The following is a 113,519-nucleotide window of genomic DNA, read 5'->3' as shown; positions in this document are numbered from 1 at the left end:
CCGATTCAAGGCGCGACAGGGCTGAGGCCTCGAGCGCGACGCCGCCGGCTTCGGGGCGCGGTCTCGGGGAGCCTGCCGACGTGCAGGCGGCGGAGACTGCGGCGCGGGGGCCTCCTGGTGCCGCTCGGTTGGGATCGCAACCTCGAGCTACCAGGAGGCCCCAGCCGATATGCGCCGACCACCAGCGCCTACCGGGACTCTTGCAGAAAGCCCCGGCGTTCATGCCGGGGATGAACGCATCTCAAGGCTGCTCTGACGTGCACCTTGGAGCGGACGTTTTTGCTCCTCGATGTACTGGCGGACGATCGTCAACGGTGCTCCGCCGCACGATGCGGAGAAATACGAGGGCGACCACAGGTGCCCGTGCATGATGGCGCGGTTGATCTGGCCGGTGAACTCTCCCCCAGCCTTCGGCCGGGAGGCCCCCCCAGCCGTATCCGGCGAGCGGAGACGCCCTTGAGACTGTCCAGCGAGTGGATCGAGATCGTCACCAACATCGGTGCCGGCAGGGCTGCGCCCACTGTCACCTTCGAGGACTGATCCGACCCCTGGCTCTCGTCCCGTCTATTCGCCGCACTCGTGGGCGGCGGGATCCACCACGACGCGGTCGAGCAGGCCCCGCAGCAGGGTCTGCTCGGCCTCCGTGAGGTCGCCGAACAGCTCGCGCTCGGCCGCACTCACCGCCTCGTCGATCTGCCCCAACGCCTCCTGGCCGGCCGGGGTGATCTCCACGATGTGGCGCCGCCGGTCAGCGGGGTCGCGGCGCCGCTCGCACAGCCCGGCGGACTCCAACTCGTTGAGGATGGCGACCAGTTGGCTGGGGTCGACCGCCATCGTGATGGCCAGCTCGCGCTGGCTGGTGGCGCCCGGGGCGAGGTGCATCAGGGTCATCGCGGTGCGCGGGTGCAGCCCGGCGACGACCAGGGCGGCGCGGATGCGCGCGCCGGTGAGCTCTCCGCGGAAGGAGAGAAGGAATCCGAGGCGGTCGTTCGGGTGCGCAGCTGCCATGCCGTCCACCGTAACAGTGGGCTTATTATGGACCGACATAAATCATTGATACACTTCAACGGTTGTCACCCATAGATCGTTGGAGAAGTTGCCATGTTCATCGGTTACGTGATCGTCGCCGCGCTGCTCGCGCTCGCCTCTGTCGGGTCCGCCTTCCTGACCTTCACCCGCAATCCGCAGGTCGTGAGCAGCATGACCAAGGTGGGCGTGCCCGACTCGTGGCTGCCCTGGCTCGCGACGGCGAAGGCGGCGGGCGCGCTCGGTCTGCTCGCCGGCCTGGTCGTCGCGCCGCTCGGCATAGCCGCCGCCGTGGGCCTGGTGCTCTACTTCGTCGGCGCGGTGATATCGCACCTGCGCGTGAAGGACAACGCCGTGGCGCCGGTCGTGGTCCTTACGCTTCTGGCCGCGGCGGCGCTGGTGCTGCGCGTGGCCTCGGCCTGACCCTGTTCTCAGCGGTCTCTGTCCGGCGCGGTGAAGGCTGCGGCCGACGGGGCGATCCAGGTGAGGTCAGCAGTGTCGGTCGCGGTCCGGCCTCCGAAGCGAACCGTAGGTCGGTATCCGCCATGCCGCCGCCTTCCACCAGCGATGCTGGATGTATGGATGCGACGACCACCGCCCCCCGCGCCGAGGTGCTGCGGGACCGTTACCGCAGTCGGCTGCCCGAGCGCTTGCAGGAGTTGGCCGGTCCTGTCGAGGGCACCGTCGACCTGCCGCTCCACATCGTATGGCCCGGGAGGACGAGCTACAGTCTGGACCGCCCGAAGTCCCGCATGACGCTCTACCGGACCGTCCTCGCCGAGGGCCTGCGGGAGGACCTGGCGGCCTTCCTGCACCACCGGCTGTTGGCCGAGCAGTGGCCCGTTCTACGTCGCTTGGTCAGCCCCTACATCCGCGAGGTCTGGGAGCACGCCTTCCCCGAGTTGCCCCGCACCGCTCCGGCCGACGCGACCGCCGCGTGAAGCTCACCCCGCTCCACGAGCGTCTCCTTGCCGACATCCTCGACCTCGACTCCCTCTATCCTCTGGTGCTCACCGGTGGATACGCCGTGCAGGCCCATGGCCTGGTCGAGCGATGCAGTCGCGACCTCGATGTCGCCACCGAGAATCCCGCTCCGATGGACGAGACCGTCGCATCCCTCACAGCCGGCCTCACCGCGCGCGGATGGCGCACCACACTTGTCCAGACCGACCCACTCAGTGGCCGGTTCCTCGTCACCGACCCGGACACCGGCGAGGAGTGAGAGGTCGACGTCCTCAAGGAGGCGTTCTGGGCCCCCGCCTGCCCAGACCCCCTACGGGCCTGTCCTCTCCTTCGACGACGTGATCGGCACCAAGGTCCGAGCCCTCGCCGAGCGCGGCACCGTCCGCGACCTCATCGACGTCCAGGCCGCCTCCCGTCACCGGTCCACCGCCGACCTCGAATCCCTCGGCCGCCGCCGCGCCCACGACGAGTTCAGCCTCGAGGACCTTCGTGACCGGCTCATCGGTGCGGACTGGTACGAGGACGAGGACTATGCCGCGTACGGGCTCACCTCCCGGCAGATCGAAGAGCTCAAGATGTGGGCGCTGGAGTGGGCGGAGGACCTGGGGGCGCGGATCCACGACGAGAACGCCCAACAGTGGGCCCCACCCCGCTTTCGTCGGCGTGATCACGCGCTGGTCGTGGTGTCGAGGAGCTTGGCCCCGACGGTCTTGCCACTGGGCGGGTACGGGACGGTGCCCCCGTGGTCAGCGAGAGCGGCAACGAGCGACACGCCGGCCACACTTTGGCTGTCCGCCACCTCCTAATGACAGCCCCGTGGCGACGCCCGGAGCCCGGCGCCACCCTCGTCGTCGATCACAACGGTCGGGCACACCCGATTGGATCCTCGAAGGCGGCCTGAACCGCGACTCACCGCCTGTCGCCGGGGCCGCCACAGCCGGTGCCGGCGGCTGCGTGGTTCACGAACTCGGGAACAGGGGCCCGCCTGCCATGAGGCCGCCGTCGGCCAGGAGGATGTGCCCGGTGACGTAGCTCGCCTTGTCCGAGCCCAGGAACTGGACGGCTGCGGCGATCTCCTCCGGGGTGCCGGCCCGGTGCATGGGCAGCACCGAGTCGACCGCGTCACGTGCTGTGTCGTCTCCGGTGAACCGGTCGTACATCGCGGTGCGGGTGTAGCCGGGCGCAACCGCGTTGACCCGGATACCGTGATCGGCGCCTTCGAGGGCGGCCGCCTTGGTGATGCCGACGACGGCGTGCTTGCTGCCGACGTACAAGGCCGCCCCGGGATAACCCATCAGGCCGAAGGTGGAGCTGACGTTGACGATGCTGCCGCCGCCCTGTGCCCTCATGGCCCGGAACTCGTGCTTCAGGCACAGCAGGGTTCCCTTGACGTTGGTGTCGAAGGTGGCCTGGTAGGCATCGTCGGTCACCTCGGTGACAGGTCCAGGTGTTCCCTCGGTGCCGGCGTTGTTGAAGGCGACGTCGATCCGCCCGAACCGCGCGATCGCGCGGTCGACGAGGTCCCTCACCTCGGCGTCGAAGCGCACGTCGGCCCGCACGAACTCGGCCTGGACGCCGAGGTCGGCCAACTCCCCGGCAAGCTGTTCACCCGCGTCCTGGTGACGGCCGCAGACCACGAGGTTCGCGCCCTGGCGGGCGTAGGCGAGGGCGGTGGCGCGGCCGATACCGGTGAGCGCGCCCGTGATGAGGACGACGGGGTCAGACACGTCAAGGTCCTTCCTGCAATCACACGGGTGAGCGATGGGCGTGCGGCGCGGAGCCCGCAGGCACCGATTCCCCTCGGGCAGGGCGTATCCCGTGTGCTCCGGCAAGGAAGGTGTCCCGGCCGCGCCGGATCCAACCGCCGCATCCCTCGGACGGCAGTACGTGTTGGCCCGTACGGTTCACGGGCGGCGACCGGGACAGGCGACGCGCGGGCGGTCACATGGGCGTGAGGTGAACCGCGGGTTCGGACGGGAGCCGCCATCGGGCGCAAATGGGGGAGCGGTCCGCGCGTCGGATCCCCGTCTCTCTCAACCGGGGAGCGCGCGGTGGCCCGGTGCGGACGCCGGCCGCTGGTCGGCCTCCACCTCTTCCGGGCACGTACGTACCGGGTCGGCCTGCCGGGATCGTCAGCGGCCGGTTGGCGCACCGGGTCGGCAAGCCACTGGTCATCGTCGGTACGGCCATGACCGCCGTCGGGCTCGCGGCCACCTCGCTGCGCGCGTGACGCCCCGATGGATCAGAAGGGGTACGTCGCCTGCGTCGCGCGGGATGTGATCCACGCTCGCCCCGGAACAGAAGAAGTACAGGTGACAGGGGACGGCGAGCGGAACAGCGTTTGCTGCCGGGGGAGTTGAGATTCAGCGCGGCTGACCGGAAGTCGGTCGCCTCACTCACTGGTCAACAGCCGGGCGGGCCCCTGACCAGGCTCACGCGGCAGGCTATGCACGTGAAGGCTCAGAGCGTGAGTACCGGTCGAGTGGAGAAGTTCTCGTACATGTCTTCTCCGTCCGGTCCGTACACGAACTCGACCATGGAAGGGTTACGGTTGGCGGTGGCCAGGGGTAGCCAGGCCAGCATGTGGCCGTAGCCGCCGCACACCGACTCGCCCCCGTCGCCGCCGTGGACCGCAGTGACATCGCTCGTCAGCTCCGTGCGATAGGTGTCGTAGGCGATGTGCAGGCCGAAGGCGTTCAGCTGGTTCTGCGGGCCGGTGCGATCCCCATAGGGGATGCGGTCGAGGGGGCAGTCGTTCCCCCACCGGAACAGGGTGTCTGCCCCGGCGCCACAAGCGTGTTCCCACTCGTCGGAGCTCGGCATCCGCAGGCCACGGGCTGAGAGAACAGCCAGCATGTCAGCAGGAGGCTCAGTCAGATTCTCGTCCTCCACGGCCATGAGGACGGTGGCCAGGTGAACGCTCCGGCGAGCGCTGAGTACCTGCGCGAGGTGGGTCTGCAGATCAGGCCCGTAGCCACCCGGCCGCCCACATGGTCGGCGGCTTCCTGGGCGGTGCGGCGGGCGGTGAGCTGGTCGAAGGACCGCCATCGGTGGAGAGTGAGATCAGCGACTGACATGGCCGGCAGTGTGGCACGTGGGGCTGACACAGCACTGCGACGGCTGACAACGGACAGTTGCCGGTCAACGACTCCCGTTCTTACATACACAGCCCGCCCGGCTCTTCTCCCCGGCTCCAGGACGATGACGCCGGCGGCACGGGACCGCCGGTCTTCGTCCGACACGACCAGGTCGCCGACGAACCGCGCTTCCACGCGCCGTTCGCTGAGGTTTTCCAGCACGAGGACCTGCTGCAGCACCAGGCTGTGCTCCTGGCCCCGGTCTCGGGGGAATTGCCGGCTGTGCCGTGGCGGCCACGGTTGCCCGGCATGCCGTGCGGAGTCCAGGCCGGCGGCTCCCACTCCGGGAGCTCCATCGTGAGGGTGACCTTCGGGCCTCGGAGTCGAGCCGGGCCCTGATCGCATCAAAGGCGGTGAGCTGGCTGACCTCCAACGCCTTGCGCGTGAGCCGCTCTCGGCGGGTCGACCTTGATCCGCTCTCCCTCCGTGCGACTGTGGGGCATGCGCGCATTTCCTCCCACCGAGCACCGCCTACTTATCGGAGGCACGTCATGCCCGTGCACAGATCCGGAACGGCCCGCGCAGGGCGGCTGACCGTTACGGGAGCCCTGCTCGCAGCGTTCTCGGTCATCTGCACCGCACCCTCCTCGGCCGACACCACCCCCGCCCATGGCTCCGCCTCCATGGGCATGGGTGTCCTGCCGCACGACGGCCGCAGCGGCACGCCCGCCACCAGCAACGCCGACCCCGCCCGTGGTTCCGCCTCCTTGGGCGTGGGTGTCCTGGCGCACGACGGCCGCAGTGGCACGCCCGTCACCAGCAAGGCCGCCCCTGCCCGTGGTTCCGCCTACATGGGCATGGGTGTCCTGGCGCACGACGGCCGCAGCGGCACGCCCGTCACCAGGAAGGCCGCCCAGACCGAAGGCGTCGACGTCAGCTCCTACGACGGCAACGTCGCCTGGTCGACGCTGTGGAACAGCGGCGTGAAGTGGGCGGACACGAAGGCCACCGAGGGGACGTACTACACGAATCCCTACTTCAAGCAGCAGTACAAGGGCTCGTACAACGTCGGCATGATCCGCGGCGCGTACCACTTCGCCACCCCGGACACCAGCAGCGGCGCCAAGCAGGCCAACTACTTCGTCGACCACGGCGGCGGCTGGTCCCGCGACGGCAAGACCCTGCCGGGCGTCCTCGACATCGAGTGGAACCCCTACGGCGCCACCTGCTACGGCAAGTCGGCGAGCGCGATGGTCAGCTGGATCTCCGACTTCCTCAAGACCTACAAGGCCCGCACCGGCCGGGACGCCGTGATCTACACGGCCACCAGCTGGTGGACCCAGTGCACCGGCAACTACGGCGGCTTCGCCACCAAGAATCCCCTGTGGATCGCCCGGTACGCCTCGACCGTCGGCACGCTGCCGGCCAGCTGGGGTTACTACACGCTGTGGCAGTACACCTCGTCCGGCCCGACCGTCGGCGACCACGACAGGTTCAACGGGGCGCTGGACCGGGTGAAGGCGCTCGCCAACGGCTGATACGGGCCCGGAGCACGCAGGGTGAAAGCCCCGGGCCGCCCTCACGGGCCCAGGGGCCTTCCCTCGTTCCGGCCGGGAGCACCTCGTCAACCGTGACGACGTTCTCAGCGTCATCCGCTTGGAGCTGACGCTGTATCTCACCTCCGGCCCGGGCGTTAGTTCGCGAGGCGCAGGGCTGTTTGCTGAGCACCCCTACCTGCCGCCCGTGGCGCCACGCCCGGTCACTGACCGGCGCCCTGTGTACTGTCCCCCGGATCACTGCTGCCGGCCGGGGGCTGGGTCATGGTGGCCGGCTCCGCGACTATGGCGTCCGCCATGATCTGAGCCTGCTCCTCGGGGACGTGCAACCGCCGGGCCGCCACAACGGCGACCGTGCGGACGTCGGTCAACTGTATGGCGGACAGCGGTTGAGCGGTCTCCCGGACTGGGGGACGCCGCCGCCCGAACCATGACAGCACGCGCCGCTGCACGGTCTCTGCGGCCCGAGCGGAGGCCTGCTCGGAAAGGTGGTTCAACACCTGGCCCGACACTGTGGGAGCCGCAGTGCTGAGCAGAGTTGCGGCCGCCTCCAGCCCGGGGCTCGCCCACGTGGCGAAGGGCTCACCGCCTCCCGCAGAACAACGTAGGGAGCCTTTTCCAACCTCAGTTTGAGCAGGGCACGTGGTGGGACGGCTGGCCGGATAGTACGACGCTCCCTCGCTGAGCTCTGCTGTCGGCGGCGAGTGCTTGACTCACGGGCATGGACGACGAACAGCTTCTGACTGCCGTGGCCGAGATCCTGTGGCCGGATCTTCGTGACCTAGCCTGCCGTGAGCACGGGCATGCGCCAGGTCATGTCTGCCTTCCCGTCTCCGGTCGTGCTGACCTGGGCAACCTCGTCGAGACGCTTTCTGACCGGTACGGTGAGCCATTCGCCGGCTTCCACCGACTGCCGCCACTGGCCTTGTTGGGGCAGGTCGACTGGAGGTATGCCTGGCCGTTCAGCAACCGGTGGGTCGCCTTCGGCCGGACCGGTCAAGGCGAGGATGCCGGACCCGCCCTGGTGATCGCCCTGCGCAGCATGCCGGTCGCGGAGCAGTTGCCCGCGGAGGCCTCCTGGCTGGAACGGCTCGTCGCCGTGACCGGCTGGGTGCCGAGGACTGCGGGCCAGGTCGACTGGGCGGCAGTCGAGTCCCGCCTGGGGACGCCCCTACCGAGCGACTACAAGGCGCTCGTTGAGACGTTCGGCGATGGCATGCTCGACGGTTTCCACTGCGTGTTCATGCCGGACGACCTGATCAAGAGCGCCGAGTCGGCGGCGGGGCTGGGCCAGGCGCCCTGGGAGCCGCATCCGCCGTTCCCGGCCTTGGGCGGACTGGTGCCCTGGATGGGCAACGAGCACGATCAGTCGTTCCACTGGATCGCCGAGGGCCCGGACCCGGACCGGTGGCCCGTCTACGTCACCGGAGCCGAACCGGAAGCAGGGGATCGGTTCGACTGCACGGCCACGGAGTACCTGTTCCGTCATCTCACCGACCCGCAGCACCCGATCCCGATGCCGGTGGACTTCCGCGCGCACTGGTTCATGGACTGCTCCGGGAACGTGGAGTTGGACACGGCGATGGAATAGCGCATGGCGCACGCAGCACCGTGCCCTTGGTGAAGGCCGATTCGGTCGGCGGCGCGATCCGGGGCGCGGCCTGGCGCCGCGGGTGGCCTGGACGAGGCTCGTGATGCGGGTGGTCGAGCAGCGGAGCTTGCGGAGGAGCAGCCAGGACTTGAGGGCGGCGACCGCCTGCTCGACGAGGGCCCGGATATTTGCGGGGGATCAGTTGACGGCCTGCTGGCCTGCCGAGAGCGTCTCCCAACGGCCGCGGTAGGGGACACGGACCGCGCCTCCGTCGCCCTGGTATCCCTTGTCGGCCCAGCAGGAGATGCCGGCCTCGGCGAGGGCGTCGACGATGCCGTTGCCCTCACAGGCCCCGAACCGGGGCTCGCTCCGAACTTTCCCGCAGGGCGACGTGTACACGTTTTTAGCGCTGATTCCCTCTTCCTGGTAACCGCATCTCCGAGCCCCAGGAGGTCAACGCCGTGACAGAACTGTGGACTTGGTTGATAGTTGGCGGAGGGACAGGCGCGGCTGCGGGCGTTCTCATACGAACGTCCGCCTACCTGCTGAGAGAACACATCCGCTCCCGGGCGATGGCCGTCATGGTGCGTGAACTCTCCGCACGAGGGGGCCAGGTCGAGGTGAATGATCAGGACGGCACCACCTGGAGCGTCCGCCTGGATGCCCAGGAGCTTCCATGACGTCACCGCCCGCCGAGGACGCCTTCGACGCCCTGTTCCGCCGGTGGTACAGGCCCCTACTGGCGCAGGCCATGTTCGTCTCCGGCGGGCGCCGCACTGTGGCCGACGACGCTGTTCAAGAGGCCTTCTTGCAATGCTGGCAGCGCTCTGGCATGCCCCTCATCTCGAGCCGGTACGGTCCTGGCCGGCCTGGCTGCGCACCACCGCGGTCCGCGAAGTGCTGAGACTGCAGAAAGAAGCCGGATCGGTCGACTTCGACACGGACGCGCACGACCACGTCAGTCCGGAGATCGACTTGGCGTCCTGGGTGGATGCTCGCGGGGCCTATCGCATGGTGCTGGAACGCATCGTTCTACTCAGCGACAAGCAGCGCGAAGTGATGGGCCGCTGCGCGATTGCCGGACAGCCACTGGGGGATGCCGCCAAGGAGATGGGAATTAAGGCCGCCACGGCGCGCGTGCACCTTTATCGGGCACGCCACGCACTGGAAGACGTACACGAGCAACTGCGGGAACTGGGCGTCATCGACACGAGCGAGGGGAGGCAGTGATGGACGACCGTCAGGACGAGGACAACGCTGCCGTACTCAGCGAGACTCTGATCGCATGCGAACAGGAAGTGGGCTCGTCCCTGGCCACGGCCCAGGACGTCGAATCCGCACTGGCCAGGCTCAAGCAGCGCGTGAAAAGCCGTCCCGCGATCCAGCACGGACCGAGCGTCCAGCACATCCGGCATGTCTCCCAGGACCGCAGCGGGGCACGCGCCTTGTTTCTTGAGCTGCGCACCCTGCAGGACGGGAGTCCCGAGTACGCGGAGCTGCGCAACCGACTGGTTCGCATGCATCTGCCACTCGTCGAGCACCTCGCGCGCCGCTTCCGCAACCGCGGGGAACCGCTGGACGACCTGACCCAGGTCGCCACCATCGGTCTGATCAAGTCGGTCGACCGCTTCGACCCGGACCGCGGCGTGGAGTTCTCGACGTACGCGACGCCGACGGTCGTCGGCGAGATCAAGCGGCACTTCCGGGACAAGGGCTGGGCGGTGCGTGTTCCCCGCCGGCTGCAGGAGCTGCGGCTGGCGCTGACGACGGCCACGGCCGAGCTCTCGCAGCTGCACGGCCGTTCCCCGACGGTGCACGAGCTCGCCGAGAAGCTGGCGATCTCCGAGGAGGAGGTCCTGGAGGGCCTGGAGTCCGCCAACGCGTACTCCACGCTGTCCCTGGACGTCCCCGACACCGACGACGAGTCCCCGGCGGTCGCGGACACCCTGGGCGCCGAGGACGAGGCATTGGAGGGGGTGGAGTACCGCGAGTCGCTCAAGCCGCTGCTGGAGGATCTCCCGCCGCGCGAGAAGCGGATTCTGTTGCTGCGCTTCTTCGGCAACATGACCCAGTCACAGATCGCACAGGAGGTCGGCGTCTCGCAGATGCACGTCTCCCGGCTGCTGGCCCGCACGCTGGCGCAGCTGCGCGAGAAGCTGCTCGTCGAGGAGTAGGCGACTGCAGCAGACCTTGAGCCGCCCCAGGCGGCGGCAGTGGCGGCGAGTGACGGGGAATGCCTCCCCATGTTTCAGCGGTCGGCGTCTTCGGGGCGCTTCTCGGTCTGGGTGGTGGTCGTGAGCTCCTGTGAGGTGGGGGGTGTGAAGGCCGAGGTGCCCTGCTTGGTGCGCTGGGGTTGGCTCCTGGCCACGAGTTCTTCGAGCGCGACGCGGACGACCTTGGTCTTGATGCCGCGCTCTCGCTTCGGACATCACCAGGACGGCGTGAAGGGCGGGACGGACACTGTGCCGTCCTCGGCCACGACGATCCGCTCGGCAAGCTGGGCCAGCACCTGGGAGGGGCGCAGCCCCGTCCGGCCGGCCACCGTCTGGATCAGCCGGCTGGGCGCGGCGGACAGTTGGACCTCCGCTCGCAGTTCATCCGCTTCCTCGCCCTGCCGTTCCCCGGAGGCGGCCTGTGCCGCAAGAGCACCAGCAAGCCGTTCCTCACGCTCGCGAGCCCACACCGAGCCTTGAGCGTCCTGCTCCGGCTCGTACACGCTCCAACCGGCCGCAGTCATCAGGTTCCTGACGCGCTGCCACTCCGCGTGTTTGGCCAGCCAGATGGCTGCCAACCGCTCCCGGTCCATCTCGAATTCGTAGAAGGAACCGTTTCCCCTCAACTGCTCCGCGGTCTCCCGCTCACGGACAGCGGCCTTTGCGACCTTTTCCGCAACGGCGGCGACGTCCAGGCCATTCGCCTGACGCCGGACCTGATCCCGCGCCACGTCCTGAGCACTCCACATGTGTTTTCCCTTTTCCGGAAGCGCGGGCATCTGGACCCGCATCTGACAAATCTGTTAACGATCACTGGGTGAGCGAAGCGCTGACCTGGGAGTCTAGTGATCGTTTCAGGACTCGCGACTGTGGTGCGGTGCGTCTCTGAGCTGGGGTTTTCGTGGAGCTGCGGTAGCTGGAGAGGCCCTGACGTGCAAGTTCTCAGTGATCGGGCCTTCTCCCCTTCACTCTGAGCTGGTCAGATGAAGAGTGAGGACGGCCTGCTCGACGAGGGCCCGGATCTTCGCGTGAGACCGGCTCACCGCTTGCTGGCCTGCGGAGAGGGCCTCCCCCCGTCCCCAGCAAGGGATGCGGACCGTGCCGCCAGCACCCCGATAACCCTTGTCGGCCCAGCACCGGAGGCCGGCCTCGGCGAGGGCACCGACGGTGCCATGTGCACGGGCCGCGCGGACGTCGTGGACGGTGCCAGGCAGGGCCGGATGACGCGGGTGTGGACGCGGCGCAGGTAGGCGGCGAGCTTGCGCAGGGGCCAGCGGGCGAAGGGCTCGCCGAGCTTGGTCGGTCGGGTGATGGCCGTCTGGACGACGAAGTCCTCGTCGTCAGGGCTGAGTCGGCGGGGGCGGCCTCCCGCCCAGCGAGGGTCCAGACGGGCCAGTCCGATCTCGTTGAACCGATGGATCACATCGCGGACCGTGTCCTCGTCGGCCTGCACGAGTTGGGCGATCACCGGGACGCGATTGCCGCGGCTGAGGCGAGCAGCATCATCGCGCGTCGGTAGCGCACCGAGTTGGTGCTGCAACCGCCCCCCAACCCGGCGAACCTTCCCGGTCAGAGCACTGGCCGGACCGCGGTCCCGTCTACGTCCTCAACGTGTTTGCGGGTACCCGGAGGTGTCCGCCGCGTGCTTGGTACTGGCGGGAGGCGGGGATTGACGGGCTTGATGCCAGTACGTCGGTGATGTGCCGCCAGATCGTCGGCTGGGCAGCGGCGTTCCTCTCGCCTTCAGCAGACTTTGGCTTGTTTGAGCAGAAGTTCAGGTCGTTTGCCTGAAACTTTCGCGTATCAGGCTCTATCTTTGGCGGATTCACGCCTATACGATCCGCGCAAGAACTTGGACCACGTCAGTCGCTCACCAGCGATCCCGGTGAGCGACTGACGCGCAACTCGGCGTAGTGGACTGACTTGCCGTCACTCCATCCCACTCGCACTGCAGCGATCGACCACCTGTTTGCCTTTTCCTCTGGACATACCGGCGCATACCGCACCCTTCCCGGCCGGACCGTCTCCGCGCGACGGTCCGTTGGTCGGGCGTACCCCTGAGGAGGTTCCATGCGCATAGCCCTCCGCCGCCGCCTCACCGCGTTCGGCGTGCTGCTCGCGCTCGTGGCCAGCGCGCTCATCGGCCTGGCATCGGCGTCCGCCCCGGAGGCGGCCGCGGCCGCGCCGAGCAGTCGCGGCATGCAATACAGAGTCCTGGTCTTCACGAAATCCACGGGCGGAGACCCAGCGGCGACCGCCGCCGGTGTCGGCGCCATCAGGCAGCTCGGCGATCAACTCCGGTTCGCGGTCCAGGTGACCGACGACGCCCGCAAGTTCGACGAGGAGCACCTCAAGCAGTACCGCGCCGTCGTCTTCCTCAACACCAGCGGCGACGTGCTCACCACCGCCCAGCAGGATGCCTTCGAGGCGTACTACCGCGCGGGCGGCGGCTTCGTCGGCATCGGCTCGGCGATCGAGGCCCAGCCCGGCTGGGACTTCCTGTCCGACGCCCTCGGCACCCGCGCGTCCGGCCGGACCGGCGTGCAGCCCGGCACCATCAAGGTCGCCGACCGCGTCCACGACGCGTCGAAGAACCTGCCGGAGTACTGGACCCGAACCGACGCCTGGTACAACTTCAAGTCCAACGTGCGCGGCAAGAGCCATGTGATCGCCACCGTCGTCGAGGACGACTTCAAGCAGCAGTCGTGGGGTGGGACGCTCACCGGCATCAGCGGCGGCACGATGGGGTACGACCACCCGATCACCTGGTGCAAGGACTGGCAGGGCGGCCGCTCGTTCTACACCGCGCTCGGCAACACCGCCGCCGGCTTCGGCGAGACCAACCTGCGCTCGCACCTCGGTGGCGCGATCAAGTGGGCGGCCGGGCAGGCCGACCCGGTGTACTCCGACTGTGGCGCGACGGTGCTGGCCAACTACCAGCAGACGACCGTCGCGGCGCCGCCGAACCTGGGCGAGCCGATCGGCTTCGACGTCTTTCCCGACGGCCGGGTCATCCAGACCGACCGCCGCGGCAGCGTCCGGCTGCACGACCCCAAGTCGAACAAGACCACCGTGCTGGCCCAGATCCCGGTCTACCAGGCCAGCGAGGACGGCATGTACGGGCCGGGGATCGACAACGACTTCAAGACCAACCACTGGGTCTACCTCTACTACGCGCCACCCACGGTGAAGGACGTGAAGCTGTCGACCGGCGAGATCGTCACGCAGACGACTCCGGAGGCGAACGCGCCGAACACCGGGGACTCGCCGGCGGTCTGGGATCCCTGGGTCGGGTACTTCCAGCTCTCCCGCTTCAAGTTCGTCGATGCCACCGCGGACACGCCGGCACACCTCGACGTCGCGTCCGAGCAGGAGATCATGCGCGTTCCGGTCAACCGCGGCGCCTGCTGCCATGTCGCGGGCGACATCGATTTCGACAAGCACAACAACCTGTGGATGGTCACCGGCGATGACACCCCGGCCGGCGGCGGCAACTCCGGGGGCTTCAGTCCCTTCAACGACATGCTGACCACGAACGGACAGTTCAACGCCCCGCACGTGGACGCTCGCCGCTCGGCGCAGAACACCAACGACCTGCGCGGCAAGATCCTGCGCATCACGGTCAAGGACGGCGCCATCGCCGCCGGCGATCAGAACAAGTTCGGCGGCGCCTACACGGTCCCCGCGGGCAACCTCTTCCCCGCTGGGAAGGACAAGACCCGTCCGGAGATCTACGCGATGGGCTTCCGGAACCCGTTCCGGATCCAGGTCGACGAGAACGATGTCGCCTACGTCACCGACTACTCGCCCGACTCGCAGACCCCGCAGAACTTCCGCGGGCCGGCTGGGACCGGCCGGGTCGAGATCGTTCGCAAGCCGGCGAACTACGGTTGGCCGCTGTGTTACCGGACGGACCTGCCGTACTACCGCTGGGACTTCAACACCTCGACGCCGCTGGACAGTCCGCCGAAGACGTTCGAGTGCGACAACCCCGACCGCGGGCCGCAGAACGACTCCAGGTGGAACCTCTCCGGCGGGCCCACCGTGGAGCCCGGCCTCGAGTACGGCCCGCCGATCACCAACCCGGACATCTGGTACTCGTTCACGCCCGAGAACCGGGCTGACAACCCGATCGGTACGCCGTGCCTCGCCTACTACAACGGCTCCGGCGCCACCACCTGCCCGCGACTGTTCCCCGAGCTCGGCACCGGCGGTGTCGGCCCGCACGGCGCGGCGAAGTACCGCTTCGACCCGGACAACCCGGATTCGACGAAGCTGCCGCCGTACTACGACAACGCGGTCTTCTTCGGCGAGTTCACCCGGGACACCCTGCGGGAGATCCGCCTGGACTCGAAGGGCCGGGTGTTCAAGATCAACAACTTGCTCGACTGCGGCGGCCTCTCTGCAAAGCGGGTCCCGGAGACGAACAACCCGTTCGAGTGCGACAACCCGATGGACATGCAGTTCGACGAGAACGGTCACTTCTACCTGCTCACCTACGGCGACGGCTTCTTCAACAGCAACAACGACGCCGGCATGTACCGGTGGGACTACGTCAAGGGCCAGCGCGCACCGATCCCGAAGCTCGCGGCGACGCCGACAAACGGCTCCGCACCGCTGACCGTGCAGTTCTCCAGCGAGGGCTCGCGGGATCCCGACCCGGGCGACTCGATCCGGTTCGAGTGGGACTTCAACGGTGACGGAGTCGTCGACTCGGTCGACCCCGACCCGCAGTACACCTACACGACGCCGGGGCAGTACACCGCGAGACTGACGGTGTTCGACTCGAGCGGCAAGTCCGCCTCGGCGAACACGACCATCACGGTCGGCAATACCGCGCCCACCGTGACCGTCAGTACGCCGGTCGAGGGCGGCCTGTTCTCCTTCGGCGAGAGCATCCCGTTCTCGGTGACGGTCACCGACCCCGAGGACAAGACGATCGACTGCAACCGGGTCGAGGTGACGTTCGTCCTCGGCCACGACAGTCACGGCCACGCCGAGCAGACCGTCCACGGCTGCACGGGTGTGCTGCCTACCGACCCTGACGACGTGTCCCACGGGGGCAACGTGTTCGGCGTCATCAGCGCCTCATACACCGATCGCGGCGGTGCCGGCGGCGTTCCGGCGCTGACGACGGTCGCGCAGAACGAGATCCGGCAAAAGCGCCAGGAGGTCGAGTTCGCCCTCGAGGAGTCCGGTACCAACGTCGCCACGACGAACGACCCGGACGGCGGCAGCCAGCACAGGGGCGGCCTCGGCAGCGGCGACTGGATCGCCTTGAACGGACCATTCAACCTGCTGAACAGCGACTCGCTGACGTTCCGGGTGGCGAGCACGTCGACGCAGGTGCCGGCGGGTGGCCCGATGGCCGCAGTCGAGGTCCACCTCGACTCGGTCGGCGGGCCGGTTCTCACCACGGCGAGGCTCACGTCGACCGGTGACACGGCGAAGTGGCAGAGCCAGACGTTCCCGATCACCAACCCGGGCGGCAAGCACAAGATCTACCTCGTGTTCCGGTCGGTCACGGGCGGTCAGACCGGCGCCAACCTGTTCAACCTCAACTGGGTCGAGTTCGGCGGACGAGGGGTGAGCGCGCCCTAGCACGGCCCCGCGGCCGGGCGCCGTGCGATCGGCACGGCGCCCCGGCCCTGGTTTGGTTCAGCCACTTCGAAAGAGGGACCACAATGGCCTTCAACAGCAAGTTCAACCGACGCCGGTTCATGGTCGGCACGGGCGCGGCGGTGGCCGCGACGTTCAGCCCACTCGGCCCCGCATCCGTGTTCACGCCCGCCCGGGCGAGCGCGGCCAACGGGCGGCTCATCCCGGGCGGCAAGCTGGGCACGATCACCTACAGCCAGCGCGACGTGCCCACGCGGGTCGGCATCGCGGCGAGCGCGGCGCGCGGCGTCCCACCCACCATGGGCCGCCTGGGTGGCCCGAACTTCCCGAAGGACCCCACCGACCTCGGCCCGCTCGTGCCGCTGCCCGGCGGCTGGGTGGAGCTGTTCGAGTTCCTGGCGAAATGCGGCTTCAAGCAGATCGAGTTCGCCGGCTACGGACAGAACGCCGCGAACCCCGGCGGCGACGTGCCCAACCCGGCGCCCGGCGGCGTCACCACACCGCAGTCGCGAGCGGCGTACCTGGCATACGCGCGTACGCTGCGCGGCTTCCTCGACGCGTACGGTCTGGAGGCGATCGGCAACCACGGGTTCGTACCGAACACGTGGAACGGCCCGAACAGCCCCGGCGGCGCAATGGCCGCACAGGACTACGAGCGGCTGCAGACAGAGCTCGAATTCGCGGCGATCCTGGGCATGCCCTACATGGGCACCGGCAACGACCCGACGAACGCGGGCAACCGCAACATCGAGCCGTGGACCGTCGCCGGCGAGAAATGGGAGGCGCTGAACACGCTCAGCCTGCAGTCGGGCATCCACATGTACACCCACAACCACTCGCCGGCGTACAACTTCCTGCAGGACGGTCCCATGGTCACCGTGACCGAGGACCGCGTGACAGGTAGGCCGATTCCGCCCACGCAGGTGCGGGGAGAGTCGGGTAAGCGCCTCATGCAGCACTATCTCGACGTCACCGACCCGTCCCTGTGCGTCATCGAGCTGGACGTGTACTGGGCGCATGTCGCCCAGCACCAGTGGCGGTGGCGCTACGACTGGGAGGGCAACCGCGTCGAGGACATCTTCGACCCGGCCGCCCAGGTCGCGAAGCAGCCACAGCGGTACCAGCTGTTCCACGCCAAGGACGGCGACGCCACCGGCGAGGCACCCGGTGTCGGCAACGGCTACAACTTCATCCCGTTCGGCGACCCCCGCAGCGACATCGACTACAAGACCTTCTACAAGTCCGTCGGCGCCAAGGGGCACTACAACTCGAACTACGAGCAGGACAACGCCCCGGGCGGCAGCTCGGATCCGGGGCAGTCCCTGCGGTTCGCCAGGATCAGTGCGACCAACATGGCGGCACTCCGCGGCTGACATCCGGCAGCTCTCCGTCCCGCTTGCGCCGCGACGGCCACGCGACACGGTGGCGACCGCGGTGCGAGCGGGGTGGGTGCCGGCGAATCCTGTCTGATCGCCGTTGCGGGCTCTGAGCGGCAGCTGCATTCCCGGATGTCGGGATTTCGGTGGCCAGCTGCCGCCCGGGGAGTGGGGATCGTGCGCCACCGGCGTGGTGTCGGCCCCCGGGCTCAGGTGAGGGCGGCGACGAGCAGGGCGAAGGCGGCGATGATGACGGCGACGCGGACGTAGTGGTAGCGGTCCCAGCGGTTCATCTGCTTCTTCCAGTCGGCGGGCCGGTTGTCAGGGGTCCACGTCTTGCCCCGGTTGTTGATCGGGACGAGCAGCAGGATCGACATGATCACGCTGACGATCAGCAGCGCGGCGGCGGTGACGACGAGGCCGGTGCCGGGGTGGTGCCATCCCGCGACAGCCCAGACCGCGACGAGGACGAGTGAGCCGATGTACCAGAACGGCATCACGGCGCCGAGCATCCGGCCCCCGTGGGAGTGGGCCTGCTGGTTACTGTCCTCCGGGAGGGCGTTGAAGATCGGGTTCATGACGAAGGCGACGGAGAACTCCACCCCCACCATCAGGCCGACGACCACGGTGGTGATGACCTCGAGTGCGCTGAGCATGGTGCCCCTCCCGGGATCTAGCGCTGCTAGCTGATGTAGGCAACGCTAGCGCTGCTGCCGCTTACTTGTCTAGCGGTGCTAGGATTCGAGTTATGTCGGTACAGGAACGCAAGGCACGCGACCGGGCGGTCCGCGAGCGCCTCATCGTGGCGACGGCCCGTGAACTCGCCGAGCAGCAGGGCTGGGACGCGGTCACCACGCGCCGGCTCGCCGAGCGCATCGAATACAGCCAGCCCGTCCTCTACAGCCACTTCCGAGGCAAGCGCGAGATCATCGGCGCCGTCGCCCTCGAGGGCGCCGCCGAGATGGCCATGGCGGTGCGGGCCGCGGCGTCCGCCGCGAACAGCCCGCGCGAGCGGGTCGCCGCCCTCGCCCGTGCCTACCTCGACTTCGCCGAGCGCAACCCGGCGGTCTACGACGCCTTGTTCCAGCTCGACGGCGGCCTGGCGTACGCGCAGGAGGACACCCCGGAGCCGTTGAAGGACGCCTTCGCCGCGCTGATGGAGAGCCTGGGCGAGGTCGCCGGGGACGGCGTCCACCCGGGGCTGTTCACCGAGGTGTTCTGGGCGTCCCTGCACGGCCTTGCGACCCTGACCCGGGCGGGACGGCTGCTGCCGGAGGACGCCGCACAGAGGGTGGAGCTGCTGGTGGACCGGCTCGCCGTGCTCTGACACACCGCAGCCGGGGCCCTCGGGCCCCCGCCGCTGCCTGCCTGCGGCAACGCTTCCGGTCACGCGCGTCCACACGGCGCGGCCGCGGATCGCCGGGCCCCGTACCCCATGCGGGCACCCGCCCCGGAAACTGCGATGCTCATTGATCGCGACCCGATACTCGCCCTAACGCCGCGTCATTCGCCGGTGCCCTCGTCGTCCTCGTCGAGGTGGACGGTCGCCGGGTCACGCAGGGGGCGCAGGCCCTCGCGTGGCGGGCGGGCAGCGAAGCTGTAGCGGCCCAGGCAGTTGAGGTTGGCGTGCTTCAGCGGGGAGACCCGGGCCACGTCCTCGTCCAGGACGTCATGCTCCCGCTCCTCGGGCGGCAGGGCCCGCAGGTGGTCGACTGCGGCGTCGAGGTAGCGCGTTGTCCAGAGCACGGCGGCATTGAGGACCAGGCCGAGCGCGCCGAGTTGGTCCTCTTGCCCCGTCCTGTATGCCTGCATGATCTGTGCGCGCTTGCCGTGGCAGATGTCGCGGGCGAGCTTGTGCCGTGACTCCTGGACGGTGAGCTGCCGGTTCATCTGGCGCCGGTAGGTGTCGTCGACCGTGGTACGCCCCATCCAAGCGGGCGTCGACGAGGATCGCACCACGCGGGTCGGTGCGGGGCAGCTGGAGCCGGAAGGGCTCGTCACGGCCCGGGGCCGTGACGAGCACGGTCAGTGCTGCCTGGACCGGCTCGCTCGGACGCGGTAGGGGACTCAGGGTGGAGGAAACCCCGCCCCCAGCCACGCCCACCACATCGGGATCGTTAGAAGCGATCCGGGCGGCAACCTGACAGAGCCGACTCGACGATTCCGTCGACCAACTCCCGCGCGACCAGGCGGCCCACGGCCGCGGCGAGCGTGACCGCCGAGTGCATCACTGCCAAGTAGAGGCCGGGGACCTCGGCGACCGGGCCGACGATCGGCTCACCGTCGGCCGGCATTGGGCGCACTCCGAGTCGGGTGCTGAGCAGTTCGACGCTTCCGGCGCCATGGAAAGTGGACCGGACGGCGGCAAGGGTCCGTTCGGGTGAGTCCGCGGCGGCGATCAGCCGGTCCGCGGCGACCTGCCGAAGATCGAAGTCCTCAGTGTTGACCACGGTGCGGACCAGACCGGCCGGGGCGCGGAGCCGGAACAGCGGGCACGGCGACGGTTCGACCGGGACGCGCACGCCGAGCGGCGCGCCGAGCGCGGCCGTGGCAACTCCGGCCGCCAGCACCACCGTCGCACCGGAGAGGGGTCCTGCTGCCGTCTCAACCCCGGCAATCTGGCCCGCTGTATCCCGGCGGACCGCGGTAACCGGCGTGTTCAGATGTACCCGAGCTCCATGGGTACGAGCACCCGCGACCAGCCACTCGGTCACGCCCACCGAGTCAACAGCGCCGTCTGCCGGCGCCCAGACCGCCCACTCTGGAGGCTGCCGAAGGGCGGGCTCGAGCGTCGCCACGGTGGCCGCGTCCACGATCGTCTGCCCGGGCCCGGGGTCCGGCGCACTGTCCTGCCTGTTCCAGCTCAGCGAGCCGGACCAGGTCACCGGGAGTCCCGGCAACTCGGCCCCGAGTCGGTGGTACTCCGCCGTTGCGGTGGCCCGCAGCCCGGTGGCCGGACCTTTGAGCACGCCGGACGCTCCGACCCAGGCGAACGAGTCCGCCGTCACGCCGGCGCCTGGCCGCCCGGCGTCGACCAACGTCACGGTGGCGCCCGCCCGGGCGGCGTGATAGGCCACCGATGCGCCGACAATGCCGGCGCCGACGACGACCAAGTCCCTACTCGCCAGTGGGCTCAACATGTTCACGACCTTAACGTCCGCAGCGTCCGCCCGTAAACGCGTCCTTGTCCGTGGTGGTGCAGCCTGCCGCCGCAGTAAATACGCGGTTTACCGCGACAGCGAACCAGGTTGCTGACCAGGGCGGATGCCGCAGGCGACACCTGGTCGTAGCGGTACGAGAACAGACGTGGTCGATCGGGGCCTGGGCGAGCGGTACCGGGGAGCGGTGCAGGAACGCCTGCCCGAGCAGCCGACCCGCCGCACGACGGCACTCTCCGGTGCGAAATACTCTCCCGATGAGTTCACGCACTTCCCCGATCAGCCAGCCGATCACGATACGGAGGGCCGTCGCGCGGGATGCCAAACGGCTCACGCGGCTCGTGCGTGGCTCAGGCGCCTACGAGGGTAAGTACGCAGCCGCAGTCGCGGGCTACCGGGTCGGTCCTGATTACATCGAAGCCCACCGCGCCTTTGTGGCCGTCGGCGCCGACGAGCATGGAGGCCGGGTCATCGGGTTCTACTCGCTCGTCCTCGCTCCACCGGAGCTCGACCTGCTGTTCGTCGCCGACGAAGCGCAAGGACGGGGTATTGGACGATTGCTCGTCGCGCACATGCAGTCCGAGGCCCGTGCCGCCGGGCTCGACCGTGTCAAGGTCGTGTCGCATCTTCCCGCCGAGGACTTCTACCACCGCGTTGGTGCAGTGCGGACCGGGACCGCGCTCGCGAACCCGCCCGCCGTGCCGTGGGACCGTCCCGAATTCGAGTTTCGCATTCCTTCGGAATGACGCGGTGTGCCGGTTTGCAGGGCACCGGCTTCGCCTGCATGGCGGCTGGCGTGCAGGAGCCGCTGGACGCCGCGCGCTCCGAAAGCCGCACTGAGAACGATCATGGTCCGGTCGGTGCGAGGGAGCTGACGCGGTTCTCGTACTCGCAGCGGGCCTTGCGCTGGGCCGTTACTGCCGGGGAGCCGTGGCTGCCGTCGAGCGGCTGGCAGCGGGCGAGGAGCCTGCGGTGCACGGAGGGGACGGCGCTGACGCGCAGGGTGAGTCGGCGATCTTGCCCGGCATGTTGAGGATGACCGGCAGCTCTGGGGCAGGGACGTCGGGGGGGAGGGTCGGTGGGCCGGGGATGTTTGTCAAGCCCCGAATTCCAGGGACATGACGCGGTGCGCCGGGGCGGGGTCAATTGAGGCATGGGTTCACGCAGAGCAGGTGAGCCCACCGGGATGGTCCGGACGGTGTTGACGGGACGTGTGTCCCGCGCCCGTCCTGCTGGAGAACCGGCAGGACCGTTTCGGCGCATTCCTTTCCCCTCATTTCTCACCAAGGAGATTGACCATGGCCCGCACACCTCGTACACGGCGTCTGGCGGTCCTCACCGCTTCCGCCGCCCTGGCCGCGGGAGGCGCGCTGATCCCCACCGCCGCGTTCGCCGCCCCGGCCCAGACCAGCGCCGTGGCCACGCAAGCGCCCCAGCAGGAGGCCAAGACCGTCAGCGGCTACGCCAATGATGTTGACGTCACGTCGTCCTCGTCGGACTCCTCGTCCTCCTCGTCCTCGCAGTCCACGTCGTACGTGGATACGCCGGACTACAGCTCCTACTCGACCTCGTCAAACTGGTCGTCCTCGCAGTCCTCGTCCTACTCGCAGACCTGGGTGTACTCCTAGGCCCCGTCGTCACATTCCCGCCTGCCGCGCGACGCCTGGACCTAGACGAGTCTGTCCACACGCCTGCGGGCGCGAAGAGAGGGTGTTCAGGATCCGTTTGCGGAAACTGTCCTGAACACCCTCGTGACCACCCGACCACCGCCGCCCACCGTCCGCACTGTCCGTGAAGACGATGAGTGGGCTGGGGTCACGCGTCTGCCTGGGCGGCCCCTCGAAGCTCAGCCACTGGGAGTTGCTGTGCCTGGCGGTGATGCAGGCGATGCCCGGTTTCCACCGCGCTGCGGCACGTGTGCACGCACTGCCAGGACATGCTCCCGTACGAATTCCGTCTCATCCCGTTCCTCTTCCTCACGCCACCACATGGGGGTACCCGCGCATGTCCACGCCTTCTCGGGGCCGGCAGCCCGGCCGGCCGCAGCAGCCGTTCCCGCCGCAGGCCCCGGAACCTCACAAGAAGAAGAGCAGGGGCAAGACCTGCGCCGGAGCCGCCTGCCTGGGTGTCGTCGGCATCCTGGTCATCGCCGGCGCGATCACCGCTGCTACCGGCGGCAGGCCCGGCAGCGGTACTGCCAAGAGCCCGGCCGCCGCACCCTCGGCCGCCGGCAACGCCTCCAAGGCCTTTGCCTCGCAGTCCGCTCCCCAGAAGGAGGCGCCGCCGACCGTCACTTACGTCGTCACCGGCACCAGCGGCGCCGACGTACGGTACGGCCCGGCCGGGTCCCCCGCCCAGGGCAAGGTGCCGATGAGCGTGACCAGGCCGCTCGAGAACCGGCAGCATTACGCGATCACCGCGCAGCTTCAGGGGGGTGGCCATGTCACCTGCCAGTTGAAGGTCAACGGCAGGGTCATCTCGCAGTCCACCGCGTCGGGCGGCTACACCATCGCCTCCTGCGAGATCGGCAAGGACACCTTCAGCGACGAGTGGACCCGGTTGTGAAGTGGCTCTCCCTGCAGGGATTGCCGTTGCTGGTCCTGGGTCTGAGTGGCTCCCGGTCACGCTGAGGCCGATCAGCGGCCGGGAGACCTTCTTGCTCGTCATCGATGTGCCGCGGCCGGCGTGCACGGTCTCGGGCACGATGCCGTTGCGGTCGATCGTCTCGCGGATCAACTCCTCGGCGCGGTCGGCTGATTCGGCCAGTTCCACCGTGTGGCCGACGATTTGACATACTCCTTGGGCTGAAGCCCGAGGATTCTGGCCGTCCCACGGGTTGCTGTGCCGCTACGCGGCACGGTTTCCGTGTGGGATTCCTTGGCTTCCTGTTTCTTCACGCTGTGCCAGAACGGGTTATGGTCTTAGCTTGGCGTTTAACCTCGCTGGGCTTGGTGTTCTTTGATCGATTCGGCGCGTTTCACGGTCTTGCCGACGTCGTGGCGCCTGGCCCGTTGCTTGTTCTTCGAGCCGGGAGGCCGTCCGGGACCTGGTCGGGACGGTTTCGGCGCGATTGCCGGGCGGCTGCTGTCGCGCGGACGTTGCGAAACCCCCGGCGGACCCGGGCGGGGGTGAGGCGGCGGGGCTCGCTGGGCCGTTCCCAGGGGCGCCGGAGATCCTCGGCGAGGGGCCGGGCGAGGCGGAGCTGGGTGTGGGCGGCGATGATCAGCCAGGTCCACAGGTCGGCCGTGTCGGGATTCCTGACCTTCGGGGCGGTCCAGCCCAGGGTCTGTTTCATCAGCCGGAAGGTGTGCTCCAGGTCGAAGCGGCGGAGGGAGGACTGCCACCAGCGGTCCACGTCCGCCGGTGCGGCCGCGGTGGCCGGGCACCACAGCCAGACCGGTTTCGGGTCGCGATCGCTGGGCAGGCGTTCGACCTTCAGACGGATCAACGTGCCATGCAGGACGGGGAGTTCTTCCTTGGCATGGTTCAGCCAGGGTCCGCGGTGGGTGAGCCGGGGGTGCATCCGGTCCCAGGCTGTCGTGGTGGCCGTGCCGTAGCGGGTGGTGTCCGCGACGGTCGTGACGTCAGGCTCGTGCCAGCTGTCGGGCTTCTTGAACGTGAGGACGCCGCCATGCCGGCGAGGGCGCCCGCCCCGGGGACCCGACCGGGCGGGGTCGCGGAGCATGACCCGGTCCGAGCGCAGGCGGCCGACCAGCACGACGGGCAGGCCGGCGAGAGCCTGGGTCAGGTAGGCGAGGTCGTAGCCGGAGTTCATCACGATCAGGATGTCCGGATCGCTCGGTCTCCAGTGGCCTGCGCTCGTCAACCGCTGGACAACATCACGCAGTTGGGCGGAAGTGACGGTGGTCGCGTCGTCGGCCGGGCCCAGGCGGACCGCGTCCAGGAGAGCGACCCAGGAGGTGCGGCCGGACTCCAGGGCCGCGACGAATGAGTAGGGCCAGCCGGGCATGAGCTGGTCCGACCTGCGGTCGCCGCGTCCGTAGACATGGCAGAAGAGCCGGTCGCCGCTGGTGGGAGCGTCGGGGCGCAGCCAGTGCGACACATCCACGGCGAGCACGATCCGCCCGTCGGCCGCCTTCGGGGCGCACCGTGCCCGCGCCGGTGCTCGACCGTCAAGGAGAGCTCGACCAGGGTTTTCACCGGCCTGTCCGCGCACAGCACCGCGTCGGTGGGCTCGAAGAGCGCGTCCGCGCGGCTGTACAGGCAGTCGTAGAACTCGAAGCGAAAGTGGGACAGGACGCCCAGTGCGGCGTCGGCGGGACCTGCAGGAGCGAGACTGGCATACACCCGGTCCCAGGCAGGGAAGCCGGCTTGCATCGAGCGCCCCTTGATGCCGTTGTCGGTCACGTACCGGATCGCATCCAGCATCACACGGCGGCAGTAGCCCTCCGCGGCTGCCCGCCCCGGCCCTCCCAGCCAGGCCGGCACCGGCGTCGCGTCCCGCACCACTGCCCACTCCGCGTCCGTCATGTCCGACGGATACACCGGTACCCTCCCCGGGCGATCGGCCGCGTCTTCGAACCTGTGCGCGAGGCAATCGCACGACGACACGCGGGAGTTGGAAGAGACGGGGGCCGTCACCCAAGACTGGAACAACAGGACCTCCTGGCACTCGAGTGGTCGCAAACCCGAGCCATCAAGGGGCCCTGGACTCATGCATCCACCCGGCCGAGATCACCCGACCAAGGACCGTGTTCGATCAGAACCTTCCTCATGATCGATAGAGATACGGCTTCTGATTCAAACCATTCCGCCTTTCCCTGTGGCACGCCTGTGACAGTCGGCGGACACGGCCATGACGTCCGGCGAGCAATCTGAAGAAATCAGGGCAAATCACCCTAAACGGTCAGATCCCTCGCCGGAGGACAGCATCATGAGCGCCACCCTCGCCATTCCGCACATCGAAGCCCCCGCCCCCGCGCTGGCTCCGCGCGAGCGCGAGACGCTCCGACACATCGCCGCTGGCCGCACCTACCTCCAGACCGCCCGCCACATGGGCCTCTCCACCCACACTGTGGACGCCTACCTGCGCCGTATCCGGGCCAAGCTCAACATCACCAACACTGCCGAACTGACCCGCGTGGCCATCGCCCTGGGCCTGTGACCCAGGGGGCCGCGACCGGCTCCCCGTCGACCCGCGCACGTCGGCGACGGTGGGGGTGCTGGCGCAGTCCGCGGGCCGGACGCCGGGCGTCGCCGCCGCTTTGCGGTCAGAAGCTGTTGTCCTTTCGATCTTGAGTGCGATGTGATCGAAAGGACAACAGCTTCTGACCGGCTCTCCGCAGACTGTCACCGCCGGTCCGGCGGCCTTGATTGGGGAACCACCCTCGGTACCCGGCCCTTCACGCAGCGCACCGCCCACCGGGGGCGGTCCGCCCCCTGCCTGGCCCGGGCGCCTCGCCGGGCACCGTGCTGGTGCTTCCTGCCCCGCAGGATCATGCTTGTTGGTAGGGCCCTGGCCCGCGGAGGTTCGCCCGGGAGCAGCGGTCGAGGAACGAGCGAGGCGAGATGAGCGCCGATGGAGCACTTTTCCACTCCTCCTGGTGAACGGCCGGGCGAGGCGGACGCCCCGCTCGAGCCGTCCCGCACCGCCACCGTGACGGCCACGGCCACTGTCGACGAACACGGCATCGTGACGGGGTGGGGCGAGGGCGCCCGGCGCCTGCTCGGCTACGAGCCCTCACAGGTCATCGGCCGCCCTGCCACCCGCCTGCTCGCCGACGACACCGGCGAGGCCGCCCGCCGGGCGGCCGGACACCAGACGGCCGGCAAGGACCGGTGGAACGGCACCGTGGGCTTGCGCCACCAGGACGGCCGCCGCCTCGAACAGCACCTGCTCGCCCACCGCCGCACCCCCACCGGCGGCGCGGCCACCGAGTGGCTCCTTCTCTGCCCGGTGACCGGCCCGCCGCCGCACCCCGAAAACCACCCGCAAGGCGCACCGGGCGCACCGGGCGTGCGGGGGCAGGAGGAGGAGCCGGGCGGGCTGAGGGAGCTGAAGCAGTGGGCGTTCGCCCAGTCACCCTGCATGCTGGCCGTCTTCGGCACGGATCTGCGGCTCATCGCGGCGAACACCGGCATGGAGCGCGCCCTCTCGCTCACCGAGGCCGAGATGCGCGGGCTGCGCCTGGTGGACATCGTGCCGCATCCCGGGGGCGAGGAGATCCAGGCGCGGATGGGCCGGGTGCTTCAGGACGGCGAGCCGCAGTGGACCGAGGCCTTCCTCTCCGCCGCCCCTGCCGGATGCGCCGACGGCCCGGAATCCGGCCGGCCGGTGTCGCTGACCGCGCTGCGCGACGCAGCGGGCCGGCTGCGGGGCGTGTGCCTGACCGCGTACCAGGGACACGAGGAGCACACGCAGAGGCAGCGGATGCTGCTGAACGAGGCCGGCGCCCGTATCGGCACCACCCCGGACATCGCCCGTACAGCCCAGGAACTCACCGACGCCGCCGTCCCCCGCCTCGCGGACTTCGCCGCCGTCGACCTGCTCCCCGCACGCGGCGAGGAGGTGGGCGCCACCGCTGTGGCCGGGCCAATCACCATGCGCCGCGCCGCCGTGCGCTCGGTCCCGGAAACAAGCCCCGAGTCCCCGCTCGCCGCCGGCGAGTCCAGCACCTACCCGGCGCTGTCCCCGGTGGCCCAATGCCTGGCAACGGACCGCGGGGCCCTCTACGAGATGACCGGCCCCACCCTTGCCCGGTGGGCGGGCGAGGACCCGGGAGCGGCCCGGATGAGCGAATGGGGCACACACTCGCTCATGGTGGTGCCGCTGCGCGCCCGAGACACCACCCTGGGCGCCGCCCTCTTCAGCCGCCACCACAACCGAGCCCCCTTCACCCCCCTCGACCTGCAGCTGGCCGAGGAACTCACCGCCCGGGCCGCCCTGAGCATCCACCACGCCCGGCGCCACACCCGCGAACGCACCACCGCCATGACCCTGCAGCGCAGCCTGCTCCCGCGCACCCTGCCCGAGCAGGCCGCCCTCGAGATCGCCTCCCGCTACCTGCCCGCCGACCCCCTGGCCGGCGTCAGCGGCGACTGGTTCGACGTGATCCCGCTGTCAGGCGCACGCGTCGCCCTCGTCGTCGGCGACGTCGTCGGCCACGGCATCCGCGCCTCGGCCACCATGGGCCGGCTGCGCACCGCGGTAAGCACCTTGGCCGACGTCGACCTGCCGCCCGACGAACTGCTCACCCACCTCGACGACCTCGTCATCCGCCTCTCCGCCGACGAAGCCACCCCCGAAGGCGCCCCCGAAGGCGCCGGCGGCATCGGCGTCACCTGCCTCTACGCCGTCTACGACCCCGTCACCCGCCGCTGCACCCTCGCCCGGGCCGGCCACCCCCCGCCCGCCGTGGTCACTCCCGACGCCGCCGCCTACCTCCTCGACGTCCCCGCCGGCCCCCCGCTCGGCCTGGGCGGCCTGCCGTTCGAGGCCACCGAGACCGAACTACCCGAAGGCAGCCTGCTCGCCCTCTACACCGACGGCCTCCTCGAACCCCGGGACCACGACATCGACGAAGCCCTCGACAACATGTTCGCCGCCCTCGTCCGCCCCACCCACACCCTCGACACCGTCTGCGACCACGTCCTCACCGCCACCCTCACCCACCGACCCGACGACGACATCGTCCTGCTCATCGCCCGCACCCGCGCCCTCAGCGCCGACCGCGTCGCCACCTGGGACCTGCAACCCCACCCCGCCGCCGTCGCCCACGCCCGCCAAAATGCCACCGCCCAGCTCACCACGTGGGGACTGACCCACACCGCCTTCATCACCGAACTCATCGTCAGCGAACTCGTCACCAACGCCATCCGCTACGGCAAACCCCCCGTCCAGCTCCGCATGATCCACCACAACACCACCCTCATCTGCGAAGTCTCCGACACCAGCAGCACCAGCCCCCACATGCGCCGCGCCCGCGTCTACGACGAAGGCGGACGCGGCCTCCTCCTCGTCGCCCAACTCGCCGACCGCTGGGGCACCCGCCACACCCCCACCGGCAAGACCATCTGGGCCGAACAAACCGTCACACCTGACGCGGGGGAGTGATGAATCAGGCTCTGCCCCGTAGTCGGTGGCGACGCCGAGTAGCCACCCTCGATCATGATCTTGTGGTGGATATCAACTCCCTTATGAGGACGGTGTTTTCGGGGCTTTCGGCGCTGGTCGTCGAGGACGTGGCGGACGGCGGCGACGCGGTGGTGGTCTCGGCCCGGACCCGGGACGTGGCGGTGCCGTGTCCGGTGTGCGGGACGCCGAGGGCGAAGGTGCACGGTTATCACCGCCGAACGGTGAGGGACGTGCCGGTCGACGGCCGCCAGGTCATCGTCCACCTGCGCGTACGGCGGCTGGCCTGCCCGGCCCTGGGCTGCGCCGGCAGACCTTCCGCGAGCAGATGCCCGGACTGCTGGAGCGCCATCAGCGCCGCACGGTGGGTCTTGTCGGGCAGATATCCCAGGTGGCGCGGGAGTGATGCAGCCGGGCGGTCGCACCCCTGGCCGGCCTGCTGGCCGTGCCCGTTTCCCGGAGTGCCGCGCTGCGCCATCTGCGGCGCCTGCCGCTGCCGCAGCAGGCCATCCCGCGGGTGATCGGCGTGGACGATTTCGCCCTGCGCCGCCGCCACCGCTACGCCACGATCATCACGGATGCCGAGACCGGCCGACGCGTCGCGGTCCTGCCCGACCGCGAGGCACCGACTTGGAGTCCTGGCTGCGCGAACATCCTGGTGTCCAGGTCGTGTGCCGGGACGGCTCGGCCACCTATGCCGAGGCCGTCCGCCGTGCCTTGCCCGACGCGGTGCAGGTCAGCGACCGATGGCACCTCTGGCGAAATCTCTGCGACAAAGTCCAGCTCGAGGTCCGCGCGCACGCCGGTTGCTGGGCCACCATCAACCCGCCCCGCCCCGGCGGAGTACGCGAGCAGACCACCCGCGAACGCTGGAACAAGGTCCACGATCTGATCGGCCAGAGCGTTGGCCTGCTCGACTGCTCCCGCCGCCTCGGCCTGGCCCTGAACACGGTCAAACGCTACGCCCGCATGGCCGAACCCCAGGCCCTGCGCATCGCCCCCGCCTACCGGCGCACCCTCGTCGACCCCTACCGCGAGCACCTGCGTCGGCGCCGTGCCGAGGATCCCGCCGTCCCGGTCACTCACCTCCTCGAAGAGATCCGGGAGTTGGGCTACACCGGCAGCGCCAACCTGCTGGTCCGCTACCTCAACCAGGGCCGCGCCGAAGGCGACCGCCCCGTCACCACCCCACGTCACGCCAGCCGCCTCCTGCTCACCGACCCCGAAAATCTGCGCCCGAAGCAAACGACCCTGCTGGAGAAGATCGCCGCGGCCTGCCCAGAGATGACCGCACTCGCCGATCTCGTACGCGGCTTCGCCGCCCTGCTGAAACCGGCCGAGGGCAACGACGTGAAACTCACCGAGTGGATCACGACCGCCCGGGCCACCGACGTGCCGCACCTGCGCAGCTTCACCAACGGTCTCGAAATCGACCGGTCCGCCGTGAACGCCGGCCTCGTCTTGCCCTACCACAATGGCCGCACCGAAGGCGTCAACACCCGCACCAAGAGGATCATGAGGCAGATGCACGGACGCGCCGGATTCGACCTCCTCCGCCACCGCATCCTTCTGCCTTGACGGCTACTCGGCGTCACCACCGACTACGGGCCAGAGCCGAACGATTTACAGTCCCCTTCGTCGCTCCATTGGTCGAGGAGGATGTCGCTGGGCTGCTCGATGGGTTCTGCTGCCCCAGCGTGTAGGGGCTGTTCGGTCCAGATGATCTTGCCGTTCGGGGTGTAGCGGGTGCCCCAGCCCTGGGCGAATTGGGCGACCAGGAAGAGCCCGCGTCCGCCTTCGTCGGTGGTTTCGGCCCGGCGTAGGTGGGGGGAGGTGCTGGAGCCGTCGGAGACCTCGCAGATCAGGTTGCGGTCGCGTAGGAGCCGCACGTGGATGGGCTGAGTTCCGTATCGGATGGCATTGGTGATCAGTTCGCTGAGGATGAGCTCGGCGGTGAACTGAATGTCTTCCAGGCCCCACACTTGTAGCTGCCGGCCGCATTCGCCGCGCACTGGTGCAACGGCGGCTGGGTCGGAGGGGACGTCCCAGTCAGCGACCTGAGCTGGGTCCAGCATGCGGGTGCGGGCCACCAGGAGCGCGACGTCGTCGCGAGGGCGGTCGGGGACCATGGTGTTGAAGACGGTCTGGCAGGTCTCCTCCGGAGTCTGGGTAGCGGGGCCGCTCAGCGTGTCAAGGAGCAGCATGAGGCCGGCATCGAAGTCGCGGTGGCGGTCCTCGACGAGTCCGTCGGTGAACAGCACCAGGTGGGAGCCCTGGGCAAGCTGCAGCTCAGTGACCTCGATGGGCAGGCTGCCGCAGAGACCCAGGGGCGGGGAACCGGGGATGTCAGGCAAGGAGACGGTGCCGTCGGGGCGGACAAGTGCGGGCCCCGGGTGACCGGCCCGGGCCATGCTGCAGCGGCCGCAGACGGGATCGTAGATCGCGTACAGGCAGGTGGCTCCGGTGACGCCCGTCCCCGCCCCCTCGTCCGTGCCGGTCTGCTCCTGATCGACCCGGGTGACCAGATCATCGAGGTGGGCGAGGAGTTCGTCGGGGGGCAGGTCCAGGGCGGAGAAGTTGTGCACCGCGGTGCGCAGCCGACCCATGGTGGCGGCGGCGTGCAGGCCGTGTCCGACCACGTCGCCCACGACCAGGGCGACACGAGTTCCTGGCAGGGGGATGACGTCGAACCAGTCCCCGCCCACTCCAGCCTGCGCGGGCAGGTACCGGTAGGCCACTTCCAGGGCATCCTGCTCCGGCAGGCCCAGGGGGAGCAAACGGCGTTGCAGGGTGACGGCCATGGCGTGCTCGCGGGTGTAGCGACGGGCGTTGTCGATACACACCGCCGCCCGGGCGGCCAGCTCCTCGACCAGGGACAGGTCCTCCTCTGCGAAAGGCTCCTTCCGCGCCCGCCAGAAGGTGGCCAGCCCCAGCATGACACCCCGGGCCTGCAGCGGCACCGCGATCAGCGAGTGGAGGCCGCATGCCAGGATCTTCTCGGCCTGCTGGGGATCCCACGCCCGCCAGCCGTGGGCGGCCTCGAGGTCCCTCTCGAGTACCGCGTGCCCGTGCTCCACGGCGGATGCATGCGGTGTGGACGGCGCGAAACTGATCAGCTCGCCGGCCGGGTAGAGGGGCTGACCGGTGAGCCCAGAGCTGACCGCGGTACGGCGCAGTTGGGTGCGTTTTCCGGTCGGCTCGTCTCCCCGCGGCACCGGATCGAGCAGCTCGACGGTGGCAATGTCGGCGAACCGCGGGACGACCACCTGCGTCAGTTCCTCGGCCGTGCGCCGCACGTCCAGCGTGGTGCCGATCCGCATCCCGGCCTCATAGAGGAACTCCAACCGTCCCTGGGCTCGCCGCTGCTGTTCGTACAAGCGGGCGTTGTCCACCGCCAGTCCGGCCCGGCGGGCGATGTCGTCCACCAGGGTGAGCTCGGCCGGGCCGTACGGCTGCGGCTGCTCGGCGCGGCCGACGGTCAGCGCGCCCAGCACCACCCCGCCCAGACCGTGCAGCGGCGCGATGACAGCGGAGCGGATACCGGTCGCCCGGATGAGATCGCGCTGCTGGACCGCGATGCCGGTATCGAGGGAACCCTCGTAGTCCGCAGGGCTCACGATCACCGGGAGGACGCCGCGCAGCACCCGCGCGAGCGGCATGTTCTCGGTCTCCGAGACCGGCGGCATGGGGCCCTCGAACTCCTCCGCGTTCACAGATGCGCCGTGGTGATGGTGGACGACGGCCACGCGCTGCACCTCCCCGCTCTTGCCCAGGAGGTCCACCACAGCCCAGTCACCCAGCTGGGGGACGAGCAGCCGGACCAGTCGGCGCAGCGTCTCGTGCGAGTCCAGGGTCGAGGTGAGCACGGTGGTGATCTCCGCGACCAGCGTGAGACGGCCGATGACGTCCGACAGCTCTGCCGCAGCGTCGGAGGACTCGGCGGCCGGAACTGCGCGCGGCGGGTGCTCGTAGAAGATCACGGCTCCGCCGTTCGTGCCGTCCTGCGTCCGGTAGGGCACGCCCAGACAGGCCACGTGGATGACGGCGCCGTCGCCTCGTTCGAACCACTCGTCCGAGTGCGCGGTGGTGCCGCTGAGGAAGGCGCCGAGCAGACGGCAGGCGTGGCGCGGGGAGGCGCCGCCGCCGGGTCCGCGATGCAGCAGATCATGGCTGTCGTGGCCGATCATGTCGGCGGCGGACCGCACGAGCAGGGTCTCGGCGCGCGGATTGACCCAGATGATGTGCGACTTGTCGTCCAGGATGTACACCCCGGCGCTGAGCGCGGCCATCATATGCTGAAGTAGCACGGCGTCTGCGTGCGGCGATGTCTGGCCTTCGCCGTTCCGGTCCACAGCCATAGCGTCCCCCCAGCCCTTACCGCTTGCCACCGGGCGTGGCGCCGCCGCGGCCGTGGGCCCACACGGCGAGCGCCTCGAAGTCCTCCCCCGTCGGTCCGATGCCCGGGTGGATCCAGCGCGGATACGCGGGCCCGCTGTGGTGGCCGCGGACCCAGTCCAGGTCCCGCCGCGTCACCTCGTCGTCCACCCAGGCGAACGCCCTGTGGGGCTCGGAAAGTCGTCGCTGCAGGTCAAGCCGTATAGCGGTACTCGTTGATGACGCCGCCGAGGACGCGGGTCCGCAGGAGTCGGCGGCCTTCGAGCTCGTGTATGGCGATGGGCTGCTGGTCGGCGCCCGGAGGTAGTTGGTTGCGGGCCCGATGGGGCGGTGCTCGTTGTAGTGCCACTGGTAGGTGGCCAGGACCTGCCGGGCGTGAGCCTCGTTCACGATGAGGACATGGTCGAGGACCTCGCGCCGGATTGTGCCGATCACCCGCTCGCAGTGGGCGTTCATCCGAGGGGCCTGCGGTGCACTCTTGGGGATCTGCATCTCCTCGGCCTCGAAGACGGCGTCGAAGCACTGCCCGTACTTGCCGTCGCGGTCACGTAGCAGGAAGCGCAGGGACTCCATGCGCAAGCCGAGGTCGGCGGCAAGGTTCCGGGCCTGTTGCACCGCCAACTCCCGGGTGGGGTGAGCTGTGACGCCCGTGATGTGCAGCCGCCGAGTGCCGTGCTCGAGGAACACCAGCCTGCGATCTCTCGGTTTCGGGACAGTGGGGTGAGTGACAGTGGGCCTGGGTGTGTTGATGCTGGTGGGTGGCGGTTTAGGGGCGTAGGGCCACTGTCTTGGACGTGAGAGGGCGGTATGTGAGTGCATAGGAGTTTTGTCGTCGCCTGAATGTGTGGCGGTGCGGCGTCCCGGCCGGTCGGCGGCCATGGGCATGTTGGGCTGGGCACCGTGAGCGAGCGCAAGCCCTACAAGACCGACGTGAGCGACGAGCAGTGGGCGCTGGTCGAATGATCGCCGCGTGGAAGGCCGCGCATCCCTCGGTCAGCGGCCATCAGGGCCGGTACGAGATGCGGGAGATCGTCAACGCGCTGCTCTACCAGGGCCGGACCGGCTGCCAGTGGGACCTGCTTCCGCACGACTTTCCGCCACCCGGCGCGGTGAAGTACTACTTCTGCACCTGGCGCGACGACGGCACCGACCAGACCATTGAGCCCCTTCCAACCTGGCTGTGAGGTCGAGGGGTTGCGGTGAGGGGACGACGAAGCCCCAAGTAGATGGGGTGTCGGCTAACAGCAACCTTCTCCGCCGAGCCCCCGAGTCATTGCCCACCCATCCGGGCTACATCTGTCCACTTCAGCACCGCGGCTGCTGTGGCGGGAGCTGACCGCTCGGCCACGACAGATCGGCACCCGGCGGCGGCTGACCTGCAGGCGTCAGGCGCTGACGACCTTGGCCCACCTGCGCTGCAAGCACGTCTTCGCCGAGCTCGCAGCCAGATTCCGCAGGGGCCTGCCCCCAGCCGTAGCGCCGCGCGAAGTCAAAAACCAAGCTGCGGAGGAACGTCTGATCGCACGAGGCGGACTCGCGCGGCTGGTATGCGGCCGGGCAGGTAGACGAATCCGTTGCCGTTGTCGAGGAGCAATCCCTCATCGATGTCGTCCACGGACCAGAGATCAACCGGCCCACCGGTGTTGTTGATCTGAAGGAGGAACTCTGCTTCCTCCTCGCCTCGACAGACGAAGATCCCCTCCACCTCAGGGCGGCGACTGCCGGCGATTCCCGGTGCGGCGCCCATCCGGGTCCAATCCAGGCCGTGCTGCGCGATCGACTGCCGATTGAGCACGGACGAAACGTGGAGGAGGTTCGACGTATCAAACACGCCAGGAGTATAGGAGGCAGTGAGGCTTCCGCCTCAGGTTGAGGCGGTCAGCTCCAGGGTGATGACGGCCTTGACGAGGTCGGTGATGCGGGTGGTGCTGCAGCGGAGCTTCCGCAGCAGGCGCCAGGACTTGAGGGTGGCCATGGCCTGTTCGCCGAGTGCGCGGATCTTCGCGTGGGCGCGGTTGACGGCCTTCTTCCCGACGGAGAGCTTGTTCCAGCGGCCGCGGAAGGGGACGCGGACGGCAGGGCCGGAGCCCTGGTACGCCTTGTCAGCCCAGCACCGGATGTCGGCGTTGTTGAGGGCGTCGAGCAGACCGTGGGAGCGGGCTGCCCTGATGTCGTGGACCGCGCCTGCCAGGGCCGGCGAAACCCAGATGAGCTTCCCGAACGGGTCGGTGAGGACTTGGACATTCATGCCGTGTTTGCGGTGCTTGCCGGAGTAGAAGGGACGGTCCGCCGCGATGCGGTCGATGGGCAGCAGGGTTCCGTCCAGGATCACGAATGCCTTGCCTGCGGCAACCTCCATGGCCTGCTGGAGGGTAGGGGCGAGGACGGCCAGGACGTCCACGGCCTCGGTGACGTAGCGGTGGGCGGTGGCCAGACCGACGCCGAACCCGACCGCGAGTTGGGCGAAGGTGTGACCGCAGCGCAGGTGGGCCGGGGCCATCAACGCCTGTCGTCCGCACGTGAGTCGACGCCAGCGGGTACCGATCCGTCGCCACCGAGCGGTCAGCTCCCGCCGCAGCAGCCGCAGTGCGGAAGTGGACAGGTCCAGTCCGGAGGGGTAGACAAGCACGCGAAGCTCCTGGCAGCGAAGGTTGATCTTGGTCGACAACCCATCTACCAGGAGCTTCGTCGTTCCGCCACGCCAACCCCAGCGACTCCCAGTCATGTTGGAAAAGGCTCATTGACTGTGCGACGAAAGCGATCACGGGTGTGGCCGTCACGCCGGTGCATCCGTCGCGGGAGTCGGTGCTGGCCGCGCTGCGTTCCGCGGTGCTGCGGGAGGCTCCCTACGGCGCGTTCGGCGGTCTGCCGGAGAAGGTGCGGGTGGACCGCGGCAAGGACTTCCTGTCCAGGACGGTGACGGCCGCGTTCGATCTCTTGGATGTGACGGTGGAGGACCTGCCCGCCTACACCCCTCACCTCAAGGGCACTGTGGAGGGCCTGAACCGGGCGGTGGAGAGCATGTTCCTGGCCGCGCTGCCCGGCGACGGCCTGGTCCAGCGCGTACGGCACGGCCTCCCGGTGCGCCAGCTCCTCGCACACGGCAGCCAGCACGGATAGGCGTCCGTCCAGCTCGGACTTTCTCCGTGTGGCCCGGTTCGCAGTGCTCAAGCGGCCCATGTCTGTCTGCCGACGTCGTCGCGCCGGAACCCGTACCAGTCGAGCCCGTCGCCCGATGGCAGAGGGCGCAAAACCCTTACACGTCCATCAATGCATGGAAAACGTCCGCCGGCTGGGGCTCGTCCGCGACGTTGTCTCCCGCCGATGTCGAAAACGCGGCCTCCCGTTCGAAGACCTGGCGGCAGGGCCACCGGGCCCGATCACTTCATCAGGGAGGACTCCTATGCGCAGGATCATCGCTTCCACCTACACGACGCTCGACGGCTACATCGACGACCCGCATGAGTGGTCGCTCCAGTACAACGACGAGGCGGCGCAGAAGCACGCCTTCGAGCTGACCCTCGGCGCCGACACGCTGCTCCTGGGCCGCGTCACCTACGAGGGCATGGCTCAGGCGTGGCCGAACATGGGCGGCAATCCGTACGCCGACCACGTCAACGCGATTCCCAAGTACGTCGTCGCCTCCGAGTCGGTCGACACCGCCGCGTGGGGACCGGCGACGGTGATCCCCGGGGGCGAGCTGGTCGGCACGGTCGGCAGGCTCAAGCAGCAGGACGGCGCCGACATCCTTGTCTGGGGAAGCGGCCGGCTCACCGACGATCTCGCCGCGGCCGGACTGCTCGACGAGTACCGCATCTGGCTCTACCCGGTGATCAAGGGCGGCGGCCGGCCGCTCTTCCGGCCGACGAGCACCTGCCCGGTCGAACTGGCGGACGCGGTGACCTTCGGCTCCGGCCTGGTGGTGCTCACCTACCGCTCGACCACGCGGTGACGGACGCGACGGCACCGGCGACCGAACCCCCACCCACTCAGGAGGACAGCGTGAACGACGACGTGACGGACTACATCGAGAAGGCGAAGCCCTGGCAGAAGCAGGTGTGCACGAGGCTGCGGCAGCTGGCGCACCGCACGATCCCCGGCGTCGAGGAGGCCTTCCAGTACGGTAAGCCCCACTTCCTTCGCGACGGCGGTCATGCGGCGGCGATCCACGTCGCGAAGGACAAGGTCTCGTTTATGGTGTTCGACGCGGCCGGCGTCGACGCCGTGCCAGGGCTGCTTCGGCCGCTCGGCAACGGTGACCGGAAGGCCGTCGAGATCCGAGAGGACGACGAGGTCGACTACGACCTCATCGCCGACGTCCTGCGCCGGACCTGCGGCGTGCACTGACCGACAGGGGAGGGAACCACATCGTGCGTGTCATGGTGACGACGAAGGGGACCGGCGCCGACGAAGGCAAGGGCCGGCCGTCACAGGAGATGTTCGAGAAGATGCAGGCCTACAACGAACAGCTCGTCAACGCCGGCATCCTGCTCGGCGGAGAGGGGCTGAAACCCAGCGGGGCCGGGGCCCAGGTGGTCTTCACAGCGGGCGGCACCTCGGTGGTCGACGGGCCGTTCACGGAGTCGAAGGAGATCATCGCCGGTTACTGGATCTGGGAGGTCAGCTCGCTCGCGGAGGCCGTGGAATGGGCGAAGCGGTGCCCCTTCGACCCGCAGTACGGTGCGACGCAGACGCTTGAGATCCGGCCGTTCTACGACATGGCGGACTTCGCCGAGACCGTCGACCCCGCGACTCTCGAAAAGAGCCGGCAGCTCCAGGAGCGGGGCGGCGAGGGCTGATCATGGACGTCCGCCGGTCGATCGAGGCGCTGTGGCGGATCGAGTCGCCGCGGATCATCGCCACGCTCGCCCGGCAGATCGGGGATGTCGCGGTGGCCGAGGACCTCGCCTCCGAGGCGTTCGTGGCCGCCCTCGAACAGTGGCCCTCCGACGGCGTCCCGCCGCGGCCGGGCGCGTGGCTCATGTCCACCGCCCGGCACAAGGCGATCGACCGTGCCCGACGGGAGGCGACCGGCCGGCGCAAGGCGGCCCTCATGGCCGCCGACCTGGACGACCGGGCCCCCGACACTGCCGAGCAGGCACTCGACCGGATCCCCGACGACCTGCTCACCCTCGTCTTCATCGCCTGCCATCCCGTACTCGCCCCCGAGTCGCGGGTGGCACTCACCCTGCGCCTGGTCGCCGGGCTCACCACCGACGAGATCGCCCGGGCCTTCCTCGTGCCCTCCGCGACGCTCGGTCAGCGCGTCTCCCGGGCGAAGCGCACGCTGTCGGAAGCGCGCGTTCCCTTCGAGCCCCCGCCGGCCGAGGAGTTGCCGGCCCGGGTCGGCGCGGTGCTCGAAGTCATCTACCTCGTCTTCAACGAGGGGTACGCGGCCACCTCCGGCGACCAGTGGGTACGACGGGACCTGGCGCGGGAGGCGATGCGGCTTGGACGCGTACTCGCCGGACTGCTGCCGCGCGAACCCGAGGTCTTCGGGCTGGTCGCGCTCATGGAGTTGCAGGCCTCGCGGTTCCCCACCCGTACCGACGCGGACGGCGCGCCGGTGCTGCTCGAACACCAGGACCGGCGGCGCTGGGACCGGACACTCGTCACCCACGGTCTCGCCATGCTCGACAGGGCGATCGATCTGGGCCGCCCGCTCGGTCCCTACACGCTCCAGGCCGCCATCGCCGGATACCACGCCCGGGCGGTCACCTTCGCCGACACCGACTGGGCCGGCATCGTCGCGCTCTACGACGCCCTCGCCCAACTGGCGCCGTCCCCTGTGGTCGAGCTGAACCGGGCGGTGGCCCTCCTCCACAGCGACGGACCAGAGACCGCGCTGGCGGTGGTCGACTCGCTCCTGGACGACCGGCGGATGGCCCGCTACCACCTGCTCGGCGCGGTCCGGGGCGACCTCCTGCTCCGCCTCGGCCGGAACGCCGAGGCGGCCGAACAACTCGAGCGCGCCGCCGAACTCGCGCCCACCCGGCATGAGCGCCGGCTGCTGCTCGAACGCATGACTACAGCGCTCGCCGAGCGCCGGCCGGACCGCTGACAGCCCCGCGGCGCTCCGCTGCCGAGCCGTGGCGCCGGTGGTCAGTGTGCTTTCTGGAGGTCGCGCGGGCGCCTCGGTGCCGTGTCCGGGCGGGAGGTGTGCCGGGTCTCGCGGGCCAGCCCGACGGTGAGGATGGTCAGGGCACTCATCACGGCGATGAACGCGACGACCCCGGTGATGCTGTGGTCGAACCAGAGGAGAGTGCGGAGCAGAGCATGGGGGCGAGGCCGCCGGTGAGTACGGTGCCGATGTTGTTCGCGATGCCGACGGCGCAGGTCGGGCGCCGCCACCGGCTGCAACGAGCGACCCGCCCGCCCCGGCTGTCCCCCCGGCCTGCGCTCCTTCGACCGCTCACGCTGCGACCGTGTCGCCTTCTTCTCCAGCCCGTCCCACGAGGGTGGCTTGCTGCTGTTGGTGGAGCCCATCCCCAACCGACGCTTCAACTCGGCGTTCTCGGCCCGCAGCTCAGCAACCTCGGCCCGCAGCTCATCGATCACGCGGGCCTGCACAGCGACCAGCGCGGCAAGCTCCTCGTACGACGGCCCCTGCGAGACGACCAGGAACCTACAAGGTCGTCAGATCGCCGAGATCACCGGGCCCCGCCGCAGGTCAGCATCACCCGTGAATGGACACGATCCGCAATCTCCGCGCCGAGCGCGACCAGCTTCAGCACAATGCGCGCCTCCATCTCGACCAGCAACTCGACCAGATCGGCGCCGCTGATCTCGCCGCACGAGTCCATGAACTCAAGCAGGTTAACGCCAAGTTGGAAGCACTCCGCAGCGTCAAAACCGCCGCTGTCGATGCGTCGGCGCCCACCGGTTGGCCGGACGTCCTGCGCATCGTCGAACTCATGCAAGGGCTCAACTCAACCAGCGCCGCGCGCAGGCAGCAGGCCGTCCTGGCCCGGCCGGGGAGTGTGCCGGTTCCCGCCGAGCTGCTGGCCGGGGCGGTCCTGGCCGAATCCGACCCCAACGTCGCAGGCGCCCTGCGCTGCCCAGGAAGAGTTCGACAAGCTGCAGCGCGGGGCCGGCGGCCGCTACTACAACGCTGCCGAGAAGATTGCCGCCCGCATCGGCGTGATCGCTGAAACCCGCCGCGTCACTGGCTGCCTGCATACCTCCATCACCACCGACGCCACCGGACGGCCCACCCTCGACTGGCACTTCGACCAGGACGTCCTCCAGGTCGAAGCCGCCGTCGATGGCTGGTACGCGTTGCTGACCACCCTCACCCCCGAGCAGGCCGACGCCGCCGAGGTACTGCGGCGCCACAAGGGCCAGGGCACCGTCGAGCGCCGCTACGGCGAATCGCGAACCCGGCAGCTCTCCTCTCACCGCTGGGCCAGCAAGATGCCTGCCGGCCCAGCGGCATCACGTTTCGACGGCAGCGGGCGAAGTCGGCGATCGTCCGACAACGACACTCACGCCGCTGCCCAGTCGAGTCCGAGGTCGGCGAGCGCGGCGAGTTTGTCTGTGGTGAGCTTGGCCCGCCTGGTCTTGCTGTTGCTCAGGAACACCCCGAGCTTGACCTCGCTGCCGTCCTCCAGTTGTTCTACGTGGCCCCGTGGGACGGTCACGGAGCCCGTTCGGGCTTTGTACTGCGCCAGGGCTGCAATGCCCCGCTCGAAGGCGCTCACGGGCCCAGTGCGGGGGCCGCTCCTGCCAGATCCGCGGCGTCGCCGTCAAATACAGCCGCCGGTACGCCGGGATCTTCGCCTGGTCGTGGATGTCCGCCCACGCCTTGCCCATCGACCCCGAAGTCCGGTGGGCCTCATCGACCACCGCGAGGTCCATCGGCGTCAACTGCTGGCCGTAGACGCCCTCGAACGCCTCCGCCAGCACCGGCAGCGACGCATACGTGGCATGGATGGTCACCGGCCCAGCGCCATGCCACAGCGCCAGCTGCACCGGATTCGTCGTGGCACGCACCCTCAGGCCCCACAGCTCCGGGTCGTCCTGGAGCGAGCACACGGCAACCACCGGCCCCTTGTGCCCGGCGTCGTGCCACGTCTTCACCGTCTGTGCCAGGAGATCCAGCGTTGGCACCAGAACGAGAATGCGCCCCTTCGGCACGAGCCGCTTTGCCGCCGCGGCGGCCATAATCGTCTTCCCTGTCCCGCAGGCGGCGTGCACCTGCCCACGCAGCCCGTCCGCGGGAATGCCACCCGGCGGGGTATCGAGGCGCCGCACAATGGCGGCTACGGCCTCGACTTGATGGTCACGTAGTTTCACGGTCGGCGCCTTCCCACACGGTCCTCCGCCTGCGCAGCTGCTCTCGCGCCGGCTCCCAGCGCACGCTGCAGCAGGCGCACGGCCGCATGTGGTTGTGGTACTGCGCGATTTGCAAGGGTGCCTCACTGTCTTGTGCGGGCACCCTGGGGTCGGCGTCGTAGGCCAGCAGGATCGCGTCGCGGCCGTGTTCAGTGGGTAACCCGTCTGAAGGTGACCGTCGCCCTCGACGTCTCTGGCGTGGGCCAGCAGCGTGTGCCCGAAGCACACTTCGTTCGGGTCGACACCACACCAGCATTGAGAAGGTCAGCTGCTCGTGGTCACTCGTCTCCACGGCTTGGTGCGTTGGCGTCCATCCCTCTACCGAGTCGATCAGTTGACAAAATTCATCCGTCTTCTTCTCTGAAACGCTCCGGGATCGGTGGAGGCTCTATGCGTTGACTCCAGCCGCCGGTTGGTGCTGGTGGTGAGCGTAGTGGTTGGTCTCGTGTTCGTGGAGCGGGATGTCTCCGATGGCGGTATGGAGCTGCTGGTTGTTGAACCAGTCGACCCATTCCGCGGTGCCGAGTTCGACGTCGGCCAGGCCGTGCCAGGGCCTGCGGGCTTGATTAGCCTCGCGCTTTTGCGCGCCCAGCAGACTGGAGGTCTTGATGTTGTAAGTGACCTTTGGTCGTAAGCTCGTTGTCGCCTGCCGGTGAGAGTCCGGTCCGGGTAGCTGCCAGGAGGCCCGGTAGCAGACTGGCGGCGTCGGGGGGAAACGCCCGGCGTCGAAGCCCAGTGTCGAAAGCCCTTCGAAGGGGGAGCAAAGCAGCGGTCCGTAGCATCACGCGAAGCCTGCGGCGTCGTTAGAGGCCCGTCCTTCGGGGCGGGGACAGGGAGTGCCGAGCCCCCGAAATCAGGGTGAAGGCCATGGAAGCGGCGAAGATTCTGGAGATGCAGCCGTGAAGGACTCCCCGGCGTATGGGGCATGGAACGTTGCGACGGTGACAGCGGGAACTGGGGAGGCCCTCCCCGGCCCGGTGGCCTGCGGATAGGTGCTGCCGCAAGCTGCGCGTCCTATAACCGGGTGCACCCCGGGAAGTGGGCGCGAGCCGGGTGGGCGTCGGAGGCGGCCGTAGTACCGCGATGAGCCGGCGGACAACACAACCGCCGGCCAGGGAAGGGCCGCTGCTTCGTCGATGCGCAGGTTGTCTGGAGGGGCTTGGTGAGTGCCGCTACGGCTAGTTCCGCCACGTTGGGATCCCTGAAGCTGGATCCGGTCCGAGCCTTGCAGCATGCGCTCTACCGGGCGGCCAAGGCCGATCCCGGACGGCGGTTCCACGCGCTGGGGGACAAGGTCCACTGCAGGGACGTCCTGCGGCGCGCGTGGGCGATGGTGCGTCGGAACAACGGCGCACCGGGCATTGACGCCATCACTCTCGCGCAGGTCGAGGAGTACGGCATCGACCGGCTCCTTGACGAGCTGGCCGCGGAACTCAAGGAAGGCCGCTGGCGGCCGTTGCCTGCGCGCCGGGTGTTCATTCCGAAACCCGGCACAACTGCGGAGCAGAGACTGCTGTCGATTCCTGCCGTCCGTGACCGGGTCGTGCAGGCGGCGCTGAAGATCGTGCTCGAGCCGGTCGTCGAGGCCGATATGCTCCCGTGCTCGTTCGGGTTTCGGCCCAGGCGAGGGGCGCACGATGCCCTCCAAGTCTTGATCGATGAGGCGTGGAGAGGCAGGCGCTGGGTGGTGGAGACGGACATCGCCAACTGTTTCGAGGCGATTCCGCATGAGAAGTTGATGCAGGCGGTCGAGGAACGCGTCTGCGACCGGTCCGTCCTCAAACTCCTGCGCGCGATGCTGCGGGCCGGAGTGATGGGGGACGGGCAGGTCCGTCGGCCGGTGACCGGAATCCCACAAGGCGGTGTGGTTTCACCGTTGATGGCGAACGTCTATCTGCACCGGCTGGACCGGGCATGGGACGCGTCGTCATGGGGTTCTGGTCCGTTATGCCGATGATGCCGTGGTGATGTGCGCTACCCGCGAGCAGGCCGAAGCCGCCCTTGGGCAGCTGAAGGTCATGCTGGCCGAACTCGGACTGGAGCCGAAGGCGGCCAAGACCAGGATCGTGCACCTGCAGGTCGGTGGCGAGGGAGTGGACTTCCTCGGCTTCCACCACCGGTGGGTCACGTCCCGGCCCCGCAGCGGGCGGCGTCCGATCGCCTTCCTCGCTCGCTGGCCCTCGGACAGGGCAGTGCAGCATGCCCGTGACCGGATCCGTGAACTCACGGAACGGCGCAGGATGCTGCGGCCGGTCAAAGTGATCGTGGAGGACGTGAACGTGTTCCTTCGCGGATGGGCCGCGTATTTCCGGTTCGGGAACTCGGCCCATCGCTTTGACCAGATCAGCTCGTACGCGCGGATGCGGATCGGCGGGTTCCTCGCCAAGAAGCACCGGCGCAGCCGGAAGTTCGGCTGGTCGGTGGTCGCTTACGCGGACTCCGACTCATTGGGGCTGGTCGCCCTGCATGGAACCGTTGTTGCACCCAGACCCTTTCGGGACTGGCGGGGCAGGCCGAATGCCGACGGTGAACGGCGTCGGTGAGCCGTGTGCGGGAGAACCGCACGCACGGTTCGATGCGGCGGGGGCTGGAAACGGAGCGGACGTACTCCGCAACCGCGCCAGCCCCCGACCCTACGTGAGGGTTCGTTAGCTTGGCCCCGGCCGCGGACAACGTGTCGATCAGGCGGGAGATGGTCGGGTCGGAGGCCACCGGCCCGAACACCGTGGGCTCGGCCCGCACCATGCCGACGTCGGCCAGGCAGTCCCCGCCCAGGACCACGGCGAGCGCCACATCCATCAGGACCTTGCCCGGATCATGGACCGCCCGCGCTTTGCGCCACGGCGCCAGAGCCGCGGACACTGCCGCGTCCAGCCCTGCCTTCCGGGCGGTCTCGATCAGCAGCACGGCACCGGAGTGCGAGATCACCCCGCGACCGTCACCCTCGACACGAACACGCGGATACGTCCCGTTACGCTTCTTCACCCGAGGAGTGCGGCTTTCTTGACGACGACCAGGTTCCTAGACAAATCCCATCGTCCCAGGTCAGACCAATGCCGGTGATTTAGTGCATCGGTGCAGGTGGAGCGCATGCTGATGGTGGTTTTGGGTGAGTAGCCCTCTGGGGTGCAGGGGGGAGATTCACCCCGATCTGATGATGCGCCAGATGATCTCGGGACCGGGCAACGGGGCTCCCGGTAGGACAGAAGATCGACCAAGATCCGACTGTCTGCAAGGGAGCCCCGTTGGGTGCTCAGTCTGCCATCACTGCTGCCTCAAACGTCACGTCGACGACCCATCCGGTGTCCCGTCGAAGTCCCCGAAGGCGGTTGGAGCCGCAGTTCGGCGACCGGATCCGGCTCGGCGTACTCACTGAGGAGATCGCCCCCGAAGTCATCGACGAGGTCTTGGAGTTGACCGGAAGAGCTGAGCGCCGTCGCAGGCTTCTGCCAGCCCGCGCGGTGGTCTACTTCGTCCTGGCTCTGTGCCTGTTCAGCAGCTCCGACAGTGCCGGGCCACCGGGGTACCGGGTGGTCCTGCGGACCTTGACCGAGAAACTGCGGAACCTGCCGGGCGGCCTCGTCCAGCGCCTGCCCACCAGTTCGGCCCTCACCAGAGCCCGCCAGCGCCTGGGCGACAAGCCGTTCCAGGCGCTCTTCGAACGCCGGTGCGGCGCCCTGGCAGCACCCTCGACTCCCGGAGCGTTCGCCTTCGGCCTACGACTGGTCGCCTGGGACGGCACCGCATTGGACGTGCCGGACACCCCCGAGAACGCCGCCACGTTCGGATTCACCGGCCGCGACGGCACAAACAAGAGCGGGAACCCGCAGGTCAGACTGATGGCCCTGATCGAGTGCGGCACCCACGCCATCATCGACGCGGCCTTCGACTCGATCGCCAGATTCAGCGAGCACAAGCTCGCCCGCCGCCTGCTCGCCTCCCTGCGGCCAGGCATGCTGCTGCTGGCCGACCGCAACTTCGCCGGCCATGAGCTGTGGGGTTTGGTCGAGGCGACCGGCTGCCACCTCGCCTGGCGGATCAAGAAGAACCTCATCCTGCCACCACTGTGGGTCCTGCCCGACGGCTCGTACGTGTCCGTCATGCCCACCCCCGCCGAGGGCCAGCGCCTGGGCAACGCCCGTTTTCACGGCCGCACCCCGACGGGACTGCCCGAAGGACACCTCGTGCGCATCATCGACTACACCGTGACCGTCCGGTCCCAGGACGGGCCGGACCAGGCCGAGAAGTTCCGCTTGGCGACCAGCCTGCTCGACCACCGGCAGGCGCCCGCACGGCAGTTGGCCCAGCTCTACCACCAACGCTGGGAGATCGAGAACGGCTTCGCCGAACTCAAGAACCGGCTGCGAGGCGCCGGCTTCATCCTGCGCTCCAAGACCCCCGAACTCATCTGCCAGGAGACCTGCGCGCTTCTCACCGTCTACCAGGCACTATGCGCGCTCAAAGTCCACGCAGCCGAACAGGGCGAGGTCGATCCCGACCGGATCTCCTTCACCACGACCGTGCAACTCGCCCGGCTCACGACCGCCGGACAGAGCGCAGCGAACCCGGAGGTCCTGTGCACCGCTCGACTCGAAGTAGTTCAGGAACTCCTGAACGACCTCCTGCCCTCACGCCGTGACCGTCGCTGCCAACGACTGAAGAAACCGCCGAGGAACACCTTCGAAGCCAAACGCCGGGACGAGCCCCGCCCTCCCAGCCACGTCAGCTACTCGCTCAAAGTCACAGGGAACCCAGGACACCCATCCCCACCTGCGAAAACACCCTAAGTCACCGGCATTGCAGGTCAGACACACTCCTCAATTATGTGATCACCCCTCGGACAGCCCCACTCGCGACAGCGCGAGGCTAACGTCGGACTGGGTACCGCAGGTGAAGGGCACGGCGTCCCTGGACGACGATCGGGTCGTCGAGGAGTTGGTGGCCCCGCCCCAGCTTCGTGAAGTAGGAGATCCCCTCGCCGAATAGCACCGGCACGAGGCTGACACATACCTCATCCACCAGACCGAGATCGAGTGCCTGCTGGGTGATCGTCGCGCTTGCGATAGTGACGTCCTGATCGCCGGCGATCTGTCTGGCCCGGGTGACCGCGGCTTCGACTCCATCGACGAACGTCGTCGTGGGCCACTTCGTGGCGGCGTCCTCAGGCGCGCGATGAGTGACCACGACGACAGGGGCGCCTGCCGGGTGTTTGTCACCCCACCCATGGGCGATGTCGAACAGTCGTCGGCCGGCGACGAGTGCACCGCAGTTGCCGGTCAACTCTTGTAGCGCCTGCGCACTGGCGTTGTCGACCTGGAACGAAACGGTCTCGTTCGGGTTCGGCACGGTCACCTCCCCCGCCTCATACCAGTCGAACAGTTCCCCGACGTGGTCATTCGGATCCGCAACGAACCCATCCAGCGACATCGTCATGTGAGTGAACACTTTGCCCATCGCGGGCCTCCTTTGTGCTTGTTGGCTGTCACTCGTATCGACCTCCTATGACCGTGAAACTCATCGGCGACCGGCGAGAGACCTACGGCGGCGTCGACTCACCCGGGAGGGCGGGCCGGTAACGAATGAGCGACATCTGATGATCAAGGTTGCTGAGGCCAATCGATCACGAACCGGGGTCGCGCTCGCATGCCCTCTTCCTGCTCGATGCCCTTCTGGCGCTGCGAGGACGTGGTCGAAGCGCACCTGCCGGTGCCGGTGCGGGGCCAACGGCCTGCCAGCTCTCGTTGAGGTACTGGATCGGGTGCCTGACCGGCCGGACCGGTGGGGCCGCCGAGACGGGTTGGGCTCGGTACTGAAAGGGGACGTGCGACATCGTCGCCCACACCGCAGCGCCGGGTAGTACGGCACTGGCCTGCGTCACCACGCCACGACCGTCGCTCTCGACACGGCCACACGGATACGACCCGATACGCTTCTTCAGCTGGGGAGTGCGGCGTTCCGTACGGCGAAGAGAACCCTGTGCAAGTCCCATCACCCGAGGTCAGCGGCACTCCTCGCTTATTTGATCAAGCTTCGGACAGCACCGCTCACGAAAGCGCGAGGCTAAGCTTCCAGCACGCACGAGCGACACGGCACTTCCAAGATGGTCTCGGCCCGGTCACGAGGCGGAGGATGACGACGCTCCCAGCACGTCGACCAGGAATGCAGCCGCGCTGGGCAGCGCCTCGATGATCGGCGCGAGGTCGAGCGCCGCTAGCCGGCGAGCCGTCTCGCCCAGGGGACCGCCGGCGATGATCACGGCCTCGGCGCCGTCGGCGATGCTGACGCGGACGGCCTCCGCGAGCGCCTGGAGCTGGCGCTCGGGGTCGGCGGCGAGCACGAGCGGGTCGGACTTGGTGAGTCGTACGCCGGTGAAGGCGTCGGCGGCGCCGTACCGGCCGACCAGGGAGGTCAGCGAGTCGACGAGCAGCGGCGTGCTCGTCGCCATGCCGAACCGGCGGCCGCCGCGTGCGGCCTCGGCGATCGACGCCTGGCCGATCCCGACCACCGGCAGGTCCAGCACTTTCTCGAGCTGGTCACGCCCGGGGTCGCCGATCGCCGCGACCACGACCGCCGCGAACCGGCCGTCCTCGTCGGCCTCGAGACGTCGTCGTACGACGTCCACGACGTGCGGTGCGGAGGCGGCCAGCGCCTCAGGGTCGACCAGGATCCGCGGGCCGTGCTCGGCCGTGACCCCCTCTACCTCGAGTCCGGCAGCCGCCAGCCGCGGCCGGATCAGGTCCGTCATCATCAGCGTGGTGTCGCGGTTGCTGTTGGGGTTCACCAGCAGGACGGTCGGGGCAGAGGGGGTCACGGTTCACTCCTGGTCGAGGTCGAGCAGCCGGGCGGGGTTGGTCTTGATCATGGTGTTGATCTCGTCGACGGTGAAGTCGAGGTCGAGCCGCGTGCTGATCAGCGTGCGCATGCCCTCGACCGCGTTGGGCCGGAGCGGATGCCGTAGTCGGTGCCGAGGATGAAGTGCTCGACCCCGATCTCGCGGATCTGCCGCGCCCGCGGCATCACGCCGCCGAACTCCGGTGCGATGCCGGCGATCTCATTGACCCACTCCCGCTCGTTGTAGTAGTTCTGCCGCGGCAGGCCGCGGTGGAACATCCAGTCCGAGACCGCGCCCTTGAGCGTGACGCCCTTCTCGGCGGGCTTGCGCTGCTGCTCCACGGTCATCCGGCCGCGGCAGGGGTGGGCGACGACGACCTTCTTGATGCCCGCGTCGATCGCGAGGTCCGCGAGGCGCAACTGCCTCCTCCACCGCGACGGGACCGGTGTTGATATGCACGTGCGGGTGCTGGGCGATCAGTCCGAGGATCTCGGCGAGGTCGTCCGGCACCGGGCCGTCGAGCAGGATCCGGACCGATATGTCCAGATCCCGATGGAAATCGGGGTATTGGTCCTTGAGCGGCACCGGCTTCCCGTCGACGTAGTTGCCCTCGTGGCTGGCCATGAAGTGCGTGCAGTGCGCACCGAAGTGCACTAGCCGCGCGCCCGCGCCGTACCCGAGCGCCGTCTTGACCGCCCGCGGGTTCATACCGCCGAGGACCGAGGTCATGATGATGCCGTCGAAGACGTCGATGCCCGGCACTTGCCAGATCCGTGTCCCGCTGCACCGGTTCTCCCTTCGCGCTGCCGGCCAGATCTGGTGGGCCCGCCGGTTGGACACCGCCGACTGGTGGCTGGCCGGCTACGGGCTCAGCTCTCGCTGAAGCCCGCCCGCGCCCGGAACCGCCCGACCGGACCGGGGTCGACGAACCGGCCCTCGTCCACCACGATCCGGCCGCCGCTGACCACGGTGCTCGGCCAGCCGGCGAGCTCCAGGCCGTCGAAGGGGGAGAAGTCCGAGCCCTGGTGCAGCGCGGCGCCGTCCACGCGGCGGGTCGCGGTCGGGTCGAAAACGACGAGGTCGGCGTCGTACCCGACGGCGATCACGCCCTTGCTCCGCAGGCCGTTGATCCGTGCCGGTGCGGTGGAGAAGAGCTCGACGAAGCGATCCACGCTCAGCCCGCCGCGCGTGACGACCGCCGTGAACGCGGCCGGCATCCGGGTCTCCACGCCGGGGAGGCCGTGCGGCATGCGGCGTACGTCGTGGCTGCACTTGCGCTTCTGGGCGAGGTCGTAGCAGGAGTGGTCGGAGGCGAGGGTGTGGACGTTGCCGAGCGCGACCTCGTCACTGAGCTGGCGTACCGTCTCCGCCGGCCGCATGGGCGGGCAGCACGCGAACCGCTCCGGCTCGGAGGAGGCGTACACGGACTCGTCCAGCAGCAGGTAATGGGGGCAGGTCTCTGAGAAGACCTGCAGGCCGCGGGCGCGGGCCTCCGCGGCGGCCCGGACGGCGGCCGCCGTGGTCTGGTGCACGAGGTACACCGGCGCACCGGTGTGCTCCGCGACGGCGATCATCTCCCGCACCGACGCGTCCTCGGAGAGCGCCGGCCGCGACCGGGGCAGGTGGCCGATTCCGAGGGGGCCCTCGCTCGCGCAGGTCTCGGTCTGGTCCACGACGATCGCGTCGTGCTCGCAGTGGAGGTAGGTGAGCCCGTCCAGGCGCACCATCTCCTTCATCACCCGCAGGATGGTGTCCTCGTCGGCCATCGTCGTGCCGCGGTTGGTGGTGTAGAGCTTCACCGACCGCACCCCGAGCTCGGCCATCTCGTCGAGCTGGGCCGGGACCGTGTCGTCCCACGCCAGCACCGAGCCGTGCAGCGCCACGTCGCAGCGGGCGCCCTCGATCAGGCTGAGCTTGTTGCGCAGCGCCGCGATCGGGCTCTCCCCCCGGTCGGCGGGGATGCCGAAGTCGATGATCGTCGTCGTCCCGCCGTGCAGGGCGGCGGTGGTGGCGGTCCGGAATGTGTCCAGCGACTTGTACTCACCGGTGACCTGCTCGACGTGGCAGTGCGCGTCCACGCCGCCGGGGATCACCAACCGCCCGCTCGCGTCGATCGTCCGCGTCGCCGCGGGGAGCTGTGCCACGTCCTGCGCGAGCAGGGTCGTGATCCGGCCGTCGGAGACCCCGACGTGGCCGTGCACGCGGCCGTCGGCGTTGACGATCGTCGCGTTTGTGATGAGCAGGTCCAGGGCCATGCGGTTCTCCAGGATCGGGGTGAGGTCAGGGGGCGGGTGCTCAGTCGCGGTTCTGGGCGGCCTTGAGCGCCGCGGCGAGCGCCGGCGACAGCCCGCGGTGGGCCTTGGCCGGCGGGCCGGCGTACGACCCTGCGCGGGCGGGGCCCGGCGCGAGCCGCACCAGGGCCTCGGCCTGGGCGATACCGGCGGCGACGCCGTCGACGACCGGCACCGGGATCTGATCGGCGACTTCGCGCGCGAGGCCGGCCAGCGGCGCGCCGGCAAGGATGACGACGTCGGCGCCGTCCTCGGTCACGACCTGGTTGGCCAGGCGCACCAGCTCGGGGCCGAAGTCGTCCTGGACGGTGCCGATGCCGTGGAGCGGGTCCCGCAGCGAGCGGATCGACGCGAGCCGCCCGAGCAGGCCGTTGCGCTCCACGCAGTCGCGGTACCACGGGGTGATCCGCTCGGAGATCGCGACGATGGACATCCGCGCGCCGAGCAGGGACGCGGTGGCGAGCGCGGCCTCGGTGATCCCGACGACAGGTACGTCGACCAGCTCCTTGAGGGCGGGCAGGCCCGGGTCCCCGAAGGCCGCCACGACGACGGCGTCGGCGGTGGTGCCGGCCTGGGCGACCAGCTCGGCCACGGCGGGCCCGGCGAGCAGCGACTCGAGCCGGGTCTCGATGTAGGCGACGCCGCTCTCGGCGGTCCGCATCACGATCTCGGTGCCGGGGCTCGCCGCGCGCCTGGCCTCGGCCTCGATCAGGTTGGACACCGACGTGCTGATGTTGGGGTTGACGACCAGCAGCCGCAGGTCGGCGTCGGCCGGCGTCGTAATCGGGCCGGGGGCGGGCGCGGGCGCGGGCCCGTGCTCGTCGTACCGGTCGAGGGTGCTGTGCCGGCTCGCGTCGACGTGAGCGGCGGCCAGGGCGGCCGCCCGGTCGGCGTCGCCGTCCGAGATCGCCTTGATGAGCGCCTCGTGCTCGGCGAACTGGCGACCGTAGTCGTGGTTGATGCCGATCATGACCCGGAGCCGGCCGTCGACGGGCTGCAGCGCGGTCCCGAGGTAGGGGTTGCCCGCCATCTCGACGACCTGGCTGTGGAACTGCGTGTTCACCGCGACGATCTCGCGGTGGTCGCCGCCCTCCACCGCGGCTCGCATCCGCTCGAGCAGGCGGTGGAGGGAGCGCACCTCGCCGGGAGTCGCCCGTGCCGCGGCGAGCCGGAAGGCCATCGCCTCCAGCGACTCCCGCAGGTTGTACAGGTGCTCCAGGTCGGCGCGGCTGAGGCTGGCGACGACAACGCCCCGGCGCGGAACGGTGACCACGAGCCCCTCCGACTCCAGCATGCGGAGCGCCTCGCGCACGGGGATCCGCGAGGTGCCGTACTCGTCGGCGAGCCGCTGCTCCACGAGCCGCGCGCCCGCCGGGTAGCGGCCGTCGGAGATCCGGCTCCTGATCTCGTCGCGGACCTGGTCGCGCAGCGTGGACTCACTGCTCGTCACGCGGTCGGTCTGGCTCATCGTCCCGTCCTCTCACCCTCGGGCCACGGCGGCCGCCCGCGCCACAGTGTGCGCCTCCACCGCGGCCGCCACGCGGAGGGTCGTCGCATCCGCCCCGTGCCGGGCGGCGACCTGCAGCCCCACGGGCTTGTCGCCGTGCTCGCACGGCACGCTGGCCGCAGGATGACCGGTCAGATTGAAGGGCATCGTCAGCCGGCAGTAGCGCGGCAGGTCGACCTCCGGCCGCATCGTCGTCAGCGGCACCGCACCGAGCGCCAGCGTCGGCGAGCACAGCACGTCGAGCCGCTTTGTTTCCAGCGCGGCGTCGACGGCACGTAGTACGTCGTCGCGCACGCGGCATGCGCGGGCGACCTCGTCCTTGGTAATTCGCTCGGCCTGCGCGAGGAACCCCTGCACGCCGGGGGAGTAGCCCGCTCGGACATCGGCGGGCACGTCCCGGTGGTGCGCGGCGGCCCCCGACGCACCGATAATGCCGTGGGCCTCGGCCGCCTGCTCCAGCTCGGGGATCTCCAGCCACACGACCTCGGCGCCGCCGGCCGCGAGCAGGTCGAGACTGCGGCGCACCGCGCCGTCGACCGCCGGCTCGAGGTCGCGGAAGAAGTAGCCAGCGCAGCCGACCCGCAGCCCGGCGACGCTCTCGTCCGTCCGCACCGGGCCGAGATCGGCGAGCGCGGCGAGGAGGAGCGCGGAGTCCGCGACGGTCGTGGTGATCCAGCCGACGTGGTCGTTCGACGTCGTCCCGGGCACGACCCCGGCGGTGTCGACAAGGCCGTGTGTCGGCTTGAGACCGACCAGGCCGTGCAGCGCGGCCGGCTTGCGGATCGAGCCGCCGCCGTCGGTGCCGATCGCGGCCAGGCTCGACCCGACGGCCACCGAGACCGCACCGCCGATCGTGGACCCCCCGGCGTACTTGGTGGGATCGAGCGGGTGCCGCGTCGGCGGCTCATCGAGCCCGTAGCCGAACTCGTGCGTGTGCTGCTTGCCGATGACGATGCCGCCCGCCGCGCGGAGCCGGCGTACGACGGCCGCGTCGTCGATCGGGTACGACCGCGCCCAGCTCTGCGAGCCCGCGCGCGTTGGGAGGCCGGCGGTCGCGATGAGGTCCTTGACCCCGATCGGGAGCCCGTGCAGCGGGCCGCGCTCCTGCGCAGGCGTCGCGTCGGCCGCGCGGGCTGCGGCCCGCGCGGCGCCCTCGTCGAGCGCGACGTAGGCGTGCACGTCGGGCTCGGTGGCGTCCGCCACCGCCAAGACGGCGTCCACGACCTCCTGACTAGTGGTGGCGCCCGACGCGATGGCGCGCGCGGTGTCGACGAGGGTCCGGTCGGTTCGCATCGTCAGCACCGGCATCCCGTCGGGCCGTCCGCGGGCGCCCAGCCGGCGACCGCGGACCAGAGGTGCTCGGCCCGCTTCTGCGCGTCCTGGCGCACCGCGACCGGGTCGATGGTGAGCACCTGGCGGTCGCGGACCACGAACTCCCCGCCGACCATCACCGAGTGGATGTCGGCGGACTGGCCGGCGAAGACCATGCTCGCGACCGGGTCCAGCACGGGCGCCAGGTGCGGGCCCTTGAGGTCGACCAGCAGCAGGTCGGCGAGCTTGCCGGGCTCGACCGAGCCGAGCTCGTGCTCGCGGCCGAGGGCGCGAGCGCCCTGGATGGTCGCCATCTCCAGCACGTCCATGGCCTTGATCGACTCGGCGTTGCCGTCGCTGATCCGGTTGACGCAGACCGCGAAGCGCATCTGCTCGAGCATGTCGTGGACCATGTTGTCGGTGCCGAGCCCGACCCGCGCGCCGAGGCGTCGCAGCTCGGCGACCGGCGCGATCCAGCCGCTCTTGGCGTTGACGGCGGGGAGCTGGCACACGGTCGCGCCCGACTCGGCGAGCAGCGCGGCGTCGCCGTCCTCGAGGAACGCGCAGTGCCCCGCGATCAGGTCCGGTCCGAGGACGCCTGTGTCGGCCAGGTGCTGCACCGAACTGCGGCCGGTGAGCGTTCGCACCTGGGCGACCTCGCCGGCGCTCTGGGCGAGGTGGGTGAACATCCCGACCCCGGCCTCGTCCGCGAGCGCCCGCGCCCGGCGGAGCAGGTCAGGGCTCGCGGTGTCCGGGCCGTGCGGCCCGACGTGGCAGGTGATCCGGCCGTCGTCGTACCCGTGCCAGTCCTCGATCAGGCGCGCGTTGGCCTCCAGGAGGCGCTGTCCGCGCGCCGCGTCGTACGTGTAGGCGCCGTGCCGCACGCTGAACAGGTCAGCGTCGTGGATCCGCTCGCTCACCACGGCGCGGAGGCCGACCTCGGCGAGGGCCCGGACGTTGGACTGCGAGTGGATGTAGTTCTCCACGATCGTCGTGGAGCCGAACGCCAGCGCCTGCATCGCCCCTAGCAGCGACATGACGTAGGTGTCGTCGGGTGACATGACCACCCCCTGCGGGATGTCGCGGCGGTAGATCGGCGCGCCGCCCATGTCGTCGCCGATGCCGCGGGTGACACCGATCGCGCAGTGGACGTGCAGGTTCACGAAGCCCGGCAGCAGCATCTGCCCGGACGCGTCAACCTCCGTCGCTCCGGCGTACTGCGCCCGGAGGTCGGCGGTCTTCCCGACGGCGGCGATCCGGCGGCCGTCGACGGCCACTGCCCCGTCCTGGATGACGGTGCGCTGCTCGTCGACGGTGATCACCGTGGCGTTCGTGATGAGGGTGAGATCGGACATGTGTGGTCGTCTCCTGGGTCTGTGGTGAGTACGACGTCGCGTCAGGGACGCGGCTGCATGGTGCCGGGCGGGTACTGGTTCCACCACCAGTGCGCGATGTCGAGGCGCCGGGTGAACCACACGTCGTCGTGGCCGAGCATGTACTGAAGGAGCTCGCGCAGGGCGTGCGCGCGGGCGGGCTGGCCCATGAGCCGGGCGTGCAGCCCGATGCTCATCATCCGCGGCCGGGTCTCGCCCTCCTCCCACAGCAGGTCGAAGGCGCGCTTGCCGTAGTCCAGGAACGAGTTCGGCCCGGAGTAGGACTGCCCGGGGAGGAACAGCCCGTCGTTGAGGGTGAAGGAGTAGGGGATGACGAGGTGGTCCGTGCCCTGCACCCGCACGAAGTACGGCAGGTCGTCGGCGAAGGAGTCGCTGTCGTAGAGGAAGCCGCCCTCCTCGACGAGGAGCTCGCGGGTGTTGACCGATGCGGGCTGCCGGCTGTACCAGCCCCGCGGCCGCTCGCCGCACGTGGCCTCGATCGACTCGATCGCCATGTGCAGCCGCTCGCGCTCGGTGTCGCGGTCGAGCGTGCTCACGTTCTCCCAGCGGTAGCCGTGGCAGCACACGTCGTGGCCGCGCTCCTTGATCCAGGCGCCGACCTCCGGGTTGAGCTCGAGCGCCTGGGCGCAGCCCTGGACGGTGATCGGGAGGTCGAGCCCGTCGAGGATGCGCTGGAGACGCCAGATGCCAGCGCGCGAGCCGTACTCGAAGATCGTCTCGTTGCCAAGGTCCCTGACCGGCAGCGGCGGATAGTCGAACTCCTGCGGGATCTCGTTGCGGCCGTCGACGGGGTAGCTGAGCTCGCTGCCCTCCTCGTAGTTGACGACCAGGCAGACCGCGACGCGCGCCCGCCCGGGCCACTCGATGGCAGCGCCGTCGCGACCGTAGCCGACGAGGTCGCGTCCGCCGGGCGCAGAGGGGTTCGTGGACATGGGGGTCACTCCTCGATGGTCAGGATCGGTACGGCGCCCGCGTCGATCGAGCGCTGACGCAGGTCGCGGCACTCGTCGGCGAACGGCCCGGTCAGTACGTCGAGCCGTGGGCCGGTCGTGGCCACGGCAGCCGCGAACCCGGCCGGGTCGTACCCGCCCCACGGCCGGTCGCCGGGCAGCCGGGTGCCGCCGACGACGACCCGGCCGAGCCGGTAGACGAGGCAGGCACCCAGGCACATCGGGCAGGGCTCGAACGTCGTGTACATCGTGGCGTCCTCCAGCGACCGGCCCGGGTGGGCGGCCGTGAGGTCGCGCAGCGCGACCACCTCGGCGTGGGCCATCGGGTCGCCGCTGGTCATCGCCTCGTTGCCGCCGCCGGCCAGGATGTCCTGGCCGGCGACGATGACGGCCCCGACCGCGAGGTCGCCGCGCGCACCGGCGCTGGCGGCCTCGCTCAGCGCGGCCTGGAGGAACATGCGGTCCGTGCGGTCGCACGCGTCGGCGTCGGGGGTTGGCGTCACGGCTGTGCTCACCGGCCGATCTCGCGGAGGTCGGTCGCCGCGGTCTCTCGGGCGATCGCCACGCAGGAGATCAGCACCACCAGCAACGCGGCGAGGTACACCGAGACCGGCACCCACGTGTCGTACTTGGTGACCAGCGCCGCCGTGATGATCGGGGCGAGCGCGCCGCCGAACACGCCGGCGCTCTGGAAGCCCAGGCCGGCTCCGGTGTACCGCACGCGGGTCGGGAACAGCTCCGGGACGTAGGCCGCGAGGGGACCCCACATCGCCGCGATGAAGAAGTTGCCCACGGCCGGTGCGACGAAGACCAGCGCGTCGACGCCGGACCCGAGCAGCGGGAAGAAGGCGAAGCCCCACGCCATCGCGCCGACGGCGCCGATGCCCAGGACCGGCCGACGGCCGATCCGGTCGCACAGGTGACCCCACATCGGGATGCTGACCGCCTGGCTCGCGGCACCGAAGAGGACGGCGGTGAGCAAAGTCTGGCGGGGCAGGCCGAGTTGGGTGGTCCCGTACACGAGGATGAAGACGTTGAAGACGTAGAAGGTCACGTCGCTGCCGACCCGGGAGCCGATCGCCAGCAGCACGCGCTTCCAGTGACAGGTCACCACCTCGAGCAGGGGCGCCTTGCCGACCTCGTCGGCCGCGGCCTCCTCCTCGAACAGCGGCGACTCCTGCACCTGCCGGCGGATCCACAGCCCGACGAGCACCAGGACGGTGCTCAGCAGGAACGGCACCCGCCAGCCCCAGGCGAAGAACGCCTCCTCCGACACCAGGAAGGTGACGATCGAGAAGACCGCGTTCGCGAGCAGCAGGCCGACCGGGCTGGCGATCTGGACGAGCGACCCGAGCAGCCCGCGCTTGCCGTCGTTGCTGAACTCGCCGACCATGAGCGCCGCACCGCCCCACTCGCCACCAAGGCCGATGCCCTGGACGAAGCGGAGCACGACAAGCAGCAGCGGGGCGAGGATCCCGATCGAGCCGTAGGTGGGCACCACACCGATCAGGCCGGTCGCCGTACCCATCAGGACCAGGGTCAGGATCAGCACGTTCTTGCGGCCGTACTTGTCGCCGAAGTGACCGAAGATCGCCGCGCCCAGCGGGCGGGTCACGAACGCGACGGCGTACGTGATGAGCGAGAGCATCGTCGCCGTCGCGGGGTCGCTCTCGGGGAAGAAGAGCTTCGGGAAGACCAGGGCGGCCGCCGAGCCGTAGATGAAGTGGTCGTACCACTCCAGGGTCGTGCCGACCGCGCTCGCGCCGACGACGCGTCGGAGCGCCTTCCGGTCGGTGCGAGTACCGGCGCCCGGGGCGCCGGTCTTGAGAGCTGCGTGCATGCTAGCCTCCAAGACAGGTGTTCGAGTACGCCGCTGCCGAGGGATTTCGCAGTTCGCACGGCAGCGATGTGGGTGGACACCGACCTCGCACGGCCCCCTGCCTGATGCGGCGGGGCCGTGCTCCTCAGTCGGCTGCCGACGGCTCTTCCTGGGCTGGTCGAATGCCGTCGACTATTCGGAGCTGAGCGCGCGTCAGGTGCTGACGCAAGGTCAGCGACCTGGTCGATCGCGGCCCTGGTCGGACCGGTTGAGCCTGGCGCCCGACGGTGAGTTCGAGATCGCCGTTCGAGTCACCCTGTTCATGTTTGGTATACCGGGATACTGCTCGCGTCCGATGGACGCCGTCAAGCAGTTCGGGATACAAAATTGGAATGAGGGTGGTCCGGCAGTGCGGAGGTCGTTCCTCGTCGTGGCCGTGCTCGGCGCGAACGTCGTCGCGGCGATGCAGGTCGGCAAGGTGCCCACCGCGCTGCCCGCCATCGGCGACGACCTCGGGCTCTCGCTCGTCCAGGCGAACTGGGTCCTCTCGCTCACCAACCTGATCGCGGCCGGCACCGCGTTCGCCGTACCCGCCCTCTCGACACTGGTCGGCGCCCGCTGGCCCGCGCTGCTCGCGACGGCGTGCCTCGCGCTCGGCAGCCTCGCCGGAAGCGCGTGCTGGAACGCGAAGACCCTCTTCCTGTCCCGGGTCCTCGAGGGTGCCGGCCTGCTGCTGATGATGATCAGCGGGCCGACGTTCCTCGCGCAGGTACTCGATCTGCGCCGGCTCCGGATCCTGTTCGGGCTGTGGCCCGCGTGCATGCCGGTGGGGATCGCGGTGATGCTGGCGGCCACGCCCACGCTGGTGGAGGTGACGGGCTGGCGCCCGATGTGGGTAGGCGCCGGCCTGGCCGCGGCCGCTGCAGGAGCCGTCCTGGCCGTGGCCTCCCGGGGTCTGCCCGCGCCGCACGTCGAGTCTGGGATCCCGGACGCGACGCGGATGCTGCGCGAGCCTGCGCGCCGGCTAGCGGTGCGGCCGCTGTGGTGGTGCGCGGCGATCTCGCTGTGCTACTCCGCGGAGTTCCTCGGCGTCCTCGGCTGCTGCCCTCCGTGCTGGGCGAGCGGGCCGGCGCGAGTGCGGGGACGGTCGCGGCGCTGACGGCGACGGCGTTCCTCGCCAACGGCATCGGTACGGCGACCGCGGCGCTCTTCCAGCTCCGCGGCGTCGCCGGGTCGCTTCTCCTCCTGCCGGCCGCCCTCGTGATGGCGTCGTGCCTCTGGGTACCAGCATGTTTCCGGCGCTGGAGCGGATGCTTGAGCTCAACACCGCAGGACCGCTCGTGCTGCTGAGCCGCTACCAGGCACCTGCCGCCATCCGTCGGCTGGGCACCAGACGCCTGACGGCGTGGCTGCGTACTCGGAAGGTGCGCACTGCCGAGTCCCTCGCTGCAAGAGCCGTCGAGGCCGCTGAGCGTCAGCACACCGCCGTTGCCCCGGAGAGTCCGCCATCGCGAGAATGGTCCTCACCCTCGTGAAGCAGGTGATGGCCCTCAACGAGAAGGTCACGGAGACCGACAAGCTCATCGAGAGCCAGTTTCGCGAGCACGAGCTCGCCGAGGTGATCCTTTCCATGCCCGGGATCGGCGTCACGCTGGGCGCCGAGTTCCTGGCCGGCATCGGCGGCCGCCTGGATGCCTTCCCCACACCGGACCGGCTTGCAGCCTTCGCCGGCGTCGCCCCCGCGCCACGCGACTCCGGACAGGTCAGCGGAAACCTGCGCCGACCGCAGCGTTACCAGAGGCGCCTGCAACGCGTCTTCTACACTTCCGCGCTGCTCAGCATCCGTTCTGATCCGAACTCGCGCCGGTTCTACGATCGCAAGCGTGCCGAGGGAAAGCGGCATACCCAGGCCGTGATCGCCCTTGCCCGCCGCCGCGTCAACGTCCTTTGGGCCCTGATCCGTGACCGCCGCCTCTACGAGGTCACACCACCACCAGTGACGGCGGCACCCTGATCCTCACCCCACCCTGTGAAAAGCCGGGCGAGGGCCGTGACATCCTGCGGCGGTGCAATTGAGCGATCACACAAACACTGTCGACCTCCGCCCGCTGCGCTATCAGTTCCCCACGGTCAGCGGCGACGCCTACGACGACGACTGGCTGGTCATCAGTGGTTCCGTCAGGACTCCCGATGGCAGCTGGTCCTTTGCCGAACCCTGTCTGCTGACCGGTGAAGCGCGTCAGGTGGCCGCCTGGCTGCGTGCGGTAGCAGCGGGGACGCTGGCTGTAACCGGACCTGATGCCAACGGCGAGTTGTCCCCGGATACGTGGTTCGTCGAGCCGGTCCTAGCGTTCAGCCTCGCCGACCGGAACGACGCCAGGGTGGTGCTTCGCGTTCACCCGTCTTTGGAAGGGGCGCCCCCGTGGCAGCAGGGCGATGACGCAGCAGACCTCTACCAGTACGTCGTAGAAGTGCATCTGGATACGGCTGCACTCCTTCACGCGGCTGACCAGTGGGATCTTGCTTTGACGTCTTTCCCGACCCGCTGATCAACACCCCTTCTTCCTGGATGCGGTCCGTTGGCTGCCCAGCACACGCTCCATGCCTTGACTTCTCTATTGGGAAGCCTCCTTGCCCTCGCCGCCGTCGATGACGGTGAACAGCCGGTCGTAGGAGCCCAGCTCGCGTTGTTCGACCTCTATGAGCGCACTGGAGGCGGAGCCGACGGCGTGGACCTGGCCGGTGGGCCGACGGCGTACTTCCTGGCGCATCGCCTGCCCGGCCTCGGCGTTGGGCGGCACAAGTGGACCCTGGTGGCGAGCAGGCCCGCGAACGCGGCGAACTCGCTGGTAGGGCTGCCGCGGCCGACGCCGGCCTCGTTGTCCCAGACCAGCGTCCTGGGGACGGCACCCCACTCAGTCAGCAGCCGCCAGTGTCCGTCGATCAGGTCGCCGGTCCTGCGGGAGGGCAGCATCCGAGCGGCGATCACGCGGGAGTAGCCGGAGACCATCACCAGGACTGGCGGGCGTCCGCTCTGCCCATAGCCGAGGGGGATGTCGGCCTCGGGGAACCACAGATCGCACTGGGCCAGCTCGCCGGGCCGATAGACCGTGCGGGAGACCGGATCGACCGGGACATAGGCCGGCCGCAGTTCCCGGATCCGGTCCTTGAGAATCGTCATGCCCTGTCCCAGCCGATCCGCTCGGCGATCACCGTCGCGGGCATCGTCGGGGTCTCCCGCAGCAGTTCCCGGATCTGCACCTCGACCGCGTCGACGGCCGAGCCCTTGGCCGGCCGCCGGTACTGCGGCGGCCGGTCGTTCGCCAGGGCCCGCTTGACGGTGTTCTTCGAAATGCCCAGATGCCGTGCGATCGCCCGGATCGGCATCTGCTCGGCCCGGTGCAGCCGGCGGATCTCTGCCCAGTCCTCCACGAGGATCACCTTCCCTCCTGACCTTGATCACCAAGGCCAGAGTCAGACGAAGATCACCAAGTGGGTCACTTTTGATCCGCCGTCAGAGGGTCAGCGTTCGGCCGTCGTCGAGAACCGCCGACGGTCGGGATCGCTCATCGGCTGAACCCCTTCGGGCAGCAGCCGCAGCGGCCCGTTGTCACGAGCGGCTCGTACGGGCGCGCCCACCCCAACAGGCCGCTGCACCACCGCTCTGACCCACTCCTGGAAGGACCCACCTCGTGAACGAACCGAGCAACGCCACACCTTCGAAGGAACACGCGCACGTGCCGGACGGGCAAGCCGGCCACCAGCCGGCAGCCACCGGCCTGTACCTGCTGTTCGCCCACGAACCGTACTATCCGCTGCCCGCCCGGGAGATCAACACCTCCGTCGTCGCTGCAGCCTGCCTCCTCCACCCCCAGGTGCGCCAGCCCGATGGGATGCGCATCCACCAGCGCCTCGCCTGCGGCCGTCGGCAGGGCGAGATCGTCCCGCTGGCCACCCTCACCCACGAACTGGATGGCGGCGCCCACTGGCCTGCGGTCGGCGATTGGGAGGCGGTGACCGCAGGCCTCGTCCGGCTCATCCGCGGCAAGCGCTGCGACGCGCTCAGCCTGGGCCTGCCCCCCTCGAGCGCGCCCTGCTGTGCAGCGGCCCCGACACCACGGTCCGCGTCGTCGACCCGGCCACCCAGGAATGCACCTCCTACGGCCCGCAGGACCGAAAGGTCGTCCTGGCCCAGGTACGCCAGCACCTCGCCTGGACCGAGGCAGGCGGGGCCCTGTGTCCCGGCCACGGCCTGCTCAACCCGTCAAGGAACACACCGTGAAACAGTGCTCTGCACGGCAGCGCATGGCCAGGTGCCTGTCTGCGGCGCCGGGCCCAGGCCTCCTCGTAGTCGACGGCCGGGGCGGCCGGGTGGTCATCAAGCCGAGACCGGCGCCTGGAGTCGGTGACGGATGCGGGCCGATGTGCTGTGGTTCCTGGACGCGCTGGGGCTGGGCCACGTGGACCTGATCGGGCATTCCATGGGCGGGATCGTGGCTTACCTGCTCGCGCAGGACCATCCGCAGCGGGTGAGCCGACTGGTCCTTGAGGACGTACCGGTCTCCCGTCCCCGGGAGCCGAGTACCCCTACCAGGCCGGACGGCGACCTGACCTTCGACTGGGAGATGGTGCTGGCCGTCAGGCGGCAGATCGACCAGCCCGATCCCAGGTGGCTGGAGCGACTCAGCCAGGTCACCGCCGAGACCCTCGTGGTGGCCGGCGGTCCACGCAGCCACGTGTCTCAGGACGGCGTCGCCGAGCCGGCCCGCCGCATCCCCGGCGGGCACATGGTCACCATCCCGGTCGGGCACCTGATCCACCACGCAGCGCCGGAGGCGTTCACAGAGGTAGTTGCGGCGTTCCTGCTGGCGGAGGAGAACGTCCATCCCGCCCGCAAACCATGACCGCGCGCTCACCGGCCGTGACGCGGAGCGGGCAGCGCGGGTTCTTCGAGTGTGACCAAGAAGTGGGCCCGCGCGGCCTTGTTCCATCCTGCCTTCACCGGCCTCTCCCGCCAACATCTCGGCTATTTGATCGAGGAGTTGGCCAAGCCGTGGGCGGTCGGCGAGCGCCGCCCTCGCCGACCGCCCACAGACACGTCTGGGGCTGGTCGCCGCAGCGTCCTGTGCCGAGGCGCTGACGGCCGCGGAGAGATCTCCTGCAGGAGCTTCATCCCCTGAGACGGTACGGCACGACATGCGTTGATTTCCGGGGATCTCAGCTGTGACGCCGTTCGTATCCATCCCGCGTGTTGGCGAGCACGGTCAGGCATTCTTGCGGCCGTGCCCAGATGTCAAGCTCTGGCGATGCGCTGGGAGTTCACCATCTCAGTGAGGTCGGCGGTCGCACGCTGCAGCAGGGTTTCTCCCTCTTCCGCATGTGCGCCGGCAGGGTCGCCGAGCATGCCGTTGGGCGTGACGAGGGAGAGGCCGGACTCCCGCAGCTGGGGGAGGCGATCCAGGATCCGTGTAGGGTTCCCTGGCCGTGCTGCGTCCAACCGCACCTGGTCAGGAGTGAGGGCGCGCATGACAGAGGTCTCGGTGCGGCCCACGTGGGCGTCACCGTCCCAGCGCGGTGCCCACGCCAGCACGTTCCGCCCCTCGCTGCGCACGCGCACCGCCCGGGTCACGGGCTGGGCATTTCCGCCGTGCGCGGACACTGATATCACCTGACGGAACGTCAACGCAGCCGAGCACACGAGCTCGACGAGGAGCAGCTCGACGGCCTCCTGGCCGATGGACAACGTGCCGGGGAACCCCTGGTGCTCCCCGCTCAGTTCTTAGCCCACCTGGCTGGACGTGACGGAGCGGGTCACGGGTCTGCGCGATCTGCCGTGTTTCCATCGCGTCAGGAGGCACATGACATGGCTGCCCAGCGACAGGACGACACCCGTTCCCGATTCACCACGTCTCGGCGCCGGGTGCTGGCCGCGGCGGCCCTGGCACCCGCACTCATTGGGGCGCCGGCTGGCGCCCGTGCCCTGTCCGCCGGGCCGCAGGCCCGAGCCCTCGTCGAGCCGGTGATGACCAAGCTGGCGGACTGGGCGGAGGTGGGGAAGGCTTTGGGTCGGCCCGGTGACATGAGGCGGTTCATGTACCACACGGGCATGCCGCGCCGGGACCTCATGGTCTACTCCCGCGGTATCCGGATCGACCCCGCGCTTGCCCTGGGCACGCACGTGTCCTTTGTCCGGTACGCCGATCACAGCACGCTCCTGATGGGCGACGCCGTGGTCACGGAGCGCGAACTGCAGCGCTTCATTGACGTTCTGCAGGTGCATGGGATCATGCAGACCGCCATCCACAAGCACCTGCTCGCCCACGAGCCGGACGTCTGGTGGGTTCATCTGCACGCCCACGGCCACGACCCCGTCGCCATTGCCCGCGGTCTGCGTGCCGCGCTCGACACCACCGGCACCCCACCCCCTGTACCCGTCGCTTCCTCGCCGCGCGTCCACCTGGACACCGCCGCGATCGACGCCGCGCTGGGCGTCAAGGGCTTCGCCGACGAAGAGATCTACAAGTGCACGTACGTCCGCAGTGAGACCGTTGCTGACGGCCCTGTGATCCTGCCTCCGGGCCTGGGCGCCACCACCTCCGTCAACTTCCAGCCGCTCGGTGGCGGAAGGGCCGCGCTCAGCGGTGACCTGGTGATGATCGCCAGCGAGGTCCAGCCCGTTCTCGTGGCCCTGCGGCTCGGCGGCGTTGAACTCGTCGAGGTGCATCACCACAACCTGACCGACGAACCACGCCTGTTCTTTGTCCACTACTGGGCCGTCGGCGATGCCGTGAGGCTCGCCAAGAGCCTTCGCCGGGCCGTGGACACCACCAACGTCGTGCCTATGCCCGGAGGAGCCGCCTGATGACCGGGGACAACGAGACGATCATCTGGTCATTCGACTTCAGCGAAGCCCTGGAGTCCGACCCTGCGCTCGCGGACCCGATGCGTCGCGTGTCCCCCACACACGGATCCGGCTTCGCTACGGCGATGCCGACGCCTGGCTGGTCACCGACTTCGAGGCCGTCAAGCAGGTGACCACCGGACCAACGATTGAGCAGGGCGGGCATCCTCGGCCACGCAAGGCGCTGATCCGGCCTGATGCCCGACTCCACCCTCCGTGGAACCGGGCCGCGCGGGTCGGCGTCACTCCGTGAGTCCGCAAGATCACTGAAGGACACGCCCATGACCGGTACGTCCCCCCGGCTACCTCTATCTCGTCCGTCACGGCGAGGCATCGCCGGACGAGAGCGAACTGACGGATGCGGGCCGCCGCCAGGCCGCCCTGCTGGGGGAGCGGCTCCGTGGGGTCCCGCTGGCGGCGATCCACCATGGACCTCTCGCTCGTGCCGAACACGCCGCCCGGCTGGTCGGTGAACAGCTCGACGGAGTCCCCCGCCGTCGCTCCGAAGCGGCTGGCGACTACATCCCCAACCTGCCGACACGCGAGGAACTGCAGCCGGAGGCAGCCGACGCAGGTCGCCACAGGAATCCCGCTGGTGTACACCTACGTCCTCGGTCCGGTGGCCAGGGCGTACCGGGACGGAGATGTGTTCACAGGCGTGCTCAAGGTTCCGGCACACTTCCCTGCAGCGCTCGACATCGGCCAGGTCTGATCAACCTCGCGAGACCCCACGATTATGGGCCTGGGCTGCACGTTTTTCTCAGGGCGGGTTCGGAGGCGGGTGCGCGGACGGCGTTCGGCACACGGGAAGCCTCATCCTGCGGCGCAGCGTACGCAGGTGCGCGCCGCCGGGCGCACCTCCAGGCGTTGGCTCGGGATCGGCTCGCCACAGCCCTCGCACCGTCCGTAGTCGCCCTCCTCCAAGCGCTCCAGCGCCCGATCCAGATCGGCTAGATGGTCGCGCGCTTGCGCCAGCATGGCGGCGACATGGGCCCGTTCGAAAGCGGTGCTCGACCCCTCTGGATCGTGCTCGTCATCGGTTGCGACCAGGGCGTTCGCCTCGACGATTCCATCGAAGTCACGACTCAACGCCGCGATCTGCACGCTCGTGCCAGCACGTTCGGCCGCTAGCAGCTTGCGAAAGGACTCACGCTGCAGCGGGGAGAAACGGGCATCTCTGGATGAATCGCTCATAGAGGGGGTAACGTCGGCGTCAAGGGTTCATATTTCGGATACCCGTGCGCCCACCAGCCGAATGCCGCGATGTCCGGGAGACGAGGTCGCTCCCCAGGGACTTTGCGTGTTGCGGTTCTGTCCGGTTGAGCACGTGAGTCCTGGTTGATCATGTCCATCCGAGTGTGGCCAGAGGGCGGCTTGGGTGGCGGGCATTGTGGCGGGTGGCGGCGGCAATGTTGGTGCGGCCGTCCTGCCGGCAGACGCTGATGGCGAGGTCCGGAACTACAGCTGCCGTGTCAGTACGCACGCGCCTGATCAGTCCATCTCGCCAAGCGGGAACCATCAGTCCTGGTGACGCACCCGCCAGCCATCGTCACGTGCCCGCGATCAGCACGTCTATAAAGATCAACCCGACTGTGAAATCGCTCTGTCAGCGAAGGAACTTCATTTTCGGGCTGCGGAGTTGGCGGTGGTGACCTCGGGTTTCACGGGGTGAGTTGTTTGGCGATCTTCAGGAGTTCGGCCGTGGTGCTCACGATGAATGTGTAGGTGCCGTTCGTCCATGTCGCGGTGTTATTGGAGTGACGAACATCGCCGCCGCCACCGCCCACTACCGATCACCGACCGACCACGCACTCCAACCACTCGATCTTGAAACATGAGAACACATCAGCTCTGTCCAGGCACGTGCCTCTCATCAGCGGAAAGTCTACGCGCAGGACTTTGCGGCAGCCCTGGGACATCGACACCCCCCGTAGAACTTGATTGCTCCCTTAGGGTGAAAAGAGGAGGAGGTGGAGAGGTGCGCAAGAGATCCGGGTACTCATGTCTACCAGCAGTTAATAATCAAGGAATCCACTTCAGGCAGGGAAACTCTCCTGTGTGACATTATTGCCCTTATGTGAATTATCGCTTCGTCTGAAATCAGGGATCCTATCCCTTCTAGCCGAGAGCAGCATCGCTATGCCTGATGGTTATCACTGGTCGAGGCCGCAGTACCTTCATGAGGCCGTAACCAACCCCAACATCCACGTGACAGGAACCCGCAGTTACTACAGCCACGCCTGGTCCGGCGACTTCGAGGGGTCCGTGGTGCGTTACCTCCACGGAGATGCCTACAGCCGAGCGAACCGGAACTGGGCGCCACCCTGGCCCATCGACCAACTATATATCGGCGACTACGTGTGCATTGGAGCCGAAGCTGTAATCCTCATGGGCGGCAACCATCTTCATCGCACAGACTGGTTCAGCCTCTATCCTTTCCGTGACGTTCGCGCCGACGCTTACCAGGGAAAGGGAGACACTGTGATCAAGGACGGTGCCTGGATTGGCATGCGTGCCATGATCATGCCTGGCGTAACACTAGGCGAAGGCGCCGTAGTCGCTGCTCAAAGTGTAGTCACCCGCGATGTGCCGCCCTACACCCTTGTGGCCGGCAGTCCTGCACGGGAAGTCCGGAAGCGCTTCGATCCGGAGGTCATCGACCGGCTCCTCGCACTGGACATCTACAAGTGGAGCGACGAGAAATTCGACTCTCTGCGTCCGGTTATCTGCGGATCAAGCATCGGCGCCCTTGAGGAGATGTCCCAGGCGTGGGATGTCTCAAGCGCAACAGTTCATAGAAATGCAGCCGCTGACCCTGTGGCATAACCCAACGAGTAAATGCATGCAGCCGGAATCGGAATCGCCGAGTGCGGGTCTCTTTAAGGCCCCGTATTGCGTTAAGGAGGAAACGGGAATGTTCCAGAGTCCTTACTCCCGTGTCGCCCTCGTCACTGGCGGGTCCGGCGGGATCGGCCGCGCCATCGTCAGACGGCTGGCGGAAGACAAGTTCTGTCTAGGCGTTCACTATGCAGAAAACAAGGAAACGGCCTACAGCCTGGTGGAGGAGATCACGTCGAGTGGCGGTCGGGCGATCGCAGTCGGCGGCGACGTCGCTGATGAGGACGCGATGGCCGCAGCCTTCGATGAAGTCGAAGTTGAATTCGGGGGAATCGACGTCCTCGTGCACACCGCCGGTATCATGCGGCCTGGACCAATCGCGGCCCTGGACCTGGCTGAGCTCGACCAGATCCACCGCACTAACATCCGCGGCACGTTCGTCGTCGACCGGCAGGCGGCCCGGCAACTACGCGCCGGCGGAGCAATCATCAACTTCTCCACCTCCATGACCCGCACACAATGCCCCGCCTACGGTGCATACGTCACGAGCAAGGCGGCTGTCGAGGCAATGACCCTGGTGCTCGCCCGCGAGCTGCGCGGCAAGGACATCACGGTCAATGCTGTCGCCCCCGGCCCCACCGCCACCTCGATGCTTTTCGGTGACAAGAACGAGACAACTATCGGCAACCTCGCCAAGGCCGCACCGCTCGAGCGTCTGGGACGCCCCGAGGACATGGCCGAGATCGTGGCCTTTCTCGCGGGGCCGGCACGCTGGGTAAACGGCCAGGTAGTGTTCGGCAACGGCGGTCTTGCCTGAACTGAATCCTTCCCGATCACACAGCAATCACAAGATCGCTGGTCAGGCGTCTCTGATCAAAAATTGATCGGGAAACTCGAATGCAAGCCCCTCAAAGAAGGGTTAGGGAATCAGAAAGTGAACAAGACGAGAACCATTAGCGTGGTCGCTAGTGCGGCATTTGCTTTGATGGGCGTGCCGGCCGCCGCCTCGCCAGGAACAGCTGCTACCAGGGATGTCGGTACAGAGAAGCTATACCTGACGGTCACTGGAACCACGCAGTACGGGTATCCGTTTACATCAAAGAAGGCGGGGGACGAATTCGGCGGCAGCGGGAAAGTCAGTGAGAGGAACACCGGAGTAGGCGACGGAAAATTCTCGTACTACTGCAAAATCACTGCTGTCAGTACCGCTCCCAACACGCTCACCAGCATCTGTCACGCCGCGCTGGACCTGCCGAAAAAAGGTCAGATCATGCTGGAGGCACTGGTCACCCAAAAGGCTGGCACTTCGGGTTTCCGGATGGCGGTCACGGGTGGAACAAACGACTACGAATTTGTAAGGGGTCATGCTGACTTCACTGAAAAACCAACACCCGCGAGAATCGTCGTCTCTCTGGTCCATCCAATGAAGACGCCGGTGGTAGCGCCCGGCGTGGCAGCACCTCGCTGACCGGCACTGACACGGCAGCTGTAGTTCTGGTGTCTACGCTGGTCAGCTGCCTGCAGGGGCTGGATGAAGGTATGGGTACGGCCACCGTGATCATGAACGTTTGTGACGACGTTTCAAGAAGCGGTGGCCGTGGAGGTCACGATAGCCCAGGCCGTCTGGGACCGGGTGTTCGGCAGGGACTTTGCAAGGTTGCGGGTTGAGTGAGGTTGCCCGGTGATGGGCTGTCATGTCGCTTTATGGGGCCCGGATGCAGGTGCAGGCACGGCCTCGTTGATCATGTGAGTGTCGAGTTCACGTGACCACAACCGAAGACCGTGCCTGCTGTCTCATCTTCTCCTATGCCGTCGGGCCTGGAGCAACTGGCCCGTACCCCGTCACCGCAGCCGCTGCCCGACGCGGTGTGCCTCGCCCACTTCCTCGCGGGCCTGCCGGATCCGCGCAACCGCCGTGGCCGACGTTTCCCGCTGACGGCGATCGTGACGGCCGCCGCAGCGAGCGTCCTGACCGGTGCGAGATCCCTGACCGCGATCGCCGAGTGGATCGCGGACGCGCCCCGCTGGGTCCTTCTGGCCTTCGGCTTCGCGTTCGACCCGTTCAGCAAGGCGGTCACGGTGCCGCATCCCACCACGGTCATGCGGCTGCTCGGCCGCATCGACGGCGACGCCTTCGACGCCGCGGTGAGTGCGTTCCTGCAGGCCAGAGCCGCTGACCTGGACGCAGGGGAAGCGCGGTGGCGGGCGGTCGCCGTGGACGGGAAACATCTGCGCGGATCAAGAGCGGCCGGCGGGAAAGCAGTATGGCTGCTGGCCGCGATGGACCACGCCGGAACGGTCCTCGCACAGCGGCAGATCGATACGAAGAGCAACGAGACACCCGCGTTCATCCCCCTTCTGGACGGCCTGGCCCTGGAGAACGCCGTCGTCACCGCGGACGCGGCACACACCCAGCACGCGAACGGCCTCTGGCTGCGCGCGCAAGGCGCCCACTACATCGCTGTCGTGAAGGGCAACCATCCCGGCCTGCTCAAGCAATTGAGGAAACTGCCGTGGACCGACATCGCCCTGGACCACAAGGACCGGACCAGGGGCCGAGGCCGGCTCGAGGTCCGTCACCTGAAGACAGCCTCGTTCCGGCACCTCGACTATCCCGGCGCCCGTCAGGCCCTGCGCGTCATGCGCTGGCGCAAGGACCTGACCAGCAACAAGATCACGATCGAGCGGCTGTACTTCGTCACCAGCCTCCCACCCGGCGCGGCGTCCGGAGCCCGGATCGCGGCCTGGATCCGCGGCCACTGGAAGATCGAGAACCAGCTCCACCACGTCCGTGACACCACGTTCGCCGAGGAGAACCACGGGGAACAGCGGGGATCGCGACAGAGGCTGGCCACAGCCCGAGACCACTCGGGTGCACGTCAGGGCCGCGACTGACCCGAGATCACCTGAGCTTCCCAAGCTGAGAGCGCGAGTTCGATTCTCGTCACACGCTCCATGAGAAACCCCCAGGTCAGAGACCCGGGGGTTCTTTGTCGACGGCCCGGTCCGGGTTTCTGTCCATCATGGAGTTCACCCCGGCCGACCCAGGCTGCTCAACGCGCTTGAGGGCTTGGGCCGGTGGCGTTCCCGGTGGCGTCTGTCGTAGGGCCCGGCCGGTGAAGCCGGGCCCTACGACGGTCACGACGTCAGCGGACGTCGACGTAGTCGCCCCCGGCGGTGACGGGAGCGGTAGTGGAGGTGCCCGCGAAGGTGTAGCGCCAGTAGCCGTCCGCAGATGCCGTCACCGTGGTCTTCAGGTTTCCATAGCTGTTCGTGGAGACCGTCTTCACGGTCGTGTACTTGGACGCGCCCGCCTTTCGGAACTGCAGCCGCACCCGCTGACCGGCGTATCCGTGATAGCCGCCGAGTGTCTCCCAGTCCGCACGGGAGAGTTTTCCGGTGACGGTGAGCGTCCTGCCCTTGGTCACCGGTTCGGGAGACGCGTCGGCCGTCAGGGTCGCGTCGCGCAGCACGGACTGCGTCTTGGCGGCGTGAAGATCGATGTGACCCGTGCCGTCCGCGGACTCGGCCCAGGCAGTGACCTTCCACGTGCCGGCGAAGGAGTTGCGGCCGAGGGTCCAGCGCGGGTGGATGTAGGCGAACTGGGCCTGGCAGGTGGACGTAGTCGCGTTGACCTTGGTGCAGGTCGCTCGCCAGGGGCTGTAGAGGACGGCGTTGGGGGTGTCGTACGAACCCTGGTACAGGTACATGTCACCGCTCGCGATCCCCGACGGGTCGGTGGCGGTGAACTTCGCCTTGAACTCCTGGAGCGGCTGGTCGGACAGCTCCATCGGCTTGCCGCCGTTCACCACGATGTTCGAAATGCGGGTCGCGCCCGCCGTCTCGTTGCCCTGCGGGACCGGCCCCGCGAACGCCCGCTCGATGGTGCGGCTGAGGCTGCCGCCCAGGTCGTCGGCGGCGGTGACGCGGAGGGTGACGAAGGAGCCGGTGGCGGGAACGTCCAAGGTCGCCGAGCCGTCGGCCATGACGGGAAGATCGGTCCAGGTCGCGCCGTCGTCCGTGGAGTACGCCAGGCCCGTGATCTTGGTGTTCGCCTGCGCCGTGTCCGTGTTGCGGGTGGTGGCGCTCGCGTCGACCCTGACCGGCCCGGCGGCGGCGCGCCCCATCGCGTCGAGCCCCGAGACCCTCACCTCGGTGTCGATCAAGGGGAGTTCCTTGCCTTCGGCGTAGCCCGCCCGGAACGTCCATTTGCTGCGTACGTCCGTGGACAGCCGGGAGTACGGGACGCGGCGGTGGACGGTCTGGTCGAGGGTGTACGTCTGCGGCGACGTCGGCACGGTCGACGACGTCAGTCCGTGGGAGGAGTCGAGACCCGACGCCTGGGCGTAGGTGACGCCGTCCGAGCCGGTCAGCTTGTACGAGTACTTCGCCCGGGAGTCGTGGCCCGTGTGGCCCGCGGTGTCGCTGAAGGTGTGCCCCTCGTACAGCGAGACCTTCCCGCGGTACCACTGCGAGCCGGGCCACGGACCGCGCACCGGCTGCAGCGGGGCCGCGCCCAGGACCTCGCGCACGCTGGTCCCGGCGGGCAGGGTGCGGTCAGGCAGGATCAGGTCCTGTTCACCGGTGCCGTAGTTCAGCAGCCGCATAGAGGTGACGCCGGGTGTGACGTACTCGGTGACCGAGCCTCCCACGGGCACCGAGCTGCCGACGAAAACGCCCGTCCACTCGCCGAAGTCGGGGACGGTCTGCAGGATCGCGGTCGTCCGGGTGCCCGGTGCGCGGACCTGCGTGACGGTCTTCGCCAGGGCGGAGGTACGGACCGTCATGACGGGCGAGGCGGGCACCGTGGTGGTGAAGCTGTGCGTGAGGTCGTAGCGGTAGGGGCTCGGCACGCTGGCCGAGGCACCCTTCTTGCCGAGCACCTCATGGATCCGCAGTGAGACGCCCCGCATCGAGAATGGGGTGACGTAGACCTTGTCGGCGCCCGAACCAGCGAAGCCCGCCAGGTCGCCTCCCGGGACGCTCAGCCACACGGCGGAGGACTGCCGGGTGGCAGTGGTGTCGTCGGTACGGATCCCGGCCTGCTTGGCCGCGCTCTGGTCGAAGGCGACCGTGGTGGCGGCCGAACCGACCGTGAAGGTGCGGGTGAGCAGATAGCTCGGCTGCCGCCAGTCCATGTGCAGCGCCACGGCGAAGTAGTCACCGGGCGGCAGTTTCACCGTTGCCGTGGCACCGAAGGCGCTGCTATCGACTGCGTATGCCGTCCACGTCGTGCGGTTCCAGACATAGAACTGCTTGGTTGTGACGTTGGCGTGCGTGATGCTCAGCTTCACCGAGTACGCGGACGCCGTGGTGCTCATGGTCGTGAGACCGCCCCCCGCGGCCGGCGTGCGCGTGCCATCGAAGCCCGCCGTGGTCAGCGGAAGCTTCGCGGCTGTACGGTCTGCCATGTGCGCCCCGGCTGGCCGCACGGACACCATGCCGTTCACAGCGGCGACGGCGTAGCGCCCCGCGCCCGCCCCAGCGCCCTTCAGCCCCGCCGTGACATGAACCTGCCGTCCGCCGACGAGTTCGACGCGCCCACCGTCCCCCAACGCGGCGTTCGGTACGCCGCGGTGTGCCACGCCCGGTGCCGTGGACACCACTCCGACCATTCCTCCAGCGGCCGAATCGCCGTCCGACGCCGTCGCGCCGGGCGCGACCAGCAGCGAGGCTGCCAACACCGACCCGCACAACCCCGCCTTGGCAGATCTTCGGACACCCCTGACCCAAAACCTGGACATCAACCGCCCCCTTGTTCCTTCCCCTGGAGAATCGCTCCCTGCCCATCCGCCTCAGGAGTCGATCAGCGCACTCTAGTGGCTCGTCACGCAGCCTTGGCCGGGTAATCGGTCCAGGTACGGATCGGTGAGTCGGGTGCGAAGTTCGTCTTCGGTTCGGCGTGGGCGTTGTGCCAGCGGACGTAGGCGGCGATGGCGGCGTTCTGTTCGTCGTGGCTGCGGTGGTCGGTGCCGTTGAGTGCGAAGTAGCGCAGGGCCGCGAACTCGGCTTCGATCCAGTTCAGCCAGGAGCCGTAGGTCGGCAGGAAGACCAACTCGACCTGGTGGTCGTCCGCCCATGCGCGGACCTTGGCGTGCTTGTGCGGGGAGAAGTTGTCCAGCACCACATACAGCTTCTGCCCAGGCCAGCGGGTACGCAGGACCTTGAGGAGGTCGAGGAACTCGCGCCGGCGTTTGCGCCGACGGATGCGGTAGTAGAGCCTGCCGGTGGCCAGGTCGAGGGCGGCGAGCATGTGCATCACGCCGTGGTGGCGGTTGTAGGTGGCCCGCAGCCGCTTCGGACGCCTCACCGGTCCCCATGCCTTGCCCTTGCGGGGCAATCAGGTTCAGCGGCCCGAACTCGTCGACGCATATCACCCGCCCGTCGGCGGGCGGGGTGTCGTAGAGGGCCAGGATGCGGTGCATCTTGGCGATGAACTGCGGGTCGGTGGACGCCTTCCACGTGGTGGTGGTCTTCCAGGAGACCTTGCCGGCGGCCAGGATCCGGCGCAGAGTCTCCCGGCTGATGACCGCCACCACCTTCTGCTTGGCCAGGTGCTCGGCGAGCTTGCTCAGGCTCCAGGTGGAAAACGCTGTGATCGTCCAGTCGGCGGGGGACGTCCGGGCGATCAGGCAGATGTGCTCGCGCACCTCGTCACTGATCGTCTTGGGGCGTCCCCCGCTCCATTTTGGGTCCAGCGCGTCGAACCCCCGCTCGTTGAAGGCGTGGATGACATCGCGGACGTAGTCCTCGCCGACCTGCATCAGCGAGGTGATGTCCTTGACTGTTTGACCCTGGGCGGACATCAGCACCACGATCGCCCGCCGCAGCCTCACCGGGTCCTTCGCGGTACGGCTGATCCGCTGCAGCCGGTCCTTCCTCCATGCTGACCGGCCGGACGAACACACTCGGTCGACGTCCCACGACCACCTCCAAGATCAAGTCCTGGAGACAGTCTGCTGGTCGGCGGGAGCAGGGTCGATTACCCGGCCAAGGATGCGTGACGAGCCACTAGCTGGAGGTGTCGGCCATGTGCTCATGGTGGTGCTTGAGCGCGTCACTGGCCGTGAGGACATCGGTCGGGGCGAGGCTGCTCCAGTACGCTTGCGTGACGAACGTCCTGTCGAGTTCGATTTCCCGAGTCCGCAGCCGGGCGATCTCCACCACGTCCTGGGGATCCCAGCCGGGGGAGGCGGGGCGGGACGACTTCCCGCCAGGCGCTCTCGTGCGTCTCCCACGCGTCCAGCGGTTCGGCCGACCACGGCACCCGCTGGTAGACCGTCTGCAGTTCAGTGCGGACCTGACGGAGTTCGTCCTGAGCGTCGATCAGGTCCTGGGGGAAGTCGTATGAGGCTGTCACGACCTGAAGGTACTGCTGTTCGAATCGGGCTGCGGACCGCCTCACGGCAACATCTCTTGCGCCAACTCTTGCGTCTACTCCTGCGGTATCTCTTGCGACTTCTCTTGCGCGATCCTCGGCGACGCCGCCGCATCCGTGCAGGTCACCCCCACCGTACGGGCGTGGTCGGACCCCTGACATCCCCGTTGCGGCCGCTTTCGCCCATGTCCCTGCCGAAGGTGGGGGAGAGGGATGGGCGGGATGGGCGGTGCGGCCGCAGCCGGGGATCGGGGCGCGCTCGCCACGCCTGCGCGTCGGCTCCGCCGCCGCGCCGGGGCGCCGGCGATCAGGAGTCGCCGTCGCCGATGTGGTCGAAGCCTCGCAGCAGGTGCGTGAGCTCCGCCACACAGCCGGGTTGCGCAGAGCGCCTGGCCGGCCCCTTGTCGGCGGGCCGCCGGTGCGTTTTCCCTGGGTACGGGGGTGGCCCGGCTGATCGTGCCGGGCGCACCCGGTCTGACGGGGGCCGACGGCGGGTGCATCGGGGAGACGGTCGGTTTCTGAGTGGATGATGCATATTGGATGAATGTGCTTTGGGCGGTGTTTTGCCCGTGTTTGGCAGCCTTGGTGCTCGCGCCATGCACTGCTGGCGATTCCTCTTGTGCTGATCGTGGCGATCACCCTGGCGGACATGCGTGCCCCGCAGACCGTTCATCTCGGCCCGCTGCTCGTCGTGGCTCCTGCCATCACCACCTCGTTCGCCGGCTACCGGCTGACCGCACTGGTCGGGGCGCTGGCCGTGGGAGCCCAGGCCCTCATCGCCACGGTCCAGGCCGGCTTCAACGAAAACCACGTCGCGCAGCTCATCGGACTTGCGTTCCTGTCGGTCTTCGCTGTGTTCGTCTGCTTCCTGCGTGACCGGCATAGCGAGGAGCTGGCCCAGGTGCGGTCGGTCGCCGAGGCCGCGCAGCGGGCCCTGCTGCGCCCCCTTCCCGACCGGCTGGGTGCCTTGCACATCGCGTCCTCGTACCTGGCGGCCGCCAAGGAGGCCCGGATCGGCGGTGACCTGTACGCGGCGGCCCGTACCGGCAGCCGTACGCGTCTGATCATCGGCGATGTCCGGGGGAAGGGGCTGGCCGCGGTCGGGGAGGCGGCCACGCTGCTGGGAGCGTTCCGCGAGGCCGCCCACCAGCACGCCACCCTTCCCGCCCTGGCCGGGGCGCTGGACCGCAGCGTCTGCCGCTATCTCACCGAGTTCCCCGAGCGGGACGAGGAGGCCAAGGAGCACTTCATCACCGCACTCCTGCTGGAGATCCCCGACAACAGCCCCGTGATACGCATGATCAACTGTGGACACCCGCCGCCCCTGCTGATCAGGTCCGGTCGCACGACACACCTGATGAGCCCCGACCCGGCGCCCCCACTGGGCATGTGGGAACTGGGGTCCGACGGCCACGGCATGCATACGTCCTTGTTCCGGCCGGGTGACACCCTCCTGCTCTACACCGACGGCGTCGTGGAGGCCCGCGACAGCAGCCGCACCTTCTACCCGCTGGAACAACGGGTCGCCCTCTGGACCAGGAGCAGCCCCAGGGCACTGGTCCAGCACATCGAGCAGGACCTGTGCGCCCACGCCGACGGAACGCTCGCCGACGACGCCGCCCTCCTCGCTATCCAGCGCACACCCCCACCGCGCACCGGGCTCCACCTCAGCGCAGTGGCGCTGACCGGCGTAGGCCACGATCAGGCCCTCGGCCCCGCCCATGAATGAGGACGGCAGCCACTGCGCCAGCAGCAGCCGGAGGTTGCCCGTCAGGCTGGCCCTGACCACCGTGCCGTCGGCGGGCGGCGCCGGCAGCCGCGGCAGGCCCAGCCGGACTATGGCCGCCGCCACCAGGTGCAGCCAGGCTGCCAGCATCAGCGCCTGACGCGTGCCCAGGACCGCCACCGCCGCGCCGCCCAGGGTCAGGCCCGCCAACTGGGCGGCGGAACCGGCGATGGTGTTGAGCGAGCGGCCCAGCACGAGGAAAGGCCAGCCCGGTGCTACGAGCCGAGCGTCTGGCGCACGTCCAGGTAGCAGCGGAGCGTCAGTTGAGGGACTTGACGGCCGCCTCGGCGACGGCCGGTGCGGGCTGCTCCTTGCGGCGGGCGAGGGACGGCAGGGCGGGCGCGGTGAGGAAGCCCTCGGCGCGGGCGCTGGCGATCCCGATGCGCGGGATGTCGCTGTTCTTGGCGAACAGCAGGAAGCGGGGCTCCCAGACCGGCCGGTACTTGGCGTTGGCCCGGTACAGCGACTCGATCTGCCACCAGCGGGAGAAGAAGGTGAGGACCGAGCGCCACAGCCGCAGCACCGGCCCGGCGCCGAGCCGCGCCCCGCGTTCGAAGACCGAGCGGAACATGGCGAAGTTGAGCGAGACCCGCTGTACGTCGATCTCCGCACCACGCAGCAGCAGTTCGACGACCATGAACTCCATCAGGCCGTTCTCGGAGTCGCGGTCGCGGCGCATCAGGTCCAGGGACAGCCCGTGCTCGCCCCACGGGACGAAGCTCAGCAGCGCGCGCGGCCGGCCGTCGGCGTCGCGGCACTCCAGCATCACGCAGCGGGCGTCGGCGGGATCGCCGAGCCGCCCGAGCGCCATGGAGAAGCCGCGCTCGGTGGCGCCGTCGCGCCAGGCGTCGGCCAGCTCGACGAGCCGGGCCATCTCGTCGTCGGGGATGTCCTCGTGTCGGCGCACGCATACGGTGTAGCCGGCCCTGCGGACCCGGTTGTGGGCCTGCCGTACGACGCGCATGGCGCGCCCTTCGAGGCTGAAGTCGGCGACGTCGACGATGGCCTCGTCGCCCAGTTCGAGGGCGTCCAGGCCGTGCCGGGCGTAGATGGTGCTGGCGTCCTCGCTCGCGCCCATCACGGCGGGCGTCCAGGCGTGCCGGCGGGCCTCGGCCAGCCAGGCGTCGATGGCGCCGGGCCATGCCTCCGGGTCGCCGATGGGGTCGCCGGAGGCGAGGCTGACCCCGCCGACGACGCGGTAGGTGACGGCGGCCTTGCCGGTGGGGGAGAAGATCGCGGCCTTGTCGCGGCGGAGCGCGAAGTAGCCGAGGGAGTCGCGCTCGCCGTGCCTGTCGAGCAGCTCCCGCAGCTGCTTCTCGTCCTCCTCGCCGAGCAGGGCGCGGCCGCGGGGGGAGCGGAAGCAGGCGTACAGGACGAGCAGGAAGGTGGCTGCCATCAGGACGTTGATGACGATGTCGACCCAGCGGGGCGCGTGCACGTCGGGGACGCGGTCGGCGAGCGGTCCGACGCTGACGCCGCGCAGCAGGGCGTAGAAGAGCTTCTCGGCGAGGGAGGCGCCGCCGTGCGCCTTGTTCGTGATGTCGACCAGCCAGGTGCCGATGGAGCCGGTGACGAGGATGCCGCCGGCTCCGACGGCGAGTGCGAGTCTGGGGTTGGAGCGGTCGCCGATGGCGTGGAACTCGCGCCGGCCGATCAGCAGCGCGGCCACGAAGAGGCCGGTGAGCGCGGCGGACACCCAGTTGAAGACGTGGTCCTGGTACCGGTCCTGGGTCAGCGCGAGGACGTAGAGCGCGAACAGGGGTCCGGCGAGCAGCAGGTTGAACACCCAGGCCGCCCGCTTCCGGCGTCGCATCACCATGGCCAGGAACAGTGCGAGCGCCGCCGAGACCAGGCCGGCGGTGGCCAGGTACGGCGTGAAGAACCCGCCCCCGTTGTGTTCGTGGACCTCCTCGCGGAACGGCAGGGAGAGCACGGCGACGATGTTGAGCACCGCGAGCAGCCGCAGGTACCAGACGGTGGCCGCCGCGGCGCGGGGCCCCAGCCGGGGGCCGGGGGAGGAGGGCGTGGCGTCGCGGGAACCGGGCTGCGGGGGGACGAGGGCCGACTTCTGTATGGGCATGGGTGACACGTCACCTCGAGAGGACCGGTGCAAACGGAGTGGACAGCGAGCGGACAGCCGAGAGTGGAATGCTCGCCGCGCCCCCCTGTCGCTGGCCCTACGCCTTGTAGGGTAACGGGGTCTGGCGAGCCGGGCCGGCCGCCTACCACTGTTGCGGGGAAAGGTAAGGAACGGGTGCGCGGGCCCTTACTCGCCGGAGGCGGGCGTGGGATCGGTGCCGCCGGCGGAGTCGCAGCCGCCCCCGAGGGCCGCCGCCCGTCTGCGGGACGCCGTCAGCAGCCACGCCAGGTTGCCGACCGCGGCGCCTGCCGCCACCGTGGCGGCGATCACTCCCGCCGTGGCGAAACCGTTGAACAGATTGGGGGCGTGGGTTGAGGATGTGCAGTCCGAAACCGCACAGCTGGTAGACCCCGACGGCCGCGATCGTCAGGCTCATGACGACCAGCGCGACGGTCGGCCCGAGCCCGCCCTCGGCCTTCTCGCCGGGCGACGCGACCGGCCCTGGATAATGCGCTTCCTGCATGGGATCCCCTGTGGACGGTTGGATGGCGAGCCGGACCCTGCAGTACGTAGTGCTGGAGCCGCGGGCGAAACCGGCAGTCGTTGCGGCGAGGCGACGTTGCCCTTGCCGAAAACTCATCCGTGCAGGTCGCGGCCGTGCTGGCATGCTCTGCGCAGACGAGGCCTCTCGGCGAGCCTGTGTCTGGAGGCAGTCCGGCGTGCGCAGCACACCCCGGACTGGGCCCCGCCCCTCGCGCACCTTCGCCAGCACCCACCCCGAAGGCCGGCGCTCCCCGAGCACCTCGCGCAAGGCGTGGCTGGACGCCGAGTTGGCGGCGCAGCACCGCGGCCTCGTGACGCAGCGCGAGCAGTTCGACGTTCTTGGCCTCCTCCGACCGCGTCAACAGCAGGAGCAGTCCGAGAAGCCTCAGGAAGACCCGGTAGAGCACGCGCAACGCCGTGCAGTCCGACCCTGCCATGCTCGAGCGGGGCTGCAAAGTGCCTGTTCAAAGGCTATGCGTTACTTCTGGCAACACAGGGAGGCAGCAACAAGGTGAAGGTCGTCGGGTCGGTGCCTGCCAGAGCGAGTCGGCCGCCCGCAGTCTCAGCCAGGTCTTTGGCCAGGGCGAGTCCGATGCCGGCGCCGGCGCCGGTGGTGTGACCGCGGTCGAAGAGCACGGCGGGGTCGGTGCGGATGCTTCCCTCGTCCTGTACATCGATCGCGATGGTGTCGCCCAGGGATCGGGCGGTCACCTCGGCCCTGCCCCGGCCGTGCCGGAGGGTGTTGTCCAGGAGCACGTCGAGAATCTGGCCCACGGTCCGGCCGGGTACGGGAGCATCCTGGGTTTCCGGCTCGGCGGCGACCGTGAGTCGGCGGCCCGTGTCGGCGAACAGACCGTGCCAGCGTTGCTCGGCGAAGCCCAGAACACCGCTCAGGGGCTGGACCGCGGCGGGCGTCTGCATGGACGGTTGCCCGGCCCCGGCCAGACGCAGTACTTCGTCGATGGTGTGGTGCAGGTGGCCGGTGCTCTCCAGCGCCTCCTGCAGGGCCGCGCGTGGATCCGCGCGGGGATCGGTCAGAGCGGTTTCCAGTCCGAGCTGCAGGCCGGTCAGCGGGGTGCGCAGCTGGTGGGAGGCGTTCGCGGTGAAGTCCCGCTCGCGCTGGAGAAGCTGGGCCAGCCGCTCGACCATGGCGTTGTGGGTGCGGGCGACCTGGTCGATCTCGGCGATGGGTGAGGGCGCGGCGCGGGCCGTGAGATCCCCTTCGGTGACCGCCCGAGCTTGGCGGGAGAGGGCTTCCAGCGGGGCCGTCAGGGCGCGGGCCTGGCGGCGGGCGACCAGGACTGCGGCGGTGAGGGCGATCAGGACCACGCCTCCGAGGGCGAGCCATCCGAGCAGAACGCGTCCCCACACGTCGCGTGCCGGGGACGCGACGCGGACGATGCCGATGACCTTCTCGTTCTGGGAGACGGGGACCGCGGCCACGAGGTCACCGTCGGCGTGTCCACGCACGACCGTTCCCGCGCCCGCGCGGCGGGTTTCCGTGTCCGCTCGGGCCGGGCCGTGGCCCGCACGCAGCCGCATCCTCGTGTCGTAGACGCCCAGCCGGACCTCCCCGCCCTTCGGCAGCTCGACCGGATCACCGGCGGCGAAGTCCGGGCCCACCCGGACGGCGGCGGCCAGCGCTTCGCGTTCCAACTCGTTGCGCTCGTCGGCGAAGAAGTACGCCCACATGGCCGTCGCCAGCGGCACCGCCAGCAGGACGAGGGCCACCAGGACGGCGACCAGGGCGACACGGAGCACACGCTGTCTCATGCCCCCATCATCGGGACCCGCCGGGGCCTGTGCGCATCGCCAACGCGGGTTTTGCCGTCGTCTAACCGTCGGAGGTCCGGTCGTTAACCACGCGCTGCCTAGCGTCACGGACATGACCGTCCCTTGCGGGCACCTGACGGGTGCCCGCTTCGGGCGCCCGTCTTGGCAGAAGGGCAGCATCACGATGAACCGAACACGCATCGTCCTCCCCGTCGTCGGCGCCGCCCTGGCGTCGGTCGCGATCACCGCATGCGGTGGATCAGGGGGCTCCAGCGGCTCCGCCGGGTCGGGCAATTCGTCGACGGGCGGTCGTACGACCTCGTCGTCGCCCGCCGCGCCGGCGACCGAGTCCAATCCGGCGGGCGACATCCCCGACAACCAGGCGTACGTTGCCTTCGCCCCGACCCGCGGCGGTTTCTCGGTCAAGGTGCCCGAGGGCTGGGCCCGTACCGGCAAGGGCACCGTCACTTCCTTCACCGACAAGCTGAACCGCGTCGAAGTCACGCCCGTGTCGGCCGCCTCCGCTCCCACGACCGGGTCGGTCACCGCGCAGACAGTTCCCCAGCTGCGGCGCACCGTGCCGCACTTCGCGTTGGGCAAGGTCTCCGTGGTCTCCCGCCACGCCGGCAAGGTGGTCCTGCTGACCTACCAGGGCGACTCGGCTCCCGACCCGGTCACGGGCAAGGTGGTGCGCGACGCCTTCGAGCGGTATGCGTTCTACCGCCAGGGCCACGAGGTGGATGTGACCCTGTCCGGGCCGGTGGACGCCGACAACGTGGATCCGTGGCGCGTCGTCACCGACTCCTTCACGTGGCGGTGACCGCCATGGACACCATGACCGCCGCGCGCGACGCGCAGGCCGACGACCTGGACGTCGTCCTGGACGCGCATGAGCTGTACCGGTTCTACCGGGCCGGTGAGGAGGAGACGCTCGCCCTGCGCGGGGTCTCGCTGCGGGTGCGGCGCGGGGAGACCGTCGCCGTCACCGGTCCCTCCGGCTCCGGAAAGTCCACCCTGCTGGCCTGTCTGGCCGGGCTCGACGAGCCGTCGGGCGGCGACGTACACGTCGGCGGAGTGCGGATCAGCCATCGCCCGGAGGCCGAGCGGGCCCGGCTGCGGGCGAGCCGCATCGGCGTCCTGCTCCAGTCGGGCAACCTCCTGCCCCACCTCGGCGTCCGTGACAACGTCCGGCTGGCCCGGACCGCGGCGGCCGGTGACGGCAGCCACGGCGCGGACATCGCCGTCCTGCTCGAGCAGGTCGGGCTCGCCCACCGCGCCCACGCCCTGCCGCAGGAGCTGTCCGGCGGCGAACTCGCCCGCGCGGGTCTGGTCGTCGCACTCGCCAACGATCCCGACGTGCTGCTGGCCGACGAGCCGACCGGCGAACTCGACGGCGCCACCGAGCAGCGCGTCCTGGAACTGCTGCGCAAGCGGGCCGAGGCCGGGCGCGGGGTCCTGGTGGTGACGCACAGCGCGGAAGCTGTGCGGATCGCCGACCGTGTGATCGCCCTGCGTGACGGAAGGATCGAGACGTCATGAACGCCAGCCCTGTGGACGATTTCCCGCACCCGGGTGTCGGGGACGTGCTCGTCGAGTGCCGGGACGCGGCACGGACCTTCGGGCGCGGGGAGACCGCGGTGGTGGCGGTGCACGGCACCACCTTCCATGTGAAGGCCGGCGACCGGATCGCGATCACCGGCCCCTCGGGGTCGGGCAAGTCGACCCTGCTGCACCTGCTGGCCGGGCTCGAACGACCCACCAGCGGCGAGGTCTCCTGGCCCGCCCTGGCCGGGCCGCGCGAGATCGGCCTGGTATTTCAGGGGCCGAGCCTGATCCCGGCCCTGAACGTCGTGGAGAACACCGCACTGCCGCTCGTGCTCGCCGGCGTTCCCGAGGAGCGCGTCCGCCTGACCGCGCTCGCCGCGCTGGCCGCGGTCGGCGCGGCCGACCTGGCCGAGCGGCTCCCCGAGGAACTGTCCGGCGGGCAGAGCCAGCGCGTGGCCGTCGCCCGGGTCGTGGCGCGAGCGCCCCGGCTGATCCTGGCCGACGAACCCACCGGACAACTCGACCGGGCCACCGGTCAGCGCGTCCTGGACGTCCTGATGACGGCGGCCGAAGAGACCGGAGCCGCGCTCGTCATCACCACCCACGACCCGGCCGTCGCCGAACGCCTGTCCGTGCACCGGGACATGCACGAAGGACGCCTGCTCGACCCGGCCGAGGAGAGGTCATGAACGCCAACCCGTCCCGCCCCGTCACCGCACGCCTCGCCACAGCCACGGCGTGGTCCGGCACCCTCGCCTTCTGGACCGGCGGCCTCGTCCGCCGCCGGGCGGGCCGGCTGCTGGCCACCGTCGCCGGAATCGCGCTGGCCGTCTCCCTGGTGGCGGCGCTCGGTTCCTTCCTGACCGCCTCGAAGTCGACGATGACACAGCGGGCGGTGCGCTCGGTGGCCGTGGACTGGCAGGTGGAGGTGCAGCCAGGCGCCGACGCCGCTTCCGTCCTGCACACCGTGCAGAGCATGCCGGGGGCGCGGGCCGCGATCCCGGTGGGCTTCGCCCGTAGCAACGGCTTCAAGGCCGTCTCCGGTGGCAGCACGCAGACCACCGGCCCGGGCGTGGTGCTCGGCTTGCCCAACGGCTACCAGAAACTGTTCCCGCAGACGATCCGTCACCTGAGTGGCGCCTCCTCCGGGGTGCTGCTGGCCCAGCAGACCGCGTCCAACCTCCACGTGGCGCCCGGTGACGCAGTCAGCATCGCGTTGCCCGGAGCCCCGAGGGCCCAGGTCCGGGTGGCCGGGGTGATCGACCTGCCGCAGGCCGACTCGCTGTTCCAGAAGGTCGGCGCGCCGCCCCAGTCGCAGCCCACGGCCCCGCCGGACAACGTGATCCTGCTGCCCGCCGGACTGTTCAGGACGCTGACCGCACCGGTCGCCGCGGCCGATCCCGCAGCCCTCACCACGCAGATCCACGTGGCCCGCGACGCCCGCCTGCCCGCCGACCCGGCCGCCGCGTTCACCGCCGTCACCGGCGCCGCCCACCACCTGGAGGCGGCCAGTTCGGGCGGCGCACTCGTCGGCGACAATCTCGGCGCCGCGCTCGACGCCGCCCGGCAGGACGCCCTGTACGCGCAGATCCTCTTCCTGTTCCTCGGCGTCCCCGGCGCGGTGCTCGCCGCCGCCCTGACCGCCGCCGTGGCCGGGGCGGGCGCCGAGCGGCGGCGGCGCGAGCAGGCCGTGCTGCGCGTTCGCGGGCTGCGGAGCCGCCAGATCGCGGCCCTGGCCGGAATCGAGGTGGCCCTGACCGGGCTCGCCGGCGGCCTTCTCGGCATCGGCGTCGCCGCCCTGGTGGGCCAACTCGCTTTCGGGACAGCATCGTTCGGGGCCAGCGTCGGCTCAGCCGCCGTGTGGTTCGCCGCCGCCCTCGCACTCGGCGTCCTCGTCGCGGCGATCGCGATCCTCGCACCCGCGCTTCGGGATCTGCGGGCCGTAACCGTGGCCCGGGCCCGGCAGCAAGTGGGCCGCCGCACCCGCTCGCCCTGGTGGATGCGCTGCGGCCTGGACTTCCTGCTCCTGGCTGCCTCTCTGCTCGTCTTCCGCGCCTCCAGCGGCAACCAGTACGCGCTCGTGCTGGCTCCCGAAGGCGTGGCCAGCATCTCCGTGTCCTACTGGGCCTTCCTCGGCCCGGGTCTGCTGTGGGCCGGAAGCGCCCTCCTGCTGTGGCGCCTGGCCACGCTCGCCCTCGCCCGCCCACGGCGCGGCCTGGTCCGCCTGTCCCGGCCGCTCACCGGCCCCCTGGCAGGCATGACCGCGGCCACCATGACCCGCCGCCGACGCACCCTGGCCCGCTCCGTCGTACTGCTCGCACTCGCCCTGTCCTTCGCCATGTCCACGGCCACCTTCAACGCCACCTACAAGCAGCAGGCCGAGGTCGACGCCCGCCTCACCAACGGCGCCGACGTCACCATCACCGAACCGCCCGGAGCGCGCACCGGCCCCAGTGCCGCAAGCTCCCTGGCCGTGCCGGGAGCTCGGCACGTCGAACCGCTCCAGCACCGGTTCGCCTACGTCGGCTCCGACCTGCAGGACCTGTACGGCGTACGGCCCACGACCATCACCACCGCCACCTCACTGCAAGACGCCTACTTCTCCGGCGGCACCGCCGAACAGCTCATGGCCACCCTCGCCCACCGGCCCGACGCGCTGCTGGTCAGCGCCGAAACCGTGAAGGACTTCCAGCTCTCACCCGGCGACACCGTCCGCCTGCGCATCCAGGACGCCCGCACCAAGGCGCTGCGCACCGTGCCCTTCCACTACGCGGGCATCGTCAAGGAATTCCCCACCGCCCCCAAGGACAGCTTCTTCGTCGCCAACGCCTCCTACATCGCCAAGGCCACCGGCAGCGACGCCGTCGGCGCCTTCCTCGTGGACACCGGCGGCACACACCAGAAGCAGGTGGCCACCGCCCTGCGCCGGCGCCTGGGCACCACAGCCACGGTCACCGACCTCACCCAGACCCGCTCCACGGTCGGCTCCAGCCTCACCTCCGTGGACCTGTCCGGACTCACCCGCATCGAACTCGCCTACGCCATCGTGCTGGCCGCCGGAGCCGGCGGCATCGTCCTCGCCCTGGGACTCGCCGAACGGCGCCGCACCTTCGCCATCGCAACCGTCCTGGGCGCGACCCGCCGACAGCTGCGCGGCCTGGTCCTCAGTGAGGCGGTCGTGCTCACCGCGGCCGGACTGGCCGGCGGCGCCCTCAGCGGCTGGGTACTGTCCCAGATGCTGGTCAAGGTACTCACCGGCGTCTTCGACCCGCCGCCAGAGACAATCGCCGTGCCCTGGGCGTACGTGACGGCCACCGTGCTCGTCGCCCTCGCCGCCGTGGCAGCCGCCGCCCTCAACGGCGTACGCCGCTCGCACCGGCCCGCCGTCGAGGAACTGCGCGAACTATGACCCCCCGTGGTCCGGGCAGGCAGCCTACGCTGCCTGCCATGCGCACTCCCACCCCGCCGCCGGACCACCACCTTGGTTCGGACCGAGCCCGTGTCCGCGTCCTCATCGTCGAGGACGACGACACCATCGGACGCCACCTGGAGACCGGCCTGACCGGCGGCGGATACGCGCCCACCTGGTCCAGGACCGGGACGGGCGCACTGACCGAGGCCGAGCGGACACGGTACGAGGTCGTCCTGCTCGACCTCGGCCTGCCCGACGCCGACGGTCTCGACCTCGCCCGCCGCCTGCGCACCCGCTACCCCAACCTGCTGATCATCATCCTCACCGCGCGCGACACCGAGATCGACGTCGTCGCCGGACTGGACGCCGGCGCCGACGACTACCTGGTCAAACCCTTCAGCCTCACCGTCCTGCTGGCTCGCCTCCGCGCCCACCTGCGCCGCCACCCGGCCGCCTCGCCCCAGGAACAACCCCTGCGCCTCGGCGACCTGACCGTAGACCCCGCCGCCCGCCGCTGCCTGCTCGGCGAGCAGGAACTGACGCTGCGCCCCAAAGAGTTCGACCTCCTCACGGTGCTCGCCCGGCACGCGGACACCGCGGTCAGCCGGGAGACACTGATGGCGCAGGTCTGGGACGAGAACTGGTTCGGCCCCACCAAGACCCTCGATGTCACCATGGCTTCCTTGCGCCGCCGCCTCACCGAAGCCGAGACCACCGCGACCGCATCGGTCCGGCTTCCCCGGATCACCACCCTGCGCGGTCACGGCTACCGACTGGAGACATGACGCCGCAGGATGGAGGCGTGGCGAACCCACTGCGCCCCGGGCGAACGCCCCTGTGGCTTCGTCAGTGAAAACGGGCACCGCTTGTAGACGAGTCTGGACACTACTTGTCGATCACAGAGCCCCGAAATGTTGGTGAGAAGTAACACCACTGCGGAGTGGACGGGTCCTTCCTCGGCACCGTGATGATGGCCGGCCGGCCTTCGGACCGTGTCAAGGTCGTTCTTCCTCGGCTTCGCCTGCGGGCGCTCCACCTTGACCCAGTCCTGCGGTCGGCGGATGCGGCACCTATCGAGGAAGGTCCCTGTGCGAGGGATGTGTCGTCAGAGGCGCTCCCGGCTCTGCGCAGGGGTGTTGACCTGCTGTGGTCGGGTGCATGGTCGGGGCATTTCAGCCGGACTGCTTCGAGGTATCTCTCGGGCTTGGTCTTTGGAGTCGTGTTCACTCAGCCGACGTGCTGGGCGGGCGTGGTCGGGTGTTGAGACTTTAGCGTCGTAGTGCCTTGCGCTGTGACAGGACCGCGGGGCGTGGGTGGCCCCGGCACGCAGCGCCCTGGGCAGGGGCCGTCGTCCCGAATTTCGTGCGGCGAGCAGGCGGAGCAGTCTCCGTCCATGCCTGGTCAGGTGGGTGTGGCTGGCATGGGTGAGGGCCCGAAACCGGGAGGTGTTGGATCGGGCCCTCATCGGGTTCGCGTTTCTACGAGCAGGCGGATCTTCATGTACGCGATGGCCTGCTCAACGATCCCTCCCGCTGTCGGATATGGGCGGCTGGCCCTGCCGTGGTGGCCGGCGCATTCCGGCGGCAATGCGCAGTTGTTTGGCCCCGCGGCTATCGGCGGCCGTCTCGTTTACGCTCGCTGCGCCGCGGTGCGCGACGCTGCTTTCCTTGCAGAGTGGCGGCCAACTCGCCCACCAGGGAGACGTCGTGGCAGTTTCCATCCTGGCTGCCCCGGCACCACCACACCGGTGGGCCGGCCGCGTCCGTTTCGCCCTGGTACCAGTCGTCAGCGGTCCCTGCGGGGCGAGGGTGCATTCCGATCTTGTGTTCCCGGCAGATCGGCCAGACCTGCCAGAGCAACTCCATAATGGTCGACTGCGCCGCATCTGCGACCACAGTCAGGACCGTCGTCGCATCGTCCGGCTCTGGCGGTTCGCCCTCTTCCAGGTCACATGCATTCACCGAATTGCCGTGCCAACGGCCGTCGGGCATTGCCACGTAGACCTGACCCCTGTCGATTCCGCTCGGGGACAAAGGCTGCCAAGGCGGGTCAACCATCAGTATCAGCGCGTCTTGACCCGGCAGGGTCGCCATCAGGTCGCGATTGACCACAGCGAGTGCAGCCTCCAACTTCGGCCACTGACCGGGCTCGGCTCGCCTGGGCTCCGGGAGATGCTGCCGGTCATGACCAGGACTGATGCTCAAATACGAGAAGTAGTTCACCGGGGGATCGTCCCAGCCACGCCGTCCTTCACCGGTGGCGGAGGGTGAAATCAGCTCAGGTCTTCTGGCCAGCGGGGGTGTGTGGGTTCCAGGCCGAGGAGGTCGAGCAGGTGGAGTTGGATGCCGTGGGTGATGGCGATGACGGGCGGATCGGTGGCGCTGCCGACCCGTAGTCGCAGGCCGGACAGGTGGTAGAGGATCATCCTGCCGGCGGGTCGCACCTTCTGGTTGCCGGGGTAGAGGCCCAGCATCTTCTGGTCACCTCCGAGGGCCTGGCGGACCTGGCGTTCGAGCAGGCAGAACAGCAGCAGGGACAGTCAGATCACCGCGATCAGTGCGGCGACGTGCCGGTTGTCCTGCACGAAGACGGGGGTGACGGCCAGGGGGCCCTTGAAGTCGCCGTATCTGCGCTCGACCGCCCCCTGGCCTTTGTGGCGGCGTAACACTTCGCTGGGATCGGCCTGCTCAGGGGTGAGAGTGGTCAGCAGCGCGTACCAGCCGTCGACGGCAGCCTCGGCCTGGAGTACGTCCCGATCGAAGTGCCAGGACAGGGCGGGGCGTCCGGTTTCGTCTGTGGTGATGTCGGTGTGCAGGCAGCCGGAGACCCGGCGGGTCTTGCGGGGCCCGGCCAACCGGTGGGTGTCTTCCAGGATTCGGGAGCTTGGCGGGCCGCGGCTACCTTTACCTGGGCCACTGCTGACGGGCCACGGCGTCAAGCCTGGTCGGCTTGAGCCGGCGTCGGCCAGTCCGTACTGGCACGAGGTGATGGCCCGGACCGGTCGCCGCCAGGTGGGGCCGTGCTCGGTCTGCGGTTCGCCCTGCCTGATCACCCGGGTCATCGACACCGGTCGCGGCCGCTCCGGGTGGGCCTGTGCCGCGATCACCTTCGCCGTGTGGTGGCCGTCCCCTGCCATGTCGATGACTCTGGAGGGGGTCCTGGCTGACCTGGGGGAGGTGCTGGCCGAGTTGGATGAACTGCCCCTGGAGAACCGGGCGTTCACTGCATAGTCTCCGACAGGCCGCCCACACTCCTGGGCTATCCACTCACTTCGGAGTCCTCATGGTGATGCACGAGCACGAAGTCGATCGCCGCACGCTGTTCCGGGTCAGCCTCGGCACGGCAGTCGCCGCTGTCGTCGGCACCGAAGTGGCGTTCCCGACCGCCGCCGACGCCACTCCCTCGCCTCACTTCCCCTGGATCATCGACTGCGACAGCTGGAGCGCGCGCCGGCCGTCCAACCCGATCCAGATCACTGGCAATACCACCAACAAGATCATCTTGCACCACATGGCGTTCCCCAACGTCACGGACTACTCCCTCGAGCACGCCATGCAGCTGGCACGTGACTGCCAGGACCTTCACATGGACACCAACGGCTGGGCGGACACGGGCCAGCACTTCACCGTCAGCCGCGGCGGCTACGTCCTCGAGGGCCGCCACCGCAGCCTGGAGACCCTCGTCGCGGGCGAGCACCAGGTGACCGCCGCCCATTGTCCAGGGGAGAATGGCAACGCCATCGGGATCGAGAACGAGGGCACCTACATCACCGAAACCCCGCCGGCGGCACTGCTGGACTCGCTGGTGGAACTGTGCACCGCGGTGTGTCGGCAGTTCCATCTGAATGCGTGGGACATCTTCGGCCACTGGGATTTCCGCCTGGGAACTGACTGCCCCGGCATCGCCTTCTACCGGCTCTTCCCTCAGATCCGCAAGCGAGTACTGGAATCCATGGACGTGTCGCCTGCCGCTGCGCCGGCACGGCGATGGCCGGACATCTGGCGGTTCGTCGACAGTCAGGTGGTGCAGGTTGCCCAGTACCTGCTGGTGAACGCCGGCTACAGCAACCTGCCCATCGACGGCGTGTTCAGCACCGACATGAACACTGTCGTCGCCGACTTCCAAACCAGCCATGGCATTGCCGTCACCCCCGACGCCACTTTCGACACCCCCACCTGGGAAGCGCTCGCCCCCTCGCTGGACAAGGACGCCTCCGGGTTGCCCGTCCAGGCGGTGCAGTACCTGCTCACCATCAAGGGCTACGCCGACACCGTCGACATCACCGGCGCCTACGACCACAACACCATGAAGGCGGTGCAGGACATACAGCGCCTGCACAGCCTCCACCCCAACGGCAAGACCGACCTCAGCACGTGGTGCGCTCTGGTCGGTGGCACCGTCCGCGAGACTCTCACCCGCTGAGCCTTCTCCTGCCTGACCACGCGACGGCCGATCGCGCAGCAGGCGGTGTGGGGCGTTCAGTCGACGGTCCAGCCAAGCAGAGTGGGGTTCCAGTCGGGGAGAGTGATGGCGATGGGTTGTCGGGCCCGCCGTTCGGCCCGCCCGACGCCCTTCCCCAGTTCGCCGGATCCGTGCACGACCGTCAGCCACGTCCCACCCGCTCGCGGGCGGTTGGAGCCTCGTGGACACGCCGCCGGCACTCCGCCAACGGCCACCTCAGCCCCAACGAATACGAACACCGACACCACACGGCGAAGCTCGCGCTGGCCGCGTGACATACAAATGCGTGTCCACCTTCATGAGGGAAGGCCCGCTCAACCTGCGTCCGGGGCACGATCACCCAGCCTGGCCGCGGCTGAAGCCGATCCGCTCCTACGACCGTGGTGTGCTGTCCGAGCGCCACGTGGTGAGACGAGGGTGCCCCGGCAGTTCGGCGCGGCCGGTGGCCCACAACAGGGTGAGCCAGGGATCCGCACCGCCCGGAGCCTCTGGAAACAGGCGGGCGAGCACCCGCGAGCAGAGAGCGGAGGGCGGGGTCCAGGCGAGCCCGAACCCTTCCGCCACATCGTGCATGTGCACCAGAGTTTCCTCCCTAGCGCCGCGAAGCCTTCGGGGTCCGACACCCCGGCGGCGTGGTGAGCGCGGACCTGGGGCGGTGTCGTACGCACCATGGCGACCAGCAGCGCGCCGCACGCCTCCAGCACTTGCACCAGGCCGGCCGGACCCGCATCACGGTCCGCGTAGACGAAGGCCATGGGTCCATCTGGCCTCTTCTGACTCAACGCGAAAGGCACATGGGTGTCCAGCGGCGGGCTCTGCGGCCCCAACTGCACCGCGTAGTAACAGGTCGTTGGCGAGGTGCTCGAGGATCGGCAACTTCGGGCAGCGCGCTGGTCTGCGTGACTGTTGCCGCTGAGCGCACGTCCCAGGTGGCGCCCAAGGACGCCAGCGGGCTCTCCCGGCGGTTCTTCGAACAGCTGCCAGTGCTGGAGGAGGGCACGCCCGAGTACCACAACGGCCGCAACACGCCGGCGTGAGCTCGGGGGAGGCCAGCGTCCATTGCAGGCAGGCGGTGGTGATGCGGAAGCTCAGTCGGCGAGGATCTGGCCGACCAGTCTTTCACGCAGCTGCTCGACCTCCGGCGTCGCCAACGGGGTGAGCAGTTCCAGCGCCCGCTCCCATGTGGCACGAGCTTCGGTGAGATCGCCGGCGGCTGCGTGTATGTCGCCGACTGCGCGCAGGGTACGTCCGTACCTGAGCGGCGTGCCAAGTTCGGCCCAGATCTGGGCGGCTTTCAGGAGTGTGTCCACCGCGTGCGCCGACCTTCCCTCGCTCTGCAGCAGTTCGCCGAGTGTGTGCAGCGTGAGCGCCCGCCCGAACGGCTCGCCGATCTGGTCGTAGATACGCAGGCATTGGTGCAGCAGCGGTCGGGCCTGTGCCGGCTTGCGCTGGCGTACCAGGACATCAGCGAGCATCTGCAGCGCGTTCGCCTCGCCGCAGGGCTCGCCGAGTTCCTGTGCGATCTCCAGCGCCCGGCTCAGGTGCCGCTGCGCCTGGTCGAGTTCACCGGTGGTCGTGCACAGCAGCCCCAGGCCGCGTTCGGACTGTGCTTCACCCCGGCGGAAACCGGACGCCGATGCCAGGGTCAGCGCCGTCCGGAAGCAGTCCTGGGCCTCAGTGAGCCGTCCCTGCTCCAGATGGGTCACGCCGGAACAGTGCAGGGCGTACGCCTGGGTGCGGAGGCTCCCATCACATGCCGACGCGCGCGCCGCGGAGCTGAACGCGTCCAACGCGTCCTGGTAGCGCCCGCTGACCCGGTACATGTGGCCGAGGCCGTTGTCGCACACCGCGACCGAGTGCTCCTCGCCGAGCTCAACGAAGATGGCGCGTGCCTGCCGGAAACATGTGATCGACTCCGCGATGCGGTCCTGCCCGGTGTACAGCTCGCCCAGGCCGCGCAGGATCACGGCTGTACCGAGCCGGTCACCGGCCGCGCGTACCACGTCGAGTACGCGCCGGTGTGTGTCGCCCCAGTCCGGGTAGTGCGCGCGGAACTCGTAGAACGCGACCAGGGACGCGGCCAGCTCCCATGCCGCGGTGGTGCGGCCCGTCGCGGTGGCCTGGGCGATCAGCGCAGCCAGTGCGGCGCGCTCGGCGTCAAACCAAGCGAGCGGATCACGCAAGAGCGACCGGGTCAGGTCGTCGGCGAGCACGTGCCGTACGGCACCGCCGCCGGGCCGGCTGAAGTAGCCGTGCGGCAGTGCCGCGTCGGCTCGTTCCGCCAGGTACAGCCACGCTCCCAGTGCCCGGACCAGCACAGCGTCGTCCTCGCCCGGCGGCAGCTCTCGCTCTGCCTGCTCCCGGGCGAACAGGCGCACCAGGTCGTGGCACCGGCAGCGCGGGAAGCGCCCGTCCGCCGCGCCGTGCCCCGGATCGGCGACCTCCAGCATGTGCGCGGCGAGCAACTCGTCCAGCACATCCTCGGCGGTGTCGATGTCGCATTCCAGCAGCACCGTCGCCGTCCAGCTGGCGAAGTCCGGCACGTCCAGCAGGCCGATCTGCGCCAGCAGGCGGCGGGCGCGTGGGCCGAGTACCTGGTAGCTGAGGTTGACGCTGGCCCGCACCGCGAGATCCCGGTGCCGTAGCTCGTCCAATCGGCGGTGTTCGTCGGCCAGCCGTGACACAAACCTGCCCACCGTCCAGTGTGGGTTGCCGGCGAGCCGGGCCGCGGCAATCCGCAGTGCGAGCGGCAGGCCGCCGCAGAGCCGGAGCAGCTCGTCGGCCGTGGCCGACTCGCGTGCCAGCCGGTCGGCGCCGACGATCTGGACCAGTAGGCGGCGCGCGTCCTCCGGTGGCAGCGCGCCCAGCGTCAGCCGTCGCGCGGCGGGCAGGCCGGTGAGTGGATGACGGCTGGTCAGAAGTACCGCCGATCCGGTGCCGGTCGGCACCAGGCGGGCCACTTGGTTTTCCGAGGTGACGTTGTCGAACACCACCAGCAGCCGCCGGTCTGCGACCAGGCTGCGGTACAAGGCTGCCCGCTCGGCCGGTTCCGGGACGGCGCCGCCGCCGACGCCCAGGGCGCGCAGTAGGCGTGCGGCCACGTCCGCCTCCCGGTCGCCTGGACCGATCTCGACATAGAGCTGGCCGTCAGGGAACGCGTCGCGCGCGTCGAGTGCCGCCCGCACGGCCACGCTGGTCTTGCCCACGCCGCCCGGCCCGGTGACCACCAGCACCGGAGTCGGGCGGTCTGCGTCGGCGCCGCCGACCCGCAGTGTGGCGGCGAGCACGGCCAGCTCGCGCTCGCGCCCGGTGAAGTCACCGGGCCCGGCAGGCAGTTGCCGGGGAACAGGCCACACCGTGTTCTGCGGGGTTTCCCTCGATGCGGAATCGTCCGCCGCCCCGGCCAGGGCCTGCATGCGGGCGTGGGTTTCCAGCGTCGACTCGGCTGCGGGGATCAAGGCGTGTCCAGCGGCGGTGAGCCGGAACGGCCCCTTCCCGCGCTCGGCGAGGCAGACCCCCAGGCGATCTTCCAGAGCCCGGATCTGCTTGCTGAACGCCGGCTGCGACAGGAAAGCCCGCGCGGCCGCGCGGCCGAAGTGCTGCTCTTCGACGAGCAGCAGGAACAGCCTCAACTGATGAAAGGTCGGGTACGAGCCCGAGGTCGGACCCGTGAGCGGACCGGGGCGCCGGTCCTCCCCCTGAACTGGCGTCATATACAGCAGGTTATCGGTTCGCTCCAAGATTCTCATGGACATGCCACTTTCCGGCTCCCCCAAGGGCAGGAGACGATTCATGGCGCCCGACAGTGCCGATGCGCGTCGGGCATCGCGCTCCCGCGCAAGGCGGGGGCCGGCGACGGGGTCGGTGCCGATCGGAAGGTGCTGCGCCAGTCGTCACGTAGTGGCCAATAAGGCCTCACAAAGGGGGAAACATGCGAGTTCGTCACGTCGTGCTGGCCCTGGGTGCATCCCTCGGGTTGGCGCTCACCACCCCGGGGGTCGCCAGCGCCGCCTCCACCGGCAGCGCAAGCGTCAGCAGCAGCTACGGCAAGGCCAGCGCCACCTGGACGTGGGCAGGACAGGGCAGCCTGACCGGCATCAAGCTGCACGTCCAGGACACCAACTGCAACGCCAACCCGGTGTACGCCTACTTCAAGGTCTACCGCTCGAACGGCGGGACCTGGACCACCAGCACTCAGCGGTACGACTACAACGGGTGCACGGGCGGCGGGACCGACCACCCCAACCTGTCCCTCTCGGACACCTACAACATCAAGAACATCGCCATCGTCATCTGCAACGACCAGTTGGGCACCGACCCCTGCACCACCGGATCGAAGTCGGGAGCCAACCCGTACGCATGAGGGGGGTTCCGGGGCGGCCGTGAAGCGCCTGAGCCGATGCGGCGGCCGCCCCGGGGCTGCTACCACCAGGGGCTCAGCGAGGCTAGGGGCCGGGTGCTGCCACAGCCGAACGGGCCCGGCGAGCGAGCCGGACGCGGCCAGCCGCTCGTGCCCGTACTTTCGCACCGTCTCCAGCATGTGATAGCGCGAACGCCCATGCTGCTGGCGGAAGTTGACGATCGACCTGGCCACGAGTGCGTCCAGGGTGTCGAGCAGGGCGGCGGGAGGCAGTTCGGCGTCCGTGGAGACCCGTTCGAGGCTCTCCAGGTCGAAGCCGCCGCCGTGGAACACCGGGGCCCGTGCCCACAGCAGCCGCTCGCGCTCCGTACAGAGTTCGTGGCTCCAGTCGATCAGCGCGCGCAAGGTGCGCTGCCGGTCGGCGGCGACGCGGCTGCCCCCGGTCAGCCGCGTGAACCGGTCCGTGAGCCGCTCCAGGACCTCCTGCGGCGTCAGGCCCCGGATACGGGCCGCCGCCAGCTCGATCGCGAAGGGCAGCCCGTCCAGACGGCGACGTGGGACGCGGTGGCAGGCCGAACAGGCCAGGGATCGAATTGCTGTTTGGAGTGCCGGCGCCGGCCCGGATGCGGAACACGACGGTGACGCGGGCGGGTCCGGCGGCATGGCCGACAAGACCTGACCGATGCGGTGCACAGGGCAAGGACGCGGAAGGTGCCCTTGACGGGCCATCGCGAACCGAACACTGATCGAGCGATGAGTAGCCGTTTCGGCAGTTGGCGCAGGTGCCGTCGCCGGCGAAGAAGGAGCCGACAACGAACTGGCCCGGCCGCACGGTGGTGACGTCGTTGCCGGTCTCTTCGACGATGCCGACATTGCGCCCGAGGGCTGCCCGGTGTCGGACATGGGTGGCTCCTCTCCTCGGTCCCCGCGGTGGCGGGGCGGTGGGCTATGGGTTGTGTCGGACGATGTGGCTGTCTGCGGGGCGGGTCAGGTGTCATGCCGAACGGTGGCCATCCGGGGGACGACCAGCGCCGCGGCCAGAGCGACGACGGCGGCCAGGATGAGGCTGATGCGCAGTCCGTGCTGGAGGCCGGCCGTGCCGGAGACCAGTGCGCCGAAGACGGCGACGGCCAGGGCAGCCGCCGATCTGGCGGCTGGTGTTGAACACCCCGCTGGCGGTGCCGGTCTGCTCGGCCGGCACGCGCTCCGGCAGCACCGCGGTGGTCGGCGGCATCACCAGCGGCCCGCCCAGGCCCACGGGGATCAGCGGCAGGGCGCTCACCCACACCGGCGCCGACACCGGTAGGAGGGCCAGGGCGATCGATCCGGCCTGGGAGTTCGTCCGGCCGTTGCTGCCTGAGTCGTTGCGGGGGGGAACAGGCCGGACGACCGCAGGGTCCTGAACAGGATCGTGTGGAAGTTCCGGACCGGGGCGGCCTGGCGCATGTGCCCGAGCGCTATGGTCCGTGGGCCACACTGCACACCGTTTTCGCCGGTGAGCAGCGGACGGGACGTTCGACCGGATGCTGCGGGCCGCGCAGGCGAAGGCGGACGCGGCGGGCAACATCGAGTGGCTGGTGTCGGTCGATTCCACGGTCGTCCGAGCTCACCAGCCCGGCTCCGCCAGTACACCCACGACGTCGAACACGTCCGACCCTGTACGGCGGGGACGGCCTTGAAGACCGTGGTCGTCGTCGCCTCATCGAGATCCGGCCCTGCCCACCAGAGCGGTGACCGGCCTCATGGTCCGCACGGCGCGCCGGCTCACGTTGCACTGAGGCGTGTGCACGGCCGCTCGCGGTCGGCGAGGGCGCAAGGCGTCGGGTCCGCCGCGATCGCGGCGGACCCGACGCCTTGACCGTCGCAGCCGTTACCGCCGACTCGGCCCCCACCAGCCCGCCAGCACCGCGGACATCACTTCACCACGACGTTGTCCCCGGACGACGTCGACGGCCCGGTGGTGGTGTTGCCGTAGTACACCCAGCGCCACGTACCCGTCTTGGAGGCCTTCACGGTCGTCCTGAGATTACCCGAGCCGTTCGCGTACACCTTCTTCACCGTGGTGTAGGAGGCGGTGCCGGCAGCCTTGAACTGCAGGCTCACCAGGCGGCCTCCGTAGGAGGCGTACTTCCTGGTCTCCCAGTTGGCCCGCGTGACCTTTCCGGTCACGGTGATGGTCCTGCCCCTGGACACCGGTTCGGGCGAGGCGTTGACGGTCAGGCGGGAGTTGCGCTTGACATAGACCGTCAGCCCCTTGTCGTCGGTGTCACCACCGCCGCCCTTGAAGTACACCTCGGCCCCGACCTTCCAGGCCCCGGCCTCGCTGTTGCGCATGTCCCACACGCTCGGGTCGAAGTGCATCGTCTCGTTGAAGTCGCAGACGCCCGAGCTCACCTTGATGCAGTCGCTCGTCTCGATGGCGTGCCACAGCCGATCACCACCCGCACCACCGCGGTACAGGAACACCGCTGGCCACTTCCACTTGTGAGTGGTCGCCATCCGGAAGGAAGCGGGCACCGCGACCTCCGACACCCCGATCACAATCGGCTTGCCGCCGTTCACCTGGACACGGGTGAACGAGACCCCACCCTCGGCCGCCCCGGCCGGCACCGCGGCCACGGCTGTGAGCACCGCCGCCGCACCACCGGCCACGACGACTCTCCAGACCTGCTTCCCCACCTGATCCCCAATCTCCGTATGGAAAGGCACCGAAGGCTCATCCCTCCAGCGCCTTACAGACAGCTGGCATCCACACGGGGTTGTACACCCGCGAATCACAATGGGGCATCAGACAATCCCCGCCTCCCGCGAGGCACTGAAACGAAAATGACTCGTGGGTGAGTCGGTCGGTCAGGCCGTGATGGGTTCGAAGCGGATGGTCAGGCCGAGGCTGTTGGCTTCTTTGAGCATGCGACGCATGGCGCGTTCGGGGTCGCGGCGGGTGAAGTGGTCGGCACCGAGTTCCCGGTAGTGGGTCTTGTCGTGCAGGACGTGCCAGATGGCGATGGCGAGTTTGTGCATCACGGCGACCAGGGCTCGTTTGCCGCCGCGGCGGGCGGCCAGGCGTCGGAAGAAGACGCCGAGGTAGGAGGTCCTGTTCCTGATTGCGACCATGGCGGCGATTCCGAGCAGCCGTTTGAGGTTGCTGTTGCCAGGGCGGGTGCGGCCGGACCGGCTCACCCCAGCCGACTCGTTCTGGCCCGGGCAGACTCCGATCCAGGAAGCCAGATGGTGCGCGGATGCGAACTGGGTCATGTCGCCGCCTGTCTCGCCAATGATGATCTCAGCTCCCAAACGGCCGATCCTGGGGATAGTGGCGAGGCTCGCCAGGTCCTGCTCGCGGTCGGTCATCAGCCGGGCGATCCGGGCGTCGAAGCCTGCGATGACCTTCTTCCAACGGTCGATCTCGTCCAGGTAGTGGCGGACCATGAAAGCGTGGTGTTCGGTGAACTCGCCGTCCAGTGCCTCGATGAGGGCGGGGATCTTGTTGCGGGCCCGGCCGACCGCCAGGTCGGCCAGGCGCCCGGGGTCGCGCTCGCCGACGATGAGGGCTTCCAAGACTGCCCCGCGTCAACACGGCCGACGCCGTGCCGCCTCCGGGCCGTCCTGGCGGCCGCCGACGCCGCGACGGCGTCGTCTGGCCCTTGGGCTGATGTCCTTCTTGGTGGTCGGCGACTATCGCTGCCGCGCCTTCGGCTTCCGTCCTTTGCGGGCCGGTTGCTCGTGCAGCGCAGGCCACTTTTCGATCGGAGGCCCCTGCAGGGTGCGGGCGGGCACGAGGCGTTCGGGGTCGATGTCGGCGCGGTGAGGTACGGGTACTTCCATCGGCTGCTCCCTTCGTGTCGTGTCACACGAGTCTTCGGCGCGACCCTCAGCGTCTGGGGCCGCCGCCATGGCGTGGCTCAAAGGCCGGTGTTCACCCGAATGGGTGTAGGGGTTTGTGTTTTTGGCGCCGTGTGCGCCAGCGCACCGGCGTCGGCCCTTCGCCTCGGGGAGCGTTCCTTGTGGCCGGTGTGCCTGGACGCCCGTTCGGTCTAAGGGCCTGTCAGGCGGCTTCGCCTTTGATGTGCTTGCGGGTCAGCCGGTACGGATGCGCCGCCTCCGTGGGGATCTCGGGGGTGGGCGGCAGCCAAGGGGGCGCCCGTGCGGGGCTTGATCTTGTTGTGTAAGTGGCTCGTCCGGGTCGGCAGTGCGGTGTCCCGTGCCCGAGAAGGGCTTCGGGCTTGCCGGATCTCTCCGGGTCTCCGCCGAACGCGCCGGCCGCGGTGAGGCCCCCCGCGCGGTTTTCAGTACTCCCGCCACGTCGGAAAGTCGTCGTCCGGGGAGGGCGGGCCGTCGGTGGGTGCCAGGCCGAGTGTGCTGAGCTGCTTGCTCAGCTCGCTCGACGGCCAGAACGCGGGGCCGTCGGCTACGGCCGCTCACGGGATCTGGAAGGCCTTCGCCACCCACGTTGACCAGGGTGATGGTGGTGCCCTGCGGGTCGTTGGGCCCGGCCGTGCCGTCTCTCCACCGCCGCCCGGGTGCGCCCGGATCGGTGGCTGGGGTGGCCGCGTATTCCGCCGGGCCCCTGGTGTGGTCGGTGCTGGGGGAGTGAGGCCTGGCTGCTGGCGCAGGTGGGTTTGGTGCGGTGGATGGGGCGAATTGAGGGGGTGTTGATTCGCGTTGCGGGGGTGGTTGACGGCAGGATGTCGTCTGCCGGGTTGCGGGTTGCTTTTCGAGCACTGCTGTCCGCTGCCCGCATTTCGAGTCCTCTCAGATGGCTAGCTCCTTACTGGGAGTCTTCAATCTGCTACATTGCAATTAGGGAGATGTGATGGCGACAGCGACTGCGGGAAGTGCGGCGGTTCAGCGTCTTCGGCTGCGGACGGAGCTGCGGGAGGCGCGGCTGGCGGCTGACCTGACGCAGCGGCAGGTCGCGGACGAGATGGAGTGGTCGCCGAGCAAGTTGCTCCGGATCGAGGCCGGAGAGGTGGGTATCACCGTCAACGACCTGCGGCTGCTGCTGGCCTTCTACGGCGTCGAGGACCCCGAGCGGGTCAGCGGGTTGCTGGAACTGGCGCGGGGCAGCCGGAAGATGCCGTTCACCGAGTACCGGGACATCTATCACAAGGATTTTCTGGACTTCCTCGCGATGGAGGCGTCTGCCTGGATCAACCGGACCTTCCAGTCGATGGTACTGCCGGGATTGCTGCAGACCGAGGAATACGCCGCTGCGATCATCCGTGCGTACTCGCCACAGGAGTCGGCTGCGCAAGTGGACCGCATGGTCGAGGCGCGGATGTTGCGCCAGGACGTGCTGGACAGCGAGCAGGCGAAGTTCTTCTTCATCCTGGACGAGTCGGTGATCCGCCGTCAGGTCGGCGGGCCGAAGGTGATGCGCGCTCAGCTGCGGCAGCTCGCCGAGTTCGCGGCGCGTCCCCGGATCAACGTGATGATTCTGCCCTTCAGGCTCGGTGCGCACGCGGCCTCGGCGGGCCCCTTCACCCTGTTCGAGTTCAAAGAGGACGTGCCGACGTTCGTCTACCTGGAAAACCCCCGCGGGAACGCAACGGTCAGCACAGCCCCAGAGGATGCCGCCACCTACATCGATCTTTTCCAGGACCTGGAAGCAAGTGTCGTCAAAGAACACGTACCCGAGATCCTGCTGCGCGTGGCCGACGGCATGGGTTCCCCTCAGGCGGACCTGACGCTGCCGGCTGCGTAAACAGCTGCACCCGGCAGCTGGCAGTGCCGACAACCGCATACGCGGACGTCAGCGACGGCCGCAACACCATGACCTTGGGGGTGCCTGTGAGGGAACGAGCCTTAGTTCGCCACCATGCCGTCGCTCACCGTGCCCGCCTGGGCCCGGTGGGCACCGCGGCGTTCGGGCGAAGGGCAGCCTCGGCCGCCGATGGGGGAGACGGCCATGGCATCCCCTGAACGCCGCCCCCGTCGGCAGGCCGCCCCAAACTCAGACACCTGGGTGACCTTCGCCCTGGAAATCACCCGCTCGATCCTGCCCGACCGCTCCCGCACCATTAATGCGATCCTGCTGCTGACCATCCCCCTGGCCGTGGTCACCGCAATTGCTACCACCATCGTCACCGTGCTCGTCCCACACCCGGCCATGGTCCTGGGAGCCCTGCTCAGCAGTGCGGGTGTTGCCCTGACCGCCTGGCTCAGACGCCGCTTGGGCCGGCGCGCGGGGCGACCGCGCCCCGATGCCGTCACAGACGATCCCGGATCCCCTGACCCATCCAGCCCGCAGCTGCCGTAACAGCGGCAGCACCCAACCAGCCGGCCGCTGTCTGTCCGGTCAACCAGGCCAGCCCGGCCGCCACGCCGACCGCCAGGACGCCGCTCACCAACACATACAGGCCCCACCAACCACCTGCTGCCGCACCTGTTGACCGGACCAGGCCAGACCGCGCCATCCGCAAGCCCTTCTCCTCGAACCGCTTACGGGCACTGCCTGTCACATTACCGCGTCCACCCCAGGATGCGAGGCCTGCCGCAACGTGCCCGAAAACCCCGGGCGGTGATCCGCGGCCTCGCTGCTCGTTACGCCCCACGGCTTTTCGGGTAAGGTCCCCACGACATGCGGTGGTTGGCAGCTGGCCTGCCCGACCGGTCTGCCACAACTCGGGCGGGAAACGGCGGAGTGCGCCCTGGCGCAGTCAAGCCCCTGGCAGGCCGGCAGAAACACGGGGCACACGGCACAGGCGGTCAGCCGCAGCTGAGCCTTGCGCACCAGCGCGTGGAGGGGGGCCCATGGACGGGCGGCCATGGCCGTGGCGCAAAGCATCCGCCAGCGACGGACCCGGCGATCAGTGCGTCGAGGTGCAGTGGACCGGCCGCAACGTTCTCGTGCGCGACTCCACCCGGCCCCACGGACCGCACCTGTCCTTTTACCCGGACGCCTGGTCCCACTTCCTCACCACCCTCCATCACCCAGATCACAATTCCTGACCTCCCCAACCCCGTCGACGCCATGAGCGAGCACAGGATGCATCCTTTTGCATCCCGGGGCCTGCAGCCTGGGCGGCCGATGGACAGGGGACATCAGACGAAGCCCGCCTCGCACACGCCACGCTGATCAGCTGTGCGGCCATCCGGGGACCCGTCTCTTTCTCGAGAGGAGATCCGATATCCGGCGCCGCAGCCGCGCGGAACGTTCGACGCGGGCGCGTACCCACCTCGAAGACGGCTGCACTGTAGGGCCAGGCCCTCGAGTCGGTGCGCGCTCTCGTCCAGGCGGCGCCGACCCGGGGGAGAACGCTGTACCGCCACAGCCTGAATCAGCGGGTGTAGTGCTCGATGGCGACCGCGACGCCCACGAGCGCGGCGGAGCCCCGAGGTGGGGCATGATTCAGCCGCCGCCGACAGGGCACGCCGTGCCGTCGTCCAGCGCGTCACCTGCCGGAGCTGAGCCAGCGGTGCAGGGCTTCGTGCACACTGTCGGGCAATGCACTGAGCGCTTCGATCGCCTCCCGGTCTCCTGGAAAGGGGGCGGTCCCAGCCGCGGTCAGCGCCGCGTACAGGTCCAGGCGGCGCAGGTCGCGCGGATCGACGCGGCAGACAATGCGGCCTCCTGGATGGGGCGGCGCCAGCAGGAAGTCATCCGCCGGGGCATGCTCCCACGCTCGATCGGCTGCTGCGGTGAAGGTCTGCATGATCTTGCTCCGTTCTGTGCGTGCTTCCTTTTCACGGTCGCGCCGTCCCCGCGCCTCGAATGGCCTGCGTGCTTCGCTCTCTACGGGGTGTTGCCTACTGGCGCGGCGGGCAGATCGATTCGCCGGCTGACGGCAGCCCTCTGGGGCCCGCTGCAATGATCGGCACCAGGAACAGTCCACTCACGCGTGGTCCCGCGCCGGTCACTCCCCAGGCAGCCGGCGGCCACCGGCTCGGCGCCGGATACGAACTCGTCCCACTCAACCGGGTCATTGCGCATGCCAGGCCAACCCCACACAGCCGAACCAGTTGCGGGTCACCATCACCCGCAGACCAGACCGTAACCGCCAGGGCACTTTGTCCCCGAAGGGGAGCAGATGCGTCTTTCCGGCCTGTCAGTGACCGGCACGCAATTACATCCGTGCTATAGCACCCGGCGCCGCGCTCCTCACAGCGCGACCATTGATACGAGCCGGGCCGGGCTGCTGCCGTAAGAGTCCACTTACGGCGGGCACTTCAAGCGACCGTCCCCCACACCTGATGCAGCTCCAAGCCGACTGGCACGGCACCTACGAGGCCCTGGCCGCGCCCACCCGGCCCGGACCACCGCGCTGCGCCGCCGGCTGCAGTGGCTGTCCGCCCGGCTGCTGTGGCATCCCTACCGGAGCGGGCCGTGGCGCAGGCCGACCGCACGGGCCAAGCTGCGCCACCAGGCCCGCACCTGGCAGGAGCAGCAGTGAACCGGCGCCCGGACCACCTGACCGAGGGGGAAGAGGAGATCCTGCGCTGCGTCCGACGGTGGGTGGATCGAAGACAACGGCGAGGGACCGTCGGTGCGACAGCTCGCCCACGCCGTTGGCTGTCGGGACCGTCCAGGCCGGACGGTGACGGTGTGGCGGACCAGGCTCGTGCCGCTGCGGCGTGCAGCCTGCCGTGGTCGGGCTCATGGTCGGGGCCGCCCAACCGAACTGCGGGTTGGAGGAGATCCTCAGCCCCGTTTTCCGAAGCCGTGCTGCGGCTTCATCCGCGTTCACCCGGCCGGTGCGTCGGGCGGGCCGGTCGGGTGCTGGGGTTTTAGCGTCGTAATGCCTTGCGCTGTGACAGGACCGCAAGGCTCGGGCGGCCCTTGCACGCAGCGCCCTGGGCAGGGGCCGCCGTCCCACCTGCCGTGTGGTGGCCGGAAGGGGAGCCGGCTGGCCCGCGCGATCGGATGCGCGCTTCCCCGGTATCCGTGGCGCAGGCCTCCTTCTGGAAATGGGGTGGGTTGGTCAGTGGCGGCTGACGGGGTTGGCGCATCGGGTGTGGATGCGGCCGGCCCCGGCGGCTGTGCCGGAGGGGCTGACGTGGGCGCCGGGTGTTTCGGCAGGCCGGGACCGGCGGACAGGGGGTCGGCGTAGGGCCGACACCGCTCATATCCCAAGGTCTCCCGTTCATCGGAAGAACTCGACAGGCCTCCGGAGGAAGGAGCCGTGGGGGTAGTGGGCCCGCCGCCGGTGATCGGGGAGTGGCCGTGTGCGGCCAGCACCGCCGGGGCATCCGAATGGCCCGCATTCTCGTCTCGTATGAGAGCTGACGGCCGTTCCCCCGTCTGTGCTCAATCGGGTCCGTCGTACTGGAGTCGAACACTGCAGGAGAGGGCCGTGCACGATGACCGCGTGGCGGGGCCTGGGGGACGGACCGTGGCGGTGACCGGCGGGACCAGAGCGATCGGCGCCGCGATCGGCGGCGCCGCTTCCCGTTCGCCGTGGCTGTGTCTGCAGGGCCTTGATGTGACGGTGCGCCAGTGACATGAAGCGGTGGCCGGCGAGAGCCCGCCGCTCGCGCGGGTGATGAACGCGAACTTCACTTTATAGGGCCGGTCGAGGGGCTACGAAGATCCGGCTCGAGCTTTCGTAGGGGCGAGCGACGAAGTAGGAGACCAGAGTGGCGCCCACTCCGTTGAGGGCCAGTTCGAGCGCCGCCGTCTCAGCCCGGTACCCCTGCCGCCCGCACGGCTGGCCTCCCGGCACCACGACCTCCTGGACCGGATCCGCCAGGGCAACGGCGCCCAAGCCGATCCCTGAACCCAGCAGCCGGCAGCCGTTCTTCGCGCCCCGGGAAGGTATGGCTGCATCTTCCGCCGGATACGGCACCGGCCGGTGAGGTCAACGGCGCGGCCGTGCGTGCCGAGATGGTGGCGGCGTGCACCGCGTGCGACCCGAACTGCTGTGCATAGACGATGAGTTACACGGTTCTTCTTTGAGAGGCAGCGGGAGGGTAGGCAGGTCGTGGGGCATCGCCCCAGTTGCGCCGTGCCGACCGTCAGGGCCACCGCGCCGCCCTCCGCCAGGCCGTCGAAGCCGGCCCGTGGGCTGGGTCCTGGCTTACGGGCCAGTGACGAGACTGGCGCTGTACGTCCCCTACCGACCGGGACCTGGTGACCGGTGTTCTTCTGGCAGAGGTCCAGGCGATGGCACCGCGTGGCTAGTACGGGCCGCATCGGTTGGCCTGTGTCCGGAAGTCGGTGTTGATGGTGTGTGAGGCGACCGCGGTCCGCAGTGGCGCCGCCGGTTGGCGCCTCAAGTGGTCCTGTAGTGCCAGCTCTCCATGCCGGGCTCCTGCCCGGCTTCAAAGAGATGAACATCAGGGGTTGTTTTCATCATCATGAAGGTCTTCAATATGTCGCAGGACAGCTTCCCCCAGGGACAGGTGGAGACCGTGCACGACACCGACGCACCGATGCCGGACGGCCGGCCGGACCTCGATGTGATGGTTGCCACGGTTGGCCTGCAGATCAAGGCCCTGCGTAAGCAGGCGGACCTGACCCTGGACGAGCTCAGCCGCCGCTCCGGCATCAGCACCGGACTGATCAGCCAGGTCGAGCGAGGGAAGGGCAACCCGTCCTTCGCCAGCCTGGTGCAGATCGCCCACGGTCTGGACGTGCCGATCGGACGGCTGTTGCACCTTGCCGATCAGGTCAGCCCGGTGGTCCGTGCCCACGAGCGCCGCAGCCTGGACTTCCACGGCTCGGGCGCGGAGGACGGCGACCGTTTCGAACTGCTCACTCCATCGCTCAACGGCGCTCTGGAGGTCCTCTGGGTGGTCACCCAGCCAGGCCACGACACCAGCGCTACCGCGTTCTGTCACAACGGCGAGGAGTTCGGCATCGTGCTTTCCGGTGTGAAGGACGTCTATCTCGACGGCGTCCGTCACCGGCTCGAAGCGGGTGACTCCATCACCTACTCCTCCAGCATTCCGCACTGGTACGTCAACCCCGGTGACGAGCCCGCCACCTCGATCTGGGTAATCACTCCGCCCAGCTGGTAGGCGCAGGCCTCGCGCCGCCCCTTCCCCAACGCCCCGGCCTCAGGCCCGGGCGCCGGTACCGCACGGCCTCGTCCCGTGCGCTTCCCTACGAGGTGCCCCCATGGCATCACTCATCGGCAGAGCCCCTGTCGCCACCGGAAACTCCCTCTCCCACCGCCGCGCCCTGCTGGCCCTGGGCGGCGGAAACGCCGTCGAGTGGTACGACTGGATGGTCTACGGGCTACTGGCTTCCTACATCGGTCCGCTCTACTTCCCGTCCGGCAGTTCCGTCTCCGAGACCATGTCTGCGCTGGCCGTCTTCGCGGTCGGCTTCGCCGCCCGGCCGCTCGGCGCGATCATCTTCGGCACTCTGGCCGACCGCATAGGCCGACGCGCCATCATGCTCTTCTCCATCGGCTCGATGGTGCTCAGCAGCGTGGTCATCGCCCTGCTGCCCAGCCATGCGAGCATCGGCGTCTGGGCCGGCGTCATCCTGCTGGCCAGTCGCATCCTGCAGGGACTCTCCACCGGCATCGAGGCCCCGCTCAACTCTGCGTACATCGTGGAACTGGCGCCCGAGGGCAGGACCGCCCGGTTCGGCAGCATCATCAGCATCTATGTGCAGGTCGGCATCGTCGGCGCCTCGCTGGTCTGCTTCCTGACCGCCTCGGTGGTCGCTCCCGACGCCATGGCCTCCTGGGGCTGGCGCATCCCGTTCGCGGTCGGCGCCGTCGGTGGACTGGTCTTCCTCTGGCTGCGCCGCGCCCTGCCGGAGACTCTGCACACCGCGGGTGAAAGGCAGGCCGAGCCGGCCCGGGTGGGCCAGGTCTGGGCCGAGGTCTGGCGGCACCGGCTGGCGCTCGTGGCGATCGTCTTCGTCGTGGCCGGCGCCCAGGCGCTGCAATACACCTGGACCACCGGGCTGCCCAACCTGGCCCGCTCCGCATACCACGAGAACCCGGACACCGTCTTCCTGGTCTCCACCCTCGCCGGGATTTGCGTCGCCGCTCTCTACCCGCTCGTCGGCCGGCTCGCCGACCGCAAGCGGATCTCCCGCACCTTCATTGCCTCCCGGCTCGCCGTGGTTCCGCTGATCTTCATCGTGCTCGCCTACCAGCGGCCTGGCATGGCGACGTTCACCGTGGTGATGCTGGTCGGCGCCCCGGTGCTCGCCTTCACCATGGGCCTGTACAACACCGTCGCCGCCACCTTGATGCCGACCAGTTGCCGGGTCACCGGCGTCGGTCTCGGCTACGCGATCGGCGTGGCCGGCTTCGGCGGCACCGCCCCCTATCTCCTGCTGTGGCTCCAGGACCTCGGCGCCGGCTGGGCGTTCCCCGTCTACGGGGCGGTCCTCTGCCTGCTCAGCGTCCTGCTCTACGTGCTTGTCTTCCGCCGCGGCGCCGTCCGCGTCGGGAGCTGAAAGGAAGTCAGATGCCCCAGACCGTCTCTCTCGACGCCATCGAGGCACCCGTGGTCCAGCGGTCCGACGTGATCGTGGTCGGCGGCGGACCGGCGGGGGTCAGCGCGGCCGTAGCCGCCGCCCGCACCGGGGCCAGCGTGACCCTGCTGGAGCGCTACTCGGCCCTCGGCGGCCTGGCTTCCGGCGGCATGGTCCTGGTCCTCGACGACATGATCAACGGGAACGAGATCACCGTCACCGGTATCGTCGACGAGTACGTCGAGCGGATGTCCAAGCTCGGCCTCGCCGTCTACCCGCCGGCCGAGGACCGCTACTCCTCGCCCGAGATGTGGGCCAAGTGGGGCCGCTGGGGCGCCTTCGACTTCCACTCCCACACCAACCCCAAGCCGATCTGCTACGCCGTCGCCTTCGATCCCGACGGCTGGAAGCGGGTCTCCAACGACCTGGTCCGCGAGAGCGGGGTCAATCTTCGACTGCACAGCTGGTTCTCCCGGCCGGTGGTCCAGGACGGCGCGGTCAAGGGCGTGGTCTGCGAGACCAAGTCCGGTCCGCAGGCGGTGATGGGCGACGTGGTGATCGACACCACCGGCGACATCGACGTGGCCTCCCGGGCCGGCGCCTCGTACGCCCAGGACAGCTATCTGGTCACCCTGGTCTTCCGGCTCGGCGGGGTGGACACCGCGGCCGCCGAGCGTTTCGAGCAGGAGAACCCGCGTGAGGCCCGGGCCATCAACCGCAAGATCAAGCGGATGCTGGGCGGCGCCTGGGAGTTGTGGTGGCTCAAGACGCCCGTTCCCGGCGTGGTCTGGTGCAACTGCCCGCACATGACCGGCTTCGACGGCACCGACCCGGTCTCGCTCACCGAGGCCGAGTTCGAGGCCCGGGCCCGGATCGGTGCCGTCCTCGACCACATCAAGTCCGACCTGCCCGGCTTCGAGAACGCCTATCTGCTCGACGTCGCCGAGCAGATGGGAGTCCGTCAGACCCGGCTGCTGCAGGGCGAGTACGTGGTCACCAAGGACGACGTCACCTCCCGCCGACACTTCGCCGACAGCGTCGCCCGCGGCCGCGACTACTACACCCCGTACCGCGCGCTGCTGCCGCGCGGCGTCGACCAGCTGCTGGTCGCCGGCCGGCACTACTCGGCCACCCCCGAGGCACAGCGGATGTCCCGCGAGATCCCGCCCTGCATGGCCATGGGCCAGGCGGCCGGCATCGCCGCCGCCACCGCAGTGGAGCAGAGCGTGCTGGTCCGGGACGTCGACCCGGCCGTTATCCAGCGCCGGATGCGCGAACAGGGCGCCGACCCCGGTGACGTCCCCGCAGAGAACGCGACCGTCGACCAGCTTGAGGAGGCCGTGGCATGACCACCGCCGCACAGCCGCTGAGCGGCGTCACCGTCATCGACTTCACCCAAGTCTTCATGGGCCCGTCCTGCACCCAGATGCTGGGCGACTACGGCGCCGACGTGATCAAGGTGGAGCGGCCCGGCACCGGCGACATCTCCCGCACCTCGATCCCGGACCCGGCCGGCCTGGACAACCCCATCTTCCTGTCGATCAACCGCAACAAGCGGAGCATCTCCATCGACACCCGCACCGAGGAGGGCCGACAGGCCGTCCAGGAACTGGTGCGCTCCGCCGACGTCGTGGTGAGCAACTTCCGGGCCGGCGTGATGGAGCGGCTCGGCCTCGGCTACGAGGCGCTGCGCGCCGTCAACCCCCAGATCATCTGGGCCTCCGGCACCGGCTTCGGCACCGAGGGCCCGTACGCCCACAAGGGCGGACAGGACGCCATCGCCCAGGCATACAGCGGAGTGATGTGGCGCCGGGTCTCCGATGACGACCCCGTCACCCTCTACCCGACCACACTCTGCGACTACACCACCGGAATGCACCTGCTCCAGGGCATCCTGCTGGCCCTGCTGCACCGCGACCGCACCGGCGAGGGGCAAAAGGTCGAGGTGTCGATGTACGACTCGATGCTCCACATGCAGATGCAGGAGGCCTGCCAGCAGCTCAACCGCGGCTCCGAGATCAACTGGGCCGCGATGCCACTCACCGGCGTGTTCCCCACCACCGACGGCGCGCTGATCATGGTCGGCGGCTTCAAGACCAACCCGCTGCACCACATCAGCCGCGCCCTGGAACTCGACGAAGACCTGGGCGAGCGCCCCGAGTTCGCCACCCTGGACCTGCAGTTCGCGCACCGTCCCGAGCTGCAGCGGATCTTCGCCGAGGCGGTGGCACGCAACACCACCGACTACTGGGTCAAGCGGCTCGAGGACGAGGACATCCTCTGCGCCCCGGTGCGCAGTCTGGAGCAGACCCTCGACGACGAGCAGACCGCGGTCAACAAGATGATCGTCGAGATGGACCACCCGGTCGCCGGCCGGATCCGCGCCCTCAACACGCCGCTCCACCTCTCCGCCGCCCCCGCCGAGGTCCGCCGGGTCCCTCCGCGGCTCGGCGAGCACGGCGCCGAGGTGCTCGGTGAACTCGGCTACACCGCCGAGCAGATCGAGCTGCTTCGCGAGAAGGGGGTGCTGCGATGACCGACGAGGTCCGCTACGTACGGGACGGGCACATCGCCCGGGTCACCATCGACCGCCCCGCCGTACTCAACGCGGTGGACGTCAAGACCAACGCCCGGCTCAACGAGATCTGGGCCGACATCGAGGCCGACCCCGAGGTGCGGGTGGTCGTCGTCACCGGCGCCGGACAGCGGTCGTTCTGCGTGGGCGCCGACATGTCCGCCGACGCGGTGGACAAGACCGGCCTGGAGTACTGGGCCGGCCTCGACCCCAACGGCTTCGGCGGGCTGAGCCTGCGCACCACCCTGGACGTCCCGGTGATCGCCCGGGTCAACGGCTATGCGCTGGGCGGCGGCATGGAGATGGTCCTCGGCTGCGACATCGTCGTCGCCGCCGACCACGCTCAGTTCGGCCTCACGGAACCCCGGGTCGGCCGGATCCCGCTGGACGGCGGCGTCTTCCAGCTGGTCCGCCGGCTGCCGCACACCCAAGCCATGGGGCTGCTGCTTACCGGCCGCCGCGCCTTTGCAGCCGAGCTGCACCGGATGGGCCTGGTCAACGAGGTGGTCCCGGCCCAGCAGCTGGACGAGGCCGTCGACCGCTGGGTCGCCGACATCCTCGCCTGCGCCCCCACCTCGCTGCGCGCCATCAAGCAGATGGTCCAACGCGGGGGCCAGCTGTCGCCGCAGGACGCCCACAAGCTGCGCACCCCGGCGCTGATGGCGGCGCTGGACAGCGAAGACGCCAAGGAGGGCGTGCTCGCCTTCCAGCAGAAGCGGCCACCGCTCTGGCCCGGACGATGAGGGGAGCCCACTGATGCCCGAAAAGCTTGCCCCCGGAGTGTGGGGTGTACTCGCCACGCCCTTCCTCGGCTCCGCCTTGGAGGTGGACGAGCCCAGCCTGGTCCGGCTGGTGGAGCACTACGAGCGGATCGGCACCACCGGTCTGACCGTGCTCGGAGTCTTCGGCGAGGCCGCCCGGCTCTCCACCGAGGAGCGCCGCACGGTGCTGGAGGCGGTGACCGACACCGTCGACCTACCGCTGGTCGTCGGGGTCACCGGACTGGCCACCGCACCGGTGCTGGAGGAGGCCCGGCTCGTCCGCGAGGTGGTCGGGGACCGCCTCGCCGGACTGATGGTGCAGGTCAACTCGCCTGATCCGCAGGTGGTCGCGGCCCACCTCAACGCGGTACACGACGCCACCGGCGCCGGGATCGTCGTCCAGGACTACCCGGCCACCAGCCGGGTCGCCATCCGCACCGCCGACTTGGTCCGCGCCGTCCACGCGGTCCCCTCGGCGGTCGCGGTGAAGGCCGAGGCCCCGCCCACCCCGGCAGCCATCGCCAGGCTCACCGCCGAACTGGACATCCCGGTCTTCGGCGGCCTGGGCGGCCTGGGCCTGCTCGACGAACTGGCGGCCGGCGCCGCCGGAGCGATGACCGGCTTCTCCTGCCCCGAGGGCCTGATCACCTGCGTCCAGGCTTGGCGAAGCGGCGGCCACGACGCGGCCCGGGAGGCCTACCTGCCGTACCTGCCACTGGTCAACTTCGAGGCACAGGCCGGGATCGGGCTGGCGCTGCGCAAGGAGGCCATCCGGCGCCGTGGCCTGATCATGGAGTCGGGGGTGCGGCCACCCGCCGCGCAGCTGCCCGAGGCCCTGGTCCCGCAGCTGGAACGGCACCTCGCCGCGCTGCCCAAGGAGGTGCACTGATGGACCTCGGCATCCGCGGCCGGGTCGCCGTGGTCGCCGCCTCCACTGGCGGCCTGGGCCGGGCGGTGGCCGAAGCGCTGGCCGCCGAAGGCGCCTCGGTCGTAGTAGCCGGGCGGCGCGGCGACCTCGCCAAGGAGATCGCCGCCGGACTGCCGGACGCGATCGGCGTCCAGGTCGACCTCACCGTCCCGGACGGGCCGCAGGCGCTGGTCGAGGCGGCCCGCGAGGCCTACGGCGATCCCGACATCCTGGTCCTCAACGGACCCGGCCCACAGCCCGGCACCGCCGCCGGCCTGGACACTGGCGACCTCGCCGCGGCCGTGGACTCACTGCTGCTGGCTCAGCAGCGGCTGGTGGCGCTGACCCTGCCGGCGATGCGCCAGCGCGGCTGGGGCCGCATCCTGGCCGTCGGCTCCAGCGGGATTGCCGAGCCGCTGCCCGGGCTGGTCCTGTCCAACGCCGGACGGGCCGCCCTTGCCGCGTACCTGAAGACCCTCGCTGCCGAGGTGGCGGCCGACGGAGTCACCGTCAACCTGCTGCTGCCCGGCCGGATCGCCACCGATCGGGTGGCGGCACTGGACGCCGCGCGGGCCGAACGCGAACAGTGCCCCGTCGCCGAGGTCGAGGCCGCCTCGCAGGCTGCGATCCCCGCCGGACGGTACGGCACTCCCGCCGAGTTCGGCGCGGCCGCTGCCTTCCTCTGTGGCGCCCCCGCCTCATACGTCACCGGAATCGCGCTGCGCTGCGACGGCGGCCTGGTCCGCAGCCTGTGAACTCCCCACTTCCCAAGGAACCATAGCCATGAGCACTGTGCAGATCCCCAACCTCATCGCCGGTGAGGAGATCGCCGGCGACGGCCTCGAGCGGTACAACCCGGCGAACCCGGCCGAACTGGTCGCCGTGGCCCCGGCCTCCGGCGCCGAGGCCGTCGACGCGGCCGTGGCAGCCGCCGCCAAGGCCCAGCTGGGATGGGCGGCACTGCCCGCCCCGGCGCGCGGCGCGATCCTGCTGGACGCTGCCGAGATCCTGCGCGGCCGCCACGAGGAGGCCGCCCGCGACCTGGTCCGGGAGGAGGGCAAAACGCTGACCGAGGCCCGCGGCGAGGTCCGGCGGGCCATCGACGTACTGCGCTTCTTCGGCTCCGAGGGCTGGCGGCTCGGCGGGCAGGTGCTGCCCAGTTCGCTCCCAGACACCATGGTCCACACCCGCCGGGAGCCGGTCGGGGTCGTGGGGCTGATCACCCCATGGAACTTCCCGATCGCCATCCCCGCCTGGAAGCTGGCGCCGGCGCTGATCGGCGGCAACGCGGTGGTACTCAAGCCCGCAGAGCTCACCCCGCTCTCCACCCGCCACCTCACCGAGGCCCTGCTCCGGGCCGGGCTGCCCGCCGGGGTGCTCAACGTGGTGCACGGCTCCGGCGCGGTGGTCGGCGAGGCCCTGGTCCGCGACCCCAGGGTGGCGGCGGTCTCCTTCACCGGCTCCACCCGGGTCGGCATGCACATCGAGCGCGTGGTGCAGGAGCGCCGCGGCCGGGTGCAGGTGGAGATGGGCGGCAAGAACGCCCTGGTGGTACTGGACGACGCCGACGTCGAACAGGCCGCGCGGATCGCCGCAGCAGGCGGCTTCGGCCTCACCGGCCAGGCCTGCACCGCCTCCTCCCGGGTCATCTGCACCCCGGGTGTGTACGACGAATTCGTCGCCGCGCTCGCCAAGGAGGCGGCCCGCTACCGCCCCGGCGACGGACTGGCCGAGGGCACCCTGATGGGCCCGGTGGTGAGCGCGCAGCAACTCGCTACGGTGACCGCCGCCATCGAGCAGGCCAGGGCTGAGGGCGCGACCGTCGCCGCGGGCGGCGAGGCCCCCGAGGGGCTGATGCTCGCCCCGACCGTGCTCTCCGGCCTGGGCCAGGAGAGCGCCGCGGCCCGGCAGGAGATCTTCGGCCCGGTGGTCGCGGTACTGTCCGCGGCGGACCTGGACGAAGCGATCAACCTGGTCAACGACTCCCGCTACGGCCTGGCCGCGGGTATCTGCACGCGCAGCCTGGCCGCCGCCCAGCGCTTCGCCGCGGCCGTCCGCGTAGGCGTAGTCAAGGTCAACCGCCCGACCACCGGCCTGGATCTCAACGTCCCGTTCGGCGGCGTCGGCGACTCCTCCAGTAACACCTTCCGCGAGCAGGGCGCGGTCGCGGTGGACTTCTACACCTGGTCCAAGTCGGTCTACCTCGGCTGGGAGAGCTAGTGCCAAGGCCGTGAAGTTTGCGGCTGGGGCATGTCGTCAAGTGCCTGCGGCCGCAAGGATTTCGATGCTGGTGGTGGCTTTGTAGCTGGTGCGGTC

93 protein-coding genes and 20 pseudogenes (1 of these 113 running past the window's edge) are annotated in these 113,519 nt (G+C 69.3%); 59 read left to right on the top strand and 54 right to left on the bottom strand.

The window, feature by feature from the left end; genetic code table 11:
* Window positions 1-25, top strand: the 3' portion of a protein-coding gene (gene ykgO, locus ACWC91_RS31950; RefSeq protein WP_141365801.1) for a type B 50S ribosomal protein L36. The gene continues 98 nt to the left of window position 1, outside the view; 25 of the gene's 123 nt are visible here — the last part of the coding sequence; its start codon lies beyond the left edge, outside the window; its stop codon occupies window positions 23-25.
* A 194-nt stretch (window positions 26-219) separates the two neighbouring features.
* Here the strand turns inward: ykgO and ACWC91_RS31945 are convergent.
* Window positions 220-363: pseudogene (locus tag ACWC91_RS31945) on the bottom strand (transposase); the annotation flags it as partial.
* A 201-nt stretch (window positions 364-564) separates the two neighbouring features.
* Window positions 565-1,008 (bottom strand): MarR family winged helix-turn-helix transcriptional regulator, encoded by a 444-nt coding sequence (locus ACWC91_RS31940; protein WP_376506313.1) that lies wholly within the window; start codon window positions 1,006-1,008, stop codon window positions 565-567.
* Between the two features lie 93 nt (window positions 1,009-1,101).
* Here ACWC91_RS31940 and ACWC91_RS31935 point away from each other — a divergent pair, with 93 nt between their 5' ends.
* The 3 genes and pseudogenes from ACWC91_RS31935 to ACWC91_RS31925 all read left to right on the top strand — a co-directional run.
* Window positions 1,102-1,449: a DoxX family protein gene (locus ACWC91_RS31935; protein WP_225080389.1), complete on the top strand. Its 348-nt coding sequence runs from the start codon at window positions 1,102-1,104 to the stop codon at window positions 1,447-1,449.
* Window positions 1,450-1,604: 155 nt separating this feature from the next.
* The gene (locus tag ACWC91_RS31930; protein WP_376506308.1) at window positions 1,605-1,967 is read left to right on the top strand and encodes a hypothetical protein; all 363 of its coding nucleotides are present in this window, start codon (window positions 1,605-1,607) and stop codon (window positions 1,965-1,967) included.
* Window positions 1,964-2,618: pseudogene (locus ACWC91_RS31925) on the top strand (nucleotidyl transferase AbiEii/AbiGii toxin family protein); the annotation flags it as partial. The gene ACWC91_RS31930 and the pseudogene ACWC91_RS31925, both read left to right, overlap by 4 nt.
* A gap of 330 nt (window positions 2,619-2,948) precedes the next feature.
* Here ACWC91_RS31925 and ACWC91_RS31920 read toward each other — a convergent pair.
* The gene (locus tag ACWC91_RS31920) at window positions 2,949-3,716 is read right to left on the bottom strand and encodes an SDR family NAD(P)-dependent oxidoreductase (protein WP_376506307.1); all 768 of its coding nucleotides are present in this window, start codon (window positions 3,714-3,716) and stop codon (window positions 2,949-2,951) included.
* A gap of 733 nt (window positions 3,717-4,449) precedes the next feature.
* A pseudogene (locus ACWC91_RS31915) lies at window positions 4,450-5,066 on the bottom strand (hypothetical protein).
* Between the two features lie 551 nt (window positions 5,067-5,617).
* Here ACWC91_RS31915 and ACWC91_RS31910 point away from each other — a divergent pair.
* Entirely contained in the window at window positions 5,618-6,604 is a 987-nt protein-coding gene (locus ACWC91_RS31910; protein WP_225080993.1) for a lysozyme, read from the top strand.
* Window positions 6,605-7,343: 739 nt separating this feature from the next.
* Window positions 7,344-8,213: an SMI1/KNR4 family protein gene (locus ACWC91_RS31905; protein ID WP_450643552.1), complete on the top strand. Its 870-nt coding sequence runs from the start codon at window positions 7,344-7,346 to the stop codon at window positions 8,211-8,213.
* Window positions 8,214-8,297: 84 nt separating this feature from the next.
* On the opposite strand, the pseudogene ACWC91_RS31900 reads toward ACWC91_RS31905, so the two are convergent.
* Window positions 8,298-8,552: pseudogene (locus ACWC91_RS31900) on the bottom strand (transposase family protein); the annotation flags it as partial.
* 474 nt (window positions 8,553-9,026) lie between these two features.
* Here ACWC91_RS31900 and ACWC91_RS31895 point away from each other — a divergent pair.
* Both ACWC91_RS31895 and ACWC91_RS31890 read left to right on the top strand, forming a co-directional pair.
* Window positions 9,027-9,443 carry an RNA polymerase sigma factor gene (locus ACWC91_RS31895; RefSeq protein ID WP_450643550.1) on the top strand — a complete coding sequence of 139 codons (417 nt, stop codon included), beginning with the start codon at window positions 9,027-9,029 and terminating at the stop codon, window positions 9,441-9,443.
* The gene (locus tag ACWC91_RS31890; RefSeq protein WP_141365827.1) at window positions 9,443-10,387 is read left to right on the top strand and encodes an RNA polymerase sigma factor SigF; all 945 of its coding nucleotides are present in this window, start codon (window positions 9,443-9,445) and stop codon (window positions 10,385-10,387) included. Before ACWC91_RS31895 ends, ACWC91_RS31890 begins: the two co-directional genes overlap by 1 nt.
* Before the next feature lie 254 nt (window positions 10,388-10,641).
* On the opposite strand, the gene ACWC91_RS31885 is transcribed toward ACWC91_RS31890, so the two are convergent.
* The 3 genes and pseudogenes from ACWC91_RS31885 to ACWC91_RS31875 form a co-directional block, all read right to left on the bottom strand.
* Window positions 10,642-11,217, bottom strand: coding sequence for a hypothetical protein (locus ACWC91_RS31885; protein ID WP_450643549.1), 576 nt, complete (start codon window positions 11,215-11,217; stop codon window positions 10,642-10,644).
* Between the two features lie 195 nt (window positions 11,218-11,412).
* Window positions 11,413-11,646: pseudogene (locus ACWC91_RS31880) on the bottom strand (transposase family protein); the annotation flags it as partial.
* Window positions 11,643-11,962 (bottom strand): annotated as a pseudogene (locus ACWC91_RS31875) (helix-turn-helix domain-containing protein); the annotation flags it as partial. The pseudogenes ACWC91_RS31880 and ACWC91_RS31875, both read right to left, overlap by 4 nt.
* Before the next feature lie 534 nt (window positions 11,963-12,496).
* On the opposite strand from ACWC91_RS31875, the gene ACWC91_RS31870 reads away from it, so the two are divergent.
* Window positions 12,497-16,027 carry a ThuA domain-containing protein gene (locus ACWC91_RS31870; RefSeq protein WP_225080989.1) on the top strand — a complete coding sequence of 1,177 codons (3,531 nt, stop codon included), beginning with the start codon at window positions 12,497-12,499 and terminating at the stop codon, window positions 16,025-16,027.
* 83 nt (window positions 16,028-16,110) lie between these two features.
* Window positions 16,111-17,418 carry a TIM barrel protein gene (locus tag ACWC91_RS31865; RefSeq protein WP_225080988.1) on the top strand — a complete coding sequence of 436 codons (1,308 nt, stop codon included), beginning with the start codon at window positions 16,111-16,113 and terminating at the stop codon, window positions 17,416-17,418.
* A gap of 212 nt (window positions 17,419-17,630) precedes the next feature.
* Here the strand turns inward: ACWC91_RS31865 and ACWC91_RS31860 are convergent, their stop codons facing one another.
* Window positions 17,631-18,077, bottom strand: a complete 447-nt coding sequence (locus ACWC91_RS31860; protein WP_225080987.1) for a DUF1772 domain-containing protein — start codon at window positions 18,075-18,077, stop codon at window positions 17,631-17,633.
* Window positions 18,078-18,169: 92 nt separating this feature from the next.
* Between ACWC91_RS31860 and ACWC91_RS31855 the strand changes: the two genes are divergently transcribed.
* Window positions 18,170-18,748, top strand: a complete 579-nt coding sequence (locus tag ACWC91_RS31855; protein WP_225080986.1) for a TetR/AcrR family transcriptional regulator — start codon at window positions 18,170-18,172, stop codon at window positions 18,746-18,748.
* Window positions 18,749-18,924: 176 nt separating this feature from the next.
* On the opposite strand, the pseudogene ACWC91_RS31850 reads toward ACWC91_RS31855, so the two are convergent.
* Together ACWC91_RS31850 and ACWC91_RS31845 are read right to left on the bottom strand one after the other, a co-directional pair.
* Window positions 18,925-19,335, bottom strand: a pseudogene (locus ACWC91_RS31850) (Tn3 family transposase); the annotation flags it as partial.
* A 203-nt stretch (window positions 19,336-19,538) separates the two neighbouring features.
* A complete protein-coding gene (locus ACWC91_RS31845) occupies window positions 19,539-20,561 on the bottom strand; it encodes an NAD(P)/FAD-dependent oxidoreductase (RefSeq protein ID WP_225080985.1) in 1,023 nt (340 codons plus the stop codon).
* Between the two features lie 275 nt (window positions 20,562-20,836).
* Here ACWC91_RS31845 and ACWC91_RS31840 point away from each other — a divergent pair, with 275 nt between their 5' ends.
* Window positions 20,837-21,325 carry a GNAT family N-acetyltransferase gene (locus ACWC91_RS31840; RefSeq protein WP_225080984.1) on the top strand — a complete coding sequence of 163 codons (489 nt, stop codon included), beginning with the start codon at window positions 20,837-20,839 and terminating at the stop codon, window positions 21,323-21,325.
* Between the two features lie 100 nt (window positions 21,326-21,425).
* Here ACWC91_RS31840 and ACWC91_RS31835 read toward each other — a convergent pair whose 3' ends face one another.
* Window positions 21,426-21,557: a hypothetical protein gene (locus tag ACWC91_RS31835; protein ID WP_263638905.1), complete on the bottom strand. Its 132-nt coding sequence runs from the start codon at window positions 21,555-21,557 to the stop codon at window positions 21,426-21,428.
* A gap of 320 nt (window positions 21,558-21,877) precedes the next feature.
* Here ACWC91_RS31835 and ACWC91_RS31830 point away from each other — a divergent pair, with 320 nt between their 5' ends.
* Together ACWC91_RS31830 and ACWC91_RS31825 are read left to right on the top strand one after the other, a co-directional pair.
* A complete protein-coding gene (locus ACWC91_RS31830) occupies window positions 21,878-22,207 on the top strand; it encodes a hypothetical protein (protein ID WP_225080304.1) in 330 nt (109 codons plus the stop codon).
* A gap of 376 nt (window positions 22,208-22,583) precedes the next feature.
* Window positions 22,584-23,144 carry a hypothetical protein gene (locus ACWC91_RS31825; protein WP_450726131.1) on the top strand — a complete coding sequence of 187 codons (561 nt, stop codon included), beginning with the start codon at window positions 22,584-22,586 and terminating at the stop codon, window positions 23,142-23,144.
* A 368-nt stretch (window positions 23,145-23,512) separates the two neighbouring features.
* Here ACWC91_RS31825 and ACWC91_RS31820 read toward each other — a convergent pair.
* Window positions 23,513-24,845, bottom strand: a pseudogene (locus tag ACWC91_RS31820) (NF041680 family putative transposase).
* A 628-nt stretch (window positions 24,846-25,473) separates the two neighbouring features.
* On the opposite strand from ACWC91_RS31820, the gene ACWC91_RS31815 reads away from it, so the two are divergent.
* From ACWC91_RS31815 to ACWC91_RS31805, 3 genes and pseudogenes are all read left to right on the top strand, one after another.
* Window positions 25,474-25,704: a response regulator transcription factor gene (locus ACWC91_RS31815; protein WP_141365842.1), complete on the top strand. Its 231-nt coding sequence runs from the start codon at window positions 25,474-25,476 to the stop codon at window positions 25,702-25,704.
* Window positions 25,705-26,118: 414 nt separating this feature from the next.
* Window positions 26,119-28,653, top strand: a complete 2,535-nt coding sequence (locus tag ACWC91_RS31810; protein ID WP_450641601.1) for a SpoIIE family protein phosphatase — start codon at window positions 26,119-26,121, stop codon at window positions 28,651-28,653.
* 62 nt (window positions 28,654-28,715) lie between these two features.
* Window positions 28,716-30,249 (top strand): annotated as a pseudogene (locus ACWC91_RS31805) (ISL3 family transposase).
* Window positions 30,250-30,272: 23 nt separating this feature from the next.
* Here ACWC91_RS31805 and ACWC91_RS31800 read toward each other — a convergent pair.
* The 3 genes and pseudogenes from ACWC91_RS31800 to ACWC91_RS31790 all read right to left on the bottom strand — a co-directional run.
* The gene (locus tag ACWC91_RS31800) at window positions 30,273-32,978 is read right to left on the bottom strand and encodes a SpoIIE family protein phosphatase (RefSeq protein WP_450641599.1); all 2,706 of its coding nucleotides are present in this window, start codon (window positions 32,976-32,978) and stop codon (window positions 30,273-30,275) included.
* Between the two features lie 67 nt (window positions 32,979-33,045).
* The gene (locus tag ACWC91_RS31795) at window positions 33,046-33,216 is read right to left on the bottom strand and encodes a hypothetical protein (protein WP_225079703.1); all 171 of its coding nucleotides are present in this window, start codon (window positions 33,214-33,216) and stop codon (window positions 33,046-33,048) included.
* A gap of 43 nt (window positions 33,217-33,259) precedes the next feature.
* Window positions 33,260-33,756 (bottom strand): annotated as a pseudogene (locus tag ACWC91_RS31790) (integrase core domain-containing protein); the annotation flags it as partial.
* Between the two features lie 150 nt (window positions 33,757-33,906).
* Here ACWC91_RS31790 and ACWC91_RS31785 point away from each other — a divergent pair.
* Both ACWC91_RS31785 and ACWC91_RS31780 read left to right on the top strand, forming a co-directional pair.
* A complete protein-coding gene (locus ACWC91_RS31785; RefSeq protein ID WP_450641598.1) occupies window positions 33,907-34,029 on the top strand; it encodes a hypothetical protein in 123 nt (40 codons plus the stop codon).
* Window positions 34,030-34,082: 53 nt separating this feature from the next.
* Window positions 34,083-34,202, top strand: a pseudogene (locus ACWC91_RS31780) (transposase); the annotation flags it as partial.
* A gap of 353 nt (window positions 34,203-34,555) precedes the next feature.
* Here the strand turns inward: ACWC91_RS31780 and ACWC91_RS31775 are convergent.
* Entirely contained in the window at window positions 34,556-34,897 is a 342-nt protein-coding gene (locus tag ACWC91_RS31775) for a hypothetical protein (protein WP_450641597.1), read from the bottom strand.
* A gap of 33 nt (window positions 34,898-34,930) precedes the next feature.
* A complete protein-coding gene (locus ACWC91_RS31770; RefSeq protein ID WP_450641595.1) occupies window positions 34,931-35,695 on the bottom strand; it encodes a transposase family protein in 765 nt (254 codons plus the stop codon).
* A gap of 140 nt (window positions 35,696-35,835) precedes the next feature.
* Here ACWC91_RS31770 and ACWC91_RS31765 point away from each other — a divergent pair, with 140 nt between their 5' ends.
* From ACWC91_RS31765 to ACWC91_RS31745, 5 genes are all read left to right on the top strand, one after another.
* Complete coding sequence (locus ACWC91_RS31765) at window positions 35,836-36,186, top strand: hypothetical protein (RefSeq protein ID WP_450641593.1); 351 nt, start codon at window positions 35,836-35,838, stop codon at window positions 36,184-36,186.
* 283 nt (window positions 36,187-36,469) lie between these two features.
* Window positions 36,470-37,018: a dihydrofolate reductase family protein gene (locus tag ACWC91_RS31760; protein ID WP_450641592.1), complete on the top strand. Its 549-nt coding sequence runs from the start codon at window positions 36,470-36,472 to the stop codon at window positions 37,016-37,018.
* Between the two features lie 50 nt (window positions 37,019-37,068).
* On the top strand, window positions 37,069-37,413 hold the full coding sequence (locus tag ACWC91_RS31755) for a DUF1801 domain-containing protein (protein ID WP_450641590.1): 345 nt from the start codon (window positions 37,069-37,071) through the stop codon (window positions 37,411-37,413).
* A 32-nt stretch (window positions 37,414-37,445) separates the two neighbouring features.
* Window positions 37,446-37,865, top strand: a complete 420-nt coding sequence (locus tag ACWC91_RS31750; RefSeq protein ID WP_450641589.1) for a YciI family protein — start codon at window positions 37,446-37,448, stop codon at window positions 37,863-37,865.
* 2 nt (window positions 37,866-37,867) lie between these two features.
* Complete coding sequence (locus ACWC91_RS31745; RefSeq protein ID WP_450641587.1) at window positions 37,868-39,127, top strand: RNA polymerase sigma factor; 1,260 nt, start codon at window positions 37,868-37,870, stop codon at window positions 39,125-39,127.
* Between the two features lie 41 nt (window positions 39,128-39,168).
* Here ACWC91_RS31745 and ACWC91_RS31740 read toward each other — a convergent pair whose 3' ends face one another.
* From ACWC91_RS31740 to ACWC91_RS31725, 4 genes and pseudogenes are all read right to left on the bottom strand, one after another.
* Window positions 39,169-39,624 (bottom strand): DUF6444 domain-containing protein, encoded by a 456-nt coding sequence (locus ACWC91_RS31740; protein ID WP_450641585.1) that lies wholly within the window; start codon window positions 39,622-39,624, stop codon window positions 39,169-39,171.
* A 92-nt stretch (window positions 39,625-39,716) separates the two neighbouring features.
* Window positions 39,717-39,986 (bottom strand): hypothetical protein, encoded by a 270-nt coding sequence (locus ACWC91_RS31735; protein ID WP_450641583.1) that lies wholly within the window; start codon window positions 39,984-39,986, stop codon window positions 39,717-39,719.
* Between the two features lie 564 nt (window positions 39,987-40,550).
* On the bottom strand, window positions 40,551-40,766 hold the full coding sequence (locus tag ACWC91_RS31730; RefSeq protein ID WP_450726129.1) for a helicase associated domain-containing protein: 216 nt from the start codon (window positions 40,764-40,766) through the stop codon (window positions 40,551-40,553).
* Between the two features lie 4 nt (window positions 40,767-40,770).
* Window positions 40,771-41,361 (bottom strand): annotated as a pseudogene (locus ACWC91_RS31725) (DEAD/DEAH box helicase family protein); the annotation flags it as partial.
* A gap of 1,231 nt (window positions 41,362-42,592) precedes the next feature.
* On the opposite strand from ACWC91_RS31725, the gene ACWC91_RS31720 reads away from it, so the two are divergent.
* A complete protein-coding gene (locus ACWC91_RS31720) occupies window positions 42,593-43,357 on the top strand; it encodes a reverse transcriptase domain-containing protein (protein WP_450641581.1) in 765 nt (254 codons plus the stop codon).
* 10 nt (window positions 43,358-43,367) lie between these two features.
* Complete coding sequence (locus ACWC91_RS31715; RefSeq protein WP_281155572.1) at window positions 43,368-43,943, top strand: group II intron maturase-specific domain-containing protein; 576 nt, start codon at window positions 43,368-43,370, stop codon at window positions 43,941-43,943.
* Window positions 43,944-44,052: 109 nt separating this feature from the next.
* On the opposite strand, the pseudogene ACWC91_RS31710 reads toward ACWC91_RS31715, so the two are convergent.
* Window positions 44,053-44,385 (bottom strand): annotated as a pseudogene (locus ACWC91_RS31710) (transposase); the annotation flags it as partial.
* A 317-nt stretch (window positions 44,386-44,702) separates the two neighbouring features.
* Between ACWC91_RS31710 and ACWC91_RS31705 the strand changes: the two are divergent.
* On the top strand, window positions 44,703-46,187 hold the full coding sequence (locus ACWC91_RS31705; RefSeq protein WP_450641580.1) for an IS4 family transposase: 1,485 nt from the start codon (window positions 44,703-44,705) through the stop codon (window positions 46,185-46,187).
* A 79-nt stretch (window positions 46,188-46,266) separates the two neighbouring features.
* Here the strand turns inward: ACWC91_RS31705 and ACWC91_RS31700 are convergent, their stop codons facing one another.
* The 4 genes and pseudogenes from ACWC91_RS31700 to ACWC91_RS31685 all read right to left on the bottom strand — a co-directional run.
* Entirely contained in the window at window positions 46,267-46,854 is a 588-nt protein-coding gene (locus ACWC91_RS31700) for a dihydrofolate reductase family protein (protein WP_450641579.1), read from the bottom strand.
* Window positions 46,855-47,515: 661 nt separating this feature from the next.
* A complete protein-coding gene (locus ACWC91_RS31695; RefSeq protein ID WP_450641577.1) occupies window positions 47,516-48,211 on the bottom strand; it encodes an aspartate/glutamate racemase family protein in 696 nt (231 codons plus the stop codon).
* 98 nt (window positions 48,212-48,309) lie between these two features.
* Window positions 48,310-48,651 carry a hypothetical protein gene (locus ACWC91_RS31690; protein ID WP_450641603.1) on the bottom strand — a complete coding sequence of 114 codons (342 nt, stop codon included), beginning with the start codon at window positions 48,649-48,651 and terminating at the stop codon, window positions 48,310-48,312.
* Window positions 48,652-48,706: 55 nt separating this feature from the next.
* Window positions 48,707-48,940 (bottom strand): annotated as a pseudogene (locus ACWC91_RS31685) (hypothetical protein); the annotation flags it as partial.
* Between the two features lie 19 nt (window positions 48,941-48,959).
* On the opposite strand from ACWC91_RS31685, the gene ACWC91_RS31680 reads away from it, so the two are divergent.
* Entirely contained in the window at window positions 48,960-49,115 is a 156-nt protein-coding gene (locus ACWC91_RS31680) for a hypothetical protein (protein WP_225079804.1), read from the top strand.
* Here ACWC91_RS31680 and ACWC91_RS31675 read toward each other — a convergent pair.
* Genes ACWC91_RS31675 through ACWC91_RS31645 form a run of 7 tightly spaced genes read right to left on the bottom strand, consistent with a single transcriptional unit; the run spans window position 49,102 to window position 57,525 of the window.
* Window positions 49,102-50,487: an amidohydrolase family protein gene (locus tag ACWC91_RS31675; RefSeq protein ID WP_450641575.1), complete on the bottom strand. Its 1,386-nt coding sequence runs from the start codon at window positions 50,485-50,487 to the stop codon at window positions 49,102-49,104. The two genes, ACWC91_RS31680 and ACWC91_RS31675, sit on opposite strands and share 14 nt — an antisense overlap.
* A gap of 40 nt (window positions 50,488-50,527) precedes the next feature.
* Complete coding sequence (locus ACWC91_RS31670; protein WP_450641574.1) at window positions 50,528-51,991, bottom strand: aspartate/glutamate racemase family protein; 1,464 nt, start codon at window positions 51,989-51,991, stop codon at window positions 50,528-50,530.
* Between the two features lie 12 nt (window positions 51,992-52,003).
* Window positions 52,004-53,323: an amidase gene (locus tag ACWC91_RS31665; RefSeq protein WP_225079717.1), complete on the bottom strand. Its 1,320-nt coding sequence runs from the start codon at window positions 53,321-53,323 to the stop codon at window positions 52,004-52,006.
* A gap of 2 nt (window positions 53,324-53,325) precedes the next feature.
* On the bottom strand, window positions 53,326-54,696 hold the full coding sequence (locus ACWC91_RS31660) for an amidohydrolase family protein (protein WP_225079718.1): 1,371 nt from the start codon (window positions 54,694-54,696) through the stop codon (window positions 53,326-53,328).
* A gap of 41 nt (window positions 54,697-54,737) precedes the next feature.
* Window positions 54,738-55,667 (bottom strand): polysaccharide deacetylase family protein, encoded by a 930-nt coding sequence (locus ACWC91_RS31655; RefSeq protein ID WP_225079719.1) that lies wholly within the window; start codon window positions 55,665-55,667, stop codon window positions 54,738-54,740.
* A 5-nt stretch (window positions 55,668-55,672) separates the two neighbouring features.
* A complete protein-coding gene (locus tag ACWC91_RS31650; RefSeq protein ID WP_225079720.1) occupies window positions 55,673-56,188 on the bottom strand; it encodes a nucleoside deaminase in 516 nt (171 codons plus the stop codon).
* Window positions 56,189-56,196: 8 nt separating this feature from the next.
* Entirely contained in the window at window positions 56,197-57,525 is a 1,329-nt protein-coding gene (locus ACWC91_RS31645; protein ID WP_225079721.1) for an MFS transporter, read from the bottom strand.
* A 388-nt stretch (window positions 57,526-57,913) separates the two neighbouring features.
* Here ACWC91_RS31645 and ACWC91_RS31640 point away from each other — a divergent pair, with 388 nt between their 5' ends.
* The 3 genes and pseudogenes from ACWC91_RS31640 to ACWC91_RS31630 all read left to right on the top strand — a co-directional run bounded on the left by ACWC91_RS31640 (window position 57,914) and on the right by ACWC91_RS31630 (window position 60,053).
* Window positions 57,914-58,663: an MFS transporter gene (locus ACWC91_RS31640; RefSeq protein ID WP_225079722.1), complete on the top strand. Its 750-nt coding sequence runs from the start codon at window positions 57,914-57,916 to the stop codon at window positions 58,661-58,663.
* Window positions 58,664-58,793: 130 nt separating this feature from the next.
* Window positions 58,794-59,518: pseudogene (locus ACWC91_RS31635) on the top strand (transposase); the annotation flags it as partial.
* A 52-nt stretch (window positions 59,519-59,570) separates the two neighbouring features.
* On the top strand, window positions 59,571-60,053 hold the full coding sequence (locus ACWC91_RS31630) for a WapI family immunity protein (protein WP_225079723.1): 483 nt from the start codon (window positions 59,571-59,573) through the stop codon (window positions 60,051-60,053).
* A 242-nt stretch (window positions 60,054-60,295) separates the two neighbouring features.
* On the opposite strand, the pseudogene ACWC91_RS31625 reads toward ACWC91_RS31630, so the two are convergent.
* Window positions 60,296-60,945, bottom strand: a pseudogene (locus ACWC91_RS31625) (helix-turn-helix domain-containing protein); the annotation flags it as partial.
* Between the two features lie 971 nt (window positions 60,946-61,916).
* Between ACWC91_RS31625 and ACWC91_RS31620 the strand changes: the two are divergent.
* Window positions 61,917-62,408: an alpha/beta fold hydrolase gene (locus tag ACWC91_RS31620; protein ID WP_225079726.1), complete on the top strand. Its 492-nt coding sequence runs from the start codon at window positions 61,917-61,919 to the stop codon at window positions 62,406-62,408.
* A gap of 389 nt (window positions 62,409-62,797) precedes the next feature.
* On the opposite strand, the gene ACWC91_RS31615 is transcribed toward ACWC91_RS31620, so the two are convergent.
* Complete coding sequence (locus ACWC91_RS31615; RefSeq protein WP_225079796.1) at window positions 62,798-63,280, bottom strand: creatininase family protein; 483 nt, start codon at window positions 63,278-63,280, stop codon at window positions 62,798-62,800.
* An 87-nt stretch (window positions 63,281-63,367) separates the two neighbouring features.
* Here ACWC91_RS31615 and ACWC91_RS31610 point away from each other — a divergent pair, with 87 nt between their 5' ends.
* Both ACWC91_RS31610 and ACWC91_RS31605 read left to right on the top strand, forming a co-directional pair.
* The gene (locus ACWC91_RS31610; protein WP_225079727.1) at window positions 63,368-64,366 is read left to right on the top strand and encodes a DUF1259 domain-containing protein; all 999 of its coding nucleotides are present in this window, start codon (window positions 63,368-63,370) and stop codon (window positions 64,364-64,366) included.
* Window positions 64,367-64,686: 320 nt separating this feature from the next.
* Window positions 64,687-64,975, top strand: a pseudogene (locus ACWC91_RS31605) (histidine phosphatase family protein); the annotation flags it as partial.
* Between the two features lie 243 nt (window positions 64,976-65,218).
* Here ACWC91_RS31605 and ACWC91_RS31600 read toward each other — a convergent pair.
* Window positions 65,219-65,599: a TraR/DksA family transcriptional regulator gene (locus tag ACWC91_RS31600; protein WP_225079728.1), complete on the bottom strand. Its 381-nt coding sequence runs from the start codon at window positions 65,597-65,599 to the stop codon at window positions 65,219-65,221.
* 945 nt (window positions 65,600-66,544) lie between these two features.
* Here ACWC91_RS31600 and ACWC91_RS31595 point away from each other — a divergent pair.
* From ACWC91_RS31595 to ACWC91_RS31580, 4 genes are all read left to right on the top strand, one after another.
* Window positions 66,545-67,231 carry a CatB-related O-acetyltransferase gene (locus tag ACWC91_RS31595; RefSeq protein ID WP_308043194.1) on the top strand — a complete coding sequence of 229 codons (687 nt, stop codon included), beginning with the start codon at window positions 66,545-66,547 and terminating at the stop codon, window positions 67,229-67,231.
* An 88-nt stretch (window positions 67,232-67,319) separates the two neighbouring features.
* The gene (locus ACWC91_RS31590) at window positions 67,320-68,060 is read left to right on the top strand and encodes an SDR family oxidoreductase (RefSeq protein ID WP_225079729.1); all 741 of its coding nucleotides are present in this window, start codon (window positions 67,320-67,322) and stop codon (window positions 68,058-68,060) included.
* A gap of 117 nt (window positions 68,061-68,177) precedes the next feature.
* Window positions 68,178-68,711 (top strand): hypothetical protein, encoded by a 534-nt coding sequence (locus ACWC91_RS31585; protein ID WP_225079730.1) that lies wholly within the window; start codon window positions 68,178-68,180, stop codon window positions 68,709-68,711.
* 338 nt (window positions 68,712-69,049) lie between these two features.
* The gene (locus ACWC91_RS31580; protein ID WP_225079731.1) at window positions 69,050-70,138 is read left to right on the top strand and encodes an ISAs1 family transposase; all 1,089 of its coding nucleotides are present in this window, start codon (window positions 69,050-69,052) and stop codon (window positions 70,136-70,138) included.
* Window positions 70,139-70,389: 251 nt separating this feature from the next.
* Here the strand turns inward: ACWC91_RS31580 and ACWC91_RS31575 are convergent, their stop codons facing one another.
* From ACWC91_RS31575 to ACWC91_RS31560, 4 genes and pseudogenes are all read right to left on the bottom strand, one after another.
* Window positions 70,390-72,564 (bottom strand): hypothetical protein, encoded by a 2,175-nt coding sequence (locus ACWC91_RS31575; RefSeq protein WP_225079732.1) that lies wholly within the window; start codon window positions 72,562-72,564, stop codon window positions 70,390-70,392.
* A 506-nt stretch (window positions 72,565-73,070) separates the two neighbouring features.
* On the bottom strand, window positions 73,071-73,553 hold the full coding sequence (locus ACWC91_RS31570) for an IS630 family transposase (protein ID WP_450643670.1): 483 nt from the start codon (window positions 73,551-73,553) through the stop codon (window positions 73,071-73,073).
* Window positions 73,554-73,653: 100 nt separating this feature from the next.
* A pseudogene (locus ACWC91_RS31565) lies at window positions 73,654-74,079 on the bottom strand (helix-turn-helix domain-containing protein); the annotation flags it as partial.
* Window positions 74,080-74,254: 175 nt separating this feature from the next.
* On the bottom strand, window positions 74,255-74,410 hold the full coding sequence (locus ACWC91_RS31560; protein ID WP_225079733.1) for a hypothetical protein: 156 nt from the start codon (window positions 74,408-74,410) through the stop codon (window positions 74,255-74,257).
* A gap of 839 nt (window positions 74,411-75,249) precedes the next feature.
* Between ACWC91_RS31560 and ACWC91_RS31555 the strand changes: the two genes are divergently transcribed.
* Complete coding sequence (locus ACWC91_RS31555; RefSeq protein ID WP_308043196.1) at window positions 75,250-76,350, top strand: PP2C family protein-serine/threonine phosphatase; 1,101 nt, start codon at window positions 75,250-75,252, stop codon at window positions 76,348-76,350.
* A gap of 316 nt (window positions 76,351-76,666) precedes the next feature.
* On the opposite strand, the gene ACWC91_RS31550 is transcribed toward ACWC91_RS31555, so the two are convergent.
* The 3 genes from ACWC91_RS31550 to ACWC91_RS31540 all read right to left on the bottom strand — a co-directional run bounded on the left by ACWC91_RS31550 (window position 76,667) and on the right by ACWC91_RS31540 (window position 80,803).
* Window positions 76,667-78,487, bottom strand: coding sequence for a phosphatidylglycerol lysyltransferase domain-containing protein (locus ACWC91_RS31550; protein WP_450643653.1), 1,821 nt, complete (start codon window positions 78,485-78,487; stop codon window positions 76,667-76,669).
* A 186-nt stretch (window positions 78,488-78,673) separates the two neighbouring features.
* On the bottom strand, window positions 78,674-78,817 hold the full coding sequence (locus ACWC91_RS31545) for a hypothetical protein (RefSeq protein WP_225079736.1): 144 nt from the start codon (window positions 78,815-78,817) through the stop codon (window positions 78,674-78,676).
* A gap of 684 nt (window positions 78,818-79,501) precedes the next feature.
* Window positions 79,502-80,803, bottom strand: a complete 1,302-nt coding sequence (locus ACWC91_RS31540; protein ID WP_225079737.1) for a sensor histidine kinase — start codon at window positions 80,801-80,803, stop codon at window positions 79,502-79,504.
* Window positions 80,804-80,987: 184 nt separating this feature from the next.
* On the opposite strand from ACWC91_RS31540, the gene ACWC91_RS31535 reads away from it, so the two are divergent.
* From ACWC91_RS31535 to ACWC91_RS31515, 5 genes are read left to right on the top strand one after another with little or no spacing between them, the layout of a single operon-like run.
* Window positions 80,988-81,623 carry a hypothetical protein gene (locus ACWC91_RS31535; protein ID WP_225079738.1) on the top strand — a complete coding sequence of 212 codons (636 nt, stop codon included), beginning with the start codon at window positions 80,988-80,990 and terminating at the stop codon, window positions 81,621-81,623.
* Between the two features lie 14 nt (window positions 81,624-81,637).
* The gene (locus ACWC91_RS31530; RefSeq protein ID WP_225079797.1) at window positions 81,638-82,342 is read left to right on the top strand and encodes an ABC transporter ATP-binding protein; all 705 of its coding nucleotides are present in this window, start codon (window positions 81,638-81,640) and stop codon (window positions 82,340-82,342) included.
* Window positions 82,339-83,037 (top strand): ABC transporter ATP-binding protein, encoded by a 699-nt coding sequence (locus tag ACWC91_RS31525; protein ID WP_225079739.1) that lies wholly within the window; start codon window positions 82,339-82,341, stop codon window positions 83,035-83,037. Before ACWC91_RS31530 ends, ACWC91_RS31525 begins: the two co-directional genes overlap by 4 nt.
* A complete protein-coding gene (locus tag ACWC91_RS31520) occupies window positions 83,034-85,757 on the top strand; it encodes an ABC transporter permease (RefSeq protein WP_225079740.1) in 2,724 nt (907 codons plus the stop codon). The genes ACWC91_RS31525 and ACWC91_RS31520 overlap by 4 nt, the downstream gene beginning before the upstream one ends.
* A gap of 38 nt (window positions 85,758-85,795) precedes the next feature.
* Complete coding sequence (locus ACWC91_RS31515; RefSeq protein WP_225079741.1) at window positions 85,796-86,545, top strand: response regulator transcription factor; 750 nt, start codon at window positions 85,796-85,798, stop codon at window positions 86,543-86,545.
* An 825-nt stretch (window positions 86,546-87,370) separates the two neighbouring features.
* Here ACWC91_RS31515 and ACWC91_RS31510 read toward each other — a convergent pair.
* From ACWC91_RS31510 to ACWC91_RS31500, 3 genes are all read right to left on the bottom strand, one after another.
* Window positions 87,371-87,982 carry a hypothetical protein gene (locus tag ACWC91_RS31510; protein ID WP_225079742.1) on the bottom strand — a complete coding sequence of 204 codons (612 nt, stop codon included), beginning with the start codon at window positions 87,980-87,982 and terminating at the stop codon, window positions 87,371-87,373.
* 50 nt (window positions 87,983-88,032) lie between these two features.
* Window positions 88,033-88,233 carry a hypothetical protein gene (locus ACWC91_RS31505; RefSeq protein WP_225079743.1) on the bottom strand — a complete coding sequence of 67 codons (201 nt, stop codon included), beginning with the start codon at window positions 88,231-88,233 and terminating at the stop codon, window positions 88,033-88,035.
* A 66-nt stretch (window positions 88,234-88,299) separates the two neighbouring features.
* A complete protein-coding gene (locus ACWC91_RS31500; protein ID WP_225079744.1) occupies window positions 88,300-88,614 on the bottom strand; it encodes a hypothetical protein in 315 nt (104 codons plus the stop codon).
* A 133-nt stretch (window positions 88,615-88,747) separates the two neighbouring features.
* Here ACWC91_RS31500 and ACWC91_RS31495 point away from each other — a divergent pair, with 133 nt between their 5' ends.
* Window positions 88,748-88,990 (top strand): hypothetical protein, encoded by a 243-nt coding sequence (locus ACWC91_RS31495; RefSeq protein ID WP_225079745.1) that lies wholly within the window; start codon window positions 88,748-88,750, stop codon window positions 88,988-88,990.
* 52 nt (window positions 88,991-89,042) lie between these two features.
* Window positions 89,043-90,182: a peptidoglycan recognition protein family protein gene (locus ACWC91_RS31490; RefSeq protein WP_225079746.1), complete on the top strand. Its 1,140-nt coding sequence runs from the start codon at window positions 89,043-89,045 to the stop codon at window positions 90,180-90,182.
* Between the two features lie 411 nt (window positions 90,183-90,593).
* Here ACWC91_RS31490 and ACWC91_RS31485 read toward each other — a convergent pair.
* A pseudogene (locus tag ACWC91_RS31485) lies at window positions 90,594-91,088 on the bottom strand (hypothetical protein); the annotation flags it as partial.
* A gap of 23 nt (window positions 91,089-91,111) precedes the next feature.
* Between ACWC91_RS31485 and ACWC91_RS31480 the strand changes: the two are divergent.
* Window positions 91,112-91,249: pseudogene (locus tag ACWC91_RS31480) on the top strand (RNA polymerase sigma factor SigF); the annotation flags it as partial.
* A gap of 60 nt (window positions 91,250-91,309) precedes the next feature.
* On the opposite strand, the gene ACWC91_RS31475 reads toward ACWC91_RS31480, so the two are convergent.
* Window positions 91,310-93,934 (bottom strand): ATP-binding protein, encoded by a 2,625-nt coding sequence (locus ACWC91_RS31475; protein ID WP_450643654.1) that lies wholly within the window; start codon window positions 93,932-93,934, stop codon window positions 91,310-91,312.
* A gap of 218 nt (window positions 93,935-94,152) precedes the next feature.
* Here ACWC91_RS31475 and ACWC91_RS31470 point away from each other — a divergent pair, with 218 nt between their 5' ends.
* Window positions 94,153-94,584 carry a hypothetical protein gene (locus ACWC91_RS31470; RefSeq protein WP_376506301.1) on the top strand — a complete coding sequence of 144 codons (432 nt, stop codon included), beginning with the start codon at window positions 94,153-94,155 and terminating at the stop codon, window positions 94,582-94,584.
* 82 nt (window positions 94,585-94,666) lie between these two features.
* Here the strand turns inward: ACWC91_RS31470 and ACWC91_RS31465 are convergent, their stop codons facing one another.
* The 4 genes from ACWC91_RS31465 to ACWC91_RS31450 all read right to left on the bottom strand — a co-directional run bounded on the left by ACWC91_RS31465 (window position 94,667) and on the right by ACWC91_RS31450 (window position 98,139).
* The gene (locus ACWC91_RS31465; RefSeq protein WP_450643655.1) at window positions 94,667-95,413 is read right to left on the bottom strand and encodes a hypothetical protein; all 747 of its coding nucleotides are present in this window, start codon (window positions 95,411-95,413) and stop codon (window positions 94,667-94,669) included.
* A 162-nt stretch (window positions 95,414-95,575) separates the two neighbouring features.
* Window positions 95,576-96,148 carry an MFS transporter gene (locus tag ACWC91_RS31460; protein WP_450643656.1) on the bottom strand — a complete coding sequence of 191 codons (573 nt, stop codon included), beginning with the start codon at window positions 96,146-96,148 and terminating at the stop codon, window positions 95,576-95,578.
* Between the two features lie 347 nt (window positions 96,149-96,495).
* Window positions 96,496-97,260, bottom strand: a complete 765-nt coding sequence (locus tag ACWC91_RS31455) for a hypothetical protein (RefSeq protein ID WP_450643854.1) — start codon at window positions 97,258-97,260, stop codon at window positions 96,496-96,498.
* 171 nt (window positions 97,261-97,431) lie between these two features.
* Window positions 97,432-98,139 carry a transposase gene (locus ACWC91_RS31450; protein WP_450643855.1) on the bottom strand — a complete coding sequence of 236 codons (708 nt, stop codon included), beginning with the start codon at window positions 98,137-98,139 and terminating at the stop codon, window positions 97,432-97,434.
* A gap of 1,255 nt (window positions 98,140-99,394) precedes the next feature.
* Here ACWC91_RS31450 and ACWC91_RS31445 point away from each other — a divergent pair.
* The 3 genes from ACWC91_RS31445 to ACWC91_RS31435 all read left to right on the top strand — a co-directional run bounded on the left by ACWC91_RS31445 (window position 99,395) and on the right by ACWC91_RS31435 (window position 101,532).
* Window positions 99,395-100,285: a helix-turn-helix domain-containing protein gene (locus tag ACWC91_RS31445; protein ID WP_450643856.1), complete on the top strand. Its 891-nt coding sequence runs from the start codon at window positions 99,395-99,397 to the stop codon at window positions 100,283-100,285.
* 261 nt (window positions 100,286-100,546) lie between these two features.
* Window positions 100,547-100,840, top strand: a complete 294-nt coding sequence (locus ACWC91_RS31440) for a hypothetical protein (RefSeq protein ID WP_450643857.1) — start codon at window positions 100,547-100,549, stop codon at window positions 100,838-100,840.
* Window positions 100,841-101,334: 494 nt separating this feature from the next.
* A complete protein-coding gene (locus ACWC91_RS31435) occupies window positions 101,335-101,532 on the top strand; it encodes a DUF397 domain-containing protein (RefSeq protein WP_450643858.1) in 198 nt (65 codons plus the stop codon).
* A gap of 443 nt (window positions 101,533-101,975) precedes the next feature.
* Here ACWC91_RS31435 and ACWC91_RS31430 read toward each other — a convergent pair whose 3' ends face one another.
* Window positions 101,976-102,236: a hypothetical protein gene (locus ACWC91_RS31430; RefSeq protein ID WP_450643859.1), complete on the bottom strand. Its 261-nt coding sequence runs from the start codon at window positions 102,234-102,236 to the stop codon at window positions 101,976-101,978.
* Between the two features lie 2,641 nt (window positions 102,237-104,877).
* Between ACWC91_RS31430 and ACWC91_RS31425 the strand changes: the two genes are divergently transcribed.
* From ACWC91_RS31425 to ACWC91_RS31390, 8 genes are all read left to right on the top strand, one after another.
* Entirely contained in the window at window positions 104,878-105,540 is a 663-nt protein-coding gene (locus tag ACWC91_RS31425) for a helix-turn-helix domain-containing protein (RefSeq protein WP_225079755.1), read from the top strand.
* A 100-nt stretch (window positions 105,541-105,640) separates the two neighbouring features.
* Window positions 105,641-106,942, top strand: a complete 1,302-nt coding sequence (locus tag ACWC91_RS31420) for an MFS transporter (RefSeq protein ID WP_450643860.1) — start codon at window positions 105,641-105,643, stop codon at window positions 106,940-106,942.
* Window positions 106,943-106,953: 11 nt separating this feature from the next.
* A complete protein-coding gene (locus tag ACWC91_RS31415; RefSeq protein WP_450643861.1) occupies window positions 106,954-108,309 on the top strand; it encodes an FAD-dependent oxidoreductase in 1,356 nt (451 codons plus the stop codon).
* On the top strand, window positions 108,306-109,496 hold the full coding sequence (locus ACWC91_RS31410) for a CaiB/BaiF CoA transferase family protein (RefSeq protein ID WP_225079757.1): 1,191 nt from the start codon (window positions 108,306-108,308) through the stop codon (window positions 109,494-109,496). Before ACWC91_RS31415 ends, ACWC91_RS31410 begins: the two co-directional genes overlap by 4 nt.
* Window positions 109,493-110,278 (top strand): enoyl-CoA hydratase-related protein, encoded by a 786-nt coding sequence (locus ACWC91_RS31405; protein ID WP_225079758.1) that lies wholly within the window; start codon window positions 109,493-109,495, stop codon window positions 110,276-110,278. The genes ACWC91_RS31410 and ACWC91_RS31405 overlap by 4 nt, the downstream gene beginning before the upstream one ends.
* A 13-nt stretch (window positions 110,279-110,291) precedes the next feature.
* Window positions 110,292-111,185 carry a dihydrodipicolinate synthase family protein gene (locus ACWC91_RS31400; RefSeq protein ID WP_450643862.1) on the top strand — a complete coding sequence of 298 codons (894 nt, stop codon included), beginning with the start codon at window positions 110,292-110,294 and terminating at the stop codon, window positions 111,183-111,185.
* Entirely contained in the window at window positions 111,185-111,958 is a 774-nt protein-coding gene (locus ACWC91_RS31395) for an SDR family oxidoreductase (protein ID WP_450643863.1), read from the top strand. The genes ACWC91_RS31400 and ACWC91_RS31395 overlap by 1 nt, the downstream gene beginning before the upstream one ends.
* Window positions 111,959-111,986: 28 nt before the next feature.
* Window positions 111,987-113,423 (top strand): aldehyde dehydrogenase family protein, encoded by a 1,437-nt coding sequence (locus tag ACWC91_RS31390; protein ID WP_225079761.1) that lies wholly within the window; start codon window positions 111,987-111,989, stop codon window positions 113,421-113,423.
* Window positions 113,424-113,519: the final 96 nt, after the last annotated feature.

The organism is Streptomyces sp. NPDC001204, from assembly GCF_053598035.1.
This window is presented reverse-complemented; position numbering and strand designations above follow the sequence as displayed.

Bases quoted from the DNA above. Each gene is read 5' to 3' on its own strand.
- ACWC91_RS31940 (WP_376506313.1), bottom strand. From the start codon at position 1,008: ATGGCAGCTGCGCACCCGAACGACCGCCTCGGATTCCTTCTCTCCTTC.
- ACWC91_RS31935 (WP_225080389.1), top strand. From the start codon at position 1,102: ATGTTCATCGGTTACGTGATCGTCGCCGCGCTGCTCGCGCTCGCCTCT.
- ACWC91_RS31930 (WP_376506308.1), top strand. From the start codon at position 1,605: ATGGATGCGACGACCACCGCCCCCCGCGCCGAGGTGCTGCGGGACCGT.
- ACWC91_RS31910 (WP_225080993.1), top strand. From the start codon at position 5,618: ATGCCCGTGCACAGATCCGGAACGGCCCGCGCAGGGCGGCTGACCGTT.
- ACWC91_RS31905 (WP_450643552.1), top strand. From the start codon at position 7,344: ATGGACGACGAACAGCTTCTGACTGCCGTGGCCGAGATCCTGTGGCCG.
- ACWC91_RS31895 (WP_450643550.1), top strand. From the start codon at position 9,027: ATGCTGGCAGCGCTCTGGCATGCCCCTCATCTCGAGCCGGTACGGTCC.
- ACWC91_RS31890 (WP_141365827.1), top strand. From the start codon at position 9,443: ATGGACGACCGTCAGGACGAGGACAACGCTGCCGTACTCAGCGAGACT.
- ACWC91_RS31885 (WP_450643549.1), bottom strand. From the start codon at position 11,217: ATGCGGGTCCAGATGCCCGCGCTTCCGGAAAAGGGAAAACACATGTGG.
- ACWC91_RS31870 (WP_225080989.1), top strand. From the start codon at position 12,497: ATGCGCATAGCCCTCCGCCGCCGCCTCACCGCGTTCGGCGTGCTGCTC.
- ACWC91_RS31865 (WP_225080988.1), top strand. From the start codon at position 16,111: ATGGCCTTCAACAGCAAGTTCAACCGACGCCGGTTCATGGTCGGCACG.
- ACWC91_RS31860 (WP_225080987.1), bottom strand. From the start codon at position 18,077: ATGCTCAGCGCACTCGAGGTCATCACCACCGTGGTCGTCGGCCTGATG.
- ACWC91_RS31855 (WP_225080986.1), top strand. From the start codon at position 18,170: ATGTCGGTACAGGAACGCAAGGCACGCGACCGGGCGGTCCGCGAGCGC.
- ACWC91_RS31845 (WP_225080985.1), bottom strand. From the start codon at position 20,561: ATGTTGAGCCCACTGGCGAGTAGGGACTTGGTCGTCGTCGGCGCCGGC.
- ACWC91_RS31840 (WP_225080984.1), top strand. From the start codon at position 20,837: ATGAGTTCACGCACTTCCCCGATCAGCCAGCCGATCACGATACGGAGG.
- ACWC91_RS31830 (WP_225080304.1), top strand. From the start codon at position 21,878: ATGGCCCGCACACCTCGTACACGGCGTCTGGCGGTCCTCACCGCTTCC.
- ACWC91_RS31825 (WP_450726131.1), top strand. From the start codon at position 22,584: ATGTCCACGCCTTCTCGGGGCCGGCAGCCCGGCCGGCCGCAGCAGCCG.
- ACWC91_RS31815 (WP_141365842.1), top strand. From the start codon at position 25,474: ATGAGCGCCACCCTCGCCATTCCGCACATCGAAGCCCCCGCCCCCGCG.
- ACWC91_RS31810 (WP_450641601.1), top strand. From the start codon at position 26,119: ATGGAGCACTTTTCCACTCCTCCTGGTGAACGGCCGGGCGAGGCGGAC.
- ACWC91_RS31785 (WP_450641598.1), top strand. From the start codon at position 33,907: ATGTGTGGCGGTGCGGCGTCCCGGCCGGTCGGCGGCCATGGGCATGTT.
- ACWC91_RS31760 (WP_450641592.1), top strand. From the start codon at position 36,470: ATGCGCAGGATCATCGCTTCCACCTACACGACGCTCGACGGCTACATC.
- ACWC91_RS31750 (WP_450641589.1), top strand. From the start codon at position 37,446: ATGGTGACGACGAAGGGGACCGGCGCCGACGAAGGCAAGGGCCGGCCG.
- ACWC91_RS31745 (WP_450641587.1), top strand. From the start codon at position 37,868: ATGGACGTCCGCCGGTCGATCGAGGCGCTGTGGCGGATCGAGTCGCCG.
- ACWC91_RS31715 (WP_281155572.1), top strand. From the start codon at position 43,368: ATGTGCGCTACCCGCGAGCAGGCCGAAGCCGCCCTTGGGCAGCTGAAG.
- ACWC91_RS31700 (WP_450641579.1), bottom strand. From the start codon at position 46,854: ATGGGCAAAGTGTTCACTCACATGACGATGTCGCTGGATGGGTTCGTT.
- ACWC91_RS31680 (WP_225079804.1), top strand. From the start codon at position 48,960: ATGATGATGCCGTCGAAGACGTCGATGCCCGGCACTTGCCAGATCCGT.
- ACWC91_RS31675 (WP_450641575.1), bottom strand. From the start codon at position 50,487: ATGGCCCTGGACCTGCTCATCACAAACGCGACGATCGTCAACGCCGAC.
- ACWC91_RS31670 (WP_450641574.1), bottom strand. From the start codon at position 51,991: ATGAGCCAGACCGACCGCGTGACGAGCAGTGAGTCCACGCTGCGCGAC.
- ACWC91_RS31665 (WP_225079717.1), bottom strand. From the start codon at position 53,323: ATGCGAACCGACCGGACCCTCGTCGACACCGCGCGCGCCATCGCGTCG.
- ACWC91_RS31660 (WP_225079718.1), bottom strand. From the start codon at position 54,696: ATGTCCGATCTCACCCTCATCACGAACGCCACGGTGATCACCGTCGAC.
- ACWC91_RS31655 (WP_225079719.1), bottom strand. From the start codon at position 55,667: ATGTCCACGAACCCCTCTGCGCCCGGCGGACGCGACCTCGTCGGCTAC.
- ACWC91_RS31645 (WP_225079721.1), bottom strand. From the start codon at position 57,525: ATGCACGCAGCTCTCAAGACCGGCGCCCCGGGCGCCGGTACTCGCACC.
- ACWC91_RS31620 (WP_225079726.1), top strand. From the start codon at position 61,917: ATGCGGGCCGATGTGCTGTGGTTCCTGGACGCGCTGGGGCTGGGCCAC.
- ACWC91_RS31610 (WP_225079727.1), top strand. From the start codon at position 63,368: ATGGCTGCCCAGCGACAGGACGACACCCGTTCCCGATTCACCACGTCT.
- ACWC91_RS31600 (WP_225079728.1), bottom strand. From the start codon at position 65,599: ATGAGCGATTCATCCAGAGATGCCCGTTTCTCCCCGCTGCAGCGTGAG.
- ACWC91_RS31595 (WP_308043194.1), top strand. From the start codon at position 66,545: ATGCCTGATGGTTATCACTGGTCGAGGCCGCAGTACCTTCATGAGGCC.
- ACWC91_RS31590 (WP_225079729.1), top strand. From the start codon at position 67,320: ATGTTCCAGAGTCCTTACTCCCGTGTCGCCCTCGTCACTGGCGGGTCC.
- ACWC91_RS31580 (WP_225079731.1), top strand. From the start codon at position 69,050: ATGCCGTCGGGCCTGGAGCAACTGGCCCGTACCCCGTCACCGCAGCCG.
- ACWC91_RS31575 (WP_225079732.1), bottom strand. From the start codon at position 72,564: ATGAGCACCACGGCGTCCGCGTACTCGGTGAAGCTGAGCATCACGCAC.
- ACWC91_RS31550 (WP_450643653.1), bottom strand. From the start codon at position 78,487: ATGCCCATACAGAAGTCGGCCCTCGTCCCCCCGCAGCCCGGTTCCCGC.
- ACWC91_RS31540 (WP_225079737.1), bottom strand. From the start codon at position 80,803: ATGAGACAGCGTGTGCTCCGTGTCGCCCTGGTCGCCGTCCTGGTGGCC.
- ACWC91_RS31535 (WP_225079738.1), top strand. From the start codon at position 80,988: ATGAACCGAACACGCATCGTCCTCCCCGTCGTCGGCGCCGCCCTGGCG.
- ACWC91_RS31530 (WP_225079797.1), top strand. From the start codon at position 81,638: ATGACCGCCGCGCGCGACGCGCAGGCCGACGACCTGGACGTCGTCCTG.
- ACWC91_RS31525 (WP_225079739.1), top strand. From the start codon at position 82,339: ATGAACGCCAGCCCTGTGGACGATTTCCCGCACCCGGGTGTCGGGGAC.
- ACWC91_RS31520 (WP_225079740.1), top strand. From the start codon at position 83,034: ATGAACGCCAACCCGTCCCGCCCCGTCACCGCACGCCTCGCCACAGCC.
- ACWC91_RS31515 (WP_225079741.1), top strand. From the start codon at position 85,796: ATGCGCACTCCCACCCCGCCGCCGGACCACCACCTTGGTTCGGACCGA.
- ACWC91_RS31505 (WP_225079743.1), bottom strand. From the start codon at position 88,233: ATGCTGGGCCTCTACCCCGGCAACCAGAAGGTGCGACCCGCCGGCAGG.
- ACWC91_RS31495 (WP_225079745.1), top strand. From the start codon at position 88,748: ATGGCCCGGACCGGTCGCCGCCAGGTGGGGCCGTGCTCGGTCTGCGGT.
- ACWC91_RS31490 (WP_225079746.1), top strand. From the start codon at position 89,043: ATGGTGATGCACGAGCACGAAGTCGATCGCCGCACGCTGTTCCGGGTC.
- ACWC91_RS31475 (WP_450643654.1), bottom strand. From the start codon at position 93,934: ATGACGCCAGTTCAGGGGGAGGACCGGCGCCCCGGTCCGCTCACGGGT.
- ACWC91_RS31470 (WP_376506301.1), top strand. From the start codon at position 94,153: ATGCGAGTTCGTCACGTCGTGCTGGCCCTGGGTGCATCCCTCGGGTTG.
- ACWC91_RS31460 (WP_450643656.1), bottom strand. From the start codon at position 96,148: ATGTTGCCCGCCGCGTCCGCCTTCGCCTGCGCGGCCCGCAGCATCCGG.
- ACWC91_RS31445 (WP_450643856.1), top strand. From the start codon at position 99,395: ATGGCGACAGCGACTGCGGGAAGTGCGGCGGTTCAGCGTCTTCGGCTG.
- ACWC91_RS31435 (WP_450643858.1), top strand. From the start codon at position 101,335: ATGGACGGGCGGCCATGGCCGTGGCGCAAAGCATCCGCCAGCGACGGA.
- ACWC91_RS31430 (WP_450643859.1), bottom strand. From the start codon at position 102,236: ATGCAGACCTTCACCGCAGCAGCCGATCGAGCGTGGGAGCATGCCCCG.
- ACWC91_RS31425 (WP_225079755.1), top strand. From the start codon at position 104,878: ATGAAGGTCTTCAATATGTCGCAGGACAGCTTCCCCCAGGGACAGGTG.
- ACWC91_RS31420 (WP_450643860.1), top strand. From the start codon at position 105,641: ATGGCATCACTCATCGGCAGAGCCCCTGTCGCCACCGGAAACTCCCTC.
- ACWC91_RS31415 (WP_450643861.1), top strand. From the start codon at position 106,954: ATGCCCCAGACCGTCTCTCTCGACGCCATCGAGGCACCCGTGGTCCAG.
- ACWC91_RS31410 (WP_225079757.1), top strand. From the start codon at position 108,306: ATGACCACCGCCGCACAGCCGCTGAGCGGCGTCACCGTCATCGACTTC.
- ACWC91_RS31405 (WP_225079758.1), top strand. From the start codon at position 109,493: ATGACCGACGAGGTCCGCTACGTACGGGACGGGCACATCGCCCGGGTC.
- ACWC91_RS31400 (WP_450643862.1), top strand. From the start codon at position 110,292: ATGCCCGAAAAGCTTGCCCCCGGAGTGTGGGGTGTACTCGCCACGCCC.
- ACWC91_RS31395 (WP_450643863.1), top strand. From the start codon at position 111,185: ATGGACCTCGGCATCCGCGGCCGGGTCGCCGTGGTCGCCGCCTCCACT.
- ACWC91_RS31390 (WP_225079761.1), top strand. From the start codon at position 111,987: ATGAGCACTGTGCAGATCCCCAACCTCATCGCCGGTGAGGAGATCGCC.